The organism is Novosphingobium sediminis (assembly GCF_007991615.1).
Lineage (GTDB): Bacteria > Pseudomonadota > Alphaproteobacteria > Sphingomonadales > Sphingomonadaceae > Novosphingobium > Novosphingobium sediminis.
The window spans coordinates 111,919-205,549 of record NZ_BJYR01000018.1 but is presented as its reverse complement, the minus strand read 5'-3'; the positions used below and the strand labels follow the sequence as shown (position 1 = coordinate 205,549).

Below are 93,631 nucleotides of genomic sequence, written 5' to 3'. Positions count from 1 at the left end.
AATATCGGCACGATGCCGAACTGGCGGGCGCTGTTCCTGAAGGTGCCGAAGGCGCCGCCGCGCGAGCTGCAGCACGATGAGGAAACCGCGCTGTTCGAAGCGATGCGGGAGGACGTCGCGGATGCCGTTGATTTCCTGCTGAAGTCGGGCTGGCGGCGCGCCGAGGTGCTCGGCCTACGCTGGTCGGATATCAACTTGCCCGCCAAGCAAGCGCGCACGAAGATCAAGGGCGGCGATGTCGTGATGCGCCCGCTCACCACCACGCTGGTGGAGCTCATCGCGCGCCAGCCAGTCGAGACGCCATTCGTCTTCACGTATGTCGCCCAGCGCACCAAGCCGGAGTTCATCGACAAGCGCGGCCGGAAACAACCCGCGCGCCAGAAGGGAAAGCGCTACCCCCTGACCGCCACGGCCCTGCGCAAGCCCTTCGCCGACGCGAAGACCGATGCCGGCGTTGAGGACTTCCGCCTCCACGATCTGCGCCACACGCGCGGCACCCGCATCGTCCGCGCCACCGGCTCCCTCGCTGCCGCAAAGGAAGCCCTGAAGCACAAGCGCATCGAGACCACCCTGCGCTACGCGCACGTCCTGGACGAAGACGTCCGCAACGCTCTCGATGCGAGCGAGCGGTCCCGACATAGTCCCGACGTGTCTATCGATGTGAAGAAGAAAGCCTAGCCTTCAGAGCGACTTAAGTCCGCTCAAGTATCACCGTGTAAACGAGATGCTCTACCAACTGAGCTAACCGCCCGGCATGCCGGAAGCGGCGCTCATGCTGGGTTTTTGCCGCTTCGTCAATCGGCGCTATAGCACCCTGCGGCCGACAGGGAGCGCCGCCGGGACTTCGCCGCCTACGGTGTCGACGAGTTCCTCCGGCGAAATCGGCTTGTGGAACGCCACCCCGGCTTCGTTGCCGCTGCTCCACACCACCTGACCGAAGATCTCCTGCGAGCCCCAGCGCAGCAGCACGTCACGGCCCCGGCGCGGCGGCGTCATGCGCAGGCTTACGCGCGCGCCGCTCTGCGACAGGTCTTGCAGTACGCCATCCATCCGGCTGGCGACCGAGATCAGAATCAGGCGCTGGCCGGATTCGACCCGCCGAAAGCGGCGGCGATTGCCGAACCGGTCGGTCCTGGCACGCAGGTCAGCCATCACACGCTCCCCACTGGCAAGCGAACGACAGGGGCGAGGTCGATCATGCGGCCACTCCCAGCGCGGGAACGAAATCGAACTCGACGGTCTCGCGCACGTTTTCAAGGCAGGTCACCACATCGACACCGCGCTGCCGGATCGCCCAGTTGCGGCACCAGTCCAGCGCATCGCAGGTTTCGCGAAACGCCCGGCGTTCCGCGCTGTTGATCCAGCGCAGCGCCAGCGACCAATCGCAGAAGCGCAGCCAACCAGCCCGTTCGCGGCGGAAGTGCTGGTCGATCAATTGAACGGCATCGAGATACCCGTTGATTGAAGTCTGCTTCGCCTCATAGTTGCTGAACGCTTCCTCAAGCTGGACAAGCACACCGTCATACCGCTCCAGGTGGCGCTTCATCCGGCGCTGAAGCAAATCGATTGCGAACTGCATCAAAAACCTCATGTATGCTTATGGCTGCAAATCAATATTTTTGGCGGAGACGAAGAACGTGTTGTTCAGCTGGTTGCTGAACGTGTGCAACGAACCGATGATCGCCACCGAGATCAACGCGGCCAGGAAACCCAGTTCGATGGCGGTCGCGCCGCTGGTGTCGTTGGTCACCAGCCGGCGCAGAAACCGGGCGATCATGACCGCGGCACAGGGGCTGAAAGCCACTGCTCTTCAAGTGCACCGAGCGATTGCCAGTCTGCCACGCGGCGCGAATCGTCCCGCTTCAGTGCGGCCCACTCGAGTGCGTGCAAAGTTACCGATATTCGTTCGGCAATACTGATGTGATCAGACGGAGCCTTGAAAAGCTTCAGGTTGTCGATCGCCTGGTACATCCGCCCCCGCAGGCCGGGAGTGATGTACCCAGAGATATTGGCCTCCCTGATTACACGATACACTGCCCCATAACTCTCCAGAACGTCTTCCATGGTTCCGCCCCTTGTCGTTGAGGACGTTGTAAGAACCAGGCAGTTAACTGTACCCTTTAGCGACGATCACCAGAAAGGCTGAGTTTGCAGAAATTTGTCACATGACTAATAAGGGCCAGCCGACCAGTCGAAATCCGCCGTATTATTCAAATTTTTCAGATTGGTAAGATCCCGCCAGAACCAGCACAGGAGGTTTGACCCTCAGTCCGAATGGCCACCCAGCTTGGCGTCCGGTCGTGCTCAGCTGCCTCCAATCCCTTAAGGTCTGCGCAAGATTACTTAGTCGGTCGGGCCCGATCCCCTGACCAGCTCATTACTGGCTTCTGTGGCCATTGAGTCGCGTATGCCCTGCTGGGCATGGCTCGTTGGCCCCAAGACACAATTCGTCATGGTCCAGACGATAAGAGGCAAATAAAAGACACCATCGCAGCGTGAGCCCCTGCTTGTAACGGAGTCGCTCATGCTGATTGCCTCGCTTGCCCTCGTCGCCGCCCAGCCTGCGTTTGCCGCGGGCACGGTTCATGCCGCCCCCGCACCCTGCAATCCCGACGCCATGAAGAGCATCGCCTGCAATGCGCAGCGTCACGCGCCATCGGCCCGCACGGCCGCCAGCACGCCCGTTGTTTGCAATCCGGATCCGCTCAAGGGCGCGGCCTGCCATGCCCACCTCGCACAAGCCCGCGCTGAAGCGCGCAGCAATGCGCCGCGCGGCGAGGAACTCGCCGCAGCGGACTGAGCAGCGCGCCCGATCGCATGTTAAGGGGGGGCTTGCCGCCTCCCCTGCCCCCCTCTAGGCTCGGAACCCGGCCATGACTGCACCTTCCATTCTACTGGTTGAAGACGACGTTTCGCTCCGCATGCTGACAGCGCGGGCGCTGCGCGAAAACGGCTATGCCGTGCGCACCGCCGCAACCGGCGCCGAGATGTGGGTCATGCTCGAAGCCGAGCCGGCTGAGCTGGTCGTCCTCGACATCATGCTCCCCGGCGCCAGCGGCATCGAGTTATTCCGCAAGTTGCGCCGCCAGAGCGATGTGCCGATCATCTTCGCCTCTGCGCGCGGGAGCGAAGAGGACCGCGTGCTGGGCCTCGAACTCGGCGCGGACGACTACATCGCGAAGCCCTACAGCGCGCGCGAGCTGATCGCGCGGATCGGCGCCGTGCTGCGCCGCGGCGGCGGCGAAGGCCTCGCCAAGGGTGACGAACGCACCAGTGAAGTGCACTTCGATGGCTGGACGCTATCGCTTTCGCGCCGCGAACTGCGCTCACCCAGCGGCGCAATGGTCGATCTGACCGGCGCGGAGTTCGATTTGCTCGCCACCTTCGTCAGCCACCGTCAGCGCGTACTCGGGCGCGAACGGCTGATCGAACTCTCGCGCACCCGTCTCGGTGACAGCTCGGATCGCAGCATCGACGTGCTGGTCAGCCGCCTCCGCCGCAAGCTTTCCGCCAGCGGCAGCGAGCCACCGATCGTGACGGTGCGCGGCGTCGGCTACATGTTCAAGGCGGAAGTCCGGAGGGTGTGAAACGCCAGCATCGCATGGGATTTCGGCGCTTTGGCCTGACCGAACGGCTGCTGGCGATCCTCTTGCTGGTCGCCGCGGTCGATTTCCTCGCCAACACGTTCCTGTTCGATTCGGCGACGACCACCGCAGTTCAGCGCGATGATGCCGCGCGCATCGGCGAACACCTCACACTCGCGGCGCGCGCGATTTCGCGCGAGGCGCCGGAGCACCGGGCCGAGGCCGTCCGCGCACTTTCGACGCGGCGTTTCGCACTTGCGTGGCGTCCGCAGGCCTCCCCCGATGACCTGCGCTCGTCCGATCCGGCGCTCGTTTCGCGCATTCTCGCTGCCGGGCCTGAGCTCGGAACGGATGGCCAGCAACTTGTCGTGCTGCACACCCACAGCAGCCGCGAAGTCGCCGGAACACTGGTGCTCGGCGATGGCAGCGCGCTGCTTTTCCATACCTATGCCGGCGAAATCAGCGTGCAGCTGTCGTTCTGGCAGATCCTGCCGATGCTGCTGCCCACGTTCGTGCTTGGCGCACTGGCCTGGTTCATGTTCCGCGCGACGATGCGATCGTTGCAGACGCTGGTAAGCGCGCTGCGGCACATCGAAACACCCAACGCCGGCGGCTTGCCCGAACAAGGCCCCGACGAAGTGCGCCGTCTGATCCGCGCCTTCAACCAGATGCAGCGCCGCATCCAGCGCCAGCAGTCCGAACGGACCCAATCCATGCTGGCGATCGGGCACGATCTGCGCACGCCGCTCGCCCGCCTGCAACTGCGCCTCGATGGCGCAAGGCTCGAAGAGGAAACGCGCGCCGAACTGGAGCACGATATCGGCGAGATGCGGCATCTCCTCGAATCGCTGCAGGCCTTCGTCGAGGCAGGCGGTACGCAGATCCCGCCGCAGCGCATCGACATCGCGATCATGGCCGCCACGCTGGTCGATAGCGCCGCCGACCAAGGGCTCGATGCGATCTATGATGGGCCCGAAAGCTGTGAAATCATGGCGCGCGCGGTTTCAATCCGGCGGGCGCTGGCAAACCTCATCGACAATGCCCTGCACTATGCCGGTTCTGTCCGCGTCAGCCTGGCCAGCGAGCCGGATGCCGTGGTCATCCGTATCGAAGATGACGGCCCCGGCATTCCTGAAGATCGCATGGAGGACGTGTTCCAGCCGTTTTTCCGGCTCGACACCGCCCGCACGCGCGACACACCTGGAATGGGTCTTGGCCTCTCCATCGTGAAGGCCGCGGTGCTGCTGGAAGGCGGCACGCTATCGCTGATCAACAAGCGCCAGTTGGATGGCGAGGGGACGGGCCTTGCCGCGGTAATCCGCCTGCCCCTGCCGAGCGAGGCCGCTTCGGCCTGAATGGGCTGGCTGTTGCAAAAACAACGCAGCACGAGTTTTTTGCACTGCAACACGCCTAGCAACATTTAGAAACCATCCAGCAATCACCCAGCAAAATCGTTACCGTAAGTATTACTTCATCGCACAGGACGTGGCACCAGACGGTGAGAGGCCACGCGGAGTGTGAGCGCAGGCAGGAACGGTATCCTTAATCTCGGGCTCGGTCCCAGGGAGGTCGTTCCACATGAAGTTCCGTCTCGCCACCATGGCACTTATGTCCGCCGTTTCCGCGCTCGCCGCCACTGCGGCGCATGCCGAGGAAACCGCTCCTCCCCCGGCCATCACCATCTCGGGCAGCGCTGCCTTGGTCTCCGACTACCGCTTCCGCGGCGTGTCGCAGTCGAACGGCGGCGCGGCAGTGCAGGGCGGCATCACCGTCAGCCACGAAAGCGGCGCCTATGTCGGCTTCTGGTCGTCGAACCTTGCAGGCTGGGGCACCTTCGGCGGCCCGAACCTCGAGCTTGACCTCATCGCAGGCTACAAGTTCCCCGTCACCAAGTCGGTTGCCCTCGATGTCGGCCTGACGTTCTACACCTATCCCGGCGGTGCCAGCAAAACCGCGTTCGCCGAACCTTATGTGAAGGTTTCGGGCACCCTCGGGCCGGCCAGCGTGACCACCGGTGTCGCCTATGCGCCCAAGCAGGAAGCCCTCGGCAAGTGGTACAATTCGGGCGCCTCTGCCGTGGCCGGTGTCTATGACAACCCCGGCGACAAGAAGGACAACTTCTACCTCTGGACCGACGCCGCCGCCGGCATCCCCTCCACCCCAGTGACGCTCAAGGCGCACATCGGCTACTCCAAGGGCAACTCGGGCCTCGGGCCGAACGGCACCAGCGTTGCGCCGACCGGCAAGTATGTCGACTGGCTGCTTGGCGCCGATATCGCCCTCGGTAAGCTCACCCTTGGCCTTGCCTATGTCGATACCGACATCAGCGACGCCGAAGCACTTTACCTGCAGCCCAACTTCTCCTCGACCAAGAACGGCAAGACGATCGCCGGGTCGAAGTTCGTGGCCTCGATCACGGCCGCGTTCTGATCGCATTCACGAGGTACGCAGCCTGTCCCCCCGATTGTGCGATCGGGGGGACTTTTTTTGTCCGGTGTACGGACAAACTCCTCACCGCAAACGGGGACGAAAGCTGCACCGATTCTCTCCATGGAAATCGCCCGCGAGCATCAGGAACCGGACGCAGATTGACGTCGTCCGCGCCGCGCGTGGCCGAACTGCCTGTAATTCTGAATGAAAAGGAAAAGGTGCGAACCTCCCGGTGAAGCGGGGGGGACCAGAAGGCTCGCACCCATTTGCGACCGCGAAGAGGAGCTTTGCTCCATCGACCCGATGCCCAAGAGGTGGGCCTCACCCAGTCCGCTCTCAACCTGTCCCGGAGGGCAATGGCGCGGGGCTCAGAGCCCCGCTTCGATCGCCATGCGGATAGCATCCGCGCTCGTACGCACGCCCAGCGCGCGCAGCACTGCGGCGCGGTGCAGCTTGACCGTACGCTCGCTGAGGCCAAGTTCGTAAGCGATCTGCTTGTTGAGCCGCCCTGCCGCGATGCACTCGAGGATTTCCCGCTGGCGGCGCGAAAGCGAGGCGACCTTCTCGCGCGCTTCGACGGCCCGCGCGCTCGGTACGGCATCGGCGGCGCCCGCGATTTCCACCTGGCTGCCGAGGAACCATTCCAGTTCGCCAGCAGCATCGAAGATCGGTGCGATCATCACTGCGTTGCGAAACGGCGTTCCGTCGCGCTTGTAGTTGAGGAGTTCGACCATCACCGGCACCCGCGCGGCGATGCCATCGCGCAACTGCGCGGTCAGTTCGGGTTCGGTGCCCGGCCCGCGCAGGAAGCGGCAATTGCGACCGATGATTTCATCGCGCCCATAGCCGGTGAGTTCCATGAATGCCGCGTTGCAATCCACGATGGGATTGTCCGGCAAACGCGGGTTACTCACCACCGCGGCCACCAGGCTGTTTTCGATCATTGCGCCAATTGCCATGTTCTTTTCCTTCGGCTCCGGCGCGCTGCGCGCAATTGCCCTTAGGTCCATGTTCCCAAAAACCGGCCCCGTCCCGATCTTTAGAGCCAAGATTGCTGCATGGGTAAACCCATTTGCGACGGCGCTGCAATATGTGCCGCGCGGATTTCTGCCCTTTTTCTGCAGCAGATGTGTGGCCCAGCCCGGTCCGCAATTTTTCTCTCGCCCACGGAGCGCGCACATGAATTACGTCAACCACGAGTTCGAGGCGCGCGACGAAGACGGGAAACTGATCGTTCCTGAACCCGTTCAGGAAGCGATCCGCACTCTGCTGCGCTGGGCCGGTGATGACCCGGAACGCGAAGGCCTTGCCGATACGCCAGCCCGCGTAGGCCGTGCATGGCGCGAATATTGCGCCGGTTACGAGGAGGATCCCGGCATCCACCTGCGCCGCACGTTCAGCGAAGTCGCGGGTTATGACGAAGTCGTTTTGCTGCGCGACATTCCCTTCCAGTCGCACTGCGAACACCACCTCGCACCGATCACCGGCACCGCCTCGATCGCCTATCTCCCCAAGAACCGCGTTGTCGGCATTTCCAAGCTCGCGCGCGTGCTGCACGGATTCGCCCGCCGCCTGCAGATCCAGGAACGCCTGACCAGCGAAGTCGCCAATTGCATCTGGGACAATCTCCAGCCGCATGGCGTGGCCGTGGTAATTGATGCGCAGCACGGTTGCATGACCGGGCGCGGCGTGCGCACCCCGGGCGTCGGCATGGTGACCAGCCGCATGCTCGGCTGCTTCCTCGAGGATGACAGCAGCCGCAAGGAAGTGCTGTCGCTGATGGGTCGCAAGTAACGGCTGGCAGACCCATGCGGAGCGCTGCCATCGTCGGGGCCGGGGTTGCCGGCCTCTCCTGTGCCGATGTTCTGGCCGCCGAAGGCTGGCGAGTCACGCTGTTCGACAAGGGCCGCAAGGCCGGCGGCCGCATGGCCTCACGCCGCGTCGAGACAGCGCATGGCGAGGCTAGCTTCGATTTCGGTGCACAGTATTTCACGGTTCGCGATGACGGCTTTGCCGCGCAGGTCGCGCGCTGGGCTGATGCCGGGCATGCTACCCGCTGGCCCGATGCGGGCTCGGACGCGTGGATCGGCGTTCCGGCGATGCATGCCGTGGTGCGCGAAATGGCCGCGCGGCACGAAGTACGCTTTGCACACCACGTGAGCGGCCTTGCCCGAGAGGGCACGCAGTGGCGCCTGCTCGGCGAAGGCATGCCGGGCGAGCATTTCGACGCCGCAGTGCTGGCTCTGCCCGCTGAACAGGCCGCGCCGATCCTCACGCTCCACGATTTTGAACTCGCGCGCACCGCTCTTTTCGCCCGTTCGCAGCCATGCTGGACCGGGATGTTCGCCTTTGACGCCCCCCTCCCCCATGGCGAACACATCCTGCGCAACCACGGCATCCTTGCCTGGGCCGCGCGCGATAGCGCCAAGCCGGGGCGCGGCGGACCGGAAAGCTGGGTGGTGCAGGCCACGCCGCAGTGGTCGACCGCGCAGCTTGAGCGCAGTCCGGACGAGATCGCCCCGCTCCTGCTTGCGGCCTTGCATGAAGCAACCGGCTCGCATGCCCAGATGCCGGTTGCCCATTCAGCACACCGCTGGCGCTATGCGCTTTCGGCCGGCACCGGGCTCGGCTGCCTGTGGAACGAGAAGCAGCAGATCGGTGCCTGCGGCGACTGGCTGCTTGGCCCGCGCGTGGAATGTGCGTGGCTGTCAGGCCGCAAGCTTGGTCGGCGCATCCTCGGCGCAGCGCGCGAAGCCGCGGCCTGAGCGCAGGCCGACCCTGAGCGATGGCTCGTTTGCGCCACTGGGGGCGCCAGCCTTCGCACGTATCAGGGCTGCGGATACCGCGGTGGCCTTGCCAAGCAGCACATCGCTGAACCTCTGGCGGGTCTGCCGCCCGGACCTGCCATGGCTTGAGCGGCGAACGAAGCGCTCCTATTGATCGAGCGACATGACCACACCGCCCCCCTCGCTCAAGCTCAAGCTGCAGATCATGTGCGGCGATGCGATTGCAATGGGGCCCGGCAAGGCTGACCTCCTCGATGCGATCAGCGCCGAAGGCTCGATCTCTGGCGCAGGGCGCAGGCTGGGCATGAGCTATCGGCGTGCGTGGCAACTGGTTGACCTGATGAACCGCTGCTGGGCTGCGCCGCTCGTGGAAACATCACCCGGCAGCGCCCGTGGCGGCGGGGCGCGGCTGACAGCCGAAGGGCAGGAGGTGCTGACTTCCTATCGTGCCCTGCAGGCCGCGCTCGAAGTGCATGCCGCCGGAACCGAACTCGCGGCGCTCGAGGGAAGGCTCCGCTCCCGCCCCCTGCGCAGTCAGGCGGATCGGGACGACGGGGCAGCGCACGATTAAAGCAAGCCTGATCCGCGCGAAGCGGGATTGGCGCCGCCTTCGCGGATGCTGACCGCAGCTGACCCGTTGCAAGCGGGCACCCGGACCTTAGAAATCACCGCCTTCCCTCGAGACCGAGTGACGTCTGCTCCTAGCGCGACTTGGGCTTATGCAGAAAGGCGCCCGCCGTTCCAGCGAGGGCTTGGCCGCCTCTTCTGCCATCCAAGGCGACGGCTAACACCTGCCCTATCTACCTGCCTGGATACAGGAAAATCACCCCAGGCCTCTCGTCTGGCAACGAAAGACCTATCGGGGCACCTTCCTGCCTTGCCCTAGTGAAATGCATTGGCGCTCCTTCCTGCTGGAGAGGAAGAAATCAGACCAGCGTCGCGGCTGATGCGCCAAGCTCGGCGAAGTAACGGGCCATCGCATCGGCGGCCTTGTCGGTCAGCGTGATGAAGGCGCGGCGGCGGTCAGTCTCATCGTCCACCCGCTGGAGCAGGCCGGCATCCGTCATCTGTCCGATCCAGCGCAGCGCCGTCGTCGGCGGAACGCCTGAGGCGATGCAGAGCGAGGTGACTGACACGCGCACATGCTCCGCACGCGCGGCAGTGAGATCGAGCAGCATGTCCCATGCGGGATCGGCGAAGAGATCGCCTTCGAAGAAGCGCGCGCGCAGCTGGCGTTGACGGATAATCTTGCGCACGAGGCGCGGATCAGGAAGCGGCGGGCGTGCGGCCCGAACCAACCGATCCGTCCCCTCGTCAAGCCGCGCATCGTCATCCGCGCCGTCGAAGCGGAACGCCGAGCCCTGCCCCGGAGCAGCAGCGCCCGAACCGGACGACAGCGCCTCCAGCTTCTGGGCGATCTGGCCGACCTGCTCGGTGAGCCGCAGCAGCGCCAGCCGGTCTTCTTCCGACAGTTCGCGAACGCGGTTGCCGGCGCGGGCCAAGGTGCGGCCCAGCGCGATCACCCTATCCGCGCGGCTCGGCGTCACGAGGATCTGCGCCTCACACTGGTCGAGGCAACCGAACACATCATCCAGCGACCCGATGCTGGTGGAAACGACGAGCTGAGACCCGCTTTTCGCTGCACGCAGATCGAGCCGGGCGAGCGCGGCAAGCTCCGCCCCATCGATCACCGGGCAATCGACAAGCACGAGATCGCCGAGTGCAGGGCCGGGATCCGCGCCGAGCAGATTGCCGAGATCGGCGGTTTGGGCGATGCGCAGGCCGGCAGCGACCGCATCCTCCTCCATCTCCGCGCGCAGATAGCTGCGATCCGCGAAGATCGAGACAGCCAGCGCCGAGGTGCCGCGATCCTGCACGCGGCCCATCGTGCGGTCATGCGAGTGATCCCGCATCTCAACCACGCGCGGGGACTGCGCGTCGCCGTTGCCATAATCGAACTGCCTGGCAGCCTGTCCCATCGAAAGTGCACTCCGTAAAAGTCCGTATGCGAACAAGAGTGGAACAAAATGAGATCAGGTCAAGATCATATGCCTCCAAACTGGATGGAGGCTGCTCGGGAAACCTGCGCGGGGTCGCTACAATCCCCGCAAATCCAACAGTTTGAAAGGCGCTGTGCGGATGCATTCCGCATTGCATCAAAAACGCCGCAACCGGCCAGGACGCAAGCTTTCACCGCAGCCGGACTGGCTGCGGTGCAGTGTGCTTCCGATTCGGCGCCGGTCGGCGTCAGTCGATGAAGGGATCGCGCACGAGGATCGTATCCTCGCGCTCGGGGCTCGTCGAAACGAGCGCAACCGGTGTTTCGATCAGTTCCTGCACGCGCTGGATGTACTTGATCGCCTGCGCCGGGAGGTCCGCCCACGAACGCGCGCCGGCAGTAGTGCCCTGCCAGCCTTCCATTTCCTCGTAGATTGGCTCGACCGCGGCCTGATCGGCGGCGTGGCTGGGGAAGTAATCAAGCACCTTCCCGCGCAAACGGTAGCCCGTGCAGATCCGGACCTTGTCGAACCCGTCGAGCACGTCGAGCTTGGTCAGTGCAATGCCGGTGACGCCCGAAATCGCGCAGGATTGGCGCACCAGCACTGCATCGAACCAGCCGCAGCGGCGTTTGCGCCCGGTCACCGTGCCGAATTCATGGCCGCGTTCGCCGAGGCGCTGGCCAACTTCGTCTTCCAGTTCGGTCGGGAACGGACCCGAACCGACTCGGGTGGTGTAGGCCTTGACGATGCCAAGCACGAACCCGGTCGAATTGGGGCCGAGGCCGGAGCCCGAAGCCGCCGTACCGGACACGGTGTTCGACGAGGTGACGAACGGGTACGTGCCATGATCGACATCGAGCAGCACGCCCTGCGCACCTTCGAACAGGATGCGCGCACCGGCCTTGCGCACCTTCTTGAGGCGCTTCCACACCGGCTGGGCGAATTGCAGCACGAAGGGTGCGATCTCGCGCAGTTCTTCCAGCAGCGCAGCGCGGTCCACCGGCGGCTGGCCGAAACCGGCACGCAGCGCATCGTGGTGGGCGCACAGGCGGTCCAGTTGCGAATCGAGCGCATCGAGGTGCGCCAGATCGCACACGCGGATCGCACGGCGGCCGACCTTGTCTTCATAGGCGGGGCCAATGCCGCGCCCGGTCGTGCCGATCTTGCCCGAACCAGCAGCGGTCTCACGCAGGCCATCAAGATCGCGGTGCAGAGGCAGGATCAGCGGGCAGTTATCGGCAATCGCGAAGTTGTCGGCATGGATCGTAACGCCCTGCCCGGTCAGCTTCTCGATCTCAGCCTTGAGCGCCCACGGATCGAGCACGACGCCATTGCCGATGATCGAAAGCGTGCCGCGCACGATGCCCGAGGGCAGCAGCGAAAGCTTGTAGACCGAGCCATCGACCACCAGCGTGTGGCCGGCATTATGGCCGCCCTGAAAGCGTACCACGGCATCGGCCCGGCTTGCCAGCCAGTCGACGATCTTGCCCTTGCCCTCATCGCCCCACTGGGCGCCGATCACGGTCACGTTGGCCACGGCTTGCGCACACTTTCTGTTGCAGTTCAAAGTCGGCTGGCGCCCTAGGGGAGAGCGGCGGCTAGGGCAAGGGAAACGGGGCAGATTGGCCACGCATTGGAAGCTGGCGATCCGGTCATATTTCGATTATCGCCGAAATATCGAATCGGGAGTGATGCATGAACCTTTCGCTGCCCCAAGCCGTGGATCGGCTTTCCGCCCTCGCGCAAGGGCACCGGCTGGCCGTGTTCCGCCTGCTGGTGAAGGCCGGGCCGGATGGCCTGCCGGCTGGCGCGATTGCACGCGAGATCGGGGTGCGCCCCAATACGCTCTCTTCCCACCTCTCGATTCTCGATCATGCGGGCTTGATCCACGCGCGCCGGGATGGGCGATCGGTGATCTATTCCGCCGACTTTGCTGCGATGCGAGGCTTGCTGGGATTTCTGATGGAGGACTGCTGCGGCGGCGCGCCGGAAATCTGCGCACCGCTTTCCGGGTTGATGCCAGCGTGCGGAGCGGCGGCATGAACCTGCCCCGGCGGATTGCGGCCGAGGCGCTTGGCACTTTGCTGCTGCTCGCCATCGTGGTCGGCTCAGGCATCATGGGCACTCGGCTGGCGAGCGGGAACGATGCCATCGCGCTCCTTGGCAATACGCTTTCAACCGGGGCGGGGCTGGTCGTGCTGATCCATATCTTCGGTCCGATTTCCGGCGCGCAATTCAATCCGGCGGTGACGCTGATTGTCTGGCTGCGACGGGAAATGACCGCCGCGCAAGCGCTTGCCTATACAGGGGCACAATTGGCAGGCGCTGTGCTCGGCGTTTTGCTGGCCCACGCGATGTTTGGCGAGAGTATGTTGCAGGTCTCCGGCCACGCGCGTGATGGCTGGGGACAAGGACTTGCCGAACTCGTCGCGACGTTCGGGCTGATCGGCACGATCCTCGGCGTTTCGCATGCGCGGCGGGAGTTCACGCCGGTCGCCGTCGGGCTCTACATCACCTCGGCCTACTGGTTCACCGCCTCGACCTCGTTCGCCAATCCGGCAGTGACGCTTGCGCGCGGGCTGACCGATACGTTTGCAGGCATCGCGCCCGCATCGATCCCCCTGTTCATTGCCGGACAACTCGCGGGTGCGCTGATCGCGCTTGCGGTGTTCGGCTGGCTTCTGGCAGAGGACCCGGCATGACCGATACCTTCCCCATCACCATCTACCACAACCCCAAGTGTGGCACCTCGCGCAACACGCTCGCGATGATCGAGGCGGCGGGCTACGCGCCTGAGGTGGTCGAGTACGTCAAGGCGGGCTGGACCCGTCCGCAGCTGGACAAGATACTTGCCGACATGGGCGCGGCCCCGCGGGACATCATGCGGACCAAGGGAACCCCGGCGGAGGAACTCGGCCTCACCGATCCCGCTGCCACCGACGAGGCGATCCTTGCCGCGATGGTAGAGCACCCGATCCTCGTGAACCGGCCCATCGTCGTCACCCCCAAGGGCGCGAAGCTATGCCGCCCTTCGGAGCTGGTGCTCGATCTGCTGGAGCGCCGGCCCGATAGCTTCACCAAGGAAGACGGCGAGGTCGTGAAGCTCTAGAGCTTCACCGGCTCGCTGCCGGCGAGCACATGCGTGCAGCCGAGCGCCTCGGCGCCGTCCGTCTCACTCAGGGCCGCAACGGTGCGCCAACCGATGCTCCGCAGGCGGGCAGCCACATCGCGATCATGGCCGAGCGGGAGGAACACACTGTCCGCGCCGCTCTCGCCATCGGCGACTTGCGCGATCAGGCCATCGGGATAGAGCGAGAAGCCGGTCGCGACTTCGCCGGAACCTGAACCGGCAATCCGATAGGTGCCGCCACGCCCCAGCGTGCCGCGCACGCCATCGGCATAGAGCGTGAAGCCCAGCCACGACTGGTATTCGAAGCCATGCCGCTCCGATGGGTCGAGTGTGAGCCGCGCCGCGCCGCCGAGTGCGCCAGCAATTGCGCGCAGCGCCGCGATGCGGCTCGCCAGCGCGCCGCCGGCGTCGATGGCGGCGAGCTTCTCGATCGCCGTCTCGAAATCGCCGGTGGCATAGAGCAGCGGGACGTAAGCCTCTCCGCCCGCATCGACGAGGCCGCCGGCGTCCTTGGTATCAAGCTCGCGCCGCACCGCTTCGATCTGCTGCGGTTCCAGCGGGAATGCCTTTTCGGCCAGCGTATCGACGAGATCGGGCAGCGTGAAATCGACGCTGATCCCTCTCGCGCCAGCTGCCCGCAGCGCCTCGATGGCGACGGCGACGACTTCGCAGGCGGCGGCGACATTGTCCGCCCCGATCAGCTCTGCGCCGCACTGCAACCGCTCGCGCGCCGGATCGAGCGCATCGCCCTTGATGGTAAGAACCTGCCCCGCATAGCACAGCCGCAAGGGCCGCGCCGCGGCGGCGAGGCGTGTGCCGGCGATGCGGCCGATCTGCGGCGTGTGATCGCTGCGCAGCGCCATCATCCGCAGGGACGCGGGATCGACGAAACGGAACATGCGGCGCTGATTGATCCCGTCCATCCGCGCGGCGAGGCTGCGCTCGAACTCGATCATCGGCGGCAGCACGCGATCATAGCCATGGCCGTGCATGACATCCTGAATGGCGCGCATCACCCGCGTCGTCGCGGCAGCTTCGCGCGGCAGGCGGTCTTCAAGGCCCTCAGGCAGCAGATCGTTGTTCGGTTCGGTCATGACAGCTGCGCCCTAGCCCACGGCGGGCTGGATGCGAACCCCATTTGCGCCGCATTTGCGCCCCTCTTGCGCGCCGATTGCATGGGCGGCGTGGCCACGCCGCCGACGCCCATGGCGGTGGGCGGTAATAAACTGGCGCACGGTGTCATAGATCATCCGCCCGGATCCGGTCATCCTGCAAGGATCGCCGGCCACAACGATGGCGCACTCAGCCTCTGGCGGCGGCCATATGGGAGAGAACATCGCCATGACGAACGTTGCGCCGGAGAATGATCGCGGGCTTGCGGGCCGAACCGTGTTTGTGAGCGGCGCGGGCGCGGGGATCGGGCGCGGGGTGGCTGAGGCGCTGGGGGCGGCGGGGGCGCATCTTGCGCTGTTAGATCTCGATCTGGCGGCGATCGAAGCCGTGGCCGCGCCCCTGCTGGCGCGCGGGCTGCGGGTGAGCTGCCACACCGGCGATGTCACGTCCGCAGCGGATGTCCATGGCGCGATTGCGCAGGCGGCGCAGCTTCATGGGGGCCTTGATGGGGCGGTCAACAACGCCGGGATTGTTGGCGCTTCGGCCGATGTGATGGACTATCCGGCGGAGGTGTTTGCCCGTGTGCTGGATGTCAATGTGATGGGCGTGCTGCATTGCATGCAGGCCGAGCTTGCCGTGATGAAGCCGCAGGGGTGCGGGGCGATTGTGAATATTGCGTCTGCCGCGGCGATCATCGGATGGGCCGGCCAGAGCGCCTATGTCGCCAGCAAGCATGCGGTCGTCGGACTGACCAAGACCGCCGCGCTCGAATATGCGGCGCAAGGCATCCGCATCAACGCCGTGTGCCCGGCGTTCATCTATACCGATCTGACGGCTGAACTGTTTCAGACGCCCGGCGTGCATGATGCGGCGGTCGCCAATCATCCGATTGGCCGCCTCGGCCAGCCCAGCGAAGTGGCCGAAGCGGTGATGTGGCTGCTCTCGGATCGCTCGTCGTTCGCGGTGGGCAGCAGCCTGGTGGTGGACGGGGCTTCGACCATCGACTGAAGCGGGTTTGCAGAAGCATGTTGAAACGAAAAAGCCCCCGACTTTCGTGGGGGCTTTGCCGGCTCGAGTGCAGGTGAACGCCTACCAGAAGGAGGGATCTTTCTTCATCCGCACGATGCAGGAGCCGATTTCCATCGATTTCTGCTCAAAGCTGCCGCGCTGCAACTCGGCATTGGCTTCGGCCACCTTGCCGTTGCGATGCAGAAGAAGGACGTTTGAAGCGCACTGGTGAAACTCCGCGTGGGTTCTCCTGAACTCCTGGAAAATCTGGGACGTTGCGTGTTTTTGCCCGCCTTCACCGTAGATCCACTTGCCGACCTCGCAAGCATCGTCACGCTTGATGGTGTTGTAGTCGATGTTTTCCTCGCCCTTGATGGCCCTGACGAGGCGGTTCTTGACAGCACTGTGGGTCATCATGGCTCTGTCGAGAAATTCAGACATTTGGTAGGCTCCTCAATTGATGTCATGACCGGCCATATTGACCGAATTTGGCCGGAAAGAACTTTCGCGAGCCAGCAGTTATTTGGTATTTTGGCTGTATCCATTCGCCGTTAATCTATGGAATATTGCGGCGCCGTACTTTCCCTTAAATCTTTTTGCAGGTGAGGCCCTGGTTCACGCCCGCGCGGGAAAGACGAGGAGCAGGCCGCAGGGACGGCGGCGTGGGCGGCCCGCGAAGATTATGGGGACGAAAGGGCTGTGACCCTTGCCCGCCGGACGCTGCATTCCTTCTGGCGTTGCCCTATTGAAGGGCCACAGGCCGCGCGCCCCTCGCCGGAAACGGAGGGGCGTATCATCCGTCTTCGCGGGTTACCCCAGCACCGAAAAGCTGCTCGCCCGGTTGATGGGGCGCAGGCGGGAGAACGCGGCGAGGTCTATGGCGCGGCCTGTTGCGGGGAGGCGGAATTGCAGGGGTGAGCGATCGTGATCGGCGCCGTTTGCCACGCTTTCGATCAGGTGGCCCATCAACTGGCCGACCAGCGGCGCGTTCTTGAACTGGTTGCCGCTGGTGCCGATGGCGGTGAAATAGCCTTCGATGTCGCTGCGGTCGTAGACCGGGATCCAGTCCTCGCTGACGTCGTAGAGCGCGGCGAAACCTTGGGCGATGTTGGGGATGCCAAGGCTTGGAAAGCGCAGGGCGGCGCGCCAGACCTGGTTGGTCCATTGTTCGGTGAGGCTGGTCTCGTAGTCTTCGCTATCGAGGTATTCGAGGGTGTCGCAGGCCGGTTCGAGCGAGCCGATCAGGAGGTGGCCGGATTGCTCCGGGCGCATGTAGATGCCGCAGTCCGCATCGGTGAGGACATAGCGAAGGCTGGGGCCTTGAGGGGCCTGCGGCATGGGGACGGTAGCGACTTCCTGCCGCATCGGGCGGGTGCTGATCTGGTCAGGGTGGTGCGCGCCGGCGAGTTCGTTCACCCAGCGGGAGGCCGGGCCGGCGGCGTTGATGATGATCGGCGTGTGGATCAGGCCGCTCTTTTCGCAAGTGAGGCCGGTGATCCTTCCGGCGGACTGATGGATGGCGAGCACTGTGTCGTTGAAGCGGAAATGGCCGCCGGCATGCTCGACTGCTCCCGCGATCTGGGCCGTGGCGAGTTGGGGATCACTGATGTAGCCGCCCGTGGGGCAGAACATCGCGCCGGTGATGGGATCGCCTGCGGTTTCGCCGAACTGCGGATCATCGATCCGGCGCGCCGGGCTGAACTGGCGGAGGTCCGCGCCGGGGAGCCATTCGGGAAGATCGCTTGTCGCCACATTGGTGAACGGAACACCAACTTCGCGCATGATGGAGCGCGTCCCTGCGAGCTTGCGGTTTTCCGCCGCCTCAAGCACGAGACAGCCGATTTCGTGGTAGTGCAGCGCGCTTTCGGGGCGATAGCCGAGGTATTCTTCCCAGTTCTGCCACGCGAAGTGGGCTTCGAAAGCGAGCGCAGTGCCGTCCGTGGTCGAGTAGTAGGGCCGGATGATCGCAGCGGACCAGGAAGTGGAGCCGTGCCCCGGTGCGGGGCCGCGGTCCACGTTCAGGGTGCGCAGGCCGCGCCGGGCGAGATCGAGCGCGATGGCGCAGCCGATGACGCCGGCACCGATGATGACCGCGTCGTAAGTGGTACTTTCAGACATTTCGGACTGCGCCCTTGGCCGTTACATTCCTCTCACCCCACCCTCTCCCCTGAAGAGGAGAAGGCCATCCAGGGATCAATGGAAGATGTCGGTCCAGAGCATCCACTTGCCGTTCACCAGCTTGTAGACGACGACGGCGGTGACGTTGGCGTGGACGGACTTGTCGCCCTTGGTGTCGTATTCGACGCGCGAGATTTCGCGGATGTAGGTGGGCGAAAGGCGTTCGGTTTCGAGGACCGTGAGCTTGAGGTTGGCCAGCGCGCTGGTCGCGCCGACCCAGAAGGCGGTGATGTCTGCGCCCTTGTAGAGCTTGTTGTCACCGGGGAGCATCGTGGCGTCTGGCGCGTACATCGCGCCGACGGCGGCGCCGTCACCCTTGTTGAACGCCGCTGCAAGCGCGTCGTCAGCGGCCTGAATCATCGCGTTGTCGTTGGCAAGCGCCGGTGTGGCGGTGCAGGCGAGAATGGCTGCGGCGAGAAGTGTCTTGCGCATATGAAAAGCCCCCGAAGGAATGGTCCCCGGGGCGCAGGCTATGGGGCTTTCGGGGCCGGGTCAAATGGCGCGCAGGGCGTCGCCCTTTGGGGCGGGTGTTGTGGGCGGTGCTTCGACAAGCTCAGCGCGAGCGGTTTAGGTTGGCTTCAAACCAACCCCGCTCATCCTGAGCCTGTCGAAGGATGCAGACGCTACCGATCAGCTGAACTTCAGCGCGCGGACGGTGCGCACGCCCGGCACGGTGCGGGCTTCGGCGAGCACGGCTTCGGTGACCGGGCTATCGACCGAGAGCAGCAGCACGGCTTCACCGCCGGCCTCGCGGCGGCCGAGGTGGAAGGTGCCGATGTTGATCCCGGCCTTGCCCAGCAGCGTACCGATCGAGCCGATGAAACCCGGCGCGTCGGTGTTGACGATGTAGAGCATATCGCCCGCGAGATCGGCTTCGATGCCGATGCCGAAGATCTCGACGAGGCGCGGATCGCCGTTGCCGAACAGCGTGCCCGCGACCGAGCGATCACCCTGCGCGGTGCCGACGGTAACACGGACCATGGTGTGGTAGATGCCTTCGCGGTCGTGACGGACCTCGCGAACATCGAGCCCGCGCTCCTTGGCGAGGAACGGCGCGTTGACCATGTTCACGGTCTGCGAATACTGCTTCATCAGGCCCGCCAGAACGGCACCGGTGATCGGCTTCTGATTGAGCTGCGCGGCGGCGCCTTCCACCTCGATGGCGATCTTGGTCAGGTTGTCATGGGCGAGCTGGCCGACCAGCGAGCCCAGACGTTCCGCAAGTGCCATGTAGGGCTTCAGCTTCGGCGCTTCTTCGGCCGAGAGGCTCGGCATGTTGAGCGCGTTCGTCACGCCGCCGGTGGTGAGGAATTCGGCCATTTGCTCGGCGACCTGAAGGGCGACGTTGACTTGCGCTTCGGTCGTGCTGGCTCCGAGGTGCGGGGTGCAAATGAAGTTCGGCGTGCCGAACAGCGGCGATTCCTTGGCAGGCTCGGTCTCGAACACGTCGAGCGCGGCGCCGGCGATGTGGCCGGCATCCATCAGGTCCTTGAGCGCGGCTTCGTCGATCAGGCCGCCGCGCGCGCAGTTGATGATGCGCACGCCCTTCTTGGTCTTGCCGAGGTTCTCGCGGCTGAGAATGTTCTTCGTCTCGCTGGTGAGCGGGGTGTGCAGCGTGATGAAGTCTGCCTTGGCGAGCAGCGTATCGAGGTCCGCCTTCTCGACGCCCATCTCGATCGCGCGTTCGGGCGTGAGGAAGGGATCGTAGGCAACGACCTTCATCTTGAGGCCGAGCGCGCGGCTCGCGACGATGGAGCCGATGTTGCCCGCGCCGATCAGGCCGAGCGTCTTGCCGGTGACTTCAACGCCCATGAAGCCGTTCTTCGGCCACAGGCCAGCCTGCGTCTGCGCGTTGGCTTCGGGGATCTGGCGGGCGAGCGCGAACATGAGGGCGATGGCGTGTTCGGCGGTGGTGATCGAGTTGCCGAACGGGGTGTTCATCACGACGACGCCCTTGCCCGAGGCATAGGGGATATCGACGTTGTCGACGCCGATGCCGGCGCGGCCGATGACCTTGAGGTTGGTCGCGGCATCGAGGATCGCCTTGGTCACCTTGGTCGAGGAGCGGATGGCGAGGCCATCATATTCGCCGATGCGGGCGATTAGCTGTTCGGGGGTTTCACCGGTGATGACGTCTACGTCGCAGCCCTTTTCTTCGAAAATGCGGGCGGCGTTGGGATCCATCTTGTCGGAAATGAGAACGCGTGGCTTGGTCATGGGAAATGTCCTTGGGAATCGGGGTGCAGACGGCCATCCCCCGCCGCAGCGGGGGGTGCCGGGAGATCAGGCGGCTGCGGTAGCCTTGACTTCAGCCCAGGCCCAATCGAGCCACGGACCGAGATCGGCGATATCTGCCGCATCGACAGTTGCGCCGCACCAGATGCGCAGGCCCGGAGGGGCATCGCGGTAGCCCGCAACGTCATAGGCCGCGCCTGCCTTCTCGAGCAGGCCAGCGAAGGCCTTGATGAGGGCTTCGTCCGCGCCTTCGACGGTGAGGCAAACCGAGGTCATCGAGCGCGAGGCGGGATCGGCGGCGAGGTGGCCGAGCCAGCTGCGTTCGGAAACCAGCTTGTCGAGCGCGGCGGCATTGGCCGCGCAGCGCGCCTTGAGGCCTTCGAGGCCGCCGAGCGACTTGGCCCATTCGAGCGCGAAGATCGCGTCTTCGACCGCGAGCATCGACGGGGTGTTGATCGTCTCGCCCTTGAACACGCCCTCGGTGAGCTTGCCCTTGGAGACGAGGCGGAACACCTTGGGGAGCGGCCAGGCGGGGGTGTAGGTTTCAAGGCGTTCGACGGCGCGGGGGCCGAGGATCAGCACGCCGTGGCCGCCTTCACCGCCCAGCACCTTCTGCCAGGAGAAGGTGGCGACGTCGATCTTGTCCCACGGAATGTCGTAGGCGAAAACCGCGCTGGTGGCGTCGGCGAAAGTCAGGCCTTCGCGGTCGTCCGGGATCCAGTCACCGTTCGGAACGCGCACGCCCGAGGTGGTGCCGTTCCAGGTGAACAACACGTCGTCAGCAAAGTTGACGGCGGAGAGATCGGGCAGCTGGCCGTAATCGGCGCGGATCACCGTGGGATCGAGCTTGAGCTGCTTGGCGGCGTCGGTAACCCAGCCCTCACCGAAGCTTTCCCACGCCAGCGTGGTCACGCCGCGGGCGCCCAGCATCGTCCACATCGCCATTTCAAAAGCGCCGGTGTCCGAACCCGGAACCACGCCGATGCGGTGCGTATCCGGCAGGCGAAGCACTTCGCGCATCAGATCGATGCACAGCTGAAGGCGCGTCTTGCCGATCTTCGAGCGATGCGAACGCCCGAGCACTTCGGTGGCGAGTTTGGCGGGATCGTATCCGGGCGGCTTGGCGCAGGGGCCGGACGAGAAGTGAGGACGCGCAGGTTTGCGCGCGGGAAGCGAAGCAGTCATGTAGTCTCTCCTTGCAGAGAGCACGCGCGGCGTTGGGACCGCGTGGCCCGGCGCCGTGCATAGTGGCAGGGGGGGATGTGTCAACCTGTCATCGCAGCAGGGCTTCCCTTAAGCGCGATCCTAATCGCAAATTAACCAAGGACGCGGCACAATGCCCGCATGGTCCGACCGCTAGCTCTCACGCTTGCGCTTACGCTTCCGGTGCTGCTTGCCGGGTGTGCCAGCTCATACGAGCCAGCCCCGCGGCCGGCGCGCAGCGCGACCACGTGGAATCCGCCGATCGCGCCGGAAGGGCGGCTGTGCCTCGCCAATCTCAGCCAGTCCTACGCAAACTTCACTCCCTTGCCGGACCAGTATTACGGCGCAGGCTGTTCTGCGGTCGGCGCGGTGCGACTGGCATCGCTGCGCAGCGACAGCGGGATGCTGGAAATCTCGAACCTCGGCCCCGTTACCTGCCCATTGGCCAACACCATTTCCGGTTGGGCCCGCTTCGGCGTGGACCGCGCGGCCAAGGCGATCCTTGGCAGTCCGCTGGCGCGAATCGAAACGATGGGCAGCTATTCGTGCCGCAACGTCGCGGGCACCAGCCGCCTTAGCGGCCACGCCAGCGCAAATGCCGTCGACGTCAGCGGCTTCGTGCTGGCCGATGGTCGGCGCATCACCGTGCTGCGCGATTGGGACAGCGAAGACCCGCAGATCCGCGCCTTCCTCGCGACGATCCGGGACAGCGCCTGCAAGCGCTTCGGGACTGTGTTAACCCCGCAATACAATGCCGCGCACCGCGATCACTTCCACCTCGAAGTCGGCGGTGGAAAGCCCTTCTGCCACTGAGCAGGAACTGAAGGCCCAGCCCCTGCCCCAACCTTCAGGCGGCGAGACCGCCCAGACCGGTCGCTTCGATGCGCAGGCGCACCGCTTCGGCAGCATGGCGCGCGCCGAGTTTGCCCATCATCTTCATGCGGTGGATTTCCACGGTGCGCGGGCTGATTTCCAGTTCGCGCGCGATGGCCTTGTTACTGCATCCTTCGGCCAGCCGGTCGAGCACTTCGCGCTCCCTCATCGAGAGGCGGCTGATGCGCTGGCGGGCTTCGGCAGCGCGGGCGCGCTGCAGGCGCTGGGTATCGGCTTCGCGCGCGCTGCGGGCCACGGCTTCGTTAAGAGGGGCGATCTGTTCGGGCACTGTGAGGTAGTCCAGCGCACCGGCCTTGATCCCCGAGACCACCGCGTCGATCGTCGGCGCCTCAGCAATCGCGATGATCGGGAGCCACTGCCCGGCGCGCATCATGGCCGCGACGAGGTTGGATATCCCCTCGCCCACCGGCTCATCCTGCGCAAGGACAAGGCCGCCCGACGGCGCATGGCTCAAAAGCTCATCCGCGTGGGCGTAGATTTCCGCATGATGCCCTGCGGCAAATGCGAGACGAGCGAGTTGGGCCCTGCGGGCTGAGTCGCTATCGAGGATATGGAGGGTGACGCGTTCGATCATGGGTTAACCAAACCATGATCCCCGCCCCTTGCGCCAACGAGGTTAGTTTCGTTCTGAACCCACAACAGGGGCCACACGCCGCTATCTACGCCATTTCCTAAGGGAATTATTCTCCGTAATGGACGCAATGGTGCTTAGTATCGCTCCTTCGGCGCACCCCGCAGAATGAACCCATTTGGATAAGGGGTTCTCCTTAGGACTGGCACTGCGTTAACGATGTCGCGCCGGGCGCCCCTAATCGTCGAAGGCGTAATCCGGCAGCGAATAGAACGCCGAACGCAGCGCCTCGCCCCAACTCGACGAGATCAGCTTGAAGAAGGGATCTTCAGCCGTGATGCGCTTCTGGTGGAGTGGCTCGAACTTGTCGCGTTCGATCACCATGAGATCGAACGGCAGGCCGACCGAGAGATTGGCGGCCAGCGTCGAATCGAACGAGACCATGAGGAGCTTGACCGCGTCCTCGAAGCTCATGCCCTTGTCATAGCCGCGCACGAGGATCGGTCGGCCGTACTTGGTCTCACCGATCTGGAAGAAGGGCGTATCGAACGAGGCTTCGATGAAATTGCCTTCGGGGTAGATCAGGAAAAGGCGCGGCTCCATGTCCTTGATCTGACCCGCCACGATCATCGAGGCGGTGAAGCGCGGGCCTTCTCCCTGCATCCCGGCATCCTGCCGCCCTTCGATTACATCGCGCAGCAGATGGCCGACGATCGTCGCGATCTGGAACATCGTCGGCGCTTCGAGGATCGAGGGCCGGCGCTCAACCGGCGCCTTGGTGCGTTCCTCCAGCTGACTGATGACCGCTTGCGTGGTCGCGAGATTGCCCGCGGTCATGATCGAGATGATCCGTTCGCCCGGCACCGACCAGCTGAACATCTTCCGGAAGGTGGAGATATTGTCGACACCCGAATTCGTGCGGGTATCGCTCATCAGCACCAGGCCCTTGTCGAGCACCATCCCCACACAATACGTCATCGGCCCTGCTTCCTTATCCGGACTCGTGCGCGGGTTCACTGTTCCACACGCTGCTGGGCAACGGCAAGCTTCACGTGCAACGTTTCGTCATACGCCCCATAGCGGATACCGGTGATCGGCGCGGCGTCACGGTAGTCCCGGCCCGTGGCAACGCGGACATAGTGCGGATCGGGGCAGATGCCGTTGGAAACATCGAAGCCCACCCAACCGAGCCCATCGACCATCGCTTCGGCCCAGGCGTGGCCGGCGTCCTGTTCGACGCGGTCGTTCATCATCAGGTAGCCGCTGACGTAGCGCGCGGGCACGCCGAGCGCGCGGGCAGCGGCGATGAACACGTGGGCATGATCCTGGCACACGCCGTGCCCCGCCGCGAGCACGGCTTCGGCGTTGCTCGCCGTATCGGTATGGCCCGATGCATACTCCACGGCGCCGCGAATGAGCGCCGAAAGCGCGTGGAGCTTCTCCAGCGTATCCTGCTTGCCCGCAAGGCCCGAGAGGAGCGAGCGCACGCGCGGCCCGGTGCTGGTCAGTTCGGTCGGCTGGCGGAAGTGCCAGAGCGGGAGATAGCCGGCGTGGTTGCCGACAATGCCGGAGTTGTCGTTGGTATCGACAACGCCTTCGCAGCGGATCGTCACTTCGGTAACGCCCGGCTCGAACGCGATCAGGGTGACGTGGTTGGCGTTCTCGTCGTCGTACTCGACTTCCTTGCGCGCGCCTTCAAGGCCGATTTTCCACTCGGCGATCGACTGCCCCGCGCTCGTCTTGGGCGTAAGGCGCAGGCGCTGCAGCCCGCGCGCGGCAGGGGCGGAAAACGAGTAGTGCGTGGTATGATCAACCCAGAGCCGCAAGCGCGAAATTCCCTCAATCCCGAAAAGGTTTAGTCGATAAAGCGATAGTCGTACTGGATCTGATTGGCGAGCCGGGTGTTCCGGTTGATGAACTGCGCGATGTATTCGTGCAGGCCCTGCTCGAAGATAGCGTCGATCGTGGTGCTGTGCAGGTCGCAGTCCGCCTCACGCAAGATGGCATGGGCATCGGTCTCGCTGCCATACTCGCGTGCAAGGTGCTCAAGGTTCGAACGCAGCTTGCCGTAGCAGAACGCAAGGCTGCGCGGGAACCGGCTGTCGAGAATGAGGAACTCGGCAATGCCGCGCGCTTCCATGCGGCCTGCATTGAGCCAGCGGTAGGCGCGCTCACCGGCAAGGCTGCGCAGCACGTTCTCCCACTGCACGTTATCAAGGCTGGAACCGACATAGGAGATCGAAGGCAGCAGCACGTAATACTTCACATCGAGGATGCGTGCGGTGTTGTCGGCGCGCTCGATGAAGCTGCCGATCCGCGCGAAATTGTAGATCTCGTTGCGCAGCATCGTGCCTTCCATCGCACCGCGCACCTGCGTCGATTGGCGGCGGAGAGAATCAAGCACATCGCCGAGGCGGGTTTCGGTGACCGGGCGCGCCAACAGATCGCGCATGCGCAGCCAATTATCGTTGACCGATTCCCACACCTCACGCGTGATCCCGGCGCGGACCATGCGCGCGTTGGTGCGGGCAAGTTCGCACATGGTGAGGACGTTGCCGGGATTGTCCTTGTCGCGCAGGATGAAGTTGATGACGTTCGGCCCGGCGTAATCGGTGCCGAACTTCGCTTCGTAGAGCCCGCGCAGGCCGAGTGTGACGATGACCGAGCGCCACTCGTCGCTCGCATCGCAGGCCTCGCGGGTCAGCGCCATGCGGAAGCCGGCCTCGATCAGGCGCGCGGTGTTTTCCGCCCGCTCAAGATTGCGGAACAGCCAGAAGATGCCGTTTGCGCTGCGGCCTAGCATGGGAACACCTCGGCCATCAGTCGTCCAGTACCCAGCTATCCTTGGTGCCCCCGCCTTGCGACGAGTTCACCACCAGCGAGCCCTTCTTGAGCGCGACGCGCGTGAGGCCGCCGGGCGTGATGTCGATCCCGGCGGGGGAAACCAGCACGAAGGGCCGCAGGTCCACATGGCGCGGGGTGAGCCCGGCGCGGCTGAGGATGGGGACGGTGGAGAGCGAAAGCGTCGGCTGCGCGATGTAGTTGTGCGGGCGCGCGGCAAGCTTGGCGGCGAAGGCGGCGATTTCCTTCTTCGACGAGGTCGGCCCGATCAACATGCCATAGCCGCCCGAGCCGTGGACTTCCTTCACCACAAGCTCCGAAAGGTGTTCGAGCACGTATTTCAGCGCGTCCGGTTCGGAGCAGCGCCAGGTGGGGACGTTCTGCAGGATCGGCTTCTCGCCGGTGTAGAATTCGACGATTTCCGGCATGAACGAGTAGATCGCCTTGTCGTCGGCGATGCCGGTGCCCGGCGCATTGGCAATGGTGATGCCACCTGCGCGGTAGACGTCCATGATGCCCGAAACGCCGAGCTGGCTTTCCGGATTGAAGGTGAGCGGATCGAGATAATCATCGTCGACCCGCCGGTAGAGCACGTCGATCGGCTGGTAGCCCTGCGTGGTGCGCATCGCGATGCGGCCGTTCTCGATACGCAGATCGCTGCCTTCGACGAGCTCGGCGCCCATCTGATCTGCCAGAAACGCATGTTCGAAATAGGCGGAATTGTAGATGCCCGGCGTGAGCACCGCGACGACCGGCTGGTGGCCCTTCGCGGCAGGCGGCAGGCAGGCGGCAAGGCTGCGAGCAAGGCGGCGGGGATAGTCCGAAACCTCCCGCACGCGGACGCGGGTGAACAATTCGGGGAACATCGCCATCATCGTCTCGCGGTTCTCCAGCATGTAGGAGACCCCCGAGGGCGTGCGCGCGTTGTCTTCGAGCACCATGAACTCGTCCTCGCCCGTGCGGACGAGATCGATGCCGACGATATGGGTGTAAACCCCGCCCGGCGGCGTGAAGCCGACCATCTGGGGCAGGAAGGCCGGGTTCTTTTCAAGCAGCCGCGCGGGCAGGCGTCCCGAACGGACGATTTCCTGACGATGGTAAAGATCATGCAGGAACGCATTGAGCGCCCGCACACGCTGCTCGATCCCGCGCGAGAGGCGGCGCCACTGGTGCGCGGTGATGATGCGCGGCACCATGTCGAACGGGATCAGACGCTCCTCGGCGTCCTCGCTGCCATAGACGTTGAAGGTGATGCCGGTGCGGCGGAAGAAGGCCTCTGCCTCGGTTCCCTTGCGGCGGAGCAGGTCTGCCGGTTGCTGGGCGTACCACTCGTTGTAGCCGCGATAGGCCGGGCGCACCGCACCATCGGCGGTGAACATCTCGTCGTATGACGAGGGCGAGGCTGCTTTCATGCGATCATCCCGATTGGGACGAAGCTTGCACAGCGCAGCGGCTTTGCCAAGCGCAATGCTGCACCTGCGAGACAAAATTGTAACCGGATTGCGCGGCGAAGTGTTTCACCGCTTCGCGCTTGCCATGGCCGCGCGCAGGTGACACGTTTAACCGCACGGCTAATTTCCGGGAGAGAGCAAGCCATGGGCGAGATCCATCACCGCACCTGCCATATCTGCGAGGCCAATTGCGGCGTGCTGGTGGAAGTCGAAGGACGCCAGATCGTGTCGATCAAGGGCGATCCCGACAACCCCCTCTCGCGCGGACACATCTGCCCCAAGGCGACCGCGCTGGAAGACCTGCAGAACGATCCCGATCGCCTGCGCGCGCCGCAAAAGCGCGTGGGTGAGGAATGGCACGAAATCAGCTGGGAGCAGGCCTTTGCCGAGATCGGCGAGAAGACCCGCGCCATCCTTGCCCGCGATCCGGCCAGCACCGCGACTTACATCGGCAATCCCAACGCGCACTCCTATGGCAATGCGCTCAACGCGCATCACCTGACCAAGGCGCTCGGCACGAAGAGCCAGTTTTCGGCGAGCACGGTGGACCAGATGCCGCATCAGGTGGCGAACCTGCTGATGTATGGCCACGCCAGCATGTTCGGCATTCCGGACATCGACCGGACCGAGACGCTCATCATCATTGGCGGCAATCCGATGGCTTCGAACGGTTCGGTGTGGACCGTACCCGATTTTCGCAATCGCGCGCGGGCGCTGAAGGCGCGCGGCGGGCAACTGGTGGTGATCGATCCGCGCCGGACCGAGACGGCAAAGATCGCGGACCGGCATGTGTTCGTGAAGCCCGCGAGCGATGTGTTCCTGCTGGTGGCGCTGCTCAAGGCAGTGCTGGCACGCAGGCCGCATCAGCCGGTGCAGGACTTCGTGGGCGGGCTGGACGACGTCGCGGCGCTGCTGGCGCGCTTCGACGATGCGGCTTGCCTTGCCGCATCGGGCGTGGCGGCGGAGGACGTGGCCTGGCTGGCCGAGCGCCTCACCGCAGGCCCTGCCGCGCTTTATGGCCGGCTCGGCATCGCAACGCAGCAGCACGGCACGCTCAATGCGTGGCTCATCGCGCTCATCAATATCGCGGCGGGGCAATTGGACCGCGAGGGCGGGACGGTGTTCCCTATCCCGGCGCTCGATACGCTGGCGATGTTCCCGCGCGGATCGCTGGGCAAGTTCACCTCGCGCGTTTCGCAGCACAAGTCGGTGCTGGGCGAATTTCCCGCAGCCGCGCTGGCCGAGGAGATCGAGACACCCGGCGAAGGCCAGATCAAGGCGCTGTTCGTGGTGGCGGGCAATCCGGTGCTTTCGACGCCCAACGGCCCCCGGCTCGACAGGGCGCTGGCAAGCCTTGAGCTGATGGTTTCGGTCGACATGTACCGCAACGCCACCAGCCGCCGCGCGCATTATATCCTGCCGCCGACGGGGCCCTTGGAGCGCGACCATTACGGCCTGTTCCTGCTGCCGATGGCGGTGCGCAATATCGCCGCTTATTCCAAGCCCACGCTGGAGCGCGAGGACCCCGAGGCCCTGCACGACTGGGAAATCCTGCGCGGGCTGGCGCAGGCGATCAGCGGCCAGCCGGTGCAGGAGCCGACCCCGCGCGAGGCGCTCGATCACATGCTGAAGAACGGCCCCTACAAGGTCTCGTTGGCCGAAGTGGAAGCTGCGCCCTCCGGCCTCGATTTCGGCCCACCGAAAGCGGGCGTGCTGCCCGAACGCCTGCGCAGCGACGACCAGCAGATCCATTGCGCGGTGCCCGCCTTCATGGAGGCCCTCGGCGCGCTCGATGTGCCTGCGGAGGGCATCCCTGCAGAGGGGGGCAAGCTTACCCTGATCGGGCGGCGACACTTGCGCACCAACAACTCATGGCTCGCCAACAGCCACCGCCTCACCAAAGGGCCCAATCGCTGCACGCTGATGATCCACCCGGACGACGCGGCGGCGGCGGGCCTTGCTGATGGCGACATGGCCACAGTCCGCTCGTCCTCGGGCGAAGTGACCATCCCCGCCGAAGTGACCGACGACATGATGCCTGGCACCGTCTCTATCCCGCACGGCTGGGGGCATGATCTGCCCGGCATGGCCATGCAAGTGGCACGCGCCCGCGCCGGCGTCAGCGCCAACGCGCTGACAGAGTCCGGCGCGCTCGATCCGCTATCAGGGAATGCGGCGCTATCGGGCGTGCAGGTGGAAGTAGCGGCAGCCTAGGCGGCGTGGGCTGGTTGGGCGGTTAGCCGAGCGGCAGGGATTGGTGGTTAGCGGACGTCAGCATCTGGGCATTCAATCCGCAGTGTCTCGCTTTGCTGGGCCCAACACCACCCATACGGAAGCGCCCATTGCGAATGTCAGCCAAACCAGGACCTGGAAACCGTAGTCTATCACCCAATCAACCCACGCGGGGCCTCGAGAAACGTCGTCCACGACACCTGAGTACCAGAGGATAAGCCAGAAGAACGAGGCTATGGTTAGAGGTGGGCCTAACATTGCTAGCAGCACGGCAAGCGCAGACAGGAGGGCTAACGACCAGATTACGCGGCCTTTTTTCGGCACCAGTTACACTCCCGGCGTGGTCATTCAGACTATCGCTGCATCGTAAGCGCCGCCGAAACGGTCCGCAGAGCCCCGTATCCTATGCGTCGGCAATTCGGCGAAAGCTGCCGTTTAGCAGCTGTCCCCGCCCCAGCGTCAGGCGCGCAGAGCCGCACTGGACTGCATCGCTGCGCTCGCAGTGAAAAAGAGTAAGGAAGCCCTCAGCCCTCTTCCTTGCCCGTGCACTCGCCGTTGTGCTTGGCATTGAGCTGCATTTCCATCGACATCGCCTTGCCTTGCGGCCCGGCGCCGTTGATCGACATCGTCATCTGGTAGGATTCGGCGGTGTAGTTGCCCTGCATCGTCATGGTCTGCATGCCCTGCTCGGCCTTGCAGGTCATCTTCGCATCGATCTTGCCGCCGCCCATCGCGAAGCTGTCGTACTTGCAGCGCTCGTCGGCCTGCCCGAAGAACTTGGCGTCCGGCTTCTCGGCCTCTTCCTTGGTCAGGCAGGTGGCGAAAGTGCGGTCCTTGCCAAGGATCTTCGACATCATCGCCTTCGCCTCGGGCGGCATGCCTTCCATGTCCATCTTGACGAACTTCATCGTCGAATCCCAGCGGCCCGGATTGAACTTGAGCCCGGCATCGGCAACCTTCTTGGCGACGCCCGAAACGCTTTCGTTGGTTGCGGTGACGGACTTGCCGCTGCCGCAACCGCCAAGCGCGAGGGCAGCCGAGAGGGCGATGAGGGGCAGGATCGGCAGGCGCATCGGTTCGGGTCCTCTCGTTCGTGATGCTGCAGGGCTAACACTGCACCGGCAGTTTTCCAATGATGCGCGTCACAGGCTCCCCGTGGGAGGGCCTAGAACCCGTAAAGCAGCGTCAGCCGGCTGGTTGTGTCCGTCAACGTGCGCGCGACGCCCGAGCCGGATTCATGCTGCAGCGTGTAGGATAGCCGGGCCTTGAGCTTGCTGCTCAAGCGCGAATCGAGCGCGGCCAGCGTGTAGTACGTCCGCCGCACCGCATCGAAATAGGTGCTGACTTCCTGGCTGTAGTTGAGCGTGGGCGTCAATTGCAGCTTGAGATCGGCGAGCGCGACGGCGGAAAGCGTCTGCTCCTGCGGTCCCTCCACTGGCTTCGTCACGCGCACGGCGGGCCCCGCCTTGATGCTGAGCTTGCGGCCATTCCCATCGAGCAGGTTGTAGCCGAGCCCGGCCGACACGCTGAAGCGGTCAGTGAAGCCCTGAAAGCGGTCCCGCTCATACTGGCCGAGGCCAAACACGTAGCCGTGCTCGTCGAACTTGTAGTTGGGTTCAATCGTGAGGCGGATCTGATTGCGCGTCACTTCGTCGGAGGTCTTCTGGTAGTCGATCCGGCCCGAAGTGGCGACGCGCCAGCGCCCTCGTTCCGCGACCACGGTGAGCCGCCCGACAAAGCCCGATCCCGGCGCGCTGCCGGTGCTGAGGAACGCGCCGAGTTCACCTTCGCCGCTCCATTTCGTCGGCAGATCAAGGAGAGCCAGCTTGAGCGGCACGGCATCTTCAGCCGGGAGATCGACTGCGACCTGCGCCTTCGCAACGGGGAGCGGCTCTGCCAGCCACACCAGCGCGCTGCGCCGCGCCATCCACGCTGAAAGGGCGGCCTGCGCTTCGGGATGGGCTTGCTGGAGATAGCGCACCAGCGCATCCAGCGCGCGCGGATCGTGCGAGGCTTCCACAGCTGCCAGCACTTCGACCATCGCCGGGGACAGCTGCGCCACATCAGGCGCAGGCACAACATCCTGCGCTGCCGCCTGCCCCGCCGGCGCCAGCAGGGCAAGGGCTGCGGAAACGATGATGTGCCGAGGAACTCGCACCGCTGTGGTTCTTCCCATGCCGCCCGCAGGCCTTCCGACGTTCACGCTATCGCCAGATGGCCATAAATCAAACGGGCATCGGTGCCTATCCATCCCCAGCCGATTGCATGTGCGCGCTTTGTTCCCCATATCTGCGGCATGGCCGAACTCGTCATCCGCAGAGGGCTGGAAGAGCCCGATACCTCCGCCAATTTCGTGCCGCACAAGCCCGCACGACCCGAGAAATCGGAGGGCGGAAAACCGTTCAAGGTGGTTTCGGACTACCAGCCCGCGGGCGACCAGCCGACCGCGATTGCCGATCTCGTCGCCTCGGCGAAGGATGGCGAGGTGACGCAGGTGCTGCTGGGCGTGACGGGCAGCGGCAAGACCTTCACCATGGCCAAGGTGATCGAGGAACTGCAGCGCCCTGCCCTCATCCTCGCGCCCAACAAGATCCTTGCCGCGCAGCTTTATGGCGAGATGAAGAGCTTCTTCCCGGAGAACGCAGTCGAGTATTTCGTCTCCTACTACGACTACTACCAGCCCGAGGCCTATGTGCCCCGGTCCGACACCTACATCGAGAAGGAAAGCTCGGTGAACGAGGCGATCGACCGGATGCGCCATTCGGCCACGCGCGCGCTGCTCGAACGCGACGACGTCATCATCGTCGCCTCGGTTTCGTGCCTCTACGGCATCGGTTCGGTCGAGACTTATTCGGCGATGGTGTTCGACCTCAAGGTCGGCGACACGGTCGACAACCGCGAGATCATCCGCAAGCTGGTGGCGCTGCAATACAAGCGCAACGATGCCGCCTTCCAGCGCGGCAATTTCCGGGTGCGGGGCGACAATCTGGAAATCTACCCCTCGCACTACGAGGATATGGCCTGGCGCATCTCGTTCTTCGGCGACGAGATCGAGGAGATCGCCGAGTTCGACCCGCTGACCGGCAAGGCGGGGACGAAGCTTTCCAAGGTGCGCGTCTACGCCAATTCGCACTATGTGACGCCGGGGCCGACGATGAAGCAGGCGGCGGACGCGATCCGCTTTGAACTCACCGAGCGGCTCAAGGAGCTCGAAGCGGAAGGCAAGCTGCTCGAAGCGCAGCGGCTGGAGCAGCGCACCAACTTCGACCTCGAGATGATCCACGCGACGGGTAGCTGCGCGGGGATCGAGAACTATTCGCGCTTCCTCACCGGGCGAATGCCGGGCGAGCCGCCGCCGACGCTGTTCGAATACCTGCCGGACAACGCGCTGCTGTTCGTCGACGAAAGCCACCAAACGGTGCCGCAGATCGGCGCGATGAGCAAAGGCGACCACCGCCGCAAGATCACGCTGGCGGAATACGGCTTCCGCCTGCCGAGCTGCATCGACAACCGCCCGCTGCGCTTCAACGAATGGGATGCGATGCGCCCGCAGACGGTGGCCGTTTCGGCGACACCGGGGCACTGGGAAATGGAGCAGGCGGGCGGCGTGTTTGCCGAGCAGGTGATCCGCCCCACCGGCCTGATCGATCCGCCGGTCGATATCCGCCCGGTCGAGGACCAGGTGCAGGACTGCATCAACGAATGCCGCAAGACGGCGCAGAACGGCTACCGCACGCTTGTCACCACGCTGACCAAGCGCATGGCCGAAGACCTTACCGAGTTCATGCACGAGGCGGGACTTAGGGTCCGCTACATGCATTCGGACGTCGAGACGCTGGAGCGCATCGAACTGATCCGCGATCTTCGGCTAGGGGTCTATGACGTGCTGGTCGGCATCAACCTGTTGCGCGAGGGGCTCGATATTCCCGAGTGCGGGCTGGTGTGCATTCTGGATGCGGACAAGGAAGGCTTCCTGCGCAGCGAGACCTCGCTGATCCAGACCATCGGCCGCGCCGCGCGCAATGTCGATGGCCGGGTGATCCTCTATGCCGACCGCATGACCGGCAGCATGGAACGCGCCATCGCCGAAACCGACCGCCGCCGCGAAAAGCAGCGCGCCTACAACGAACTCCACGGGATCACGCCCGAATCGATCAAGCGCGACATCCATGACATCGTGGCCGACACCGCGAGCCGCGACGGCGTGCTGGTGGAGATCGAGGCGGAAGGCGGCGCCAACAACCTCGTCGGCCACAATCTGCGCGCTTACATCGAAGAACTGGAAAAGAAGATGCGCGCTGCGGCGGCGGATCTGGAATTCGAAACGGCAGGCCGCCTGCGCGACGAGATCCGCGCGCTAGAGGCTAGCGAACTGGGCTTGCCCGACAGCGAGAAGAAAGCGCCGATCGTGGGGCGGAGCAACGAAGGCAAGCCGGGGACGCGCAAGACGCGGTTTGGGAAGAGCCAGAAGAAGTGGGGGCGGTAGGTTCCACCCCGCACCGCACAGGCAATTCTATCCACCGCACAGCGGCTTTCACTATCTTGCGCTGGACTTGAATTTCGGCTGCTTGGCTCCGACCTCATTGCTGCGGCGATGATCCGGTCGCGGAAGGATGAAGCCTTGATTTCGCGTGTCGCGCCTCCCCTGCTCGTTCTGTTGCTGGCTGCCTGCACATCGTCCTCGGCGACAACGACGCAGGGCAAGGACGGCCCGCTTGATGCGGTGCGCGTCGCTATGCCGGCAGATAACCCGGCCCCCACGCCCGCTCGTGCCAAGGACGCCAAGGGCGCTTGGGTTTCCGCGCCCGACGGCAGCGCGCGCTTCGGCTATGCAGGCGAACCTGCGCTGCTCAACCTGGAATGCCGGAGTGGATCGCTGGTGGTGACCCGCAATGTTGCCGCCCCCATCGGTGCCGCGGCGCTTTTCGCGCTGCAGGGCAGCGGTTATATCCTGCGCCTGCCGGTCGATGCGACCGCGCTGCCCGGCCAGCCCGGCTATATCTGGCAGGGCTCGATCCCCGCCGATGATCACCGCCTCACATTGTTCAAGGCCAAGTTTGCCGGCACGCTTCCGGGCGGCGGGCATATCGAAGTGCCCGCCAGCGACGTGCCCGGCGCGCTCATAAAGCGCTGCGCAGGCGGCTAGAGCTTCCCGAACTTCGCCTCGTAGCCCGCGGTATCCCCGCTCGCCAGCAGGCCTGCCTGCTCGATCCAGTTGTCCCGCGTGGCGCGCCCGGCAAACACGCCCAGTTGCGCGTCGATCCGCGCCACATCGGCCTCGGTCCATGCCGCGATCTCGGCATAGCGCGTCACGCCAAGCGCACGCAGCGCCGTGCTGATCTTGGGGCCAAGGCCCTTGATCCGCGTCAGGTCGTCGCCTTCATCGGCGGCAACGGGCGGCGCTTCGGCGATCACCGGCGGCGGCTCGATCGCGGCGGCCGGCGGCGCATCGATCAGCGCCGAATTGCGCGCCGCCGGGGCCGCGCCTTCGGAGAGAACATCGCGGTACTCGCGCTTTTCCGGCACCGCCTTCGAGCGGCGCAGCAGGAACACCAGCGCGAGCACCAGCAGCACCGCCACCGCGCCGACCAGCACCGCGTTTGCCTGAAGCCATTCCATCATCGATCACCCATGCCTTTCAGAGGGTCTGCTTGCGGAAAAGGATGCGGTCTTCCGGCCCGAACCCGCGCCGCCAGATCACCGTGCCGTAAACACCGAGAATCGCCGGAATGCCGAGCGCGAGTTCGACCCATTCGGGCATCAGCTTTGCAGCATAGCCCACCAGCACCGCCGGCGCAGCCGCCCAGATCAGCGCCCAGCGCCAGTTGCTGATGCGCTCGCTCAGCAGGCTGCCAAGCAGCCACGACTTCGCAAGCGAAGCGCAGGCCAGCGCAATCGCCAGCGCCGCCGCAGCGCCGGCTGCCTGCATCAGCGGATCAAGCCCCGCGCGCCGCGCCGCCAGCATGAAGCCCACGGTAAGCGCGCCCTGCAGCACGATGGTGCCAAGGCTGATCCACAGATTGCGGACGCGCGCGACATAGATCAGCGCGGCTTCGCTCACCACGGCGGTTGCTGCGGCCACTTCGGCGGCAAGCAGCAAGCCCAGCGCTGCGGTCCCGGCCACGAAGTTCGGCCCGACCAGCCCCATCACCGCCGCTCCGGGAATGCCCAGCGCCAGCGCCACCCCGGCCTGCGCCGCGATGATCCAGAACCCCACCTGGCATACCTGCCGCGCGACGGCGGGATAGTTGCCGCCCTGCAGGTTGCGCGTGATGACCGGCCCGAGGATCGGCTCGAAACTCGTCTTGAGCTTCTGCGGCAGGGTCGCGACCTGCTGTGCCACATAGTAGATGCCCACGACCGCCGTGGGCGCCTGAAACACGCCGAGCAGGAACAGATCGAGCTTGCGCGTACCCCATTCGATGGCGTCCGCCCCCGCGAGCGGCAGGTTGCTCCCCGCCAGCCGGAGGAGGTCGATCGGGCGCGGCGACCAGTGGCGCGGCACCCCGTAGCTTCTGAGGAGCGGCACGAAGGTCGTCATCGTCGCCGCAAAGATCGAGGCGACATAGGCAAGGATCAGCCCGCTTTCGCGCAGGTCGATTGTCCACATGCCAGCGAGCCAGACAAGTCCGGCGACGATCGAAAGCGTCCACGGCTCCACTACCGAGCGGGCGCGCACCGTGGCGCCCACATCGAAGCGGTAGGCCAGCGCCGCCAGCGCGATATCGCCCAAGGCGATGGGCAGGACGGTGAGCGGGAGCAGGCGCTGCAGCGGCGTGAAATGCCCGCTGGGGAACATCGGCGCGGGGAAGATGTAGAGCAGCGCCGCAAGCACAGCCGAGACGAAGCCCGACAGCAGCAGCGCGTCAGCCACCACTTCGGCGCCGTCGCGGTCATCGCTGGCAAGCTGCTGGGCAAGGCCGCGCTTCTGGCCGAGCGTGGCGAGCTGCGCGGCGAGTTCGACCGCGATGGTGGCCGAGGCGAAGCGGCCAAGGTCTTCCGCGCCATAGAGCCGCCCCGCGATGAACAGGAACGGGATGCGCGCGGCAAGCCGAAGCAGGAAGCCGAGGAAATTGGTCCGCCCGCCCTTGGCGAGCGCAGCGATATCCTGCTGTTCGGCCGAAAGAGGGGCGGTCGCCTCAACCATGGGGCGCCTCCGCACGCAGGGGCCTTGCAAGGATCTGGGCCACCAGCGCGCGCGGGCTGATCGCGCCATCGAGCAGAGCAGCGACGCCGGCTGCAATCGGCATGGCAATACCGTGCTGGTCCGCAACCCGCACCAGCACCGGCGCGGTGAACGCGCCTTCGGCCACCGTGCTGCGCTCGGCCAGCAAGGCCGCCGCGCCGCCGGTCTTGTCGCCCTCCACGCCCAGCGCGATGCCGAGCGCAAAGTTGCGGCTTTCGGAGGAGGAGCAGGTGAGGACGAGATCGCCCAGCCCGGAAAGCCCCGCCAGCGTCTCCGCCTCAGCGCCCATGGCGAGGCCGAGGCGCTGCATTTCGGCAAAGCCCCGGCTGATGAGGGCGGCACGGGCATTCGCGCCAAGGCCCAGCCCTTCGACGACGCCGCAGGCAATCGCCAGCACGTTCTTCACCGCCCCGCCAATTGAAGCGCCGATCACATCTGCCGAGTAGTAGGGACGGAAGGCCGGCCGCGCGATCACCGGCGCCAGCCGCGCCCATTGCGCCTCGCCGCCCGTGCAGGCCAGCGTCACCGCTGTCGGCAGCCCATCCGCAACTTCATGCGCGAAGGTCGGGCCGGAGAGCACCGCAAGCGCCGCGCCGGGCGCGGCAGCAGCAGCGACATCGCTCATCAGGCGGCCGGAGCCCTGCTCGATGCCCTTGGCGCACAGCACCACATCGCTACCTAGCAGGGAAAGCTGCCCCAGCACCGCACCAAGATGCTGCGCCGGAGTCACCATCAGCAGCACCGGCAGCGCAGCCAGATCGGCGAGCGCGCCGGTCGCGCGGATTGAGGGATGCAGCTGCGCACCCGGCAGGAAACGCGGGTTGCGATGCTCGGCATTGACCGCCTCGACCACATCAGCCTCGCGCGCCCACAGCAGCACGTCGCGGCCGTCGCTCGCCAGCATCTGCGCCAGCGCGGTGCCCCACGCGCCGCCACCGACAACACCAACGGCGGCGCTCATGCCTTGACCCCCGCGCCGCGCACCGGCTGGGCATCGGGATCGAGCGGCCAGCGCGGACGGGCGAGCACGTCGAGCGGATCGGTGAGCCCGGCGGCAAAGCGCTCGGCCCCGGCCCAGCCGATCATCGCGGCATTATCGGTGCACAGCTTCGGCGGCGGCGCGACAAGCGGCAGGCCGGCTTCGTCCGCCAGCGCCGTGAGCGCGGCGCGCAAGCTGGCATTGGCAGCAACCCCGCCCGCCACCACCAGCGCCGTGACCGGGCCAGATGTCGCCATCGCGCGCCGGGTGCGATCGATCACGCAGTCGATTGCCGCCTGCTGGAACGAGGCGGCGATATCTTCCGGCTTGTGAATGCCGGCATCCCGCGCACGCATCACCGCGCTCTTGAGGCCGGCGAAGGAGAAATGCGGCTCCGCGCTGCCCAGCAGCGGGCGCGGCAAGGGCACGGCCCTCGCATCGCCTTCACGCGCCATGCGTTCGACGGCGGGGCCACCGGGGAAGCCGAGGCCGAGGATCTTGGCCGTCTTGTCGAAGGCCTCGCCCAGCGCGTCGTCGATGGTCGTCGCCAGCCGACGGTACTGGCCCAGTCCGCGCACTTCGAGAATCTGGCAGTGCCCGCCGGACGCGAGCAGCAGCAGATAGGGGAATTGCAACCCCGGTTCGGCCAGCCGCGCCGAAAGCGCATGGCCTTCGAGGTGATTCACCGCCAGCAAGGGCTTGTCTGCTGCCATCGCGAGCGCCTTGGCCGTGACGAGACCGACCATCACCCCGCCGATCAGGCCCGGCCCGGCGGTGGCGGCAATCGCGTCGATCTGATCAAGCGTCAGCCCAGCTTCCTCCAGCACCGCACCGACCATCGGCGCGAGGGTTTCAGCGTGGGCGCGCGCGGCGATTTCAGGCACAACCCCGCCATAGGGACGGTGTTCATCATCCTGCGAGGCGATACGCTGCGCGACCACGCGCGCGGCAAGCGTACCTGCTGCCCCGTCGATCACGGCGACGGCGGTTTCGTCGCAGGAGGATTCGATGCCAAGGATCAGGGCCATGAGAGACTTTCCCTTAGAGACATTCGCCGTTACGGCAAGTGACGCATGAACACGTCGCTAACACCGTCCGCCGCGAACCCGCTCAAGCTGGGCACACGCCGCTCTCCGCTCGCCGTAGCTCAGGCCGAAGAAACCCGCAGCCGGCTGTGCGCCGCGCATGGTTGGGACGAAGCCTGCGTCGAACTGGTGACGGTCGTCGCGAGCGGCGATCAAGTGCTCGATCGCCCGCTGGCCGAGATCGGCGGCAAGGCGCTGTGGACCAAGGAACTCGACGCCTGGCTCGCCGATGGCAGCATCGATTTCGCCGTCCATTCGATGAAGGACGTCGAGACCGAGCGGCCCGAAGCCCTCGTCATCGCCGCCGTGCTCCCGCGCGAGGATGTGCGCGATGTGCTCGTCGGCGCTGAAAGCGTTGCTGCCATTCCGGCCGGTGCGCGGGTCGGCACCAGCGCTCCGCGCCGTGCCGCGCAGATGCTCCACGCCCGGCCCGATGTGACCGTCGTCGGCTTCCGCGGCAATGTCGCCACCCGCCTCGGCAAGCTGGAAGCGGGCGAAGCGGACGTGACGCTGCTCGCCGCCGCCGGGCTCAACCGTCTTGGCGAGACGGCTGTCGGCAGCCCGCTGGATTCGGAGACATGGCTCCCAGCCCCGGCGCAAGGCGCGATCGGTGTCGAATGCCTTGCCGCCCGCACCGATCTGCGCGCGCTGCTCGATGCCATCGACCACAAGCCGAGCCACGCCGCAATCGACGCCGAACGCGCGCTGCTGCGCGGCCTTGGCGGAACCTGCCACAGCCCCATTGCCCTGCTCACCACCGCGGAAGGCGACATGCTCACCCTGCGGGCCGCGCTGTTCAGCCCCGATGGCGCCGAGCGAATCGAAGCCAGCGCAAGCTTCCTGGCTGGCGACAGCGAGGGGCCTGCCGCGCTCGCCAGCACGCTGCTGGGCAGCGCCTCCGAGGCGATCCGCCGCCACTTCACCGGCAACTGAGGCTGCCGGGATGCTCCCGGTCATCGTCATCCGCCCCGAACCGGGCAACGAAGCCACGGTTTCTTCAGCGCGCGCGCTGGGCCTCGATGCGCGTGCGTTTCCGCTGTTCGACATGGCCCCCGCGCCATGGATCGCCCCCGATCCCGCGCCCTACCGCGCGATTCTGGCGGGCAGCGCCAATGTGTTTCGGCTCGGCGGCGAAGGCCTGGCGGGGCTGCGGAACCTCCCCGTCCACGCCGTCGGCGCGGTGACGGCAGAGGCAGCCCGCGCGGCTGGTTTCGGCGTGGAGCTGATCGGCGAAGGCGGCCTCCAACCGATGGTCTCCGCGCTGGCACCGGGCCGGTATCTGCGCCTTGCGGGCGAGAAACGCGTGCCGCTGATGATGCCGGAGGGCGTCGAGGTCGACGATATCGTCGTCTATGCCGCCGCCGGCCTGCCCATGCCTGCGCCGCTTGCAGACCTGCTCGCTAAGCCCGCCCTCGTGCTGCTCCACTCCGGCGAAGCGGCCACCCATTTTGCCGCAGAATCGGGGCGGCTTGGCGTCTCGCGCGAAACAATAAGTCTCGCCTGCCTCGCTCCGCGAATCGCGTTGATGGCCGGTGAGGGCTGGCAACATATTGAAATTGCACAGACACGAAGCGACCAAGCAGTGCTGGCACTCGCGGTTCAAATGTGCGACAAAGTGTCACCAGAAGGACACTGACAACAAAAAATGATCCTATGCAGGACATGACCTTTGGCTCGCCACTCTCTCAGCAACGCACCCGCTCGGGGCGTGGCCGTGTAGCGCTCGCTGTCCTCCTCATCCTGGCAGCATTGGCCGGCGGCCTGTGGTACGGCTGGAAAACCGGCTGGCTGGAAGTGCACGTTTCGGGCCTCCCGGAAGCACCCGTCCCGTCGCCTTCGGCCTCGATGTCGCAGGCTGCGGCGCAGACCACCGCCAACCTTGCCGCGACCGACGCCGCGCTGACCGCCGCCACCGCCAAGGTCTCCGCGCTCGAACAGCGGCTTGCCGAACTCAACCAGCAGGCTGCTGCCGCCGCCGGGCAAGCCACACAAGCTGAAGCGCTGCTCGTTGCCTTTGCTGCCCGCCGCGCGATCGAACGCGGCCAGCCGCTCGGCTATCTCGAAACCCAGCTGCGCGTGCGCTTTGGCAGCACCCAGCAGTCCGCCGTCGACCGCGTTATCGCCGCCGCGCAGAAGCCGGTCACGCTGGCGCTTCTGAATGAGACCTTCGAAAAGGCCAGCCCTCAACTGATCGGCGGAGCCGCGAGTGAAGGTACGTGGGAGTGGATGACGCGGCAGATGAGCGAACTCTTCGTCATCCGCCACGCCGACAGCCCCTCCCCCACCGCCGAAAGCCGCGCCGCGCGCGTGCGCGAAGCGCTGGCCGGGGGCCGCATCGATGTCGCCATCGCCGAAGTCGAACGGATGCCGGGCAAGGATGCCGCCACCGAATGGCTCGCCCACGCCCGCGATTTCGTGGCCGCCGAACGCGCGCTCGACCAGCTTGAAACCGCGGCGCTGTCCTTCCCGCCGACGCCGCCAGTGGCCAAGCCTGAGGCAGCGCCTGCGCCAACTCCCAGCCCGTCGGCCGAGGCTGGGACTCCAGCAGCCTAGGCCGGCTGCAGCAAGCTCGGCAGCGCGCCGCTCATGCCGCGCGCCTCGTCCATGAAGAAGCGCTTGAGCGCCGGGATGCGCTGAACGCCGGCCATGCCGAGGCGCCGGATCGCCGAAGGGATCCGCCCCGGCACGCCGAACAGCCGCGTCAGCACGTCGGTCGCGGCCGAGACCATGAAGGTATCCGCCGCGCGCCAGCGCTCATAGCGCGCCAGCACTTGCGCATCACCCGGATCGAGGCCTAGCCGCATGCCCTCGGTAAGGACTTCGACCAGCGCCGCCACATCGCGCAGGCCGAGGTTGAGCCCCTGCCCGGCAATCGGATGCATGCCGTGCGCGGCATCGCCGACCAGCGCGAGCCGGTCCGCAACCATCTTCGCGGTGTGGTGGAAATTGAGCGGATACGACGAGCGCGGCCCCATCAGCCGCACTTTGCCGAGCACATCGCCCATGCGTTCCTGCACCGCGCTGAGGTAGGCGCCGTCCGGCAGCGCCATCGCGCCGGGCGCATCCTTCTCGCTGACGGTCCACACCAGCGCCGAGCGGTGATTGCCGTCCGCATCATCGAGCAGCGGCAGCAGCGCGAACGGCCCGGCCGGATAGAAGATTTCCCACGCCGTGTTGCCGTGCGACTTCTCGTGCGCCAGCCCCACGATCATCGCGCGGTGGCCATAGCTCCAGCGCGCCGGGGTGAAGCCCGCCTCATCGCGAGTCGGCGAAGCGCGGCCTTCGGCGCCGACCATCAGGCGCCCCTTGATGATGCGGCCATCGGCAAGCGTAACGCTCACCCCATGTGCATCGCGCTCCCGCTCTGCCACGCGGGCATTGGGAAGGAACGTGATGAGCTCCTCCCTTGCCGCCGCCGCGTACATCGCGATGCGCAGATCGCGGTTGGCGAACATGCGGCCGAGCGAGCCATCGCCGGGGCCCGGCTGGAAATCGATCCGCCCAGGCTTCATCGCATCGGTCACTGCGATCGAATCGATCGGGCAGCCCAGCGGCTCGAGCACATCGGCGAGGCCGAGATGGCTGTAGAGGTTCCAGCTCGCGGTGGAGATCGCGGAAGCGCGTCCATCGAAACCCTCGGCGGTCTGCGCCGAAGGGTCCGAGCTATCGATCACCACGCTCGGGATACCCGCCTTGGCGAGCCCGATGGCGAGCGTCATGCCGACAAGCCCGCCACCGATGATGACGATATCGGACATCAGGGTCTCACTCATGGCTTCGCTCCACAGGTATCGCCGGTGCCCGCATCGAGATCGAGGCAGCGTCCGTCGAATGCGCCAGCCGCGACCGGCAGACCGATCAGTGCCGCAAGCGTGGGGGCGATGTCCACCGTTTCGACCGGGCTGGGCTGCTCGAACCCGGTCATGCCCTTGCGCCAGAACAGGATCGGCACGCGCCGGTCATAGTCCCACGGCGAGCCATGCGTGGCGACATAGCCCGGCCCCGGCGCCGGGATCGGCACCACCCCGCGCTTGAGCATCAGCACGAGATCGCCCGAACGCGGCGCATAGAACGAAGCCTTGGCGCGGGCGATCAGCGGCCATGTCTCGGGCGAGCCGGTGGGCGCGGGCGAAGCGGCAATCTCGTCGGCGGTGAAGGCGGCGGCGACTTCCGGATTGGCGAGCAGTTCGGCCTTCAGCGCCTCCAGCACACGGGCCTTGTCCGCCGGGGCGAGATCGCGGCGCAGCCAGAGATCGCCCGAAGCGCCATCGGAGAGGACGAGATCCTTCGCATCGAGCCCGGTCTTGGCCGCCACCGCCGCGCTGAGCGCTTCGGGGAGGAGCGACTTCGACACGCGGTGCGAAGCGGGAAGTGCCTGTTCGCCGAGGCGCTCGGGCATGTCGAACCCGCCGTGGTCGGCGGTCAGCACCACGGCATAATCGATGCCGCGCTGGTCAAGCGCGATGAAGAAATCGCCGAGCGCGAGATCGAGCTGTTGCAGCTGGATGCACATCTCGCTGCCTTCGGTGCCGAAACCGTGGCCGACATAGTCTGTGGCTGAGAGGCTGACGGAAAGCACATCGGGCGTCGCCGCCTTGCCCAGCTTGTTCTCGTCAACGAGTTCGGTCGCGAGATCGATCGTCGCGCGGTCGATGCGCGGCGAGGCGCGGAACGCATTCTTGTCACCCGGCGCCAGGGCGAAGCGGCCCGTGCCGACCGAGAAGCTGCCACCCAGCGGGATCGCGCGGGCCTTGCCGGCGCACCAATCCGGAAGCGGCAGTTCCGGCGCGCCTTGCGCCAGAACATCGGCCAGCGCCTTGTTTTCGTTGACGGCGGCCGGAGTCAGCGTGCGGCCATCGAGCGAAGTGAAGCCCGCGCCTTTCCACCAGTAGACGCTGTCGATCACGTGCCCGCCCATCATCAGCGCGGCGCGGTCCTTGCCCGAAACGGCGACGTTGCGGCTGGTCGGCCAGAGCGCCTTGACGCGTTCACCCAGCGTGGGGACGAGGAGATGGCCGACCGAGGCGACGTAGTCCTTGGGGTCCGCCGCAGCCTTGGTCTCGTCCTCCGCGCAATAGACCTGCTTCTTGCCTCGCGCGACGGACTGGTCGATCCACGTATTCGCGATGATCCCGGTGCGCGCGGGGTGCACGCCGGTGAGGATGGTCGAGTGGCCGGGGCAGGTCTCGGTCGCGGCGTGGCTCTGGAAGCCTGCCGGGAACACTGCGCCCGAGGCGAGGCGCGCAAGGCCGCCGGTGAAGTGCGAACGGTACTGCGCGAAGAGATCGGCGGAGAACTGGTCGATCGAGATCGCCACGATCAGCTTGGGCGCATTCGCGGCAGGCTGGATAGCCGGTGCCGGAGCAGGTGCAGGCTTGGCGGCAGGACGCGCGAAGCCCGCATGGGGCAGCACCAGCGCGGCGGCGAGCGCAGCCGCTCCCAGAGTGACGGACCGGAACTTGCGAAGCGCCATATGGGTAACCTTTCTCGGTACTTGGCCGAAGTACTGGGCTGAACCGGAGTCGCCTGCTCCGGACCAGACCGCCGCGTGATGGCCCCGCGGGCGGGTGCGCGCAAGAGGCCTCGCATGGCCGCCTGCCCGCAGGGGCAACTGGGCGGGCAGGTGGCCAAAGCGTGCCGGGTGGGATAGACGAGGCATATGGCATTATTGCGAAATCTCGTCCTCCTGATCGCGGCTTGCTGGCTGGCGCTGATCGGCTCTGCCGCATGGGCGCAAGGACCGCATATCCGCGCCTCGCTGCTGGCAGAGCGGCCGGCTGCACCCGGCGAGACGATCAGCCTTGCGGTGCTGATGCAGCCGGACAAGGGCTGGCACGGCTATTGGAGCAATCCGGGTGACGCGGGCCTGCCGGTCACGCTCGAATGGACGCTGCCGCCGGGCGCGAGCACCGGGGCGCTCGAGTTTCCCGTGCCGCAAACGCTGCTGCTGCAGGGGCTGATGAACCACATCTACGAGCATGACTATGCCGTGCTCGTGCCCTTCACCGTGCCGAAGGATGCGCAGCCCGGCACCGTCCTGCCGATCACCGCCAAGGCCAATTGGCTCGCCTGCACCGAGGCGATCTGCGTGCCGGAAAGCGCGGCCTTGCAGGGAACAGTGACGGTGGGCAGCGGCCCCGCCGACGCGCGCTTCGATGGCTGGCGCGCGGCGCTCCCCGCGCCGCTCGACCGGCAGGGGACGTTCGCCGCAAGTGCTGCCGGATGGCGCATTGCCGTGCCGTTTCCGGCGGGCGCTGCCATCGGCGATCCGCATTTCTTCATCACCGGTGAGGGCATCGCCGATTACGCCAAGCCGCAGGCGTTCAGCCGCATTGGCGATACGCTGGTGATCGAACTGGCCAAGGCCGGGTTCGCTTCGCCGGAGGCTCCGCTCTCGATCAGCGGCGTGCTTTCGCTGGGCACAGGCGCGAAGGGCGAATCGCTCGGCGGCATCGCGTTCACCGCTGTGCCCGGCACGGTGCCCGCGGGCGGTACCCCGCTCGGCAAGGGCAGCGGGCCGGTACCGTTCTCTGCGGCCACGCTCGTGCTCGCGATCCTTGGCGCGCTGGTGGGCGGGCTGATCCTCAACGTGATGCCTTGCGTGTTCCCGATCCTCAGCCTCAAGGCCTTGGCGCTCGCCCGCGCGGGCAGCCATAACGCGCATGTCGAAGGCGTGGCCTATACGGCGGGCGTGATGCTCGCTTGCATGGCGCTCGGCGCGGCGATGCTCGCGCTGCGGGCGGCGGGGACGCAAGTCGGCTGGGCGTTCCAGTTGCAGGACCCGGGCGTGGTGGCGCTGCTGCTGCTGCTGGCGGTGGCGATCACGGCGAACTTTGCCGGGCTTTACGAGCTGCCGGGCCTATCCATCGAGAGCAGTTCGGGCACGGCGAAGGGCGGCTGGCTGGGCGCTTTCGGCACCGGCTTGCTGGCTGCGTTCGTGGCGACGCCCTGCACCGGCCCCTTCATGGCGGCGGCAGTGGGCGCGGCGCTGATCCTGCCGGCATGGGCTGCGATGGCGGTGTTTGCCGCGCTCGGTTTCGGGCTGGCGCTGCCGTTCCTGCTGCTCGGCTTCATTCCCGCGCTGCGCCGCCTGCTGCCGAAACCCGGCGCGTGGATGGAACGGTTCCGCCGCGCGATGGCGGTGCCGATGGGGCTGACCGTGCTGGCGCTCGGCTGGCTGGCGTGGCGGCTGGGCGGGCCGGCCTACGCGGCGGGCGCGGTTGCGCTGGCGGTGCTGGTGGTAGCGCTGCTGGTGGCGATCGGGCGTGCGCAGCGGCAAGGCCTTGGCACGGCAAAGTGGGCACTGCCGGGGAGCCTGGTGCTGGCCGCGCTGGCGCTGGCGGTAACGCCGCGACTGGCAACGGCGGGCCCCGGCGGTCCGGTCGAGGCAGGCCTGCTCGATGCCAAGCCCTTCAGCGAGGCGGCGCTCGCCGAAGCGCGGGCGCAGGGCAAGCCGGTGTTCGCCTATTTCACCGCCGACTGGTGCCTTTCCTGCAAGGTAAACGAAGCCGCCGCCATCGAGCGCGAGAGCACGCGCGATGCATTCAAGAAAGCGGGCGTGGTCGTGCTGGTGGGCGACTGGACGCGGCGCGATCCCAAGATCACGAGCTTCCTGTCGCAGCAAGGCGCGGCGGGGGTTCCGCTATACCTGTGGTATCCCGCCAAGGCCGCCGCGCCGCAGAAGCTGCCGCAAGTGCTGAGCGCAGATTTCATGGCGGAGCTGCCGAAGGGGTGAGGCCCCGCCTTTCGTCACCCGCGAGCGTAGCGAAGCAATCCAGAGCCGTTTTGCGTGACGCCCTGGATTGCTTCGTCGCTGCGCTCCTCGCAATGACGAAGGAACATGTATTCCAACCGCTCATGCTGAGCTTGTCGAAGCATCGGCCGCGACGGTCTCGCCAGCACCCCCTTCGGCTGGCTGCTTGCAGCAGCCGCTCAGGACATGCTTCGACAGGCTCAGGGTGAGCGGGGTTGGGTGGATTGGGTTGCGTGCGAAGGCAGCCCTACAAACTCTGCCCGTCATCCACCGTGATGTGCGCACCGGTGATCTGGCGTGAGGCGTCGCTGGCGAAGAACACCATCGGTTCGTCGAGCGCGGTGACATCGGTCAGGCGGCGGCGGGGCCAGCTGGCGATCTGGGCCTTGCCGCCTTCGGTATCGAACCAGTCGCCGGCGATTTCGGTGCTGATATAGCCGGGCTGGATCGTGTTGACGCTGATCCCCAGCCGCACCCATTCCTGCGCGAACTGGCGGCCGAGGTGCTGCACGGCGAGCTTGGTAGCGGCGTAGGCGGCATCGCCCTGCGCGGTCATGTGCGAGGTGATCGAGCCGATCAGGATGACGCGGCCCTTCTCGCTCTGCTTCGAGCCTGCCGCGATCATGCGCCGCGCGCCTTCGCGGGCGGTCAGGTAAACGCCGGTGAAGTTGGTATCGACGACGGAGCGGATGCCTTCCGCCGCAACATCGACTGCACGCCCCGGCACGACGACACCGGCATTGGCGACGACCACGTCGGGCACGCCGAGCGCGGCTTCCGCTGCATCGAAGGCGGCGATGATCGAGGCCTCGTCCGTCACGTCCAGCGCAACGGCGAGAGCCTTGCCGCCGCCTGCGTTGATTTCATCCGCGAGCGCCTGAACGCGGTCCACGCGGCGCGCGCCGATGACGACCGCTGCGCCCTCGCCCGCATAGAGCCGCGCGAAGTGCGCGCCGAGACCCGAAGAAGCGCCGGTAATCAGCGCGATGCGTTCTGCCAGTCGTTTACCCGTCATGCGAACTTGTTATCCCTCGGAAAACCGGTGGGCGGAAGCCGCCCCGCCGCCCCGCGCGCGACCTTCCACGGCAGAAGGTCCTTCTCGGTGCGGGTGCGCCCGCTTTCTCCCCCCATCGCCCACGAAAGGCCATCCGCAAAAGTGAGCGTGATGGCATCGGCGAGGCCGCCGTCCTTGTAGCGCTGAAGAGTCACGCCCTGCCCCTTGCCGAGCAGCGGCACTTCGCTGAGCGGGAACACCACCAGCTTGCGATTGTCACCAATCACCGCGACGTGGTCGTGCTCGGCTGCGATCTCGCGAACCACGGTGAGCTTGACGCCGGGCTTGGTGGTGACAACGCCGCGCCCCTTGCGTGTCTCGGCCAGCAGTTCGTCCATTTCCGCCGCAAAGCCGCGCCCGCTGTTCGCCGCCAGGAGCAACTGCCCCTTGGTCTTGAACACGACGACGCCGATGATCTGCGCTTCGGGATCGATATCGACCATGGTGCGGATCGGCTCGCCGAACCCGCGCGCGCCGGGGAGCTTGTCCGCGCCCAAGGTGTAGAACCGACCGTTGTCGACCGCGAACAGCAGCTTGTCGGTGGTCTGGCAGTGGAGCGCGAAGGCGGGGCCATCGCCTTCCTTGAACTTGAAGTCCGTATCCAGCGCGAGGTGCCCCTTGGCGGCGCGAATCCAGCCGCGCGCGGAAAGGATAACCGTGACGGGCTCCTTCTCGATCATCGCATCCATGCTGAATTCGCGCGTCGGCGCGGCTTCGGCCAAGGTGGTGCGGCGGCGGCCGAGCGGGGTATCCTCCGAGTATTCCTTGCGCAGCGCCTTGAGATCGGCCTTGAGCCGCTTCTTCTGCAGCTTGGGATCATCGAGCAGCGCCTGCAGGTCCGCCTGTTCGACAAGCAGCCCGTCGCGCTCCTTGCGCAGTTCCATTTCCTCGAGCTTGCGCAAGCTGCGCAGCCGCATATTGAGGATTGCCTCGGCCTGCCGGTCGGTCAGGCCGAACTCGGCCATCATGATCGGCTTGGGCTCGTCCTCGGTGCGGATGATCTCGATCACCCGGTCGAGGTTGAGGTAGGCGATGATGTAGCCGCCCAAGAGCTCCAGCCGGTTCGCGATCTTCTCGAGCCGGTGGCGCGAGCGCCGCAGCAGGATGTCGATCTGCGAGATCGTCCATTCCTGCAGCAGCAGCTTGAGGCCGAGCACGCCCGGGGTGCGGTGGGCATCGAGCACGTTGAGGTTGAGCCCGAAGCGCACCTCAAGGTCGGTCAGCCGGTAGAGCGATTCCTTGAGCAGTTCGGGATCGACATTGCGGCTCTTGGGCACGAGCACGATGCGGATCTGGGCGTCGCTCTCGTCGCGCACGTCTTCGAGGATCGGCAGTTTTTTGTCCGCGATGAGCGCTGCCATCTGCTCGATCAGCTTGCCCTTCTGCACCTGATAGGGGATTTCGGAGAGCACGAGCTGCCATTGGCCGCCGCCCAGCTTCTCGATGCCGGTCTCTTCCCAGCTGCCATCTTCCTGGCGCCCGGTGGAGAAGCGCCCGCGCACGCGGATCGCGCCCTTGCCGCTTTCATAGGCGGCGCTGATCGCGGCGCGGCTATCGACCACGAGACCGCCGGTCGGGAAATCGGGGCCGTGGAACACTTCCATCAGCTCGTCATGGGTGGCCGCCGGGTTGTCGATCAGCTTGAGCGTGGCATCGACGATCTCAGCCACGTTGTGGCTCGGGATGTTGGTCGCCATGCCGACGGCGATGCCGCTGGAGCCGTTGGCGAGGAGATTGGGGAACAGGCCAGGGAAGATCTCGGGCTCTTCCTCCTCGCCGTTGTAGGTTGGGTGGAAGGTGACGGTGCCTTCTTCCAAGCCTGCCATGAGGCGCATCGCGGTGCGGGTGAGGCGCGCTTCGGTGTAGCGGTAGGCCGCCGCATTATCCCCGTCGATGTTGCCGAAGTTGCCTTGGCCCTCGACCAGCGGATAGCGCAGCGCGAAATCCTGCGCGAGGCGGACCATTGCATCGTAGACCGAAGCATCGCCGTGCGGGTGATACTTGCCGATGACATCGCCGACGACGCGCGCGGATTTCTTGAACGCGCCCGTGGGATCGAGCCGCAGCTGCTGCATCGCCCAGAGCAGGCGGCGGTGAACCGGCTTCAGCCCGTCGCGCAGATCGGGCAGCGAACGCGCGGTGATCGTGGACAGCGCATAGACGAGGTAGCGCTCCGAAAGCGCGGCATCGAAAGGCGCATCGACAATCGCGTCGAATGGATCGGGCTCGTCCGGTGTGGTGGTCTTGGTCATGGCTGGTGATGCCATAGCAAGCCGGACGGGCCCAAGGGAACAGGCGCGAGGGCGAGTTTACCCCGATGTCTTGGGGATCATCGCTTGTTCAGCCCGGCCTCGCCACCTCTGCGCTCAGTTCCGCAACGCGCAGCTCGCCTTCGCGGGTGTGGCCGCCAAGATCGAGGAAGCGCTGCATCTGGGAGCGCGCGGTATCGGTGAACAGCACGGACTGGAACAGTTCAGCCTCGATCCGGCAGCCTTCGTCGAGCGGCAGGGCAGAGGTTTCGATGGAACGCTTGGCCGCCCGCACCGCACCCGGCGGGAAGCTGGCGATGCGCCGGGCGAGCGCGGTGACATGCGCGTCGATGGCGTCCGCCGGCAATGCGCGGTTGAGCCAGCCCCACTTCTCGGCTGTCTCGGCATCGAGGTCTTCGGCTCCGAGGATGATCTCGATCGCCCGCGCCCGGCCAACGAGGCGCGGCAGGCGCTGGGTGCCGCTGCCGCCGGGGAGAATGCCGATGGGCACTTCCATCTGGTTGATCACGGTCTTGCCAATGACGCCGAAGCGCATGTCGAAGCTCATCGATAGTTCCGCGCCGCCGCCACCGACCCGGCCTTCGATCTGCGCGATGGTGACCTTGTCCATCCGCTGATAGCGCGCGCACATCTCGTGGTAGGTGTTCACATCGCCGACTGGCCCGGCGGGCGCATTCGCCATCGCGATCAGCAGCGCGACATCGAAATGCGCGAGGAAGAAATCGGGGTCCGCGCTCTTGAGCACGAAGACGAGCGCATCGGGATCCGCTTCCAGTTCGATGGAGAGCGCAGCCAGTTCCTGAAACAGTTCCATGGTGATGACATTGATCGGCGGCGCATCGACGACCGCTGTGACCAGCGCGCCCTCGCGCACGACACGCAGCAGCTTGTAGGTATCGTAGGCCATGGCTTGTTCTCCCTCTCCGGTCCCGCAGCATACGCGCGAACGAGAGCCCCGCAACGCGCACTCCTGCTAGTTCAGCGTCGCATCAAACGTGATCGCAAAGCTCGCGCCGGGGGCCAGCGTCGTCGCGGTGGCCGTGAGGGTGCCGGTGAGGAAGGAGACGCCGTAGGGATCGGTCTCGTCCGCGCCCGCCGCATCGTCGTCTTCCACTGTGGTCGCGGTGGCGCAGGTGCCGCCGCTGCGCGAGGAGCCTGCGGTGTAGGTGATCCCGGCGGGCAGCAGGTCGGTCGCGGCAACATTGCTCCCCGCCAGCGTGCCGGGATTGTTCACGAGAATGCAGTAGCGCAGCACCGCGCCGGGGATCGCCTTGGGGTTGGACGTGTTGATGGGATCGGACAGCACGCTCGATGTCTTGCTCACCACCAGCGCAGGCACGCGGGTATTGGTCCAGGTGCAGGTGATCGCGGTTTCGGCAGCACCGATGGTGAGGCCGTCCGCGAGGTTGGTATCCGCCGCACCGGTGCAGGCCACAGTGCCGAAATAGCGGCCGGCGTTGCCGCTGCCGAGCGTTTCGGCGAGCATCACCGTCTCGCCCAGCACAACCGGCGTGGGCGCGGCGCTGGTGACGAGCGCGCCCGCCGTGGTTGCGGTGGCGGCGAGCGTGCCGATTGCCGTTGTCCCGCGCGAGAGTGTGACATTGGCCTGATCGCCAACCGTCGCATCGGCCCACTGCTTGCGCAGGGTGACGCGGCCATCGTTGTCGGTGATCGTGTAGGTGCCGGTGGTCTGCACGGTCGCGCCGCAGCTGGTGGTGTTGGCGATGGTGTAGCCGGTGCCCGCGCTGACCGAGTAGGCGATGGTTTCCGCCGTTTCGACCGCCGTATCGTCGACCACATTGATGCCGAGCGCGATGGGGCTGTTGTAGTACGTGCCCGCAGGGATGGTGACCGTGAACGTGCTGGCATTGCCCGGCGTGGTGTAATCGGTGCCGCGGGTGGCGCTGCCACCGGTGATGTTGACGATCACGTTGATCGCACTGGTCGCCGTGCCGGTGACGAGCAGGGTCGCCATGTTCGCGCTAGGCACACTTTCACCCCCGGTGCTGCTCGCGGCCGAGATCTGCACGAAGGGCCGGAGCGTCAGCTGGATCGCATCGAGAAAATTGCCGAACGAGCCCGTGTCGCTCGTTGTGAACTGCACGCGTTGCAGGCCCGAAGCGCCGTTGTAGGTCGCGGTGCCGGTGTTGACGTTCCACACCTGGTTCGCGGTGGTGGAGGACTGCGTCGCCAGCGTCTGGATCACCGTGCCGGTGCTGGAGGCCACCTGAAAGCGCGCCGTCTGCGTCGCGGGACCGCCCGAGCGCGCCCGGTGTGCAAAGGTCCAGCCGAACGGTTCGCCGTTGATGAGGCAGATGTTCTGGAACAGCGTGCCGTTGGTGTTGGCGTTCATTTCGGCGAACACGTTGCCCTGATACGCAGGCACTCCGTTGAAATTGCTGTCCCACAGTTCGATCTCGCCGGTGGTCGAACTCCACCCCTGCACCGAGGCGATGGGCAGGATCTCGAAGTTTGGCGTACCGGGGCCGGCGGGATCGTTGGCTTCGAACGACGGGTTCTGCAGCGCGCGAAGCTGGGCGTGGGCGGGGGCCGCAAGCAGCATCGTCAGCGCACAAAGCAGCGCCCGGAACAACCACTGCTGCAGCGCCTGACGCAAATTCACTCCCCGATCTGGCCCTTGGTTCGGGCCTAGGGGCATCTACCTAGCGCGCCTCAGCGCCCCTGCATATCCCGCGCCTCTTCCGGCACCCGCACTTCGAGGCCATCAAGCGCGTCGGTCAGCACGATCTGGCAGGACAGGCGGCTGGTACGGGTCACTCCGGCGGCGAGGTCGAGCATATCCTCTTCGTCATCGCTGGCGGGCGCAAGCTTGTCGAACCATTCGGAGGCGACGACGACATGGCAGGTCGAGCAGGCCATCTGGCCCTCGCACGTTCCTTCCAGCGGGAGCCCGGCATTCTGGCCCACCTCGAGCAGGCGCGTGCCCGGATCGGCCTCGCGCACGATGCGCTGGTCCTGCGCGGTGATGAAGGTGACCTTGACCATGGCTACAACGCTCCCTGAGCACCCAACGCCGCATGAATCGCGGCGGCGGCCCGTTCAAGATCCTCTGCCCTGGTATAACGTCCGAAGCCGATCCGGATCGCGGTTTTTGCTTCCCTGTCCGAAAGTCCGAGCGCGCGCAAGACATGGCTGGGCCGACCCGACCCGCTGGCGCAGGCGGAACCCACAGAAAACGCCAGAGTGCGGCAATCCGACATCAGTCTGGAAACATCGAGGCCATCGCGCCGGATGTTGAGATTGCCGTGCCAGCGCTGATCGGCGCTGCCGTTCAGCGTCCAGCCGGGAAACAACGCGCGGGCCTGTTTCCACAGGCTCTCCACGTGCTGTCCATCGCTTTCCCGCAGACTTGTACACAGCGCCGCCGCCGCGCCGAACCCGGCACATAGCGCGGGGGAGAGGGTGCCGGAACGCAGCCCCTGCTCCTGTCCGCCCCCGTGGATCAGCGGCGTGAGGCTCACCCCATCGCGCACCCACAGTGCGCCGATGCCCTTGGGACCGTGCAGCTTGTGGGCGGAAATGGCGATCATGTCCGCACTCGCGGGCGGGGCGAGCTTGCCCGCGCCTTGCACCGCATCGCAGAGGAACAGGGCGTCCGCTGCATGGGCAGCATCCGCGAGCGCTTCAACTGGTTGCACCGTGCCGATCTCGTTGTTGACCTGCATGACGGCGACAAGGCCGGTGCCTGCCGGGATCGGCGTTGCCGGATCGACCAGCCCTTCGGGCGTGACGGGGAGCAGCGTGCAACCGGGATCTACGAAGCGCGCGGTATCGAGCACGGCGGCATGTTCGATGGCGGAGACCGCGAGCCGCTTCGCCCCGCAGCCGAAAATCGCCAGATTGAGCGCCTCGGTCGCGCCCGAGGTGAAGATCACGCGCCCGCCGGACGGAAACAGCGCAGCGACCTGTTCGCGCGCCAGTTCGACCGCAGCGGCAGCGGCACGGCCGGGGCGGTGCGGGCTGTGGGGGTTGGCGAAACCCCCAACATCGTCAGCGCCCGCCAGCCAGCGCAGCATCGCCTCGCGCGCTTCGGGAGCGAGCGGGGTGGTCGCCTGATAGTCGAGGTAGATATTGGCTCGGTCGATCATCCCCTGATCTCCCGCCATGCGGCAAGGAATGCTTCTATCTCGGCTTCCGTTGTCTCGCGCCCGATCGAAACGCGGATCACCTCGCCCGCGTGGGGATAGCCCATCGCGGTCAGCACCGGGCTCGCCTTGAGTGATCCGGAGGAACACGCGCTGCCCGCAGAGACGGCGATCCCCATGCCGTCGAAGCGGATCAGCTGCGCATTGGCGGAGCGCCCGGGCATGCGGTATCCGGCGATGGTGGCAAGGCGCGGCGCAGCTTCGGCAACCACTTCGCCGCCGCCTGTGCGAATGCCGTCGTCAAGCATCTGACGCATCCGTGCGGCCTGCTCCAGCCAATCGCTGCCCGCTTCGAGCGCGGCGACCATCGCCAGCGCGCCGGGCAGGTTTTCAGTGCCGCCGCGATAGCCGCGCTCCTGCCCGCCAGTTGGCCGCAGCAGCGCCCAATCGCGCACCAGCAGCGCGCCCACGCCGATGGGGCCGCCAAACTTGTGCGCACTCACGGCGATCAGATCAGCCGGGGGCAATGCGATCTTGCCAGCGGACTGCGCGCAATCGGCAAGGAGCAGACCTCCTGCCGCGCGCACCGCTTCTGCCACGTCCGCAAGCGGCTGGATCACGCCCGTCTCGTTGTTGACCTGCTGGACCGCAACGAGGCCGTTCAGCGCGCCCTCAACCGTCACCCTGCCTGCACCATCGACCGGCAGACGCACTGCATCACTCGCCCACCGCAGCACGGCTTCGTGTTCCACCGCCGAAACCGCAGCGAGCTGCGCTGCACTGCGCGTGATCGCCAGCGCCAGTGCCTCGCTCGCGCCGGAGGTAAAGATCACTTCGCCCTGCCACCCCAGCACCGCCTTTACTCGCGCCCGCGCGTCCTCCAGCGCCGCACGCGCGGCGCGGCCTGCCTTGTGCGGGCTTGAGGGATTGGCCCAGAGCGCAAACCCTTCGAGCATGGCCTCGCGCGCGGCGGGGAGCAGCGGCGTGGTGGCGGCATGGTCGAGATAGATCGGCGGCATGATTGTTCGCTTTGGCGGGAATGATTGCTTTTGAGGCAACCATTTCTATATAGCGGCCTCTCGCTTTTCCCAGCCCCGGCGTGTTTTGCGGCTCATCAGCCCCTGCGCCCGGCCCGGCAGTTCAGGACAGTCCATGCCCGCAGTCATCTTTCCCGGTCCCGATGGTCGCCTCGAAGGCCGCTTCCAGCCCGCCACGCGCCCCCGCGCGCCCGTCGCGATGATCCTTCATCCGCACCCACAGGCCGGGGGCACGATGAACGACCGCATCACGCAGGCGATGTACAAGACGTTCGTCGCGCGCGGCTTTGCCGTGCTGCGCTTCAACTTCCGCGGCGTCGGCCGCAGCCAGGGCAGCTTCGACAACGGCATCGGCGAACTGTCGGATGCCGCTGCGGCGCTTGACTGGGTGCAGTCGATCCACCCCGAGGCGAGCACGACGTGGATCGCCGGCTACTCGTTCGGCGCCCTCATCGGCATGCAGCTGCTGATGCGCCGTCCGGAAATCCGCGGCTTCATCTCGGTCGCTCCGCCGGCCAACATGTATGATTTCAGCTTCCTCGCCCCCTGCCCTGCCTCGGGCATCATCGTGCAGGGCGCGGCGGATACGGTGGTGACACCGAACGCGGTGCAGAAGCTGGTCGACAAGCTGCGCACGCAGAAGCACATCACGATCCACCACGACGAGATCCCGCGCGCCAACCACTTCTTCGAGAACGAACTCGACGACATGATGCGCGCCGTCGACAACTATCTCGACATGCGTCTCTCGCCGGATTGCCCGATCCGCTGAGTTCCTGAAGCCCCCTCCCCGACGGAGAGGGGGCTATCGGATCAGAACTGCACGCGCTTGGTGTAGCCGCCATCGACGACGATGTTGGCGCCCGTCATCGCGAGGCAGGCCGGCGACGCGGCGAACACGATCGCCCGCGCCAGTTCCTCGCCCGTCGCCATCCGGCCGATCGGAATCTTGGCGAGCGTGGCGTCGTAGAACGGCGTCATCTTTTCCTTGATGTAGGCCCAGGGGCCATCCTCGGTCATGATCGGGCCGGGGGTGATGCAGTTGACGCGGATGCCATCGGGCGCGAGCGCCTGCGACAGGTCCGACGAATAGACCATCACCGCCGCCTTGAGCGCGTTGTAGGGCTGAACGCCCATGAATTCCTCGACCGCGCCGGTCGAGCTCATGCAGATGATCGAACCGGCATCGGACTTGAGGAGATGCGGCTTTGCGGCGGCAACGCCGCGGCGCATCGGCAGGATATCGGCCTGCATCACCGCATCCCAACCGGCATCGCTATCCTCACCCAGATTGGCCGAGGTGAAGCTGATGAAGATATCGCAGCCGCCCAGCGCTTCCGCCGCCTTGTCGACGAAGGCCGGGACCGCTTCAGCGTCGGTGACGTTGAGTGCTTCGGCGTAGACCGTCACTCCGCTCGGCGCGAGTTCGGCAACGATCTTGTCGACCTTGACCTGCGTGCGGCCGCAAACCGCGACATGGCAGCCCTCGGCCGCGAGCGCGAGCGCCACCTGCCGGCCGATCCCGCCATTGGCGCCAACCAGAATGGCCTTCCTGTCCTTGAGCCCCAGATCCATCGCGCAGTTCCTCTTTCGCTGTAGTGAAACAAGACCATGGGAACGGCACGCCGATGCGGCCACTCCCGATTTGGGCAGGGGTGCCCCTCACCCATCCGACAAATGCCGATAATGCTGCCAGCACCCCCAGAGCGCTAGGCCGATCATGATATGGACCGCCGTGATCGGCGGCCAGCCGAACAGGAAGATGATGTTGTTGATGGTCACGTCGCCCGGAAAGGGGCCGCCGCCGAATTCGAGGCCGCGCGTGCCGAAAATCGCGTTGGCGATGGCGGGCAGCGTGAACAGCCAGCCCGCCGTCAGCGCGGACCAGAACAGCCACGCCTGCGCCCGCTCGCCCAGACGGATATAGCCGCCGCCCGCGCCAAGCGCGATGAGCAGGGTGCCCTGGGTGATCCCTTCCATGTGCGCCATGTTCCACGCCCGCCGGTCGCCTCCGATATGCACTGGCACATCGGTGATGATCGGCCAGAGGTCGATGGCTCCCAGCAGGAAGAAGAAATAGATCCAGCCCGCGACCATCGCTGCCGCGATCAGTCCGATTCCGTTGAAAACCAGCAGCGCGCGGCGCCGTTCGTGCAGCATCATGGTCCTCCCCCTCAAGGCCCGCCCTGCCCGCTTGGATGCGGCTTGCGGCGACCCTTTGCGCCAATAGACCACAGGCAGGCGGCTGCGTCATCCAGCCGCGGAAATTTCCTGCACGGCTCGCTTGCGGGAATGACAAGGAAGATGTGGACGAAGCGCCCCTCCCCTCGGCGGAGGAGGGGCGCTTCGAGTTCTGTTCAGAACTTGATCGTGGCTTCGATGCCGAACTGCTGGCGAGGCGCAACCACGCCGAAGTAGAACAGCCCGGCATCCAGCACGTTGGCAAGCCGGCCACCCTTGTTGAGCATATCACGTGCATAGGCCGAAACGCGCAGGTTCTTGATCGTGGAGCCTTCGTGGAGCAGCGCAATCGACGCATCGAGCGTGCCGTAGGCCGGGATCACGTCTCGGCGCAGACCGGTGGTATCGGCGAGCGGCGAGGCGGTGAGATCGTCGATGTAGGCATAGTCGAGCGTGAAGGTCACGCGGTCTGCGCTGCTGATCTGCATCCCATAGTCGACCCCGGCGTTGAACGAGTATTTCGGCGCGCGGCGGAAGTTGCGCTGGCCCGAAACATTGAGGAACTGGCCGGGATTGGCGAGGTCGGGGATGAGGAACGAATTGTACTTGGCGTTGAGATAGCCGCCCGAGGCGCGCAAGGTCAGATCAGGCGTTGGCCGTGCCTGCATTTCGAGCTCGATGCCCCAGATGCGCGCCGAGGCCGCATTTTCTACCACCGTCTCGGTGCCGGCACCGGCAGCGCGGATGATGTCTTCCTGCTTATTGCTGTATTTCACATAGAACACGGTGGGATTGAAGCGCAGCTTCCCGCCCATGAGGTCGCTCTTCACGCCGCCTTCAAAGCTGTCGACGCGTTCGGGGTTGTAGGGCCCGATCGAGGTGGGCGAGGTGGCGCGGCCATTGAACCCGCCCGAGCGGAAGCCGCGCGACCAGCTGGCATAGAGCATGGTGTCCGGGTTCGGCTTCCAGTCGAGGATGACGCGGCCGGTGGGATCGCTGAAGGTCTTCTTCGCCGCCGCGCTGAACGCGCCGGGCACGGTGAAGTCGATGTTGAAGTCCTTCGTTTCCCACGTGTAGCGCCCGCCGACGGTGAGGCGGACGTTGCTGCCCAGCTTGATGATAGATTCCGCGAAGACCGCGAAGGAATCGAGCTTCTGCCCCGCGGTAAAGCTCTGCGCCGGGCCATTGAGCACATAGACCTGCGCGGCGCGGGAGCCGTTATAAGGGTAGGGCTGGATGAAGTAGTCGGTGTGCAGGTAGTAAGCGCCCGCGACGATGTCGATCCGGTCGGTGAGGTTGCCGCTGACGCGCACTTCCTGGCTGAACTGCTTGTACTTCTGATCGCGCGCCGCCACGAACAGCGGCAGCGAAACGCCGGGCGCCACGGGGATCGGCGGCGCGCCGGTGTTTTCCTCGAGCAGCGAGTCCGTCGTGTCGCGGTAGCCGGTGATTGCGGTGAGCTTGAAGCCGCCGAGCTTGGCGTTGATTTCGAGGCTGGTGTTGATCCCGTCGATGAAGCTCTGGAACGGGATCGTCGAGTTGGCGAGGGTGTAGTTTTCCTTGGCCTGCTTGAGATAGCCTTCGGACGCGCAGCCAAGGCCCTGAAGCGGGGGAATGCCGGCGAAGATGGCCTGCGTGAAATCGCAGATATTGCCGCCCGCGCCGAACGGCAGGCCGCTCGCCGTGGTGAGGTTGACCGTCGAGGGGTAGGCGGAGCGGTCCTTCTGGTAGTCCACCGAAAGCAACGCCGTGGTATCCGGCCCGAGATCGAGCAGCACCGAGCCGCCTACGTTCCAGAAATCGCGGCCCTTCTCGCGCTCGCCGGTATAGCGGTTACGGGTGAAGCTGTCGCTCTTGCGCAGGAGGCCAAACAGCTTGATCGAGGCAACATCGCCGATCTTGGGCAAGTTCACCACCGCATCGAGATCGTAGGTGCCGTAGCTGCCATATCGGCCATGCAGCGTGGCGCCGAGCTCACCGGTCGGCTTGGTCCGGCGCATCGAGATCGTGCCGCCGATGGTGTTGCGCCCATAGAGCGTGCCTTGCGGACCGCGCAGCACTTCGACGGATTCCAGATCGAAGAAATCCACGTTGGCGCCGGTGTTGGTGCCCAGAAACACGCCGTCGATCGAGATGCCGATGGCCGGGTCGAAGGTCTTTTCAAGGTCGGCAAAGCTCACGCCGCGGATCGAGGCGGCCAGTGCGTTGCCCGCGAAGGAAATGCGCGCGAGCTGCACGTTGGGGAGGAACTTCTGGATGTTCTGCACATCGAGCAGAACCGAGTTCTGGATGATGTTCGAATTGAGCGCGCTGACGGACAGCGGCGTATCCTGCAGCTTTTCGTTGCGGAAGCGGGCGGTGACCACGATGTTATCGACCGCGCCGGCATCGGTTTCGCTCGCGGTCGTGCCGGCCGTGCCCGCAGCATCCGGCTGAGCCTGCGCCATGGCCGCGGCGGGCATCAACGCACCGCCAATCATCATGAGTGTGAACAAGCGCGCTCTATTGGCGCGTGCCAATTGCTTCATGCTGCCTCTCCCCAAATGCTTTTGTATCGGGTCGATCTGGCGCAAGGCCAAAAAGCCCGTGGAGAGAAGCTGAACCCCATCCGGCCTCACGGCCACTGCGGATTTGATTAGGGGTTAGGGTGCACGCCAGCGAACGCGTCGCAGCCGTTTCAGAGCACGAAGTGATCGCCCGCCGCGCGAACTGTGACTTCTGAAATCGAGACGCCCCACGGCTGGTTGATGGCGTGGATGATCGCATCGGCAATGTGATCCGGCGCGAGGCTCGCGTAGTCGATCGAGTCCGGCTCGAGCCGCTCTGCCGGGAAGGTTCCGGCACCCATCTGCTGCACCATGTCCATGAAATCGGGCATGTTGTGCGCGACGATCCCGACGCCGGCGGCGGGGTTGATAACCGTGCCGGAAAGCCCGGTGGTGGGCACCCCCGTCGGCTTGATCGTGGTGACCTTGATCTTGCCCCGACTTTCAACGCGCAGCGATTCCGAGAGGAAGTTCACGGCGGATTTGGACGCGCCATAGACCGCCGCGCCGATCACCGGAAAGTTGCCATAGATCGAGGACAGGTTGACGATCTGGCCGCGCCCGGCCGCGATCATCGGATCATAGGCGGCGACCATGCCGTTGAGCACGCCCTTGATGTTGATATCGATGCAGCGCTCCCACGCCGGGTAGGCCGCTTCGTGATCGGAAAAGAACGCCAGCGGCATGATGCCTGCGTTGTTGATCATCACATCGATGCCGCCATGCGCCTCTGCCGCGCGGGCGACGAGCGCCTTCATCGCCGGCAGGCTGCGCACATCCGTCTCCACCGCGATCGCCGCGCCGCCCGCGCTGGTGACGGCATCGGCCGTGGCCTGCGCGGCGGCAAGGTCGATGTCACCGCAGGCCACCTTTGCACCGAGCGCTGCCGCCTTCTGCGCAACGAGGCGGCCAAAGCCGCCACCCGCGCCGGTGATGACGATGGACTTGCCGGCGATGTGGTTGGTCATGTGCATCTCTCCCGGAAATGGTTTGGTGCCGGTTTAGCAGGCCAATTCCGGTTTCCAAGCAAAGGCGCGTTGGCGCGATCAGGCGCCCTGCATCTCGGCGAGAAAGCGCTTCCAGTTGGCCGGGGTGACGACCTCCTCGTACCGTGCGGTCTGCGCAGGGTCCATGAACTCGATCATGAAGCAACCGTCGACCCAGACTTCGACGAGATCGAACAGGCCATTGCCGCGATCGCAGTGCCGGGCCTTCCAGCCGGCATCCTGAGCGATGCGCAGGACTTCGTCGGCGCTGCGAGCGACCGAGATCGCAAAGTGGACTTCGGTCTCGCGCACAGCCTTGCTGCCGGCGCGCCAGTTGCCCTGATCGGCTTCGTAGCGCAGCGGCGCTCCGCGCGGTATGACCTCGAGCTCGATCGCGCCGTCGCCAGACCAGGCCATCCAGGCATCGGGGCCGCCGGGCGGGAACGGGATCGCCTCACCGCCCATGATGTTCGCCAGCACTTCGGCGGCAAAGCGGGGATCGTCGGCGGGCATGCTCGCGTGGACCAGTTTCATGGCTGTTCTCCTTGTGATTCGGGCGCATTCCGGCCCAGCAGGATGGCAATGGCTTCGCTCGCAGCGCGGCCGGCCTCCGCCCCGTCAAAACCCCAGAAATCGCGCAGGACGGCCCAACAGTAGGCACTGTCGAGCAGTTGCAGCACGGCGGCGCGGCGACGCGCGACATCCGCCGGAAGACCGGGCAGCGCATCGGCGACGCAGGCCATCGCCGCTGCGGTGCGTTCCTCGTTTGCACGCAGGCGCACTTCCAGCCCGGCGTCGGAAAAGGCCGAAGCGCGCACGAGATTGGCGTGCTCGTCGAACTGCGGGAACAGGTATTCGGGCGTGGCAATGATCTCGTCCGCCGTGCGCGGAAAGCCGCGCGAGCGGACCCGGGCCTGCATGCGCGGCCAGACCGCTTCGATCAGCCCCTCGCGTGTTTCGAAATGCCGGTAGATCGTGCGCGTGGTGACGCCCGCGCGGCTGGCAACGTCTGCGACCGTGAGCGGCGCCATGCCGGCTTCGGCCATGAGGTCGATCGCGGCATCAAGGATGCGCTCGCGCGTCATGTCCTTGTACTGCTGCCGGATGGATGTCGCACTATGAGTCGTCATGTCACACTGTGTGACATTACTTGCGCAGATGGTCAAGCCGCGGGGCGCGGCGGGTGCCTTATTGGGGGAAGGTTAGCGCTGGGCGCTGGCGGCGAGGGTCTGGCCGCCAGTCGTCGGCAGTGACCAGATCACGACATTGGTGATCATCACTGCGGCGAGGATGGCCATCAGCGCGGGGCGCTGGCGTTCGCCCTTGCGCCACAGGAACACCGCGCCCGCAAAGAGCGCGAGCGCGGTGAGCATGGCAAGGGAAAGGGCAGCGTCGGTCATTCCGTCTGCAAGATCAGGACTTGAACAGGCCCGAGGCGAGGCTGCCGAGATTGCCGAGCGGGCTCTCCCCGTCCTTGCCGCCGAGCAGGCTGCCGATCATGTTTGCGGCATCGGGGTGCTGGGCCAGCGTGGTCGCGAAGCTGGCGAGCGAGCCCTCGCCCCCGATGTGGCCGACGATCTGCTGCAGAATGCCCGCATCGATGCCGGTATTGGCGGCGGCGGTCTCCACCGTATCGGTCGGCGCGGCGTGACCGGCAGCAAGTCCGGCGATCGCGGTTTCGACCATTGTGGGATCGATGCCGACCTTGGCAGCGAGGTTCTTCACATCGACGTTGCTGCTGATCTGGCCGAGGATCTGATCAAAAATGCTCATGCGCCGCGCTCCCGTTGGGGTGGAGTGCGCAGACTAGCCGATGCCGGACCGGAAGCCATCCTCAATCTGGCGCGGCGGGCGGAAACCTGCGCCGCGCTGCTAGGGGCATGGACCGGGGCCGGAACAGGGCCGGGGCCGGGGCGCGCCGCAGACCGCCTTGCTGACGATGCGCGCCGCTACCCCCCGCCCCGGTTATCTCATCAGATCACGATAGCATCCGGATGGACATTGTTCAGCGTGAGCGCCTGAACGTGGCCGGCGGCATCGTTCATCAGGAAGGTCGTGCCATCGGAGGCCCCGCCCTTGACCTCATAGTAGCTGCCCTTGCCCGGATTTGCGGCGAGGAACCGGGCCATGGCGTTCACGTCTTCCTGCCCATCGATGAAGTAGGAACCGGTTCCCTTGCGGCTCATGCCGAGGGCACCGAAAATATCATCGAAGCCGGTGATGCGGACGCTGTCGCCATCCGTGAAGGTGAGATCGGTGACGATGACCCACTGCCACACTTCCGAAACGCCATGACCGCCGCTGAAGGCAATCGGCGAGAAACCTTCCGCCGAGCGGAACACGAACTGATCGGAACCCGCGCCGCCGGTCAGCGAATCCTGCCCGCCGCCGCCCTTCAGGATATCGTTGCCATCGCCGCCATAGAGAAAATCCTTGCCCGCGCCGCCGTAAAGCTGGTCGTCACCAGCGCCGCCCAGGATGACATCCTTGCCAGCACCACCCGTAATGACGTCCGCACCGGATGAACCGGTAATCAGATCGCTGCCCTTAGTTCCGTTTATCGTCGCCATTGTATTCTCCAATACTCTAATCGCCCGCGCTCATGACGCCATTTTACGGAATTAACGCCCGATAAATTGAAATTATTAATTCCATTTTGAGCATACCATGTTTGATCGTTACTTCACTATACGTGGTAACCGAGTCGGTATTGGCCGTGATCGGATCAGGCGGCACAGGGGAGTGCTTGTGGCGCATCGGGCATAGCCGCGCGGTGATGGTCCGACGCACGGAAACAGGTTCAGTTCCGAAGCAATTGGCGGCGCATCACCCGCTGCGCCGCGCCCGCGCGCTGGAGGCGGCGGACACTTCGCGGTGCGGGCACAAAGGCACGCGAATCGGTGCGTATTGGAATGAACCGGGCCAGCCAGACCCGCGCAGGCTCGTCGAACCAGACGAGAACAGCCCAGGCCGCGGCCAGCAGAAACGGCACGAGCAGCAGAACCGTCCAATGGTTGCCCGCCACGCCGCCAGCATACTTCAGCGCGCCTGCCGTGAGGGCGAGCAGCGGCACATGGGTGCCATAGAGCGGATAGGAAAGACGGCCGAGCAAGGCGCCGCCGGGCAGCACCTTCTCCTGCCCGGCGGCGATGGCGACCAGCAGCACCGCAGGCATGCACACGAGCACGATCAGCAGTTGCCAGCCCAGCAAAGGCAGCGGCAGAATGAGGAAATAAACGAGCGTTGCCAATGCCATGACCGCACTTGAGTGGCCCATCAGCGGTATGCCGGCACGCACGCGGTGCAGCAGCAACCCGATACCGAACCCGAACCCGACCCGCGCCGCACCGCCTGCCAGCGAAACCGCCTCCCAACCGATATGAAGCGTACCGAAGTGGAGGCCGAGCGAGACGAGGAACCCGGCGCTGACTGCCACGAGGAGGCACAGCAACCGGGTGCTGCGCCCGGCGAGGAAGGCCGCCCAGATAAGGTTGATCGCGATCTCGAAAAACAGCGACCACAGCGGGCCATTGGCGGGGAACAGTTCCCACCCCGTCGCCCTGCCTTGCCACAGTTTGGGGAGGATCAGCAGGTTGAGCAGGTTGGCGCCGACCACTTCGAACAGCGGATCGGAGCGGGCCGGCGCGGCGAAGGCGCGCGCAACGAGATAGGCGCCCCCGGCGAGCGCGCCGAGCATGGCCACGGGAGCCATGCGGACCAGTCGCCGGGCAGCGAATCCGCCGAAGGTCATGCCGCTTTGAAGGCGCGCCTCATAGGCTTCGGCAATGACGAAGCCACTGAGCATGAAGAAGAAATCAACCGCAAGGAAGCCGTTGGGCAGCAGCATCGGCCCGCCGCCCCGCGTACCGATGTGGAAGACGAGCACCGCCACAGCGGCAACACCGCGCAGTTCATCGAGCAGGCGATAGCGTTCGTGGCCGCCCATCGGCAGGGTTCTCCTTGGTTCGCACCGTGAGGCGCAAGAAGGCCCGGCAAGTCCACGCGCGGTTGCTCCATTTCCGAATCAATCCACGCGGCAAGGCGATCCACAGCCGCGCTTTGACAGCGCGCAGCGGCTGGCGCAGGGTTCGCGGCATGACTCAGCAAGCCTCTGACACGCCCGCCGTTTCCGCCGCTCTCACCCGCCGCGAGGCCATTGCCGGCCTTGCCGCGGGCGTCGCCGCCGCCGCGCTGCCCGCGCAGGCGCAAACGGCGGCATCTCCCTCCCCCGCCGCAGCGCTACTGGACGATGCCGCCTGGCGACTGCTGACGCTGAAGCCCGAAACCGCGACCTCGCTGGGCATCGATACCGGTGCGCATGCCGCACTGCGTGGCAGGCTGGATGATCGCACGGAAGCGGGGCAGGCCGCCGTGGCCGCGCTGGTGCGCGCGGACCTGGCGCGGATCGAGGCCATGCCGGATGCCGGTCTGGATCACGCGACCCGCACGAGCCTCGCCGTGGTGAAGAGCGCCTATCGCACCGCGCTTGATGGTTTCGCGCTGCCCTATGGCGACGTGTCGGTCGGCGGCTGGCGCAACACGCCATACGTCGTGATCCAGAACGTCGGCGCCTACATCGACACGCCGCGCTTCCTCGATTCGGATCACCCGATCAATACGAGCGCGGATGCGGAAGCCTATCTGGCAAGGCTCGCGCAGTTCCCGGCAGTGCTGGAAGGCGAGACTGCTCGGCTCAAGGCGACGGCGGCGCAAGGGGTGATTGCGCCTTCGTTCCTGCTCGAAAAGGCGATCAAGCAGATGGGCGCGAGCCTTTCGGCGATGGGGTCGGGCGGCGGCCTCGTCGAATCGATCGAGAGGCGCACGCGCGAGAAGGGCATCGCGGGCGATTGGGGCGCCCGCGCGCGGGAGATCGTCACCAAGCAGGTCGCGCCGACGCTCGAGCGGCAGCTTGCCGAACTGATCGCGCAGCGCAGCAAGGCGGTTCGCGATGCAGGGATGCACACGCGGCCCGGCGGCGATGCGTTCTACGCCTGGGCCCTGCGCGCCAGTACGACGACGCGGATGACGCCCGACGAAATCCACAAGCTTGGCCTCGAATCGCTGGCCGAGCTGCAGGGGCGGATGGACCCGATCCTTCGGAAACTGGGCTATACCAGCGGCACGGTGGGCGAACGGATGACTGCGCTGGGCAAGGACCCGCGCTTCCAGTTCCCCGACAACGACGAAGGCCGCGCGCAGATCATCGCCTTCATCCAGAAGCGCCTGACCTATATCCGCGCGCAGATGCCGCGCGCGTTTTCCAAGCTGGTGCGCGGCAATGTCGAAGTGCGCCGCTTGCCTCTGGCGGAAGAGCCGGGCGCTCCGGGCGCTTATGGCGGTCCCGGCTCGATCGACGGAACGATCCCCGGCAAGATGTGGATCAATCTCGGCACCACGCGGCTGCACAGCACCTACAGCCTGCCGACGCTGGTCCACCACGAGGCAATTCCCGGCCACGTTTGGCAGGGCGAGTATTCCAACCAACTGCCGACGATTCGCGCGATGCTGGCGTTCAACGCCTATTCGGAAGGCTGGGCGCTCTATTCGGAGACGCTGGGCGACGAGCTTGGTGCCTATGACGACGATCCCGTCGGCAAGCTGGGCTACCTCCAGTCCATCGCCTTCCGTGCCTGCCGCCTGGTGGTCGATACCGGCCTCCACGCCCGCGAATGGAGCCGCGAGCAGGCGATCGACTGGTTCGCCAGTACCAACGGTTCGGGCCGCGACGAAGTAACCAGCGAAGTCGAGCGCTATTGCAGCTGGCCGGGGCAGGCCTGCGGCTACTTCATCGGGCGCAGCGAGATCCTGCGCCAGCGCGCGCGGGCACAGGCAGCGCTGGGCAAGGCCTATGATCTGCGGGATTACGACAATGCCGTGGTCGAGGGCGGTAACGTGCCGCTCGATGTGCTGGCGGCAAACATCGACCAGTATATCGCGTCGAAGAGGGGCGGCTGAACGAACGGCGCAGAGCTACCGGGCCGGAGGTTTCAGTCCCGGTCCGGCGCGCCGGGTGGGAAAAAACCGCGGTAGGGGCGCGCATCCTCGACGCAGCGGACCACGGCGGGCAACGCAAGCAGGTGCGCGCGATAAGCGGCCAGACGCGGACATGAGGTTGGGATCGGCACGATCCAATCGGCGTAGAACAACGCCGGTGCCGCAGCACATTCGATCAGGCTGATCGTGGTACTCGGCACGTAGTGCTCAAGCCAGCCCTCCAGCCAGCCATAGGCCCGCTCCAACTGGCTGCATGCCTCGTCGATGCGCGCCTGATCCTTGCCTCCGCCGCGCAAATGTTCGGCGACGGCGGCCTGCATCGGACCCATCACGTAGTTGTCGAACACACGGTCGATCATGCGGACCTTGGCCGCTGCCACCGGATCAACCGGAAGCAACCGCGCCGCGCCAGAATGGTTCAGCCACAGATGTTCGATGATCGAGGTTGCCTCGAACACCTCGGTATCGCCATCGACCAGCAGCGGAAACTTGCCGAGCGGGCTGGCGGCGGCGACGCGCGCGCCGTTTTCCGGCTGATCCGGGCCGAGCATCCGGAAGATGAACGGCGTTTCGCCGGCATGGAGCGCGATCAGCGCCTTCCACGTATAGGACGAAAAGGGATGGCCATAGAGCTCAAGCATCAGCCTGCTCCTGCACGCGCCGCGTCGATCGCGGCGATATCGATCTTGCCCATGGTCATCATCGCCTCGAACACGCGCTTGCGGGCGGCGGGGTCCGGATCGGCCATGCCGCGGGTGAGCGCGCGCGGGGTGATCTGCCACGAGAGGCCCCATTTGTCCTTGCACCAGCCGCAGCGGCTTTCGCTGCCGCCGTTCGCGACGATGGCGTTCCACAGCCGGTCGGTCTCTTCCTGCGAGTCGGTCGGCACCTGAATCGAAAAGGCCTCGCTGTGCTTGAAATAGGGCCCGCCGTTGAGGCCGATGCAGCGAAAGCCGAGCACGGTGAATTCGACAGTGAGGACATCGCCCTGCTTGCCGTCCGGATAGTCCCCCGGCGCGCGGTGCACGGCGGTGATGCGGCTGTCCGGGAAGGTGCCAGCGTAGAACGCGGCGGCTTCCTCTGCCGCGCCTTCGTACCACAGACAGAGGACGGCGTCCGTCACCCCTTCGCGGCCCTGATCAGATCGCGGTCGACCGCCTTGGCGGACTGGTATCCCGCGCGGGTGCGGATGCGTTCGGCATAGGCGGCAAACGAGGGCAGCGGCGGGATCGAGCCGAAATTGAGTCCCCAGTCGATCTGGCTGCCGACATAGACGTCCGCCATCGTGAAGCGCGCGCCGCAGACCCAGTCGCGGCTCGACAGCAGGCCGTCCATGACCTCGATGGTGCGCTCGTAGGTGCCGAAGCCCGCCATTCCCGATTTGCCATCGGGCACGACCCAGCCCATCGCTCGGCTGATGACCGCCTGTTCGAGCGGACCGGCCGCGAAGAACAGCCAACGGTAGTAGTCAGCCTTCTCGGCATCTTGGGGAAGCAGGCCCGCCGCCGGGTGCACATCGGCAAGATATGCGCAGATGCCCGCGCATTCGGTGATGACCCGGCCCCCCTCTGGCGCATGGTGGATCAGCACCGGCACCTTGTTCATCGGATTGGCGCCGACGAGTTCGGGCGGACGGTTGGCCCAATCGACCAGCACATGCTCGTAATCCGCACCGGCCTCATGCAGCGCCCAGCGGGCGATCTGGCCGCGCGACATGGGGACGGTGAAGAAGGTGTAGTCTGCCATCAGGCTGCTCCTCTGGCGCCGACAAGGGCAAAACTCGCGCCTTGCGGATCGGTTCCGGTCAGCGTCCTGTCTCCGCCCGGCACTTCGTGCGGCCCGCTCAGGATCTGCCCGCCGCCGCTGGTTACGGCGGCGGCGGCGTGGTCGATATCTGCAACGCGGATGTACAAGATCCAACCCTTGCGCGGCCAGTCTGGCGGCGCCTGCATGGCCGCACCGATGTCGATGCCGCTGAAATCGATGAAGCAATAATCACCGAGTTCGCCCATCGGCATCGTGCGGTTGAATTCGAAGCCGAAGTGGCGTGCGTAGAAGTCCTTGGCCGCGCCGAGATCGGGGGTCACGAGTTCGTTCCACGAGACGTGCTGGGGCGTGGTCCGATCATAGGATGTGCTGCCTGCATCGGGCCGGTCCTCGGGCGGGTTGGGCTGCATGAGATAGAACGGCATGCCCTGCGGATCGGTCACCATGGCGAAGCTGCCCTCGCCGATGTCCATGCGCCCGGAAAGCTGATGGCCGCCATCGGCCAGTATCTCGGCGCATTTCGCGTCGATATCCGCGGCGTAGAGATAGGGCACCCAAGCCGGATGCGCGCCTTGTGCGATCATGTCTGGCGAAAGGTGGAGTGCCCCGCCCGTGGCACCGCCATCGGCGCGCATGATCATTCGGTAGAAATCGTCCCCCGGTTGCTCGCCCGGGCCATCGATCCGCCAGCCGACGACGGCATCGTAGAATGCCTTCGCCCCGTCGAGATCGGTGGTCATCAGTTCATACCAGACAAAGGGAACGTTCCGACGAGTGGCCATGGCGTGCTTCCTTCGCTTGGGTTCAGGCGGTGGCGAGATCCGGCAATATGCGCTGCATCAGTGACGCTTCCTTGACCGCGACCGCCTGCCACGATGGGCGCGCGGTAACGCGGGCATGCCAGGCAGCCGTCCTCGGATAGGAATGTGAATTCGGGCCATGGCCGACGTAAGTCAGCGTGCACAGCATTGAGGCGATGGTGATGTCGGCGATCGAGAAACCGCCTTCGACCAGCCAGCCATCATCCGGCACAACGCTCTCGATGTAGTCGAAAATGCGCGGCAGTTCGGCTTCGCCCTCAAGGGCAAGCGCTTCGTTCCCCGGCTTGCCGAGGAGGCGCGGGCCGACCACGCGGTTGAACAGGATCTTGAGGCCCGAGGCGGCAAAGATCGTATCGCCGAACTCATCGAACCATACCGCCATGCCGCAGGACTTGGGGTCTGCCGGGATCAGCGCCGGATCGGGGTACTTCGCTTCAAGATAGTGCACGATTGCCGACGAATCGGCGAGCGTGAAGCCCTCGTCGTCGATGGCGGGAATCTTGGCGAAGGGGCTGGCGGCAAGGAACTCCGGGTCCGTGCTGCCCGGGCCGCCGCGCGCAGGGGTGTAGTCCACGCCCTTTTCGCCCAGAACCACCGCAACCTTGCGGACAAAGGGTGACAGCAATCCCCCATACAATTTCATAGCATCCGCCTCCCGCGGTCGAGTCAGCACGCAAAGATTATTGCAGGCTTTGGCTGGCCCGTATAGGCGATGAGGCGATGACCGATATCCCAAACCTGCAGGCCGATACCCGCGCCACCACCGTCCTTGCCGCCCCCGATACCACGCTGAGCGTGCGGGAGACCTTCGGCATTCCCATCGACATGACCGTTCCGGCCTTCTCGGTGGCCGACGAGCGCGTGCCGGATCTCGATCCGAACTATGTGTTCGATCCGGATACCACGCTGGCGATTCTGGCGGGTTTTGCCCACAACCGCCGCGTGATGGTGCAGGGCTATCACGGCACCGGCAAGTCGACGCACATCGAGCAGGTGGCTGCGCGCCTCAAGTGGCCGTGCATCCGCATCAACCTCGATGCGCACATCAGCCGCATCGACCTCATCGGCCGCGACGCGATCGTGCTGCGCGACGGCCTGCAGGTGACTGAATTCCGCGAAGGTCTGCTGCCTTGGGCGCTGCAGACGCCGACGGCGCTGGTGTTCGACGAATACGACGCGGGCCGCCCCGACGTGATGTTCGTGATCCAGCGCGTGCTGGAAACCGAAGGCAAGCTGACGCTGCTCGACCAGAACCGCGTGATCCGCCCGAACCCCAACTTCCGCCTCTTCGCCACGGCGAACACGGTGGGTCTGGGCGACACGAGCGGGCTCTATCACGGCACGCAGGCGATCAACCAGGGCCAGATGGACCGCTGGAACATCGTCGTGGCGCTGAACTACCTCCCCGCTGCGACCGAGATCGACGTCGTGACGAAGAAGGTGCCGGGCCTCGATGCGAAGACGGCGGCGGACATGGTCCGCGTGGCCGACCTTACCCGCAAGGGCTTCATCGCCGGCGATATCTCGACCGTGATGAGCCCGCGCACGGTGATCAGCTGGGCGCAGAACACCGGCATCTTCGGCGATACCGGCTTTGCCTTCCGCCTCTCGTTCCTCAACAAGTGCGACGAGACGGAACGCGTGCTGGTGGCCGAATATTACCAGCGCGTGTTCGGCAAGGATCTGCCCGAAAGCGTCGTCGGGAAGGTCTGAGAATCAAGAAAGGGGCGCCCGGCAAGGCGCCCCCTTTTTTTCGTCAGGCAGTCGGCACCACGAGATACTTCTCGCCAGTGCGCCGCGCATTGTATTCCGCCACCGCAGCCTGATCGAGCATGCCCTCAAGGCTGACTTCGGCCTTGTAGTGGCTGGCGAACGTGGTGGTGAGATCGCGCGCGACGCGGGCGCGCATCCGTCCCACCGTTTCCATGCCGGCCTTCGCCATGAACGGCGTGAGCAGCCATCCGCCGAGATCCCAGGTAAGCCCAAAGGCGCGGTTGAGGATCGTCGGCCCCAGATCGAGCGCGCCGTAGATATAAACCTTCTTGGCCACCGACGAGCCATAGCGGCTGAACGCTGCACCGCGGCTGGCGGAAGATTCCATCGCCGCGAGGATCTGCCCCGCCAGTGTGCCGCCGCCGATCGGATCGAAGCCGAGCATCGCGCCGGTTTCATGGATCGCATCGGTGAGCGCGGCGTTGAAGCCGGGCGCGGTCATGTTGAGCACATGCGTTGCGCCGAGGCCCTTGAGCAGCGCAACCTGTTCTTCGCTGCGCACGATGTTGACGAGCGGAACGTTGTCTTCCTGACAGATGCGCACGAGCATCTGGCCAAGGTTGGAAGCAGCAGCGGCGTGGACGAGGCCGGTGAAGCCTTCCATCCGCATCGTCTCGACAAAGCCCAGCGCGGTCATCGGGTTGACGAAGCTGGAGGCGGCCTGCGCGGCGCTCACGCCCTCGTCCACCGGCAGGCACATGCCCGCCTCGGCATAAGCGTAGCTGGCATAGGCGGTGCCCGGCACACAGGCGACGCGCTTGCCGATCAGCGCCTGCGCGGCAGGGCTATCACCCGCTGCGACCACGATCCCGGCGGCTTCGTTGCCCGCCGGCATGTCAAGCCCATGGCGCGCGGTCATCGCACGGGTGGCGTTTTCCGGCATCTTCGCGACGACCTTGCCGGGGGTATATTCGGCGTTGGCGGTATCGGCAGAGGCGAACAGCAGGCCAAGATCCGAAGGGTTGATCGGCGTCGCCTCGACCTGCACGAGGACCTGGCTGCCGGTGGGCGCATCCCACGTCTTGGGCACGATCTGGACGGTGAGCGTGCCGTCTGCGTCGAGTCGGGTGGTGAGCTGCTTGCCGGTGAATGCCATGTTTGTCTCCCGAATGGTTGCCGCGCCGGATTGGCTCCGACGCGAGTTTCAAAGCGCAACCTAGCGGCTCATTCGCCGGGGTAAAGCGCGCCCATGAAATAGAGCCCATCGGGCGGCGCATTATGACCCAGCCGCCGCCGGTCAGCGGCCTCGAGCGCATCGCGCATGTCGGCGGCGGTCCAGCGCCCCTCCCCCACAAGCGCGAGGCAGCCGACCATCGAGCGCACCTGATGGTGGAGGAAACTGCGGGCCTCCGCCGCGACGATCACATGATCGCCCTCGCGCCGCACGGAAAGATGGCGCAGCGTTTTCACCGGGCTGGCCGACTGGCACTGGGCCGAACGGAAAGTGGTGAAATCATGCCTGCCGACAAGGACTTGCGCCGCCTCGTGCATGGCGCCTGCGTCCAGATCCTGCGCGATGCGCCAGGCACGCCCGGCCTCCAGCACCAGCGGGGCGCGGCGGTTGGCGATGACGTATTCGTAGGAGCGTCCAAGGCAGGTGAAGCGCGCATGCCAGTCCTCGCTGACTTCCACGCAATCGAGCACCGCCACCGCCTGCTCCGCCAGCCGCAGCCGCGCATTCAGCGCCTCGCCCATGCGGAACGGCGGCAGCGTCTTCTCGCTATCGAAATGCGCGCGCATCGCCCGCGCATGGACGCCGGTATCGGTGCGTCCGGCGGAATGGAGCGTGACGGGGTGTCCGACGACGGTCTCGGCCGCTTCCTCGAACGCCTGCTGGACGGACGGGCCATGCGCCTGCCGCTGGAAGCCCATGTAGGGCCGGCCATCATATTCCAGGGTGAGCGCGTAGCGGGTCATCGTGTGCTGCCAAGGGTGCCGCCAGCATCCGACGACAAGCTCAGAATGAGCGGATGTGGGAGGAAGTCCCCAAAACGAAACCGCTCGTGCTGAGCATGTCGAAGCACAATGCGCCGCGCCCGCCCCATCACCCGAGCACCGCCCCCGCCGCAATCGTCCGCCCGCGCAGCAGCGCGGCGGTCTCCATCGCCGGTTTGCCCGCGCGCTGGATCAGCGTGGGCCGCAGGGCGCCCTCCCCGCAGGCTATGGTGAGCGCGGCATCGAGCGTGACGCCCGGCGCGCCCGAGCCTTCGACAACCTCTGCCGCCAGCACCCGATAGCGTTCGCTATCCAGTTCGAAAAACGCCCCCGGTGCCGGCGCAAAGGCGCGGACCTGCCGCTCCACATCGACCGCGCTCCGTGTGAAATCGAGGCGGCTCTCCGCCTTGTCGATCTTGTGGGCATACGTCACGCCCTCCTCCGGCTGCACGACCGGAGGATGCCCGGCCAGATCGGCCAGCACCGAAACCATCAGCGCTGCGCCCTTCTCGGCGATCTCGGCTGTGAGCTCGCCCGCCGTCTTGCCCGCAATCGGCGTCTCCACCGTCGCCAGCATCGGCCCAGTATCGAGCCCACGCTCCATCTGCATGATGGTCACGCCCGTCAGCGCATCTCCCGCCAGAATTGCGCGCTGCACCGGCGCCGCCCCGCGCCAGCGCGGCAGCAGCGAACCGTGGACGTTAAGGCAGCCGTGGCGCGGCGCATCGAGGATCGGCTGCGGCAGGATCAGGCCATAGGCCGCCACCACCGCCACATCGGCCTCCAGCGCCGCGAACGCGGCCTGCTCGTCCGCTTGCCTGAGCGAAAGCGGCGTGCGCACTGCAATCCCGAGCGCTTCTGCCACCCGGTGCACGGCCGAGGGCTGCAACTGCTTGCCCCGCCCCGCCGGACGCGGCGGCTGGCTGTAGGCGGCCACGACTTCGTGTCCGGCCGCCACCAGCGCCTGAAGGGTCGGCACCGCGAAATCGGGGGTGCCCATGAAGACAATGCGCATAACCGAGGGAAAGGCCTTTCGTTTGCCGCAACCGGCCCTATCTCTCACCCCATGGCATCGCAAGAGATCGAGGCATTGGCGAGCGCGCTGGCGCGGCTCCCGGGGCTTGGCCCCCGCTCGGCGCGGCGTGCGGTGCTGTGGCTTATCAAGCGGCGCGAGACCAGCCTTGTGCAACTGGCCGAGGCGCTGGAAGGCGTGCGCGCACGGCTCGTCGAATGCACCACATGCGGCAACGTCGATACTGCCAACCCCTGCAGCGTCTGCACCGATCCCCGCCGCGATGCCCGCGCGCTCTGCGTGGTGGAGGAAGTGGCCGATCTCTGGGCGCTAGATCGCTCGCGGCTGTTCACCGGGCGCTATCACGTGCTCGGTGGGCGGCTTTCCGCGCTGGAGGGCGTAGGGCCGGAGGACCTCTCGATCGGCCAACTCCTCCAGCGGCTGGAAGCGGGCGGAATCGACGAAGTGGTGCTTGCGATGAACGCCACGCTGGAGGGCCAGACCACCGCGCACTACATCGCCGAGCGCATCGAGCATCTGCCGCTGCGCGTGACCCAACTGGCCCACGGCCTGCCGGTCGGCGGCGAGCTCGATTATCTCGACGAGGGCACGCTGGCGCAGGCGCTGCGCGCGCGGCGGCCGGTCGGTTAGCCAGCCCACCCCTAACCCCTCCCGCAGGCGGGAGGGGAACTACGTCGCACCCTTCTGCTCCCCTCCCGCTTGCGGGAGGGGGCGGGGGTGGGCCGGACCACAAGACCACCTTGCGACTCCGCGCCTCCACGCTTATCTGAGCGCCATGGCTATCCGTGAAATCCTCGAAGTCCCCGATCCGCGCCTCAAGCAGATCTCCGCGCCCGTCACCGTGTTCGACGAGGAGCTGAAGACGCTCGTCGCCGACATGTTCGAGACGATGTACGATGCGCCCGGCATCGGCCTCGCCGCGATCCAGGTTGGCGTGCCGCTGCGCGTGCTGGTGATCGACCTCCAGCCCGATGATCCGGATGCTGAACCGGTCGCCTGCAACCACGACGGGCACCACCACCATCACCAGCCGACCAAGCGCGAGCCGCAGGTCTTCATCAACCCTGAGATCCTCGCCCCTTCCGAAGACCTGCGCGTCTACAACGAAGGCTGCCTCTCGGTGCCCGAGATGTACGCCGAAGTGGAGCGCCCGGCCCGCATCCGCGCGCGCTGGCAGGACCTTGATGGCAAGGTCCACGAAGAGGACATGGACGGCCTGATGGCAACCTGCCTCCAGCACGAGATGGACCACCTCGAGGGCATCCTGTTCATCGACCACCTCTCGCGCCTCAAGCGGCAGATGGTGCTGAAGAAGCTGGAAAAGCTGCGCCGCGCGGCGTGATCCCCATGGCGCTTTGGCCCGTGCTTGCGCTGCGGGTAGAAGCAGGATAGGTTCACGCTTCGTTCCAGTTTCGGAGTCGGCGTGGACAGCACCTTTGCTTTCGTTTTCGTGATCGTCGCGCTGCTGGCGGGGCTTGCTGTCGGCTGGTTTCTGGGTGCGCGACCAATTGCCGAATGGCAGGCGCGCCTCACCGCGCGTGATGGCGAGGCGCGCGAACTGGACGAGAAGTTTCGCCGCGCGATCACCGAACTCGCCGCAGCCAGCGTGAAGGCGCAGGCGCACGATGCGCTGGCGGCAAACATGGTCCTGTTGCGTGAGGAGCGCGATTCGCTTGCGGCGCAGTTCGCTGCCGCGCAGGAACGCGCCGCCGATGCAGACCGGATGCGCGCAGAACTGGCCACGCTCCGTGCGGACCGCGAAGCCCTGCGCGCAGAGCTGGAGCGGATGAAGGCCGATGCCGAGAACTTTGCCGAGCAGAAGCGCCTGCTGATCGAGGCGCAGGAGAGCTTGCGCAAGGAATTCGAAAACGCCGGTCACAAGGTGCTAGAACGCGCGCAGGAAGCCTTCCTCGCCCGCGCCAACGCGCGCTTCGCCGAAAGCGAGAAGACCAGCGAGGCGCGGCTGAAGGCAGTGCTGGAGCCGGTCGGCGCGCGGCTCGAGAAATACGAGCAGCAGGTGCAGGAACTGGAAGCCAAGCGCGTCGATGCGTTCGGGCAGCTCAGCGGCCTGATCGAGGGCATGCGCCAGGGACAGGAAGCGGTGCGCACCGCTGCGCTGCAACTGGGCAATTCGCTGCGCAATGGCCCCAAGACGCGCGGACGCTGGGGTGAACTGCAACTGCGCAACGTGCTCGAACAGTGCGGCCTCGCCGAACACACCGACTTCGTCACCGAGCATTCAGTCGATACCGAGGACGGGCGGCTGCGTCCTGATGCCATCGTCAAGGTGCCGGGCAACAAGATCCTCGTGATCGACGCCAAGGTCTCGCTCAACGCCTATCAGGATGCGTTCGAGGCGGCGGACGACGATGCCCGCGCGGTGGCACTTGCGGCGCACGTGCAATCCATGCGCAATCACATCCAGACGCTCGGCGCCAAGAGCTACCAGAGCCAGTTCGACGAAGCGCCGGACTATGTGCTGATGTTCGTGCCGGGCGAACATTTCATCGCCGCCGCGCTCGAACGCGATCCCGCGCTGTGGGACTTCGCCTTCGAACGCCGCGTGCTGCTCGCTTCCCCCACCAACCTTGTCGCCATTGCGCGCACCGTAGCGCAAGTCTGGCGGCAGGACGGCCTGGCGCGCGAGGCGCGCGAGATCGGCAAGATGGGTACGGAAATCTATGAGCGTATCAGGGTCGCCGCCGAGCATCTGAAGCGTGTTGGTGGCGGCCTTCAATCCGCGGTCAGCAACTATAATAAGTTCGTTGGTAGCTTCGAACGCAATGTCCAGTCAGCAGCAAAGCGCCTTCGGGACAAAGGTGTAGAGATCAGCAGCGAAATTGATGAGGTAGCTCTGGTCGATGTGGTCCCGCGCCACGCCGAGCAGAGCCCACTCCTTGCTTTGGTTGAATCAGAAGGCGAACCGGCCGCGGAGTGACAGAATGTCGGCGGTAGCCGCCAACGTCATCTAGCGCCCTTTTCTGGTCATTCCCGCGAAAGCGGGAATCAGAGACCATGGGCGCCACGATCGCGCTGTCCCCCCCACCTTCATTGGGATGACGAATGAAAGTGGAATGGAGCAGTGCGCCTAATCGCCCAGCGCGGCCAGCACTTCGTAGGCGAGCACCGCCGCCGCAACCGCTGCATTGAGGCTGTCGGCGCGGCCCTTCATAGGCATCGTCACGCGCAAGTCGCAGGCCATTTCGTATTCTTCCGGAAGGCCGCGCGATTCGTTGCCGACCATCACGAAGCACGGCGCGGCATAGGGCGCGCCGCGATAGGGGACCGCCTCGCGCAAGCTGGCGGCGACCAGTTGCCCCTCACCCGCGCGCAGCCAGCCGAGGAAATCATCCCATCGCGCCTGCGCAAGCGGCACGGTGAACACCGCGCCCATGCTCGCGCGCACGGCTTCGACCGAGAACGGATCGGCGCAATCATCGAGCAGGATCACCCCGCCAGCGCCCACCGCATCGGCGGTGCGCAGCATCGTGCCGAGATTGCCCGGATCGCGCATCGCCTGCGCCACCAGCCACAGCGGCGCGCGGTTGCGGTCAAGCGCTTCAAGCCGTGTATCCCATTCGGCGAAGACGCCCGCGACGGCCTGCGGATTATCCTTGCCCGTCACCTTGGCGAGCAGTTCCTCGGGCATTTCGATCACGTCGCCGCCGGCCGCCGCTACGGCCACTTCCAGCGCATCCAGCAGCGGATGCGCCTCGCGCGCCTCGGCCATCAGGAGCAGTTCGGGCAGGCGGCCGCATTCGCGCGCATCGGTGAGCAGGCGCAGGCCCTCGGCCAGGAAACGGCCCTCGCGCTTGCGATGCTTCTTCTCGCGGAGTGCGCGGACGGCCTTGATGGTCGGGTTGGAAAACCCGGTGATCTGTCGGCGGGTCATCAGGCGTTCGCCTCAGTCTTCGCCGAAGCCGTCCTTGACGAGCCCGGCAACTTTCATGAGCACGGCTTCCGCATCCAGCCCGGTTACGACGATCTCGACATGGTCGCCCTTGGCCGCGCCAAGCATCATCAGGCCGAGGATCGAGCCGCCCTGCGCCTCGGTCCCGTCCTTGATGACCTTTACGTCGACGCCTTCGGGCAGACGCGCCACGGCGTTGACGAACTTCGCGCTTGCCCGCGCGTGCAGGCCGCGCTGGTTGATGATGAGTACCGTCTCGCGCGCCGTGGTCACGTCACTGGATGTGGGATCGGCGGCGTTTTCGGTCATAGTCAGGCGTCCTGCCCCAGAAATTCGGAAGCGATGGTGATGTAGTTGCGCCCCGCATCGCGCGCGGCGGCGGTGGCTTCACGCACACCCATCGCACTGCGTGCCTTGGCGAGGCGGATCAGCATGGGCAGGTTGATGCCCGCGATCACTTCGACCTTGCCCGCTTCCATCAGCGAAATCGCAAGGTTGGACGGGGTGCCGCCGAACAGGTCGGTCAGGATGATGACGCCGGAGCCGGAATCGACCCGCTTGATGGCGTCCGCGATTTCCTTGCGGCGGCGCTCCATGTCGTCATTGGGTCCGATGCAGACCGCGACGATATCGGGCTGCCGGCCAACGACATGCTCCATCGCATGGATGAATTCGTCGGCAAGGGCGCCGTGGGTGACGAGGATGAGACCGATCATCAGTTGGGGTGGCTCCGAAGGGCGATGCGGCAAGGCGCCGCGTTCAGCATGGGCAGTTTCGGTTGAGGCTGGTGCCGCATCCGGCTGAATGCCCGATCGGTCCCGCCAACTTCCAGTGCATGCCCATTCCCCCGATTCCTGCCTGTCTCCCCGGAAGGACGGCAGTGTCTTGTCTTTTTCATGTCTGCGCGCCTTCGACCATGTCGGCAGCGCGCGACCCTAGGTTGCGATGCAGCAATGTGGGAGAAAATCCCGCATCGCGCAAGGCAGAAGCGATTTGTTCGGCCATGAACACCGAGCGGTGGCGCCCGCCAGTGCAGCCGAAAGCGATGTTCACATACGCTTTCCCTTGCGCCTGGAAGCGCGGGAGCAGCAGCAGGAGGAGATCGCGGATCCGCGCGAAAGCCTCGCTAAATGCCGGATCGCGGCGGATATATTCGCCCACCGGCGCGTCCTTGCCGGACATCGGGCGCAAGGTATCGTCCCAGTGCGGATTATCGAGAAAGCGCATGTCGAACACGAGATCCGCCAGCGGCGGAGTACCGCGCGAAAAGCCGAAGCTGCTGATCGTGAGCGTGGTGCGCTGCGGCGTATGATCGCCGAACTGTTCGCGAATCGCCTGCTGAAGATCGTTGGTCGAGAAATCGGTGGTGGAGACGACGACATCCGCCCAGCGGCGCAGCGGCTCCAGCAGCTCGCGCTCGGCCGCGATGCCAGTAGCGGCGGGCTTGTCCTCGCTCATCGGGTGGCGGCGGCGGGTTTCGTTGTAGCGGCGTTCGAGTTCGGACCCGCCGCAATCGAGAAACAGCGTGGTGACGGTGAGATCAGGCCGCGCGGTGAGGCGCTTCACGCGCTCGATCGTCCTCGCCGGATCGAAACCGCGCGTGCGGGTATCGAAGCCGATCGCGAGCGGGGAGCCTGCATCAAGCTGCGCCGAGCCGGGCTCGGTCTCGAGCAGGCGGTCGAGCAGGCGGATCGGGAAATTGTCGATCGCCTCCCAGCCCATGTCTTCCAGAGTGCGCAGCGCGGTCGTCTTGCCGGCGCCAAGCACACCGGTGACAAGCAGGATGCGCTGCGGTTTCACTTGCTGTTCCGACTCAGCCGACATGCCGCGTGGTTTGCGCCCAACACCGCGCGAAGGAAAGACCGCAAGGGTGCAACGGGCGTGGGAAAGCCTGCCGCACTGTTTCGCTTTGCGACATCCGGCTCAAACCGCGAGGCCATATTGGCGCAGCGCGAGTTCGGCGCGCAGGTGGATGACGGGGCTCTCCGGCCAGATCCGGATGAGGGGTAGCACCGCGCCGTGGCGGGTGACTTGCTCAGGTTCCTCGATGAAACGCGGCGCATCAGGCGTAAGCACGATGACGAGCGCGACGGGCACGCCGGCAAGGACCGGCATGGTAACAAACCCGAGACCGCGCACTTCGAGAAGGCCAGCTGTGGCTGGAACAGGGCTTGCCAGAAGATGCGCGCCGCGCCGTTCCAGCGCAACGCCGTCATCGCCCACCAGCATCGCGCCGCGATCAATGAGGGCCAATGCCAGGCTCGATTTGCCGGCACCGGGCGCGCCTTCGATCAGGACCGCCCGGCCAGCGATGGCCACGCAGGTCGCCTGATGGTTCATTCCTCGTCCTCCCCTGCCATCGGGAGTTCGAGAACGAGCTGCGCGCCGGGTTCGCCGCCGGGGCGATCGGTGATGGTGAGGCTGCCTTCATGCGCTTCGGCAATCGTGCGCGCGATGGCAAGACCAAGGCCGCTGTGCGCACCGAAGGCTTCGGCATCGGGGCGCACCGAGTGGAAGCGTTCGAACACCTTCTCGCGCTCGGCAGGCGGGATGCCGGGACCATCGTCGCACACGGCAAGGAAGACGCGGCCTTCACTGCCCCACACGACCACTTCGACCGTGCCGCCGGGCGGCGAGAACGAGACGGCGTTGTCGAGCAGGTTTTCGAGCACGCGTTCGAGCTGAAGGGCATCGCCGCGCACCAGCGCCGTGCCGCCACCGCGCACCATGCGGATCGGGCATGCCTCGCGGTCGGGCCGGGTGCCGCGGGCACCGACCACATCCCCGGCAAGGCCCGCAAGATCGAGCGGGGCAAAGGTGGCGCGGCTCAATTGCGCATCGATTCGGCTGGCGTCGGCGATTTCGGTGATGAGCCGGTCGATGCGCTGGACATCGTGCGCGGCAATGGCGGCGAGCTGCTGGCGCAGCGCAGGATCGTCGATTTTCTCCATCGTCTCCAGCGCGCTGGAAAGCGAGGCGAGCGGGTTCTTGAGCTCGTGCGCCACGTCCGCCGCGAAGCTCTCCACCGCGTCGATGCGCTGGCGCAGCGCGGTGGTCATGTCGGAAAAGGCGCGGGCAAGCAGGCCGATCTCATCGCCGCGTTCCGGAAGGCGCGGCACGACGACCGCGCGGTCGCGCCCAAGCCGGACGCGCACCGCAGCACGCACCAGCGCGCGCAAGGGCTGGACGATGGTGCGCGCGAGGAACAGCGAGAGCTGGATCGACAGCATGAAGGCAACGCCGATGATGATGCCCAGCGACTGGCGCGCATCGCGGACAGACTGGGTGACATCGGTCGCATTGCGAAGCGCCAGCAACATCTCGCCTTTGGTGCCGACGGGCGTGGCTGCGGTAATCACCGGCGTGCGATCAGGCGCATAGCGCAGATAGACCTCGGTCGCCTGCGCATCACGGGCACGGGCGATTTCGGGCCAGTTGGCCGCGCCGGTTTCGGGCGGCTCGCGGTAACGCTCGATGGCTGGCGCGCCGACGATGAAATCGACGCCGCGATCGAGCAGCCGTGCGGCAGTGGTGTACCACGCCTCCTGATCGGGATCGGCGAACGCGAACGGCGGCGGGGCAAGGCGGAAACTGTCGGCGATCAGGCCGCCCTTCGCATCGTAGAGCGTAAGACGTAGTTTCTGTGCGGTGCCGATTTCCGCAAGCACCTGCTGTGCTTTGGTCGGGCGTGCTTCGGTGAGTGCAATGGCCGCGATTTCAGCTTCGGCCCGGGCCAGCTTGAAGCGTTCGTCAAGGAGCTGCTTGCGGTAGCTGTCGAGGTAGAAGAACGAGCCGGCGAGCAGCGCCAGCGCGATGACGTTGACCGCGAGAATGCGCACCGTGAGCGACACGCCGCGCACCCGCCATGAACGGCGGCGCTGTCCGGCGTGGGTCGCGACCGGAGCCGGTTCAGGAATCGGTGAAACTGTATCCGGCGCCATAGAGCGTCTCGATGGCGGCGAATTCGGCATCCGCCGCGCGGAACTTGCGCCGCAGCCGCTTGATGTGGCTGTCGATCGTGCGGTCGTCGACGAAGACATCGTCGTGGTAGGCAGCGTCCATCAACTGGTTGCGCGTTTTTACCACGCCGGGGCGCAGCGCGAGCGCTTCGAGGATGAGGAATTCGGTGACGGTGAGCGAAACCGCTGCCCCATCCCACGTGACCGTGTGGCGCGCCGGATCCATCACGAGGCGGCCGCGGCGGATCGGTTCGGGCAGCGGCTGCGTCTCTTCGTCGGCATCGGCGGGCCCTGCTGCATCGCTGCGCGCGAGTTCGGAGCGGCGCAGGATCGCGCGGATGCGGGCGATCAGCAGGCGCTGGCTGAAGGGCTTGGCGATGTAATCGTCGGCGCCCAGCGAAAGGCCGAGCGCCTCGTCGGCCTCGGCATCCTTGCTGGTGAGGAAGATGACCGGAAGCTGGCTTTTCTCGCGCAGGCGCTGGAGCAGTTGGAGCCCGTCCATGCGCGGCATCTTGATATCGCAGACGGCAAGGTCAGGCGGGTTTTCGAGCAGCGCCTTCAAGGCTGCGGCGCCATCGTAATAGAGGCGCGTGGCGAAGCCTTCGGCCTGAAGCGCGATCGAAACCGTGGTGAGAATATTCCGGTCGTCATCCACCAGCGCGATTACCCGCGGATCATCGCCGGAGCGCAGCGGCGCGCGGGGAGCGGACGGAGCCGGAGGTTGCAGGGCGTCGGACAGGGCGGCTTCCGGTCTGGCTGGCGGCTTGGCAGGGCCTTGTCGATTACCGGTTCGCCCCCCTGCTGGCAACCGGGGCTGGCAACCGGGGCTGGCAACCGGCGCCGACGACACGAGCGATTATCCAGTGCAGTTGTGCGCGGTGCAACTTGCTGCGCAAAAAACTTGGTTGCCGCGAGGGCATTTGACGCAGCATGGCGGGGTGGCTATGCGCCAATCCGGACTCAGCGCATTCGTATGCAGTAATGCGACGGATTCGCCGGCGGACGAAAGCATTCTGGGTGTGATTGCAACGCGGGGCCATGCCTCGCCCGGAGCTCAAATCGGCCCGGGCAACTGGCAGACCTGCCATGGGAGACCGATTGTGTCTGATACCGCATTGAACGTTACCCTCGCTCAGCAGGGCCTTCCCGAGCCCGCACAGATCTTTGCCAACCTCGGCACCGCGCCGCTGGTGGAGCATGCGATCCGCAACGGCGAGGGCGTGCTTTCGGCAGACGGCCCGCTGGTTGTCGAAACCGGCAAGCACACCGGCCGCAGCGCCAAGGACAAGTTCTTCGTTCGCGACGCCGAGACCGAGAACACCGTGTGGTGGGGCAAGACCAACGTCGCCATGACGCCGGACCAGTTCGCCGCGCTGAAGGCCGATTTCCTTGCCGCGCTCGGCGCCAAGGACAAGGCTTATGTCGCCGATCTGTTCGGCGGTTCGCAGGCCGATTACCGCGTCAACGTCCGCGTCATTACCGAATTCGCCTGGCACTCGCTGTTCGTGCGCACGCTGCTGGTGCGCCCCTCGGCAGAGGAACTCGCCAGCTTCGCGCCGGAATACACGATCATCGATCTGCCCAGCTTCCGCGCTGATCCCGCGCGCCATGGCTGCCGTACCGAAACTGTCGTTGCCGTGAACTTCACCGAGAAGCTGATCCTGATCGGCGGCACGGCCTATGCGGGCGAGATGAAGAAGTCGGTGTTCGGCATCCTCAACTACCTGCTCCCGGTGCAGGGCGTGATGCCGATGCACTGCTCGGCCAACATCGGCGCGGATGGCACCACGGCGGTGTTCTTCGGGCTTTCGGGCACCGGCAAGACGACGCTTTCCGCCGACGCCAGCCGCACGCTGATCGGCGATGACGAGCATGGCTGGTCGGACACGGCGGTGTTCAACTTCGAAGGCGGTTGCTACGCCAAGATGATCCGCCTTTCGGCCGAAGCGGAGCCCGAAATCTTCGCGACCACCAAGCGCTTCGGCACGATCCTCGAGAACGTCGTGATCGATCCGGAAACCCGCAAGATCGACCTCGACGATGCCTCGCTCGCCGAAAACAGCCGCGGTTCCTACCCGATCGATTTCATCCCGAACACGAGCGAGAAGAACCTCGGGCCGGTGCCCGCGAACATCATCTTCCTGACGGCGGACGCCTATGGCGTGCTGCCTCCGATCGCGCGGCTGACGCCCGATCAGGCGATGTATCACTTCCTCTCGGGCTACACCGCGCGCGTTGCCGGCACCGAAATCGGCGTGACGGAGCCGGAAGCGACCTTCAGCACCTGCTTCGGCGCACCGTTCATGCCGCGCCACCCGTCGATCTACGGCAACCTCCTCAAGGAGCGCATCGCCAAGGGCGGCGTGAAGTGCTGGCTGGTCAACACCGGTTGGTCGGGCGGCCTCGCCACGATGCCGGGGATCAAGCGCATGCCGATCAAGGCAACCCGCGCGCTGCTCAATGCTGCGCTCGACGGCAGCCTGAACTCCGCCGAATTCCGCATTGATCCCAACTTCGGTTTCGAAGTGCCGGTTTCGGTGCCGGGCGTGGATACCGCGCTGCTCGATCCGCGCGGCGCATGGGCTGACGGCGAAGCCTATGACCGCACGGCCGGGGAACTGGTGCGCAAGTTCATCGACAACTTCGCGCAGTTCGCTGACCACGTGGACGAAAGCGTGCTCAACGCGGCCCCCATCGCAGCATAAGCAAGAAGACGACAATCCTATCTGGCGTGAGGCCTCGCCCTGTGCGAGGCCTCTTTTTTTGTGCTTCCGCTTCGCGACGCTCGCCATGAGGCTTTTGGGGCGGCACATAGTCCCGTTCTGAAAGGTTTTCCCAATGGCCGCCCATCCGATCCGCCTGTTTGCCGATGATGCGGCGGTGCGCCACATCGGCGAGGGGCTGCTGGCCCGCACGCTGCCCAAAGCGGAGTGGACCCACGAGGCGCACCTCGCCGCCTGCTTGTGGCTGCTCCGCGAGAAGCTCGACTTTCTGCCCGAGCGCGACATGCCCGAGACGATCCGCAGCTACAACGTGGCGGTGGGCGGCGAGAACACCGACAGCGCGGGCTATCACGAGACGCTGACGCAGCTCTACATCAGAGGCGTGCGGGCTTTCGCCGAGACTTTGCCGGAGGGCACCGCGCTGGTGGATGCGGTGAACGCGCTGCTGGGAAGCGAGATCGGGGATCGCAGCTGGCCGCTATGCTTCTATTCGAAGGATCGCCTGTTCAGCGTGGACGCGCGGCGGGGTTGGGTGGAACCTGATCTCGAACCCGCCAGCTGAAGGTACTAGAATCAGCACCCAACCCGCTGACCCTGAGCTTGTCCAAGGGTGCTGGCGCCGCGCATGATGCTTCGGCAAGCTCAGCTTGAGCGGGGTTGGTGGTGGTCTAGGCGGGCTTGTCCCTATCCCGTCCGCCGCGGCACGAAGGGATAAGTCCGCCGTTCGATCACTTCCTGCACCGCGCGGTGGGCTTCCTGGATGGCGGCATCGGTGTGCGGGCTGGCGGCGGCATCGCTGTTGGCGATGCTGACGAGGCCGAAGGGTTGGCGGCCGATCACGCAGGGGCGGTTGGGGCTCTCGCTGTAGACCCACTCCACCGGATCGTAGATCGAGTTGTAGGTATAGGCATAGCCGTGGCCCCAGCGGTTGACGGTGATCCCCGCAATATCGCGCGCGGCATCGAAGCCCGCCGCCCCCAGCATCCGCTGCAATTGCCGCCGCGTCTCGCGCTCGAAGGTTTCGAAGCTCATCGCGAGCAGTTCGGCGCGGCCAATGCGGTGCTGATCGCGGCGCGGCAGGCCGGGCTTGTTCATGTATTTGACGAGGTGGAGCACGATCGGCTCATCGGGCGATTGCGGGTGCTTGAGATCGCCGAGGCTGACTGCTTCGGTGAGGCCGACTTCCTGATGGAACATCGTCGGGCAATGGAAATTGGCTGCGCCAAGCTTCACGAAGGGCCGCCAGTTGGTGACGGCGACGCTGGTGTAGACCATCGGTCCCTTCACGCCGTAAGCCAGCGCTTCCTTCTGCGGCGCAGGCAGTTCAGGCATCATGTAGGGGATCGCCATGTTCCAGTTGGCCATGATGACGGCCTTGCCCCGCACTTCGACGAGCTTGCCCTGCTTGGAATAGTGGACGGCAACTTCACTCGCGCTGGCAGGATCACCCTTGTGCGCCACGTTGAGGACGACGCTCGAAAGCCGGATGCGGGTGGGCGCGCCGGGGCGGTCGAGCGCGGCGTAGTCGATCACCGCCGTCCCCATATCCTCCTGCGTGCGGCCTGAGGTCGCCTCGGGCACCAGCTTCGAGACGAGCAGCCGCGCGAGCGTGGCGTTGCCATCGGGGAAGTGGATCGACTTGTCGCCCTCACGCTGGCGGCCGTGCTGCCCGCCGGGGAGATCGGCAAAAAGGTCGGCAGGCACTTCGCCCAGCGCCATGCCGGAAAAGCCGGGATAGCCCTGCACCCAGCCGAACAGCGCGGGCACGGCATCGCCGCCGACGCAGAAGCTTGCCTTGCCGATATCCTGAAACAGCCAATAGACCTGCGGATCGACGCCGACCTTGTCGGTCAGGAACTCCTTGTAGGAGTGGCGCGCCAGCCAGTCCTTCTTGGCGGCCTGATCGAGACCGGGGAGATAGTCCGGCTGGTCCTTCGCAAAGAGCCGGGCGAGATCGGCCCGTGCCTTGGGGGTGAGCGGTGCTTTCTCCAGCTTGTCGGGCTCGATGGCGCCGCCACGCCAGCCGCCGCCCATCGCGAGGACCACGTCCTTTCCGCCAAATGTCTCGGCATCGAAGACCATGCCGTGGCCCATGCCCAGCGACTTGTAGAGCCCGGCGTTTGCGGTGTTGTCACGCTCGTAGCGTGCGATATCGACGCCGATGTCATCGAGCAGCACGCGCGACCACTTGTCGTAGCGTGAAGGGCTTTCGATGTTGAGCGTGCCGCCGTTGCACAGCAGCAGCTTGCCGTTCACGCGGAACTCGTTGCGTTTGGCATGGCCGCCGAAATCATCGTGATTGTCGAGCACCAGCACCTTGGCGCCGGGGCCAACGCGCTTCTGGAAGAAGTGCGCGGCGGAAAGGCCGGAAAGCCCACCGCCGACCACGATCAGATCATAGGTCTCCCCGCTATCCTCAGCGTCCGCAAGCTTGAGCGTTCCGTCGCGCAGCATGTGGGCTGCCTCAAACGTGCCGGCGTGCGAGCCGCGCATGCCCTGACGCGCCGGGGGATAGGGATTGGGATCGATTTCCGGCGTGATGACGGCCTTGGGACGCCCACCAGCCGCCAGCGCCTCGGCAGGAACACCTGCGGCCAGCGCCGCCGCCGCGACGCCATTGACGAAATCGCGCCGGGAGATCGCGCGGTCCATCCCCAGTTGCCGGTCTTCGCTCGTCATCCGCCTGTCCCCTCGCTGGCAATGCGCCGCAGCTTTGCGCTGCGCGGAGGGCTTGTCCAGCCCTCAGCCGCCGAAGGCAGGCGTCGCGCGCAGCAGGTTGTAGGCGTCGATCACGGCTTGCAGGCGGCCCTCATAGGCGCGGTCGCCGCCGTTGCGATCCGGGTGGAAGCGGCGGACGAGTTCGGAATAGCGAGTGCGCAGCGCCTTGCGATCTGCATCGAAGCCGAGGCCCATCGTCTCATACGCCTTGCGCTCCTCGGGCCCGATGCCGCGCCGGGCTGCTTCCTGCCGGCGCAGCGCATCCTCGCGCCGCGCGCGGGCGCGCTGGGCAATGGCATCAAGCGGATCAGCAAAGTCGTTCCAGCGTGGGGCCTGATCGATGCCGGCATCGGGACGGAAAACCCGCGTCTCCCGCGCCCAGCCAGCAATCGGGGATTGCGCGGCCATGATTTCCTCGGGCGTCATCCCGGCAAAGAAATCGTAGCCCGCATTGAACGCGCGCACGTGTTCGAGGCACATCCAGCGGTAGTCCCCGGGTCCATCGAAACCGGGCGCGCGAACGCCCGGCGCGCGGAACTCACCCGGTTCGTTGCAACCCGGAACGGCGCAAAGCTGGCCGGTGCCCTGCACGCGGCCATGAAAGCGGCTATGGTTATTGGCCTGTCTCATTCGGCTTTTCACATGGCGATGGATCGGCCAAGATGGAAGCCATGACCGGACCCCTTGCCCAAGAAATCACCTCGCTCCTGACCGAGGCGTTCGCCCCCGAACACCTCGCCGTGATCAACGACAGCGCCCACCACAGCGGCCACATGGGCGATGATGGCACCGGCGAATCGCACTTCACGGTGGAAATCACGAGCGCGGCGTTTGCTGGCGTCACGCGCGTGATGCGCCAGCGCATGGTCAACCAGGCGCTGGGGGATATTCCCGGCCAGCGCGTCCACGCGCTCGCGATCAAGGCTCGTGCTCCCGGTGAGTAATGGCGCGCGCCGGATCAGGCGCGCCGCGCGCATCCTCCTGATCGACGAACACGAACGCCTGCTGCTGATTCGCTTCGCCCCGCCGCAACGCCGTGCGTTCTGGTGCGGCGTTGGCGGTGAATGCGATCCGGGCGAGGATTTTCACGCCGCCGCCTTGCGCGAACTGTTCGAGGAAACAGGCCTGCAAGTCGAAAGCTGCGGCCCGGAGATCGCGCAGCGGATGGACGATTTCATCACGCTGGAGGGCGAACCCGTCACGTCTGACGAACGCTTCTTCCGCCTGCGCACCGCCAGCTTCACGCCGGATCATGCCGGGCACACCGAGCTCGAACGTGCGCTTATCAAGGAATTCCGCTGGTTTACCGCCGCCGAACTGGCAGAGTGGCATGAGCCGGTTTTCCCGGTGAACATCCTCGATCTGCTGCAAGCGGAGGTATCGTGATGTCCGAACCCGTGACCCAGACGCTGACGCCCGTAACCCACGATCTCGGCGCGTTTCAGGTGCGGCGCGTGCTGCCATCGCGGGAGCGGACGATGGTCGGCCCGTTCATCTTCGTCGACCAGTTCGGCCCGGCAGTGCTACCGGTCGGCACCGCGATGGACGTGCGGCCCCATCCACACATCAACCTCGCCACCGTGACTTGGCTGTTCGGCGGCAAGTACGCGGGCGCGATCGATCACCGCGACAGCCTTGGCACCTTCGCAACCATCCGCCCCGGGCAGGTCAACCTGATGACCGCCGGACGCGGCATCGTCCATTCCGAGCGCGGCCCCGAAGCCGAACGCGCAGCCGGACCGCGGCTCTATGGCATGCAGACCTGGCTTGCCCTGCCCGACGGACGCGAGGACATCGATCCGGCCTTCGAGCAGCAGGCGAACCTGCCGCTGATCGAGGACGGCTGCACCACCGCCCGCCTCATCATGGGCACGCTGTGGGGCAGGAGTGCCGCCACAACGCAGCACAGCCAGACGATCTATGCCGAGATCCTGTTTGCCCCCGGCGGCGCAATCCCCATCGATCCCAGCGCCGACGAGCGCGCGGTGATGCTGGTGGGCGGCGAGGCGACCATCGATGGCGTGCCGCTAGAACTCTATACGCTCGCCGTGCTCGCACCAGGTGCCACGCTCAAGCTGGCCTCCGAAGGCGGCGGACGGGTCATGCTGCTCGGCGGTGAGGCCTTTACCAGCCAGCGCCACGTATGGTGGAACTTCGTGAGTTCCAGCCGGGAGCGGATCACGCAGGCAAAGCATGATTGGGACGAAGGGCGCTTTCCCAAGGTGCCGGGGGACGAGGACGAATTCATCCCCCTGCCAAAGGTGCCGAACACCCGCGCAAATCTTTAAAAGCACAACGGGAGAGGACAGACATGACATTCGCCGGAGAGGTGGCGTGGGTCACCGGGGCATCATCGGGAATCGGCGCGGCGATGGCGCGGGGTCTGGCGGCAGAGGGCGCGCATGTGATCCTTTCAGGCCGCAACGCCGAGGCACTGGCGGAAGTGGCGGCAGACTGCGCGAAGGGCAACGCAACGGCGCTTGTGCTGCCATTCGAGGCGACGGATCATCCGGCGGGACTTGCCGCAGCGGAGCAAGCCTGGGCATGGGCCGAGGAGCGCAGCGGCGGGATCGATATCCTGTTCAACAATGCGGGCATCTCGCAGCGCAGCCTTGCCGTGAACACTGATTACGCGGTCTATGAAAAGATCATCGCGGTCGATCTGCTTGCCCCCATCGCACTGACACAGGCGCTGATCGGGCGCATGGTCGCGCGCCAGAAGGGCCGCATCGCGATGGTCTCCAGCGTGGCGGGCAAGGTCGGTGTGCCGATGCGCACCGCCTACAGCGCGGCCAAGTTCGGGCTGATCGGCTATGCCAACGCGCTGCGCACGGAAGTGTCCGGCGAGGGGCTGCAGGTCCATGTCATCGCGCCGGGCTCCGTCCGCACCAATGTCTCGCGCAATGCGCTCAATGCCGATGGCAGCCGCCGTGGGGTCAGCGACAAGGCCATCGACGGGGGCATGGATCCCGAGCTGGCCGTGGCGCAGATGCTGGCGGAAATGGCCGCAGGCAAACGCGAGATCATCGTGGCGACCGGCTTCGAGCAGATGATCGGCGAAGCCTGCCGGACGCCCGAGGAGATCTTCGACCGCATGGCCGCGCTGGTCGCGAACGGCTATGCCAACAAGCTGGAAGTGCCCGCGGTGGAGAGCGCGCCATGAGCGCTGACCAGACGCGCGTCACGCTCGCGAACGGCATCGAACTCGATGTCGTGGATGTCGGCCCGCGCGATGCGCCGGTGCTGATGTTCCTCCATGGTTTTCCCGAATCGCACCGCACGTGGCGGCACCAGATCGCGCATCTTTCCGGCCGCTTCCGCTGCATCGCGCCTGACCAGCGCGGCTATCGCGGTTCGTCCAAGCCCGAGGGCGTCGAGAACTACACGCCCGACAAGCTGATCGGCGACATCTTCCTCCTCGCCGATGCGCTGGGAGTGGGGCAGTTCACTGTGCTCGGCCACGACTGGGGCGGCGCGATTGCCTGGGGCGTGGCGCTGCTGGGGCAAGGCACGCGGGTGACGCGCGCGGTCGTCGCTAATGCACCGCATCCGGGCAATTTCCAGAAGCTGCTCTACCTCGATCCCGTCCAGCGTGGGGCGAGCCAGTACATGCGGGCCTTCCGCGATCCCGCCAACGACCCACTCGTGCGCGAGCACGGCCTCGGCGCGCTGCTGCTGCAAGTGCTGAACTGGGGCGACAAGGCGCCGGTGATGGAAGAGGCAGAGCGCGAGGCCCTGCTCAAGGACTGGTCGAACGGGGACAGCGCGATTGCCATGCTCAACTGGTATCGCGGCAGCCCGATCGACGTGCCGACGATGGATGCGCCCTTCGCGATCCCCGAAGGCTACACACCAACGCCGTTGCCCCCGCTCGCCATCCCGACGCTGGTGATCTGGGCGATGGACGATATGGCCCTCCCGCCCTCGAACCTCGACGGGCTGGACGCAATGATCCCGAACATGACCTTAGTGCAGGTTCACGATTGCGGCCACTTCGTACCGTGGGAAGCGCCGGACAAGGTCAACGCCGCGCTGGATGCGTTTCTGGGGTAGCCACTACCTTTTGCTCCAAAACCCTTCGTCATTGCGAGCGTAGCGAAGCAATCCAGAGCGTCGATGCGGGCCGCTCTGGATTGCTTCGTCGCTACTCTCCTCGCAATGACGAAGGTGGGTGTTGGGGACTAACCGAGCGCCAGCCGATAGAAATGCGTGTCCACCGCCATGCGCGGGAAGCCTTCCGGCAAGTTGTCGGGCGCGATCAAGACAAAGCCATTCTTCTCATAGAACCGCCGCGCCGCATGGAGGCGTTCGATCGTACCGAGCGTGATGCCGACGATCCCGCTGGCCCGCGCATGGTCCACCAGAATGTCGAGCAGTCGTCCCGCCACTCCCAGATCGCGCCCCCGCGCTTCGGCGGCCACGAACATCTTGCGCAGCGCGCCCTCGTTCGCGCCGTAGCCAATCAGTCCGATGGTGCCGACAATGCGGCCGCCCATCTCCGCCACCCAGAACCCGCCGGTGCCGGACTGGTAAACCTCTGCCACCGCGCGCAAATCCGGCTGGTCCTCCGCGGTTACGGGTACGGCAAACTCGCCCTGCTGGATGGCAAGGATATGCGCAATGACCGCGTCCTCATCGGACTTGGCATAAGGCCGGTAGGTGATTTCAGGCATCAGAGCGTCTTGTATCCGTCCGTCTCCGCCGAGAGCGTTTCCATCCACTTGGCGAGGAGATCGCGCTTCGCTGGCATCAGCGCCTTGCCTGCGGGCGAGAGCACACGGGCCGGCACGTCGCGCAGGTTTTCTTTGAGCATCGGCAGCACGGCGGGCGCATCGGGTTGGCCGCCATTGGGGTCTGCCAGCGCCATGATCCGCGCCGCGCCGATCGCGCCGAGCCAATCGAGCGCGTCGGCATCGTGGAGGTAGAGCGATTCAGGCACCGTCGGCGTGCGGTAGTACATGTGCTCGCGGATCGCGGCCTGCACCTTCGGCAGCTTGGCCATCGGAAAACCCATCGGCGCGAGGATCTGGCCGACGAGATCCGCAGCGACATCGGAGTGATCGAGGTCGGGCTTTTCGTAGGGCTTGAAGGCCGCGATATCGTGCAGGTACGCGGCGGCGAACAGTACATCGTCGTCGAGCGTGACCTTGTCCGTCGCCGCCATCGCCTTCGCCAGCGCGTAGTCGCGGTCCGAATGCGAGGTGCCCCATGCAGGGTGCTTGCAGTGCTCGATATTGAACGCGCGGACCTTCTCGCGCCAATCGATCGGCGGCGAATCGGCAAGCGCACTGCCCGGAACGGCAGCGACCGCGAGGGCAGCAAGGAGCAGTTTCATCGGGCGCATGAGTGAACTTTCCAAGCGAGGTTGGCGGGAGGCTAGCACGGACTGACGCAGTCGCAATTGGTCCTTGCGGCCATTCACGCCTTGCCGTGCCACGCGACCCATGCGCCGTGGGCATGCGCCTCGCCGAGCAGTACGGGCTCCCCGCCGCCGGGCCAGTGGCGGACGGTCAGTTCGTGGCGGAAGGTTTCGCGGTTGGTTTCCAGCATGATCCACGCGAGGCGCTGGCCGGCCTCGCCCGCACGGGTGATCGCGGCGGTGATCCGCGCGCGGGTTTCGGGCGGCAGATATTGCCACACGATCGAGTGATAGAACACGCGGGTGGTGCCTGCTTCCAGCGGTGCGGCAAGCCGCTGGTCGACCCAATCGCCCGCGTCCATCCGGACGAGATCGGGCGCGCGCTCCCCGGCAAGCGCAATCGCGGCGTCGATGCGCGCCAGCCGCTCGGTCACTTCGGCCCAGACGTAGCTTTTCAGCCGCAGCGCCTGCGCTGGATCGGCAAGGTTGACCGGCGCGCGGTCGCAGCCCTGGATCGCGCCGATCTCCACCGGCGCGATCTTCGGCGCGGGCCCGCGCCATTCCGGCTTGATCTGCATCGGCGAATCCACCGGGCCGACTTCAGTTCCGCCGAGATCGTAGTGATAGCGCTCCATCATCGTGTTGACGCCGGCGCTCGCGCCCAGCTCATTCATCTCGAACCGGGGTCCCACGCGGGGGGAAAGCCACAGCAGCGCCGCCATGATCGAGGCCGAGCGGCCGGCCTCGTTGGTCTGGGGCGGGCCATCGAGCCACGGCAGCAGAGCGGCGTCGTATTGCCG

96 protein-coding genes (1 of these 96 cut by a window edge) are annotated in these 93,631 nt (G+C 65.8%); 33 read left to right on the top strand and 63 right to left on the bottom strand.

From position 1 onward, the window contains the following. On the top strand, window positions 1-678 hold a 678-nt coding region (locus NSE01_RS14270; protein WP_147160310.1), incomplete at its 5' end, for a site-specific integrase. A 126-nt stretch (window positions 679-804) separates the two neighbouring features. On the opposite strand, the gene NSE01_RS14265 is transcribed toward NSE01_RS14270, so the two are convergent. The 4 genes from NSE01_RS14265 to NSE01_RS14250 are packed head-to-tail and all read right to left on the bottom strand — an operon-like array spanning window position 805 to window position 2,064. Then, a complete protein-coding gene (locus tag NSE01_RS14265) occupies window positions 805-1,152 on the bottom strand; it encodes a PilZ domain-containing protein (protein WP_147160309.1) in 348 nt (115 codons plus the stop codon). Between the two features lie 43 nt (window positions 1,153-1,195). Next, entirely contained in the window at window positions 1,196-1,579 is a 384-nt protein-coding gene (locus NSE01_RS14260) for a hypothetical protein (RefSeq protein ID WP_147160308.1), read from the bottom strand. An 18-nt stretch (window positions 1,580-1,597) separates the two neighbouring features. After that, the gene (locus NSE01_RS14255; protein ID WP_147160307.1) at window positions 1,598-1,777 is read right to left on the bottom strand and encodes a Flp family type IVb pilin; all 180 of its coding nucleotides are present in this window, start codon (window positions 1,775-1,777) and stop codon (window positions 1,598-1,600) included. After that, window positions 1,774-2,064: a hypothetical protein gene (locus NSE01_RS14250; protein ID WP_147160306.1), complete on the bottom strand. Its 291-nt coding sequence runs from the start codon at window positions 2,062-2,064 to the stop codon at window positions 1,774-1,776. Before NSE01_RS14250 ends, NSE01_RS14255 begins: the two co-directional genes overlap by 4 nt. Before the next feature lie 460 nt (window positions 2,065-2,524). Here NSE01_RS14250 and NSE01_RS14245 point away from each other — a divergent pair, with 460 nt between their 5' ends. The 4 genes from NSE01_RS14245 to NSE01_RS14230 all read left to right on the top strand — a co-directional run bounded on the left by NSE01_RS14245 (window position 2,525) and on the right by NSE01_RS14230 (window position 6,014). Next, window positions 2,525-2,800, top strand: coding sequence for a hypothetical protein (locus tag NSE01_RS14245; RefSeq protein ID WP_147160305.1), 276 nt, complete (start codon window positions 2,525-2,527; stop codon window positions 2,798-2,800). Window positions 2,801-2,873: 73 nt separating this feature from the next. Next, window positions 2,874-3,587: a response regulator transcription factor gene (locus NSE01_RS14240; RefSeq protein ID WP_147160304.1), complete on the top strand. Its 714-nt coding sequence runs from the start codon at window positions 2,874-2,876 to the stop codon at window positions 3,585-3,587. Between the two features lie 14 nt (window positions 3,588-3,601). After that, entirely contained in the window at window positions 3,602-4,939 is a 1,338-nt protein-coding gene (locus NSE01_RS14235; protein ID WP_147160303.1) for an ATP-binding protein, read from the top strand. Between the two features lie 223 nt (window positions 4,940-5,162). Beyond that, entirely contained in the window at window positions 5,163-6,014 is an 852-nt protein-coding gene (locus NSE01_RS14230) for a TorF family putative porin (protein WP_147160302.1), read from the top strand. 368 nt (window positions 6,015-6,382) lie between these two features. Here the strand turns inward: NSE01_RS14230 and NSE01_RS14225 are convergent, their stop codons facing one another. Next, window positions 6,383-6,973, bottom strand: a complete 591-nt coding sequence (locus NSE01_RS14225) for a LuxR C-terminal-related transcriptional regulator (RefSeq protein ID WP_147160301.1) — start codon at window positions 6,971-6,973, stop codon at window positions 6,383-6,385. A 220-nt stretch (window positions 6,974-7,193) separates the two neighbouring features. On the opposite strand from NSE01_RS14225, the gene folE reads away from it, so the two are divergent. The 3 genes from folE to NSE01_RS14210 all read left to right on the top strand — a co-directional run bounded on the left by folE (window position 7,194) and on the right by NSE01_RS14210 (window position 9,371). Next, window positions 7,194-7,808, top strand: coding sequence for a GTP cyclohydrolase I FolE (folE, locus tag NSE01_RS14220; protein WP_147160300.1), 615 nt, complete (start codon window positions 7,194-7,196; stop codon window positions 7,806-7,808). A gap of 14 nt (window positions 7,809-7,822) precedes the next feature. Then, window positions 7,823-8,779 carry an NAD(P)/FAD-dependent oxidoreductase gene (locus NSE01_RS14215; protein WP_147160299.1) on the top strand — a complete coding sequence of 319 codons (957 nt, stop codon included), beginning with the start codon at window positions 7,823-7,825 and terminating at the stop codon, window positions 8,777-8,779. A gap of 184 nt (window positions 8,780-8,963) precedes the next feature. After that, window positions 8,964-9,371 carry a winged helix-turn-helix domain-containing protein gene (locus NSE01_RS14210; RefSeq protein ID WP_147160298.1) on the top strand — a complete coding sequence of 136 codons (408 nt, stop codon included), beginning with the start codon at window positions 8,964-8,966 and terminating at the stop codon, window positions 9,369-9,371. A gap of 355 nt (window positions 9,372-9,726) precedes the next feature. Here the strand turns inward: NSE01_RS14210 and NSE01_RS14205 are convergent, their stop codons facing one another. Both NSE01_RS14205 and NSE01_RS14200 read right to left on the bottom strand, forming a co-directional pair. Continuing rightward, entirely contained in the window at window positions 9,727-10,713 is a 987-nt protein-coding gene (locus NSE01_RS14205) for a winged helix DNA-binding protein (protein WP_371863222.1), read from the bottom strand. 334 nt (window positions 10,714-11,047) lie between these two features. Further along, on the bottom strand, window positions 11,048-12,337 hold the full coding sequence (locus tag NSE01_RS14200) for an adenylosuccinate synthase (RefSeq protein WP_147160296.1): 1,290 nt from the start codon (window positions 12,335-12,337) through the stop codon (window positions 11,048-11,050). A 158-nt stretch (window positions 12,338-12,495) separates the two neighbouring features. Between NSE01_RS14200 and NSE01_RS14195 the strand changes: the two genes are divergently transcribed. Genes NSE01_RS14195 through arsC form a run of 3 tightly spaced genes read left to right on the top strand, consistent with a single transcriptional unit; the run spans window position 12,496 to window position 13,909 of the window. Then, window positions 12,496-12,843 (top strand): ArsR/SmtB family transcription factor, encoded by a 348-nt coding sequence (locus NSE01_RS14195; RefSeq protein ID WP_147160295.1) that lies wholly within the window; start codon window positions 12,496-12,498, stop codon window positions 12,841-12,843. Continuing rightward, window positions 12,840-13,502, top strand: coding sequence for an MIP/aquaporin family protein (locus tag NSE01_RS14190; RefSeq protein WP_147160294.1), 663 nt, complete (start codon window positions 12,840-12,842; stop codon window positions 13,500-13,502). The genes NSE01_RS14195 and NSE01_RS14190 overlap by 4 nt, the downstream gene beginning before the upstream one ends. Then, complete coding sequence (gene arsC, locus NSE01_RS14185; RefSeq protein WP_147160293.1) at window positions 13,499-13,909, top strand: arsenate reductase (glutaredoxin); 411 nt, start codon at window positions 13,499-13,501, stop codon at window positions 13,907-13,909. Before NSE01_RS14190 ends, arsC begins: the two co-directional genes overlap by 4 nt. On the opposite strand, the gene NSE01_RS14180 is transcribed toward arsC, so the two are convergent. Further along, a complete protein-coding gene (locus NSE01_RS14180) occupies window positions 13,906-15,024 on the bottom strand; it encodes an ATP phosphoribosyltransferase regulatory subunit (RefSeq protein ID WP_147160292.1) in 1,119 nt (372 codons plus the stop codon). The genes arsC and NSE01_RS14180 overlap by 4 nt on opposite strands. 247 nt (window positions 15,025-15,271) lie before the next feature. Between NSE01_RS14180 and NSE01_RS14175 the strand changes: the two genes are divergently transcribed. Beyond that, window positions 15,272-16,051 carry an SDR family NAD(P)-dependent oxidoreductase gene (locus tag NSE01_RS14175; RefSeq protein WP_147160291.1) on the top strand — a complete coding sequence of 260 codons (780 nt, stop codon included), beginning with the start codon at window positions 15,272-15,274 and terminating at the stop codon, window positions 16,049-16,051. Window positions 16,052-16,132: 81 nt separating this feature from the next. Here NSE01_RS14175 and NSE01_RS14170 read toward each other — a convergent pair whose 3' ends face one another. The 5 genes from NSE01_RS14170 to NSE01_RS14150 form a co-directional block, all read right to left on the bottom strand. Continuing rightward, on the bottom strand, window positions 16,133-16,492 hold the full coding sequence (locus tag NSE01_RS14170) for a CZB domain-containing protein (RefSeq protein WP_147160290.1): 360 nt from the start codon (window positions 16,490-16,492) through the stop codon (window positions 16,133-16,135). A 369-nt stretch (window positions 16,493-16,861) separates the two neighbouring features. Continuing rightward, entirely contained in the window at window positions 16,862-18,169 is a 1,308-nt protein-coding gene (locus NSE01_RS14165) for an NAD(P)/FAD-dependent oxidoreductase (protein ID WP_147160289.1), read from the bottom strand. Window positions 18,170-18,244: 75 nt separating this feature from the next. Beyond that, window positions 18,245-18,661 (bottom strand): YybH family protein, encoded by a 417-nt coding sequence (locus tag NSE01_RS14160; protein ID WP_147160288.1) that lies wholly within the window; start codon window positions 18,659-18,661, stop codon window positions 18,245-18,247. A 198-nt stretch (window positions 18,662-18,859) separates the two neighbouring features. Further along, window positions 18,860-20,446 (bottom strand): phosphoglycerate dehydrogenase, encoded by a 1,587-nt coding sequence (serA, locus tag NSE01_RS14155; RefSeq protein ID WP_147160287.1) that lies wholly within the window; start codon window positions 20,444-20,446, stop codon window positions 18,860-18,862. A 66-nt stretch (window positions 20,447-20,512) separates the two neighbouring features. After that, window positions 20,513-21,649 (bottom strand): phosphoserine transaminase, encoded by a 1,137-nt coding sequence (locus NSE01_RS14150; protein ID WP_147160286.1) that lies wholly within the window; start codon window positions 21,647-21,649, stop codon window positions 20,513-20,515. A 159-nt stretch (window positions 21,650-21,808) separates the two neighbouring features. On the opposite strand from NSE01_RS14150, the gene NSE01_RS14145 reads away from it, so the two are divergent. After that, complete coding sequence (locus NSE01_RS14145) at window positions 21,809-22,480, top strand: extensin family protein (RefSeq protein WP_147160285.1); 672 nt, start codon at window positions 21,809-21,811, stop codon at window positions 22,478-22,480. Window positions 22,481-22,514: 34 nt separating this feature from the next. Here NSE01_RS14145 and NSE01_RS14140 read toward each other — a convergent pair whose 3' ends face one another. The 5 genes from NSE01_RS14140 to NSE01_RS14120 form a co-directional block, all read right to left on the bottom strand. After that, entirely contained in the window at window positions 22,515-23,135 is a 621-nt protein-coding gene (locus NSE01_RS14140; RefSeq protein WP_147160284.1) for a response regulator transcription factor, read from the bottom strand. Window positions 23,136-23,369: 234 nt separating this feature from the next. After that, window positions 23,370-24,110, bottom strand: coding sequence for a proteasome-type protease (locus NSE01_RS14135; RefSeq protein ID WP_147160283.1), 741 nt, complete (start codon window positions 24,108-24,110; stop codon window positions 23,370-23,372). A gap of 35 nt (window positions 24,111-24,145) precedes the next feature. Then, the gene (locus tag NSE01_RS14130; RefSeq protein ID WP_147160282.1) at window positions 24,146-24,958 is read right to left on the bottom strand and encodes a transglutaminase family protein; all 813 of its coding nucleotides are present in this window, start codon (window positions 24,956-24,958) and stop codon (window positions 24,146-24,148) included. Between the two features lie 29 nt (window positions 24,959-24,987). Further along, the gene (locus NSE01_RS14125) at window positions 24,988-25,935 is read right to left on the bottom strand and encodes an alpha-E domain-containing protein (RefSeq protein WP_147160281.1); all 948 of its coding nucleotides are present in this window, start codon (window positions 25,933-25,935) and stop codon (window positions 24,988-24,990) included. A 16-nt stretch (window positions 25,936-25,951) separates the two neighbouring features. After that, window positions 25,952-27,385 carry a circularly permuted type 2 ATP-grasp protein gene (locus tag NSE01_RS14120; protein ID WP_147160280.1) on the bottom strand — a complete coding sequence of 478 codons (1,434 nt, stop codon included), beginning with the start codon at window positions 27,383-27,385 and terminating at the stop codon, window positions 25,952-25,954. Between the two features lie 183 nt (window positions 27,386-27,568). On the opposite strand from NSE01_RS14120, the gene NSE01_RS14115 reads away from it, so the two are divergent. Further along, window positions 27,569-29,638 carry a molybdopterin-dependent oxidoreductase gene (locus NSE01_RS14115; protein WP_147160279.1) on the top strand — a complete coding sequence of 690 codons (2,070 nt, stop codon included), beginning with the start codon at window positions 27,569-27,571 and terminating at the stop codon, window positions 29,636-29,638. 542 nt (window positions 29,639-30,180) lie between these two features. Here NSE01_RS14115 and NSE01_RS14110 read toward each other — a convergent pair. Further along, window positions 30,181-30,729 carry a DUF3617 domain-containing protein gene (locus tag NSE01_RS14110; protein WP_147160278.1) on the bottom strand — a complete coding sequence of 183 codons (549 nt, stop codon included), beginning with the start codon at window positions 30,727-30,729 and terminating at the stop codon, window positions 30,181-30,183. 92 nt (window positions 30,730-30,821) lie between these two features. After that, window positions 30,822-31,814 (bottom strand): DUF481 domain-containing protein, encoded by a 993-nt coding sequence (locus NSE01_RS14105; protein ID WP_170233847.1) that lies wholly within the window; start codon window positions 31,812-31,814, stop codon window positions 30,822-30,824. Window positions 31,815-31,952: 138 nt separating this feature from the next. Between NSE01_RS14105 and uvrB the strand changes: the two genes are divergently transcribed. Further along, window positions 31,953-34,142, top strand: coding sequence for an excinuclease ABC subunit UvrB (gene uvrB, locus NSE01_RS14100; protein WP_147160276.1), 2,190 nt, complete (start codon window positions 31,953-31,955; stop codon window positions 34,140-34,142). Window positions 34,143-34,277: 135 nt separating this feature from the next. Continuing rightward, window positions 34,278-34,802 carry a hypothetical protein gene (locus NSE01_RS14095; RefSeq protein WP_147160275.1) on the top strand — a complete coding sequence of 175 codons (525 nt, stop codon included), beginning with the start codon at window positions 34,278-34,280 and terminating at the stop codon, window positions 34,800-34,802. On the opposite strand, the gene NSE01_RS14090 is transcribed toward NSE01_RS14095, so the two are convergent. Genes NSE01_RS14090 through tsaD form a run of 4 tightly spaced genes read right to left on the bottom strand, consistent with a single transcriptional unit; the run spans window position 34,799 to window position 38,849 of the window. Beyond that, window positions 34,799-35,278, bottom strand: coding sequence for a helix-hairpin-helix domain-containing protein (locus NSE01_RS14090; protein ID WP_147160274.1), 480 nt, complete (start codon window positions 35,276-35,278; stop codon window positions 34,799-34,801). The two genes, NSE01_RS14095 and NSE01_RS14090, sit on opposite strands and share 4 nt — an antisense overlap. Window positions 35,279-35,294: 16 nt before the next feature. Beyond that, window positions 35,295-36,803: a lipopolysaccharide biosynthesis protein gene (locus tag NSE01_RS14085; RefSeq protein WP_147160273.1), complete on the bottom strand. Its 1,509-nt coding sequence runs from the start codon at window positions 36,801-36,803 to the stop codon at window positions 35,295-35,297. Then, the gene (locus tag NSE01_RS14080) at window positions 36,796-37,803 is read right to left on the bottom strand and encodes an NAD(P)H-dependent glycerol-3-phosphate dehydrogenase (protein WP_147160272.1); all 1,008 of its coding nucleotides are present in this window, start codon (window positions 37,801-37,803) and stop codon (window positions 36,796-36,798) included. The genes NSE01_RS14085 and NSE01_RS14080 overlap by 8 nt, the downstream gene beginning before the upstream one ends. Next, window positions 37,800-38,849, bottom strand: a complete 1,050-nt coding sequence (gene tsaD / locus NSE01_RS14075; RefSeq protein ID WP_147160271.1) for a tRNA (adenosine(37)-N6)-threonylcarbamoyltransferase complex transferase subunit TsaD — start codon at window positions 38,847-38,849, stop codon at window positions 37,800-37,802. The genes NSE01_RS14080 and tsaD overlap by 4 nt, the downstream gene beginning before the upstream one ends. Before the next feature lie 45 nt (window positions 38,850-38,894). Here tsaD and hemC point away from each other — a divergent pair, with 45 nt between their 5' ends. From hemC to NSE01_RS14060, 3 genes are read left to right on the top strand one after another with little or no spacing between them, the layout of a single operon-like run. Further along, complete coding sequence (hemC, locus tag NSE01_RS14070; protein ID WP_147160270.1) at window positions 38,895-39,839, top strand: hydroxymethylbilane synthase; 945 nt, start codon at window positions 38,895-38,897, stop codon at window positions 39,837-39,839. Between the two features lie 10 nt (window positions 39,840-39,849). Beyond that, window positions 39,850-40,542 (top strand): uroporphyrinogen-III synthase, encoded by a 693-nt coding sequence (locus tag NSE01_RS14065; protein ID WP_147160269.1) that lies wholly within the window; start codon window positions 39,850-39,852, stop codon window positions 40,540-40,542. A 17-nt stretch (window positions 40,543-40,559) separates the two neighbouring features. Beyond that, window positions 40,560-41,459, top strand: a complete 900-nt coding sequence (locus NSE01_RS14060; RefSeq protein ID WP_246135214.1) for a hypothetical protein — start codon at window positions 40,560-40,562, stop codon at window positions 41,457-41,459. Here the strand turns inward: NSE01_RS14060 and NSE01_RS14055 are convergent. Both NSE01_RS14055 and NSE01_RS14050 read right to left on the bottom strand, forming a co-directional pair. After that, a complete protein-coding gene (locus tag NSE01_RS14055) occupies window positions 41,456-42,679 on the bottom strand; it encodes a UbiH/UbiF/VisC/COQ6 family ubiquinone biosynthesis hydroxylase (RefSeq protein ID WP_147160268.1) in 1,224 nt (407 codons plus the stop codon). The genes NSE01_RS14060 and NSE01_RS14055 overlap by 4 nt on opposite strands. Further along, window positions 42,676-44,379, bottom strand: coding sequence for an alkaline phosphatase family protein (locus NSE01_RS14050; RefSeq protein ID WP_147160267.1), 1,704 nt, complete (start codon window positions 44,377-44,379; stop codon window positions 42,676-42,678). The genes NSE01_RS14055 and NSE01_RS14050 overlap by 4 nt, the downstream gene beginning before the upstream one ends. A 186-nt stretch (window positions 44,380-44,565) precedes the next feature. Here NSE01_RS14050 and NSE01_RS14045 point away from each other — a divergent pair, with 186 nt between their 5' ends. Next, on the top strand, window positions 44,566-46,641 hold the full coding sequence (locus NSE01_RS14045) for a protein-disulfide reductase DsbD family protein (protein ID WP_147160266.1): 2,076 nt from the start codon (window positions 44,566-44,568) through the stop codon (window positions 46,639-46,641). A 265-nt stretch (window positions 46,642-46,906) separates the two neighbouring features. Here the strand turns inward: NSE01_RS14045 and NSE01_RS14040 are convergent, their stop codons facing one another. From NSE01_RS14040 to NSE01_RS14010, 7 genes are all read right to left on the bottom strand, one after another. Then, window positions 46,907-47,674 (bottom strand): SDR family NAD(P)-dependent oxidoreductase, encoded by a 768-nt coding sequence (locus NSE01_RS14040; protein WP_147160265.1) that lies wholly within the window; start codon window positions 47,672-47,674, stop codon window positions 46,907-46,909. Further along, the gene (parC, locus tag NSE01_RS14035; protein ID WP_147160264.1) at window positions 47,671-49,965 is read right to left on the bottom strand and encodes a DNA topoisomerase IV subunit A; all 2,295 of its coding nucleotides are present in this window, start codon (window positions 49,963-49,965) and stop codon (window positions 47,671-47,673) included. The genes NSE01_RS14040 and parC overlap by 4 nt, the downstream gene beginning before the upstream one ends. Window positions 49,966-50,053: 88 nt before the next feature. After that, complete coding sequence (locus NSE01_RS14030; RefSeq protein WP_147160263.1) at window positions 50,054-50,890, bottom strand: enoyl-CoA hydratase/isomerase family protein; 837 nt, start codon at window positions 50,888-50,890, stop codon at window positions 50,054-50,056. Window positions 50,891-50,956: 66 nt separating this feature from the next. Then, window positions 50,957-52,606 carry a DUF11 domain-containing protein gene (locus NSE01_RS14025; protein WP_170233846.1) on the bottom strand — a complete coding sequence of 550 codons (1,650 nt, stop codon included), beginning with the start codon at window positions 52,604-52,606 and terminating at the stop codon, window positions 50,957-50,959. 50 nt (window positions 52,607-52,656) lie between these two features. Continuing rightward, window positions 52,657-52,989 (bottom strand): 2Fe-2S iron-sulfur cluster-binding protein, encoded by a 333-nt coding sequence (locus NSE01_RS14020; RefSeq protein ID WP_147160261.1) that lies wholly within the window; start codon window positions 52,987-52,989, stop codon window positions 52,657-52,659. 2 nt (window positions 52,990-52,991) lie between these two features. Beyond that, window positions 52,992-54,092, bottom strand: coding sequence for a cysteine desulfurase family protein (locus NSE01_RS14015; protein ID WP_147160260.1), 1,101 nt, complete (start codon window positions 54,090-54,092; stop codon window positions 52,992-52,994). Next, complete coding sequence (locus NSE01_RS14010) at window positions 54,089-55,108, bottom strand: cysteine desulfurase family protein (protein ID WP_147160259.1); 1,020 nt, start codon at window positions 55,106-55,108, stop codon at window positions 54,089-54,091. Before NSE01_RS14010 ends, NSE01_RS14015 begins: the two co-directional genes overlap by 4 nt. A gap of 133 nt (window positions 55,109-55,241) precedes the next feature. Between NSE01_RS14010 and NSE01_RS14005 the strand changes: the two genes are divergently transcribed. Further along, window positions 55,242-55,898 carry an alpha/beta hydrolase gene (locus NSE01_RS14005; RefSeq protein WP_147160258.1) on the top strand — a complete coding sequence of 219 codons (657 nt, stop codon included), beginning with the start codon at window positions 55,242-55,244 and terminating at the stop codon, window positions 55,896-55,898. Window positions 55,899-55,939: 41 nt separating this feature from the next. On the opposite strand, the gene NSE01_RS14000 is transcribed toward NSE01_RS14005, so the two are convergent. From NSE01_RS14000 to NSE01_RS13955, 10 genes are all read right to left on the bottom strand, one after another. Beyond that, entirely contained in the window at window positions 55,940-56,701 is a 762-nt protein-coding gene (locus NSE01_RS14000; protein ID WP_147160257.1) for an SDR family NAD(P)-dependent oxidoreductase, read from the bottom strand. 87 nt (window positions 56,702-56,788) lie between these two features. Further along, entirely contained in the window at window positions 56,789-57,289 is a 501-nt protein-coding gene (locus NSE01_RS13995; protein ID WP_218033277.1) for a styrene oxide isomerase, read from the bottom strand. A gap of 194 nt (window positions 57,290-57,483) precedes the next feature. Then, window positions 57,484-59,835, bottom strand: coding sequence for a TonB-dependent receptor (locus tag NSE01_RS13990; RefSeq protein ID WP_147160256.1), 2,352 nt, complete (start codon window positions 59,833-59,835; stop codon window positions 57,484-57,486). 149 nt (window positions 59,836-59,984) lie between these two features. Further along, the gene (locus tag NSE01_RS13985; RefSeq protein ID WP_147160255.1) at window positions 59,985-60,821 is read right to left on the bottom strand and encodes an SDR family oxidoreductase; all 837 of its coding nucleotides are present in this window, start codon (window positions 60,819-60,821) and stop codon (window positions 59,985-59,987) included. Window positions 60,822-60,899: 78 nt separating this feature from the next. Further along, a complete protein-coding gene (locus tag NSE01_RS13980; protein ID WP_147160254.1) occupies window positions 60,900-61,373 on the bottom strand; it encodes a hypothetical protein in 474 nt (157 codons plus the stop codon). Further along, on the bottom strand, window positions 61,370-61,969 hold the full coding sequence (locus tag NSE01_RS13975) for a TetR/AcrR family transcriptional regulator (protein ID WP_147160253.1): 600 nt from the start codon (window positions 61,967-61,969) through the stop codon (window positions 61,370-61,372). Before NSE01_RS13975 ends, NSE01_RS13980 begins: the two co-directional genes overlap by 4 nt. Before the next feature lie 72 nt (window positions 61,970-62,041). Next, the gene (locus tag NSE01_RS13970) at window positions 62,042-62,239 is read right to left on the bottom strand and encodes a hypothetical protein (protein ID WP_147160252.1); all 198 of its coding nucleotides are present in this window, start codon (window positions 62,237-62,239) and stop codon (window positions 62,042-62,044) included. 13 nt (window positions 62,240-62,252) lie between these two features. Then, window positions 62,253-62,612, bottom strand: coding sequence for a hypothetical protein (locus NSE01_RS13965; RefSeq protein ID WP_147160251.1), 360 nt, complete (start codon window positions 62,610-62,612; stop codon window positions 62,253-62,255). Window positions 62,613-62,812: 200 nt separating this feature from the next. Continuing rightward, window positions 62,813-63,409, bottom strand: a complete 597-nt coding sequence (locus NSE01_RS13960; RefSeq protein ID WP_147160250.1) for a calcium-binding protein — start codon at window positions 63,407-63,409, stop codon at window positions 62,813-62,815. 230 nt (window positions 63,410-63,639) lie between these two features. Next, window positions 63,640-64,785: an acyltransferase family protein gene (locus tag NSE01_RS13955; RefSeq protein ID WP_147160249.1), complete on the bottom strand. Its 1,146-nt coding sequence runs from the start codon at window positions 64,783-64,785 to the stop codon at window positions 63,640-63,642. Window positions 64,786-64,934: 149 nt separating this feature from the next. Here NSE01_RS13955 and NSE01_RS13950 point away from each other — a divergent pair, with 149 nt between their 5' ends. Further along, on the top strand, window positions 64,935-66,794 hold the full coding sequence (locus tag NSE01_RS13950; protein ID WP_147160248.1) for a DUF885 domain-containing protein: 1,860 nt from the start codon (window positions 64,935-64,937) through the stop codon (window positions 66,792-66,794). A gap of 32 nt (window positions 66,795-66,826) precedes the next feature. On the opposite strand, the gene NSE01_RS13945 is transcribed toward NSE01_RS13950, so the two are convergent. The 5 genes from NSE01_RS13945 to NSE01_RS22020 are packed head-to-tail and all read right to left on the bottom strand — an operon-like array spanning window position 66,827 to window position 70,064. After that, entirely contained in the window at window positions 66,827-67,474 is a 648-nt protein-coding gene (locus NSE01_RS13945) for a glutathione S-transferase family protein (RefSeq protein ID WP_307725989.1), read from the bottom strand. Continuing rightward, a complete protein-coding gene (locus NSE01_RS13940; RefSeq protein WP_147160247.1) occupies window positions 67,474-67,956 on the bottom strand; it encodes a VOC family protein in 483 nt (160 codons plus the stop codon). The genes NSE01_RS13945 and NSE01_RS13940 overlap by 1 nt, the downstream gene beginning before the upstream one ends. Continuing rightward, complete coding sequence (locus tag NSE01_RS13935) at window positions 67,953-68,579, bottom strand: glutathione S-transferase family protein (RefSeq protein ID WP_147160246.1); 627 nt, start codon at window positions 68,577-68,579, stop codon at window positions 67,953-67,955. The genes NSE01_RS13940 and NSE01_RS13935 overlap by 4 nt, the downstream gene beginning before the upstream one ends. Beyond that, window positions 68,579-69,382 carry a VOC family protein gene (locus tag NSE01_RS13930; protein ID WP_147160245.1) on the bottom strand — a complete coding sequence of 268 codons (804 nt, stop codon included), beginning with the start codon at window positions 69,380-69,382 and terminating at the stop codon, window positions 68,579-68,581. The genes NSE01_RS13935 and NSE01_RS13930 overlap by 1 nt, the downstream gene beginning before the upstream one ends. A 22-nt stretch (window positions 69,383-69,404) precedes the next feature. After that, window positions 69,405-70,064 (bottom strand): glutathione S-transferase family protein, encoded by a 660-nt coding sequence (locus NSE01_RS22020; protein ID WP_147160244.1) that lies wholly within the window; start codon window positions 70,062-70,064, stop codon window positions 69,405-69,407. A gap of 77 nt (window positions 70,065-70,141) precedes the next feature. On the opposite strand from NSE01_RS22020, the gene NSE01_RS13920 reads away from it, so the two are divergent. Continuing rightward, complete coding sequence (locus tag NSE01_RS13920; RefSeq protein WP_147160243.1) at window positions 70,142-71,134, top strand: AAA family ATPase; 993 nt, start codon at window positions 70,142-70,144, stop codon at window positions 71,132-71,134. 43 nt (window positions 71,135-71,177) lie between these two features. Here NSE01_RS13920 and NSE01_RS13915 read toward each other — a convergent pair whose 3' ends face one another. The 3 genes from NSE01_RS13915 to fmt all read right to left on the bottom strand — a co-directional run bounded on the left by NSE01_RS13915 (window position 71,178) and on the right by fmt (window position 74,144). Beyond that, entirely contained in the window at window positions 71,178-72,290 is a 1,113-nt protein-coding gene (locus NSE01_RS13915; RefSeq protein WP_147160242.1) for a zinc-binding dehydrogenase, read from the bottom strand. A gap of 68 nt (window positions 72,291-72,358) precedes the next feature. Beyond that, window positions 72,359-73,111 carry a tRNA pseudouridine(38-40) synthase TruA gene (gene truA, locus NSE01_RS13910; protein WP_147160241.1) on the bottom strand — a complete coding sequence of 251 codons (753 nt, stop codon included), beginning with the start codon at window positions 73,109-73,111 and terminating at the stop codon, window positions 72,359-72,361. 127 nt (window positions 73,112-73,238) lie between these two features. Beyond that, window positions 73,239-74,144 (bottom strand): methionyl-tRNA formyltransferase, encoded by a 906-nt coding sequence (gene fmt, locus NSE01_RS13905; RefSeq protein ID WP_147160240.1) that lies wholly within the window; start codon window positions 74,142-74,144, stop codon window positions 73,239-73,241. A 51-nt stretch (window positions 74,145-74,195) separates the two neighbouring features. Here fmt and recR point away from each other — a divergent pair, with 51 nt between their 5' ends. From recR to NSE01_RS13890, 3 genes are all read left to right on the top strand, one after another. Continuing rightward, window positions 74,196-74,792, top strand: a complete 597-nt coding sequence (recR, locus tag NSE01_RS13900; RefSeq protein WP_147160239.1) for a recombination mediator RecR — start codon at window positions 74,196-74,198, stop codon at window positions 74,790-74,792. A gap of 145 nt (window positions 74,793-74,937) precedes the next feature. Further along, on the top strand, window positions 74,938-75,504 hold the full coding sequence (gene def / locus NSE01_RS13895; RefSeq protein ID WP_147160238.1) for a peptide deformylase: 567 nt from the start codon (window positions 74,938-74,940) through the stop codon (window positions 75,502-75,504). Window positions 75,505-75,585: 81 nt separating this feature from the next. Next, complete coding sequence (locus NSE01_RS13890; RefSeq protein ID WP_147160237.1) at window positions 75,586-77,100, top strand: DNA recombination protein RmuC; 1,515 nt, start codon at window positions 75,586-75,588, stop codon at window positions 77,098-77,100. A 150-nt stretch (window positions 77,101-77,250) separates the two neighbouring features. Here NSE01_RS13890 and NSE01_RS13885 read toward each other — a convergent pair whose 3' ends face one another. From NSE01_RS13885 to NSE01_RS13855, 7 genes are all read right to left on the bottom strand, one after another. After that, window positions 77,251-78,054 carry a TrmH family RNA methyltransferase gene (locus NSE01_RS13885; RefSeq protein ID WP_174812053.1) on the bottom strand — a complete coding sequence of 268 codons (804 nt, stop codon included), beginning with the start codon at window positions 78,052-78,054 and terminating at the stop codon, window positions 77,251-77,253. A 12-nt stretch (window positions 78,055-78,066) separates the two neighbouring features. Further along, window positions 78,067-78,345, bottom strand: coding sequence for an HPr family phosphocarrier protein (locus NSE01_RS13880; RefSeq protein ID WP_147160319.1), 279 nt, complete (start codon window positions 78,343-78,345; stop codon window positions 78,067-78,069). 38 nt (window positions 78,346-78,383) lie between these two features. Next, window positions 78,384-78,788 carry a PTS sugar transporter subunit IIA gene (locus tag NSE01_RS13875; protein WP_054120369.1) on the bottom strand — a complete coding sequence of 135 codons (405 nt, stop codon included), beginning with the start codon at window positions 78,786-78,788 and terminating at the stop codon, window positions 78,384-78,386. Between the two features lie 178 nt (window positions 78,789-78,966). Continuing rightward, entirely contained in the window at window positions 78,967-79,896 is a 930-nt protein-coding gene (rapZ, locus tag NSE01_RS13870; RefSeq protein ID WP_147160235.1) for an RNase adapter RapZ, read from the bottom strand. Between the two features lie 99 nt (window positions 79,897-79,995). Then, complete coding sequence (locus NSE01_RS13865) at window positions 79,996-80,412, bottom strand: HPr kinase/phosphorylase (RefSeq protein ID WP_147160234.1); 417 nt, start codon at window positions 80,410-80,412, stop codon at window positions 79,996-79,998. Next, window positions 80,409-82,013 carry a sensor histidine kinase gene (locus tag NSE01_RS13860; protein WP_147160233.1) on the bottom strand — a complete coding sequence of 535 codons (1,605 nt, stop codon included), beginning with the start codon at window positions 82,011-82,013 and terminating at the stop codon, window positions 80,409-80,411. The genes NSE01_RS13865 and NSE01_RS13860 overlap by 4 nt, the downstream gene beginning before the upstream one ends. Beyond that, complete coding sequence (locus NSE01_RS13855; protein ID WP_218033278.1) at window positions 81,982-82,722, bottom strand: response regulator transcription factor; 741 nt, start codon at window positions 82,720-82,722, stop codon at window positions 81,982-81,984. Before NSE01_RS13855 ends, NSE01_RS13860 begins: the two co-directional genes overlap by 32 nt. Window positions 82,723-83,131: 409 nt before the next feature. On the opposite strand from NSE01_RS13855, the gene NSE01_RS13850 reads away from it, so the two are divergent. Then, entirely contained in the window at window positions 83,132-84,736 is a 1,605-nt protein-coding gene (locus NSE01_RS13850) for a phosphoenolpyruvate carboxykinase (protein WP_246135213.1), read from the top strand. Window positions 84,737-84,869: 133 nt separating this feature from the next. Further along, the gene (locus NSE01_RS13845; protein ID WP_147160231.1) at window positions 84,870-85,316 is read left to right on the top strand and encodes a hypothetical protein; all 447 of its coding nucleotides are present in this window, start codon (window positions 84,870-84,872) and stop codon (window positions 85,314-85,316) included. Window positions 85,317-85,438: 122 nt separating this feature from the next. Here the strand turns inward: NSE01_RS13845 and NSE01_RS13840 are convergent, their stop codons facing one another. Both NSE01_RS13840 and NSE01_RS13835 read right to left on the bottom strand, forming a co-directional pair. Beyond that, window positions 85,439-87,433 carry an NAD(P)-binding protein gene (locus NSE01_RS13840; RefSeq protein ID WP_246135212.1) on the bottom strand — a complete coding sequence of 665 codons (1,995 nt, stop codon included), beginning with the start codon at window positions 87,431-87,433 and terminating at the stop codon, window positions 85,439-85,441. A 63-nt stretch (window positions 87,434-87,496) separates the two neighbouring features. Continuing rightward, the gene (locus NSE01_RS13835; RefSeq protein ID WP_147160230.1) at window positions 87,497-88,102 is read right to left on the bottom strand and encodes a J domain-containing protein; all 606 of its coding nucleotides are present in this window, start codon (window positions 88,100-88,102) and stop codon (window positions 87,497-87,499) included. A 41-nt stretch (window positions 88,103-88,143) separates the two neighbouring features. Between NSE01_RS13835 and NSE01_RS13830 the strand changes: the two genes are divergently transcribed. From NSE01_RS13830 to NSE01_RS13810, 5 genes are read left to right on the top strand one after another with little or no spacing between them, the layout of a single operon-like run. After that, complete coding sequence (locus tag NSE01_RS13830) at window positions 88,144-88,416, top strand: BolA family protein (RefSeq protein WP_174812052.1); 273 nt, start codon at window positions 88,144-88,146, stop codon at window positions 88,414-88,416. Beyond that, on the top strand, window positions 88,409-88,858 hold the full coding sequence (locus tag NSE01_RS13825; RefSeq protein WP_147160228.1) for an NUDIX hydrolase: 450 nt from the start codon (window positions 88,409-88,411) through the stop codon (window positions 88,856-88,858). Before NSE01_RS13830 ends, NSE01_RS13825 begins: the two co-directional genes overlap by 8 nt. Then, complete coding sequence (locus NSE01_RS13820) at window positions 88,858-89,760, top strand: pirin family protein (protein WP_174812051.1); 903 nt, start codon at window positions 88,858-88,860, stop codon at window positions 89,758-89,760. Before NSE01_RS13825 ends, NSE01_RS13820 begins: the two co-directional genes overlap by 1 nt. A gap of 23 nt (window positions 89,761-89,783) precedes the next feature. After that, on the top strand, window positions 89,784-90,635 hold the full coding sequence (locus NSE01_RS13815) for an SDR family NAD(P)-dependent oxidoreductase (protein WP_147160226.1): 852 nt from the start codon (window positions 89,784-89,786) through the stop codon (window positions 90,633-90,635). Further along, a complete protein-coding gene (locus tag NSE01_RS13810) occupies window positions 90,632-91,525 on the top strand; it encodes an alpha/beta fold hydrolase (protein WP_147160225.1) in 894 nt (297 codons plus the stop codon). The genes NSE01_RS13815 and NSE01_RS13810 overlap by 4 nt, the downstream gene beginning before the upstream one ends. A gap of 128 nt (window positions 91,526-91,653) precedes the next feature. On the opposite strand, the gene NSE01_RS13805 is transcribed toward NSE01_RS13810, so the two are convergent. From NSE01_RS13805 to NSE01_RS13795, 3 genes are all read right to left on the bottom strand, one after another. After that, window positions 91,654-92,145, bottom strand: a complete 492-nt coding sequence (locus tag NSE01_RS13805; RefSeq protein ID WP_147160224.1) for a GNAT family N-acetyltransferase — start codon at window positions 92,143-92,145, stop codon at window positions 91,654-91,656. Continuing rightward, entirely contained in the window at window positions 92,145-92,816 is a 672-nt protein-coding gene (locus tag NSE01_RS13800) for an HD domain-containing protein (protein ID WP_246135211.1), read from the bottom strand. The genes NSE01_RS13805 and NSE01_RS13800 overlap by 1 nt, the downstream gene beginning before the upstream one ends. A 74-nt stretch (window positions 92,817-92,890) precedes the next feature. After that, window positions 92,891-93,631: the 3' portion of a DUF2332 domain-containing protein gene (locus tag NSE01_RS13795; RefSeq protein WP_147160222.1), read on the bottom strand. Its footprint extends 312 nt past the window's final position; 741 of the gene's 1,053 nt are visible here — the last part of the coding sequence; its start codon lies beyond the right edge, outside the window; its stop codon occupies window positions 92,891-92,893.

What these genes read in the sequence shown, in the direction of transcription:
- NSE01_RS14265 (WP_147160309.1), bottom strand. Translation starts at nt 1,152, where the DNA reads ATGGCTGACCTGCGTGCCAGGACCGACCGGTTCGGCAATCGCCGCCGC.
- NSE01_RS14260 (WP_147160308.1), bottom strand. Translation starts at nt 1,579, where the DNA reads ATGCAGTTCGCAATCGATTTGCTTCAGCGCCGGATGAAGCGCCACCTG.
- NSE01_RS14255 (WP_147160307.1), bottom strand. Translation starts at nt 1,777, where the DNA reads ATGATCGCCCGGTTTCTGCGCCGGCTGGTGACCAACGACACCAGCGGC.
- NSE01_RS14250 (WP_147160306.1), bottom strand. Translation starts at nt 2,064, where the DNA reads ATGGAAGACGTTCTGGAGAGTTATGGGGCAGTGTATCGTGTAATCAGG.
- NSE01_RS14245 (WP_147160305.1), top strand. Translation starts at nt 2,525, where the DNA reads ATGCTGATTGCCTCGCTTGCCCTCGTCGCCGCCCAGCCTGCGTTTGCC.
- NSE01_RS14240 (WP_147160304.1), top strand. Translation starts at nt 2,874, where the DNA reads ATGACTGCACCTTCCATTCTACTGGTTGAAGACGACGTTTCGCTCCGC.
- NSE01_RS14235 (WP_147160303.1), top strand. Translation starts at nt 3,602, where the DNA reads ATGGGATTTCGGCGCTTTGGCCTGACCGAACGGCTGCTGGCGATCCTC.
- NSE01_RS14230 (WP_147160302.1), top strand. Translation starts at nt 5,163, where the DNA reads ATGAAGTTCCGTCTCGCCACCATGGCACTTATGTCCGCCGTTTCCGCG.
- NSE01_RS14225 (WP_147160301.1), bottom strand. Translation starts at nt 6,973, where the DNA reads ATGGCAATTGGCGCAATGATCGAAAACAGCCTGGTGGCCGCGGTGGTG.
- folE (WP_147160300.1), top strand. Translation starts at nt 7,194, where the DNA reads ATGAATTACGTCAACCACGAGTTCGAGGCGCGCGACGAAGACGGGAAA.
- NSE01_RS14215 (WP_147160299.1), top strand. Translation starts at nt 7,823, where the DNA reads ATGCGGAGCGCTGCCATCGTCGGGGCCGGGGTTGCCGGCCTCTCCTGT.
- NSE01_RS14210 (WP_147160298.1), top strand. Translation starts at nt 8,964, where the DNA reads ATGACCACACCGCCCCCCTCGCTCAAGCTCAAGCTGCAGATCATGTGC.
- NSE01_RS14205 (WP_371863222.1), bottom strand. Translation starts at nt 10,713, where the DNA reads ATGCGGGATCACTCGCATGACCGCACGATGGGCCGCGTGCAGGATCGC.
- NSE01_RS14195 (WP_147160295.1), top strand. Translation starts at nt 12,496, where the DNA reads ATGAACCTTTCGCTGCCCCAAGCCGTGGATCGGCTTTCCGCCCTCGCG.
- NSE01_RS14190 (WP_147160294.1), top strand. Translation starts at nt 12,840, where the DNA reads ATGAACCTGCCCCGGCGGATTGCGGCCGAGGCGCTTGGCACTTTGCTG.
- arsC (WP_147160293.1), top strand. Translation starts at nt 13,499, where the DNA reads ATGACCGATACCTTCCCCATCACCATCTACCACAACCCCAAGTGTGGC.
- NSE01_RS14180 (WP_147160292.1), bottom strand. Translation starts at nt 15,024, where the DNA reads ATGACCGAACCGAACAACGATCTGCTGCCTGAGGGCCTTGAAGACCGC.
- NSE01_RS14175 (WP_147160291.1), top strand. Translation starts at nt 15,272, where the DNA reads ATGACGAACGTTGCGCCGGAGAATGATCGCGGGCTTGCGGGCCGAACC.
- NSE01_RS14170 (WP_147160290.1), bottom strand. Translation starts at nt 16,492, where the DNA reads ATGTCTGAATTTCTCGACAGAGCCATGATGACCCACAGTGCTGTCAAG.
- NSE01_RS14165 (WP_147160289.1), bottom strand. Translation starts at nt 18,169, where the DNA reads ATGTCTGAAAGTACCACTTACGACGCGGTCATCATCGGTGCCGGCGTC.
- NSE01_RS14160 (WP_147160288.1), bottom strand. Translation starts at nt 18,661, where the DNA reads ATGCGCAAGACACTTCTCGCCGCAGCCATTCTCGCCTGCACCGCCACA.
- serA (WP_147160287.1), bottom strand. Translation starts at nt 20,446, where the DNA reads ATGACCAAGCCACGCGTTCTCATTTCCGACAAGATGGATCCCAACGCC.
- NSE01_RS14150 (WP_147160286.1), bottom strand. Translation starts at nt 21,649, where the DNA reads ATGACTGCTTCGCTTCCCGCGCGCAAACCTGCGCGTCCTCACTTCTCG.
- NSE01_RS14145 (WP_147160285.1), top strand. Translation starts at nt 21,809, where the DNA reads ATGGTCCGACCGCTAGCTCTCACGCTTGCGCTTACGCTTCCGGTGCTG.
- NSE01_RS14140 (WP_147160284.1), bottom strand. Translation starts at nt 23,135, where the DNA reads ATGATCGAACGCGTCACCCTCCATATCCTCGATAGCGACTCAGCCCGC.
- NSE01_RS14135 (WP_147160283.1), bottom strand. Translation starts at nt 24,110, where the DNA reads ATGACGTATTGTGTGGGGATGGTGCTCGACAAGGGCCTGGTGCTGATG.
- NSE01_RS14125 (WP_147160281.1), bottom strand. Translation starts at nt 25,935, where the DNA reads ATGCTAGGCCGCAGCGCAAACGGCATCTTCTGGCTGTTCCGCAATCTT.
- NSE01_RS14120 (WP_147160280.1), bottom strand. Translation starts at nt 27,385, where the DNA reads ATGAAAGCAGCCTCGCCCTCGTCATACGACGAGATGTTCACCGCCGAT.
- NSE01_RS14115 (WP_147160279.1), top strand. Translation starts at nt 27,569, where the DNA reads ATGGGCGAGATCCATCACCGCACCTGCCATATCTGCGAGGCCAATTGC.
- NSE01_RS14110 (WP_147160278.1), bottom strand. Translation starts at nt 30,729, where the DNA reads ATGCGCCTGCCGATCCTGCCCCTCATCGCCCTCTCGGCTGCCCTCGCG.
- uvrB (WP_147160276.1), top strand. Translation starts at nt 31,953, where the DNA reads ATGGCCGAACTCGTCATCCGCAGAGGGCTGGAAGAGCCCGATACCTCC.
- NSE01_RS14090 (WP_147160274.1), bottom strand. Translation starts at nt 35,278, where the DNA reads ATGATGGAATGGCTTCAGGCAAACGCGGTGCTGGTCGGCGCGGTGGCG.
- NSE01_RS14085 (WP_147160273.1), bottom strand. Translation starts at nt 36,803, where the DNA reads ATGGTTGAGGCGACCGCCCCTCTTTCGGCCGAACAGCAGGATATCGCT.
- NSE01_RS14080 (WP_147160272.1), bottom strand. Translation starts at nt 37,803, where the DNA reads ATGAGCGCCGCCGTTGGTGTTGTCGGTGGCGGCGCGTGGGGCACCGCG.
- tsaD (WP_147160271.1), bottom strand. Translation starts at nt 38,849, where the DNA reads ATGGCCCTGATCCTTGGCATCGAATCCTCCTGCGACGAAACCGCCGTC.
- hemC (WP_147160270.1), top strand. Translation starts at nt 38,895, where the DNA reads ATGAACACGTCGCTAACACCGTCCGCCGCGAACCCGCTCAAGCTGGGC.
- NSE01_RS14065 (WP_147160269.1), top strand. Translation starts at nt 39,850, where the DNA reads ATGCTCCCGGTCATCGTCATCCGCCCCGAACCGGGCAACGAAGCCACG.
- NSE01_RS14060 (WP_246135214.1), top strand. Translation starts at nt 40,560, where the DNA reads ATGCAGGACATGACCTTTGGCTCGCCACTCTCTCAGCAACGCACCCGC.
- NSE01_RS14055 (WP_147160268.1), bottom strand. Translation starts at nt 42,679, where the DNA reads ATGAGTGAGACCCTGATGTCCGATATCGTCATCATCGGTGGCGGGCTT.
- NSE01_RS14050 (WP_147160267.1), bottom strand. Translation starts at nt 44,379, where the DNA reads ATGGCGCTTCGCAAGTTCCGGTCCGTCACTCTGGGAGCGGCTGCGCTC.
- NSE01_RS14045 (WP_147160266.1), top strand. Translation starts at nt 44,566, where the DNA reads ATGGCATTATTGCGAAATCTCGTCCTCCTGATCGCGGCTTGCTGGCTG.
- NSE01_RS14040 (WP_147160265.1), bottom strand. Translation starts at nt 47,674, where the DNA reads ATGACGGGTAAACGACTGGCAGAACGCATCGCGCTGATTACCGGCGCT.
- parC (WP_147160264.1), bottom strand. Translation starts at nt 49,965, where the DNA reads ATGACCAAGACCACCACACCGGACGAGCCCGATCCATTCGACGCGATT.
- NSE01_RS14030 (WP_147160263.1), bottom strand. Translation starts at nt 50,890, where the DNA reads ATGGCCTACGATACCTACAAGCTGCTGCGTGTCGTGCGCGAGGGCGCG.
- NSE01_RS14020 (WP_147160261.1), bottom strand. Translation starts at nt 52,989, where the DNA reads ATGGTCAAGGTCACCTTCATCACCGCGCAGGACCAGCGCATCGTGCGC.
- NSE01_RS14015 (WP_147160260.1), bottom strand. Translation starts at nt 54,092, where the DNA reads ATGATCGACCGAGCCAATATCTACCTCGACTATCAGGCGACCACCCCG.
- NSE01_RS14010 (WP_147160259.1), bottom strand. Translation starts at nt 55,108, where the DNA reads ATGCCGCCGATCTATCTCGACCATGCCGCCACCACGCCGCTGCTCCCC.
- NSE01_RS14005 (WP_147160258.1), top strand. Translation starts at nt 55,242, where the DNA reads ATGCCCGCAGTCATCTTTCCCGGTCCCGATGGTCGCCTCGAAGGCCGC.
- NSE01_RS14000 (WP_147160257.1), bottom strand. Translation starts at nt 56,701, where the DNA reads ATGGATCTGGGGCTCAAGGACAGGAAGGCCATTCTGGTTGGCGCCAAT.
- NSE01_RS13995 (WP_218033277.1), bottom strand. Translation starts at nt 57,289, where the DNA reads ATGATGCTGCACGAACGGCGCCGCGCGCTGCTGGTTTTCAACGGAATC.
- NSE01_RS13990 (WP_147160256.1), bottom strand. Translation starts at nt 59,835, where the DNA reads ATGAAGCAATTGGCACGCGCCAATAGAGCGCGCTTGTTCACACTCATG.
- NSE01_RS13985 (WP_147160255.1), bottom strand. Translation starts at nt 60,821, where the DNA reads ATGACCAACCACATCGCCGGCAAGTCCATCGTCATCACCGGCGCGGGT.
- NSE01_RS13980 (WP_147160254.1), bottom strand. Translation starts at nt 61,373, where the DNA reads ATGAAACTGGTCCACGCGAGCATGCCCGCCGACGATCCCCGCTTTGCC.
- NSE01_RS13975 (WP_147160253.1), bottom strand. Translation starts at nt 61,969, where the DNA reads ATGACGACTCATAGTGCGACATCCATCCGGCAGCAGTACAAGGACATG.
- NSE01_RS13970 (WP_147160252.1), bottom strand. Translation starts at nt 62,239, where the DNA reads ATGACCGACGCTGCCCTTTCCCTTGCCATGCTCACCGCGCTCGCGCTC.
- NSE01_RS13965 (WP_147160251.1), bottom strand. Translation starts at nt 62,612, where the DNA reads ATGAGCATTTTTGATCAGATCCTCGGCCAGATCAGCAGCAACGTCGAT.
- NSE01_RS13960 (WP_147160250.1), bottom strand. Translation starts at nt 63,409, where the DNA reads ATGGCGACGATAAACGGAACTAAGGGCAGCGATCTGATTACCGGTTCA.
- NSE01_RS13955 (WP_147160249.1), bottom strand. Translation starts at nt 64,785, where the DNA reads ATGGGCGGCCACGAACGCTATCGCCTGCTCGATGAACTGCGCGGTGTT.
- NSE01_RS13950 (WP_147160248.1), top strand. Translation starts at nt 64,935, where the DNA reads ATGACTCAGCAAGCCTCTGACACGCCCGCCGTTTCCGCCGCTCTCACC.
- NSE01_RS13945 (WP_307725989.1), bottom strand. Translation starts at nt 67,474, where the DNA reads ATGCTTGAGCTCTATGGCCATCCCTTTTCGTCCTATACGTGGAAGGCG.
- NSE01_RS13935 (WP_147160246.1), bottom strand. Translation starts at nt 68,579, where the DNA reads ATGGCAGACTACACCTTCTTCACCGTCCCCATGTCGCGCGGCCAGATC.
- NSE01_RS13930 (WP_147160245.1), bottom strand. Translation starts at nt 69,382, where the DNA reads ATGGCCACTCGTCGGAACGTTCCCTTTGTCTGGTATGAACTGATGACC.
- NSE01_RS22020 (WP_147160244.1), bottom strand. Translation starts at nt 70,064, where the DNA reads ATGAAATTGTATGGGGGATTGCTGTCACCCTTTGTCCGCAAGGTTGCG.
- NSE01_RS13920 (WP_147160243.1), top strand. Translation starts at nt 70,142, where the DNA reads ATGACCGATATCCCAAACCTGCAGGCCGATACCCGCGCCACCACCGTC.
- NSE01_RS13915 (WP_147160242.1), bottom strand. Translation starts at nt 72,290, where the DNA reads ATGGCATTCACCGGCAAGCAGCTCACCACCCGACTCGACGCAGACGGC.
- truA (WP_147160241.1), bottom strand. Translation starts at nt 73,111, where the DNA reads ATGACCCGCTACGCGCTCACCCTGGAATATGATGGCCGGCCCTACATG.
- fmt (WP_147160240.1), bottom strand. Translation starts at nt 74,144, where the DNA reads ATGCGCATTGTCTTCATGGGCACCCCCGATTTCGCGGTGCCGACCCTT.
- recR (WP_147160239.1), top strand. Translation starts at nt 74,196, where the DNA reads ATGGCATCGCAAGAGATCGAGGCATTGGCGAGCGCGCTGGCGCGGCTC.
- def (WP_147160238.1), top strand. Translation starts at nt 74,938, where the DNA reads ATGGCTATCCGTGAAATCCTCGAAGTCCCCGATCCGCGCCTCAAGCAG.
- NSE01_RS13885 (WP_174812053.1), bottom strand. Translation starts at nt 78,054, where the DNA reads ATGACCCGCCGACAGATCACCGGGTTTTCCAACCCGACCATCAAGGCC.
- NSE01_RS13875 (WP_054120369.1), bottom strand. Translation starts at nt 78,788, where the DNA reads ATGATCGGTCTCATCCTCGTCACCCACGGCGCCCTTGCCGACGAATTC.
- rapZ (WP_147160235.1), bottom strand. Translation starts at nt 79,896, where the DNA reads ATGTCGGCTGAGTCGGAACAGCAAGTGAAACCGCAGCGCATCCTGCTT.
- NSE01_RS13865 (WP_147160234.1), bottom strand. Translation starts at nt 80,412, where the DNA reads ATGAACCATCAGGCGACCTGCGTGGCCATCGCTGGCCGGGCGGTCCTG.
- NSE01_RS13860 (WP_147160233.1), bottom strand. Translation starts at nt 82,013, where the DNA reads ATGGCGCCGGATACAGTTTCACCGATTCCTGAACCGGCTCCGGTCGCG.
- NSE01_RS13845 (WP_147160231.1), top strand. Translation starts at nt 84,870, where the DNA reads ATGGCCGCCCATCCGATCCGCCTGTTTGCCGATGATGCGGCGGTGCGC.
- NSE01_RS13840 (WP_246135212.1), bottom strand. Translation starts at nt 87,433, where the DNA reads ATGACGAGCGAAGACCGGCAACTGGGGATGGACCGCGCGATCTCCCGG.
- NSE01_RS13835 (WP_147160230.1), bottom strand. Translation starts at nt 88,102, where the DNA reads ATGAGACAGGCCAATAACCATAGCCGCTTTCATGGCCGCGTGCAGGGC.
- NSE01_RS13830 (WP_174812052.1), top strand. Translation starts at nt 88,144, where the DNA reads ATGACCGGACCCCTTGCCCAAGAAATCACCTCGCTCCTGACCGAGGCG.
- NSE01_RS13820 (WP_174812051.1), top strand. Translation starts at nt 88,858, where the DNA reads ATGTCCGAACCCGTGACCCAGACGCTGACGCCCGTAACCCACGATCTC.
- NSE01_RS13815 (WP_147160226.1), top strand. Translation starts at nt 89,784, where the DNA reads ATGACATTCGCCGGAGAGGTGGCGTGGGTCACCGGGGCATCATCGGGA.
- NSE01_RS13810 (WP_147160225.1), top strand. Translation starts at nt 90,632, where the DNA reads ATGAGCGCTGACCAGACGCGCGTCACGCTCGCGAACGGCATCGAACTC.
- NSE01_RS13805 (WP_147160224.1), bottom strand. Translation starts at nt 92,145, where the DNA reads ATGCCTGAAATCACCTACCGGCCTTATGCCAAGTCCGATGAGGACGCG.
- NSE01_RS13800 (WP_246135211.1), bottom strand. Translation starts at nt 92,816, where the DNA reads ATGCGCCCGATGAAACTGCTCCTTGCTGCCCTCGCGGTCGCTGCCGTT.